This is a genomic window from Undibacterium sp. SXout7W (assembly GCF_049339385.1).
Taxonomy (GTDB): domain Bacteria; phylum Pseudomonadota; class Gammaproteobacteria; order Burkholderiales; family Burkholderiaceae_D; genus Undibacterium.
The window spans coordinates 173,015-256,770 of the sequence record NZ_JBMPPF010000004.1 but is presented as its reverse complement, the minus strand read 5'-3'; the positions used below and the strand labels follow the sequence as shown (position 1 = coordinate 256,770).

At 47.7% G+C, this 83,756-nt stretch carries 86 protein-coding genes and 1 tRNA gene (1 of these 87 cut by a window edge); 63 read left to right on the top strand and 24 right to left on the bottom strand.

Annotated features, from left to right (window positions below):
- Nucleotides 1-695 precede the first annotated feature (695 nt).
- From ACO0LB_RS06515 to ACO0LB_RS06505, 3 genes are all read left to right on the top strand, one after another.
- On the top strand, nucleotides 696-1,913 hold the full coding sequence (locus ACO0LB_RS06515; protein ID WP_423047668.1) for a tyrosine-type recombinase/integrase: 1,218 nt from the start codon (nucleotides 696-698) through the stop codon (nucleotides 1,911-1,913).
- Between the two features lie 400 nt (nucleotides 1,914-2,313).
- Nucleotides 2,314-2,952 (top strand): hypothetical protein, encoded by a 639-nt coding sequence (locus ACO0LB_RS06510; RefSeq protein ID WP_423047666.1) that lies wholly within the window; start codon nucleotides 2,314-2,316, stop codon nucleotides 2,950-2,952.
- Between the two features lie 5 nt (nucleotides 2,953-2,957).
- Nucleotides 2,958-4,124 (top strand): helix-turn-helix domain-containing protein, encoded by a 1,167-nt coding sequence (locus ACO0LB_RS06505; RefSeq protein WP_423047664.1) that lies wholly within the window; start codon nucleotides 2,958-2,960, stop codon nucleotides 4,122-4,124.
- 81 nt (nucleotides 4,125-4,205) lie between these two features.
- On the opposite strand, the gene tnpC is transcribed toward ACO0LB_RS06505, so the two are convergent.
- A complete protein-coding gene (gene tnpC / locus ACO0LB_RS06500; RefSeq protein ID WP_423047686.1) occupies nucleotides 4,206-5,660 on the bottom strand; it encodes an IS66 family transposase in 1,455 nt (484 codons plus the stop codon).
- On the opposite strand from tnpC, the gene ACO0LB_RS06495 reads away from it, so the two are divergent.
- Complete coding sequence (locus ACO0LB_RS06495) at nucleotides 5,544-5,858, top strand: OB-fold nucleic acid binding domain-containing protein (protein ID WP_423047662.1); 315 nt, start codon at nucleotides 5,544-5,546, stop codon at nucleotides 5,856-5,858. The genes tnpC and ACO0LB_RS06495 overlap by 117 nt on opposite strands.
- 9 nt (nucleotides 5,859-5,867) lie before the next feature.
- On the opposite strand, the gene ACO0LB_RS06490 is transcribed toward ACO0LB_RS06495, so the two are convergent.
- The 4 genes from ACO0LB_RS06490 to ACO0LB_RS06475 form a co-directional block, all read right to left on the bottom strand.
- On the bottom strand, nucleotides 5,868-6,350 hold the full coding sequence (locus ACO0LB_RS06490; protein WP_423047660.1) for a hypothetical protein: 483 nt from the start codon (nucleotides 6,348-6,350) through the stop codon (nucleotides 5,868-5,870).
- Between the two features lie 321 nt (nucleotides 6,351-6,671).
- Entirely contained in the window at nucleotides 6,672-10,682 is a 4,011-nt protein-coding gene (locus ACO0LB_RS06485) for a PIN domain-containing protein (protein WP_423047658.1), read from the bottom strand.
- Between the two features lie 441 nt (nucleotides 10,683-11,123).
- Complete coding sequence (locus ACO0LB_RS06480) at nucleotides 11,124-14,324, bottom strand: DEAD/DEAH box helicase (protein WP_423047656.1); 3,201 nt, start codon at nucleotides 14,322-14,324, stop codon at nucleotides 11,124-11,126.
- A gap of 137 nt (nucleotides 14,325-14,461) precedes the next feature.
- On the bottom strand, nucleotides 14,462-15,295 hold the full coding sequence (locus ACO0LB_RS06475) for a hypothetical protein (protein ID WP_423047654.1): 834 nt from the start codon (nucleotides 15,293-15,295) through the stop codon (nucleotides 14,462-14,464).
- A 971-nt stretch (nucleotides 15,296-16,266) separates the two neighbouring features.
- Here ACO0LB_RS06475 and ACO0LB_RS06470 point away from each other — a divergent pair.
- The 5 genes from ACO0LB_RS06470 (at nucleotide 16,267) to ACO0LB_RS06450 (ending at nucleotide 21,631) form a co-directional block, all read left to right on the top strand.
- Nucleotides 16,267-16,626, top strand: coding sequence for a hypothetical protein (locus tag ACO0LB_RS06470; protein ID WP_423047652.1), 360 nt, complete (start codon nucleotides 16,267-16,269; stop codon nucleotides 16,624-16,626).
- Between the two features lie 142 nt (nucleotides 16,627-16,768).
- Complete coding sequence (locus ACO0LB_RS06465) at nucleotides 16,769-17,728, top strand: DUF932 domain-containing protein (protein WP_423047650.1); 960 nt, start codon at nucleotides 16,769-16,771, stop codon at nucleotides 17,726-17,728.
- 146 nt (nucleotides 17,729-17,874) lie between these two features.
- Nucleotides 17,875-18,894: a YqaJ viral recombinase family protein gene (locus tag ACO0LB_RS06460; RefSeq protein ID WP_423047648.1), complete on the top strand. Its 1,020-nt coding sequence runs from the start codon at nucleotides 17,875-17,877 to the stop codon at nucleotides 18,892-18,894.
- Nucleotides 18,895-19,029: 135 nt separating this feature from the next.
- Entirely contained in the window at nucleotides 19,030-20,004 is a 975-nt protein-coding gene (locus ACO0LB_RS06455; RefSeq protein WP_423047684.1) for a hydrolase or metal-binding protein, read from the top strand.
- A 52-nt stretch (nucleotides 20,005-20,056) separates the two neighbouring features.
- On the top strand, nucleotides 20,057-21,631 hold the full coding sequence (locus tag ACO0LB_RS06450; protein ID WP_423047646.1) for a DUF4942 domain-containing protein: 1,575 nt from the start codon (nucleotides 20,057-20,059) through the stop codon (nucleotides 21,629-21,631).
- An 18-nt stretch (nucleotides 21,632-21,649) separates the two neighbouring features.
- On the opposite strand, the gene ACO0LB_RS06445 is transcribed toward ACO0LB_RS06450, so the two are convergent.
- Nucleotides 21,650-21,895: a helix-turn-helix domain-containing protein gene (locus ACO0LB_RS06445; RefSeq protein ID WP_423047644.1), complete on the bottom strand. Its 246-nt coding sequence runs from the start codon at nucleotides 21,893-21,895 to the stop codon at nucleotides 21,650-21,652.
- 178 nt (nucleotides 21,896-22,073) lie between these two features.
- Between ACO0LB_RS06445 and ACO0LB_RS06440 the strand changes: the two genes are divergently transcribed.
- The 4 genes from ACO0LB_RS06440 (at nucleotide 22,074) to ACO0LB_RS06425 (ending at nucleotide 24,267) form a co-directional block, all read left to right on the top strand.
- The gene (locus ACO0LB_RS06440; protein ID WP_423047642.1) at nucleotides 22,074-22,244 is read left to right on the top strand and encodes a hypothetical protein; all 171 of its coding nucleotides are present in this window, start codon (nucleotides 22,074-22,076) and stop codon (nucleotides 22,242-22,244) included.
- 36 nt (nucleotides 22,245-22,280) lie between these two features.
- Nucleotides 22,281-22,508, top strand: coding sequence for a hypothetical protein (locus tag ACO0LB_RS06435; RefSeq protein WP_423047640.1), 228 nt, complete (start codon nucleotides 22,281-22,283; stop codon nucleotides 22,506-22,508).
- Between the two features lie 212 nt (nucleotides 22,509-22,720).
- Entirely contained in the window at nucleotides 22,721-23,788 is a 1,068-nt protein-coding gene (locus ACO0LB_RS06430) for a toxin-antitoxin system YwqK family antitoxin (RefSeq protein WP_423047638.1), read from the top strand.
- Between the two features lie 146 nt (nucleotides 23,789-23,934).
- On the top strand, nucleotides 23,935-24,267 hold the full coding sequence (locus ACO0LB_RS06425; protein WP_423047636.1) for a hypothetical protein: 333 nt from the start codon (nucleotides 23,935-23,937) through the stop codon (nucleotides 24,265-24,267).
- Between the two features lie 493 nt (nucleotides 24,268-24,760).
- On the opposite strand, the gene ACO0LB_RS06420 is transcribed toward ACO0LB_RS06425, so the two are convergent.
- The 4 genes from ACO0LB_RS06420 to ACO0LB_RS06405 all read right to left on the bottom strand — a co-directional run bounded on the left by ACO0LB_RS06420 (nucleotide 24,761) and on the right by ACO0LB_RS06405 (nucleotide 29,810).
- Nucleotides 24,761-25,450: a DUF6338 family protein gene (locus tag ACO0LB_RS06420; protein WP_423047635.1), complete on the bottom strand. Its 690-nt coding sequence runs from the start codon at nucleotides 25,448-25,450 to the stop codon at nucleotides 24,761-24,763.
- Between the two features lie 1,110 nt (nucleotides 25,451-26,560).
- Nucleotides 26,561-27,550 (bottom strand): hypothetical protein, encoded by a 990-nt coding sequence (locus ACO0LB_RS06415; RefSeq protein WP_423047633.1) that lies wholly within the window; start codon nucleotides 27,548-27,550, stop codon nucleotides 26,561-26,563.
- A 201-nt stretch (nucleotides 27,551-27,751) separates the two neighbouring features.
- Nucleotides 27,752-28,900: a hypothetical protein gene (locus ACO0LB_RS06410; RefSeq protein WP_423047631.1), complete on the bottom strand. Its 1,149-nt coding sequence runs from the start codon at nucleotides 28,898-28,900 to the stop codon at nucleotides 27,752-27,754.
- A 532-nt stretch (nucleotides 28,901-29,432) separates the two neighbouring features.
- Nucleotides 29,433-29,810 (bottom strand): helix-turn-helix transcriptional regulator, encoded by a 378-nt coding sequence (locus ACO0LB_RS06405; RefSeq protein ID WP_423047629.1) that lies wholly within the window; start codon nucleotides 29,808-29,810, stop codon nucleotides 29,433-29,435.
- Between the two features lie 605 nt (nucleotides 29,811-30,415).
- Here ACO0LB_RS06405 and ACO0LB_RS06400 point away from each other — a divergent pair.
- The 3 genes from ACO0LB_RS06400 to ACO0LB_RS06390 all read left to right on the top strand — a co-directional run bounded on the left by ACO0LB_RS06400 (nucleotide 30,416) and on the right by ACO0LB_RS06390 (nucleotide 34,942).
- Nucleotides 30,416-31,624, top strand: a complete 1,209-nt coding sequence (locus tag ACO0LB_RS06400) for a hypothetical protein (protein ID WP_423047627.1) — start codon at nucleotides 30,416-30,418, stop codon at nucleotides 31,622-31,624.
- Nucleotides 31,625-32,788: 1,164 nt separating this feature from the next.
- Nucleotides 32,789-33,472 carry an HNH endonuclease gene (locus ACO0LB_RS06395; protein ID WP_423047625.1) on the top strand — a complete coding sequence of 228 codons (684 nt, stop codon included), beginning with the start codon at nucleotides 32,789-32,791 and terminating at the stop codon, nucleotides 33,470-33,472.
- Nucleotides 33,473-33,559: 87 nt separating this feature from the next.
- A complete protein-coding gene (locus ACO0LB_RS06390; protein WP_423047623.1) occupies nucleotides 33,560-34,942 on the top strand; it encodes an HNH endonuclease in 1,383 nt (460 codons plus the stop codon).
- Between the two features lie 192 nt (nucleotides 34,943-35,134).
- Here ACO0LB_RS06390 and ACO0LB_RS06385 read toward each other — a convergent pair whose 3' ends face one another.
- Nucleotides 35,135-36,202 carry a phage portal protein gene (locus ACO0LB_RS06385; RefSeq protein WP_423047621.1) on the bottom strand — a complete coding sequence of 356 codons (1,068 nt, stop codon included), beginning with the start codon at nucleotides 36,200-36,202 and terminating at the stop codon, nucleotides 35,135-35,137.
- Nucleotides 36,199-38,037, bottom strand: a complete 1,839-nt coding sequence (locus ACO0LB_RS06380; RefSeq protein ID WP_423047620.1) for a terminase ATPase subunit family protein — start codon at nucleotides 38,035-38,037, stop codon at nucleotides 36,199-36,201. Before ACO0LB_RS06380 ends, ACO0LB_RS06385 begins: the two co-directional genes overlap by 4 nt.
- Before the next feature lie 153 nt (nucleotides 38,038-38,190).
- On the opposite strand from ACO0LB_RS06380, the gene ACO0LB_RS06375 reads away from it, so the two are divergent.
- The 11 genes from ACO0LB_RS06375 to ACO0LB_RS06325 all read left to right on the top strand — a co-directional run bounded on the left by ACO0LB_RS06375 (nucleotide 38,191) and on the right by ACO0LB_RS06325 (nucleotide 45,430).
- Nucleotides 38,191-39,021 carry a GPO family capsid scaffolding protein gene (locus ACO0LB_RS06375; protein ID WP_423047619.1) on the top strand — a complete coding sequence of 277 codons (831 nt, stop codon included), beginning with the start codon at nucleotides 38,191-38,193 and terminating at the stop codon, nucleotides 39,019-39,021.
- A gap of 61 nt (nucleotides 39,022-39,082) precedes the next feature.
- Nucleotides 39,083-40,084, top strand: a complete 1,002-nt coding sequence (locus ACO0LB_RS06370; protein WP_423047617.1) for a phage major capsid protein, P2 family — start codon at nucleotides 39,083-39,085, stop codon at nucleotides 40,082-40,084.
- A 4-nt stretch (nucleotides 40,085-40,088) separates the two neighbouring features.
- Nucleotides 40,089-40,832, top strand: coding sequence for a phage terminase small subunit (gpM, locus tag ACO0LB_RS06365; RefSeq protein ID WP_423047615.1), 744 nt, complete (start codon nucleotides 40,089-40,091; stop codon nucleotides 40,830-40,832).
- Nucleotides 40,833-40,926: 94 nt separating this feature from the next.
- On the top strand, nucleotides 40,927-41,433 hold the full coding sequence (locus ACO0LB_RS06360; protein ID WP_423047613.1) for a head completion/stabilization protein: 507 nt from the start codon (nucleotides 40,927-40,929) through the stop codon (nucleotides 41,431-41,433).
- A 2-nt stretch (nucleotides 41,434-41,435) separates the two neighbouring features.
- Nucleotides 41,436-41,639 (top strand): tail protein X, encoded by a 204-nt coding sequence (locus ACO0LB_RS06355; RefSeq protein WP_423047611.1) that lies wholly within the window; start codon nucleotides 41,436-41,438, stop codon nucleotides 41,637-41,639.
- 2 nt (nucleotides 41,640-41,641) lie between these two features.
- On the top strand, nucleotides 41,642-41,863 hold the full coding sequence (locus tag ACO0LB_RS06350; RefSeq protein WP_423047609.1) for a hypothetical protein: 222 nt from the start codon (nucleotides 41,642-41,644) through the stop codon (nucleotides 41,861-41,863).
- The gene (locus ACO0LB_RS06345; RefSeq protein ID WP_423047607.1) at nucleotides 41,860-42,357 is read left to right on the top strand and encodes a lysozyme; all 498 of its coding nucleotides are present in this window, start codon (nucleotides 41,860-41,862) and stop codon (nucleotides 42,355-42,357) included. The genes ACO0LB_RS06350 and ACO0LB_RS06345 overlap by 4 nt, the downstream gene beginning before the upstream one ends.
- A gap of 8 nt (nucleotides 42,358-42,365) precedes the next feature.
- Nucleotides 42,366-42,866: a lysis system i-spanin subunit Rz gene (locus tag ACO0LB_RS06340; protein WP_423047605.1), complete on the top strand. Its 501-nt coding sequence runs from the start codon at nucleotides 42,366-42,368 to the stop codon at nucleotides 42,864-42,866.
- Between the two features lies 1 nt (nucleotide 42,867).
- Nucleotides 42,868-43,359: a phage tail protein gene (locus tag ACO0LB_RS06335; RefSeq protein ID WP_423047604.1), complete on the top strand. Its 492-nt coding sequence runs from the start codon at nucleotides 42,868-42,870 to the stop codon at nucleotides 43,357-43,359.
- Nucleotides 43,352-43,816 (top strand): phage virion morphogenesis protein, encoded by a 465-nt coding sequence (locus ACO0LB_RS06330; RefSeq protein ID WP_423047602.1) that lies wholly within the window; start codon nucleotides 43,352-43,354, stop codon nucleotides 43,814-43,816. Before ACO0LB_RS06335 ends, ACO0LB_RS06330 begins: the two co-directional genes overlap by 8 nt.
- A 126-nt stretch (nucleotides 43,817-43,942) precedes the next feature.
- Complete coding sequence (locus ACO0LB_RS06325) at nucleotides 43,943-45,430, top strand: PIN-like domain-containing protein (protein ID WP_423047600.1); 1,488 nt, start codon at nucleotides 43,943-43,945, stop codon at nucleotides 45,428-45,430.
- Nucleotides 45,431-45,715: 285 nt separating this feature from the next.
- Here the strand turns inward: ACO0LB_RS06325 and ACO0LB_RS06320 are convergent, their stop codons facing one another.
- On the bottom strand, nucleotides 45,716-46,630 hold the full coding sequence (locus ACO0LB_RS06320; protein ID WP_423047598.1) for a hypothetical protein: 915 nt from the start codon (nucleotides 46,628-46,630) through the stop codon (nucleotides 45,716-45,718).
- A 397-nt stretch (nucleotides 46,631-47,027) separates the two neighbouring features.
- On the opposite strand from ACO0LB_RS06320, the gene ACO0LB_RS06315 reads away from it, so the two are divergent.
- The 25 genes from ACO0LB_RS06315 (at nucleotide 47,028) to ACO0LB_RS06195 (ending at nucleotide 67,713) form a co-directional block, all read left to right on the top strand.
- Nucleotides 47,028-47,384, top strand: coding sequence for a hypothetical protein (locus ACO0LB_RS06315; protein ID WP_423047596.1), 357 nt, complete (start codon nucleotides 47,028-47,030; stop codon nucleotides 47,382-47,384).
- Between the two features lie 132 nt (nucleotides 47,385-47,516).
- Nucleotides 47,517-47,729 carry a hypothetical protein gene (locus ACO0LB_RS06310; protein ID WP_423047594.1) on the top strand — a complete coding sequence of 71 codons (213 nt, stop codon included), beginning with the start codon at nucleotides 47,517-47,519 and terminating at the stop codon, nucleotides 47,727-47,729.
- Between the two features lie 13 nt (nucleotides 47,730-47,742).
- A complete protein-coding gene (locus ACO0LB_RS06305; RefSeq protein ID WP_423047592.1) occupies nucleotides 47,743-48,582 on the top strand; it encodes a phage antirepressor N-terminal domain-containing protein in 840 nt (279 codons plus the stop codon).
- A gap of 119 nt (nucleotides 48,583-48,701) precedes the next feature.
- Nucleotides 48,702-50,108, top strand: coding sequence for a hypothetical protein (locus tag ACO0LB_RS06300; protein WP_423047590.1), 1,407 nt, complete (start codon nucleotides 48,702-48,704; stop codon nucleotides 50,106-50,108).
- Between the two features lie 184 nt (nucleotides 50,109-50,292).
- Nucleotides 50,293-51,081 carry a hypothetical protein gene (locus tag ACO0LB_RS06295; protein ID WP_423047588.1) on the top strand — a complete coding sequence of 263 codons (789 nt, stop codon included), beginning with the start codon at nucleotides 50,293-50,295 and terminating at the stop codon, nucleotides 51,079-51,081.
- Nucleotides 51,082-51,194: 113 nt separating this feature from the next.
- Nucleotides 51,195-51,665 (top strand): phage baseplate assembly protein V, encoded by a 471-nt coding sequence (locus ACO0LB_RS06290; protein ID WP_423047586.1) that lies wholly within the window; start codon nucleotides 51,195-51,197, stop codon nucleotides 51,663-51,665.
- Nucleotides 51,662-51,931, top strand: a complete 270-nt coding sequence (locus ACO0LB_RS06285) for a PAAR domain-containing protein (protein ID WP_423047584.1) — start codon at nucleotides 51,662-51,664, stop codon at nucleotides 51,929-51,931. The genes ACO0LB_RS06290 and ACO0LB_RS06285 overlap by 4 nt, the downstream gene beginning before the upstream one ends.
- Nucleotides 51,932-51,958: 27 nt before the next feature.
- Nucleotides 51,959-52,303: a GPW/gp25 family protein gene (locus ACO0LB_RS06280; protein WP_423047582.1), complete on the top strand. Its 345-nt coding sequence runs from the start codon at nucleotides 51,959-51,961 to the stop codon at nucleotides 52,301-52,303.
- A complete protein-coding gene (locus ACO0LB_RS06275; RefSeq protein ID WP_423047580.1) occupies nucleotides 52,300-53,139 on the top strand; it encodes a baseplate assembly protein in 840 nt (279 codons plus the stop codon). Before ACO0LB_RS06280 ends, ACO0LB_RS06275 begins: the two co-directional genes overlap by 4 nt.
- Entirely contained in the window at nucleotides 53,136-54,068 is a 933-nt protein-coding gene (locus tag ACO0LB_RS06270) for a phage tail protein (RefSeq protein WP_423047578.1), read from the top strand. Before ACO0LB_RS06275 ends, ACO0LB_RS06270 begins: the two co-directional genes overlap by 4 nt.
- A gap of 12 nt (nucleotides 54,069-54,080) precedes the next feature.
- Nucleotides 54,081-54,578 carry a hypothetical protein gene (locus tag ACO0LB_RS06265; protein ID WP_423047576.1) on the top strand — a complete coding sequence of 166 codons (498 nt, stop codon included), beginning with the start codon at nucleotides 54,081-54,083 and terminating at the stop codon, nucleotides 54,576-54,578.
- A gap of 11 nt (nucleotides 54,579-54,589) precedes the next feature.
- Nucleotides 54,590-57,835: a DUF4815 domain-containing protein gene (locus ACO0LB_RS06260; protein ID WP_423047574.1), complete on the top strand. Its 3,246-nt coding sequence runs from the start codon at nucleotides 54,590-54,592 to the stop codon at nucleotides 57,833-57,835.
- Between the two features lie 10 nt (nucleotides 57,836-57,845).
- Entirely contained in the window at nucleotides 57,846-58,076 is a 231-nt protein-coding gene (locus ACO0LB_RS06255) for a hypothetical protein (protein ID WP_423047572.1), read from the top strand.
- A 16-nt stretch (nucleotides 58,077-58,092) separates the two neighbouring features.
- Nucleotides 58,093-59,295 carry a hypothetical protein gene (locus ACO0LB_RS06250; protein ID WP_423047570.1) on the top strand — a complete coding sequence of 401 codons (1,203 nt, stop codon included), beginning with the start codon at nucleotides 58,093-58,095 and terminating at the stop codon, nucleotides 59,293-59,295.
- Between the two features lie 3 nt (nucleotides 59,296-59,298).
- Nucleotides 59,299-59,931, top strand: coding sequence for a hypothetical protein (locus ACO0LB_RS06245; protein ID WP_423047568.1), 633 nt, complete (start codon nucleotides 59,299-59,301; stop codon nucleotides 59,929-59,931).
- Nucleotides 59,932-59,967: 36 nt separating this feature from the next.
- Nucleotides 59,968-61,143 (top strand): phage tail sheath protein, encoded by a 1,176-nt coding sequence (locus tag ACO0LB_RS06240; protein WP_423047566.1) that lies wholly within the window; start codon nucleotides 59,968-59,970, stop codon nucleotides 61,141-61,143.
- 50 nt (nucleotides 61,144-61,193) lie between these two features.
- Nucleotides 61,194-61,703, top strand: a complete 510-nt coding sequence (locus ACO0LB_RS06235; RefSeq protein WP_423047564.1) for a phage major tail tube protein — start codon at nucleotides 61,194-61,196, stop codon at nucleotides 61,701-61,703.
- Nucleotides 61,704-61,763: 60 nt separating this feature from the next.
- Complete coding sequence (locus tag ACO0LB_RS06230) at nucleotides 61,764-62,075, top strand: phage tail assembly protein (protein ID WP_423047562.1); 312 nt, start codon at nucleotides 61,764-61,766, stop codon at nucleotides 62,073-62,075.
- Nucleotides 62,076-62,083: 8 nt separating this feature from the next.
- Nucleotides 62,084-62,197 (top strand): GpE family phage tail protein, encoded by a 114-nt coding sequence (locus ACO0LB_RS06225; protein ID WP_423047560.1) that lies wholly within the window; start codon nucleotides 62,084-62,086, stop codon nucleotides 62,195-62,197.
- Between the two features lie 2 nt (nucleotides 62,198-62,199).
- Nucleotides 62,200-64,944 carry a hypothetical protein gene (locus tag ACO0LB_RS06220; RefSeq protein WP_423047558.1) on the top strand — a complete coding sequence of 915 codons (2,745 nt, stop codon included), beginning with the start codon at nucleotides 62,200-62,202 and terminating at the stop codon, nucleotides 64,942-64,944.
- A gap of 38 nt (nucleotides 64,945-64,982) precedes the next feature.
- The gene (locus tag ACO0LB_RS06215; protein ID WP_423047556.1) at nucleotides 64,983-65,432 is read left to right on the top strand and encodes a phage tail protein; all 450 of its coding nucleotides are present in this window, start codon (nucleotides 64,983-64,985) and stop codon (nucleotides 65,430-65,432) included.
- Nucleotides 65,433-65,441: 9 nt separating this feature from the next.
- Nucleotides 65,442-66,464 carry a contractile injection system protein, VgrG/Pvc8 family gene (locus ACO0LB_RS06210; protein WP_423047554.1) on the top strand — a complete coding sequence of 341 codons (1,023 nt, stop codon included), beginning with the start codon at nucleotides 65,442-65,444 and terminating at the stop codon, nucleotides 66,462-66,464.
- A gap of 94 nt (nucleotides 66,465-66,558) precedes the next feature.
- Complete coding sequence (locus tag ACO0LB_RS06205; RefSeq protein ID WP_423047552.1) at nucleotides 66,559-66,813, top strand: type II toxin-antitoxin system Phd/YefM family antitoxin; 255 nt, start codon at nucleotides 66,559-66,561, stop codon at nucleotides 66,811-66,813.
- Nucleotides 66,803-67,093 carry a type II toxin-antitoxin system RelE family toxin gene (locus tag ACO0LB_RS06200; RefSeq protein WP_423047550.1) on the top strand — a complete coding sequence of 97 codons (291 nt, stop codon included), beginning with the start codon at nucleotides 66,803-66,805 and terminating at the stop codon, nucleotides 67,091-67,093. Before ACO0LB_RS06205 ends, ACO0LB_RS06200 begins: the two co-directional genes overlap by 11 nt.
- Nucleotides 67,094-67,218: 125 nt before the next feature.
- Nucleotides 67,219-67,713, top strand: a complete 495-nt coding sequence (locus tag ACO0LB_RS06195; protein ID WP_423047548.1) for a hypothetical protein — start codon at nucleotides 67,219-67,221, stop codon at nucleotides 67,711-67,713.
- A 212-nt stretch (nucleotides 67,714-67,925) separates the two neighbouring features.
- Here ACO0LB_RS06195 and ACO0LB_RS06190 read toward each other — a convergent pair whose 3' ends face one another.
- The 3 genes from ACO0LB_RS06190 to ACO0LB_RS06180 form a co-directional block, all read right to left on the bottom strand.
- Nucleotides 67,926-68,714 (bottom strand): hypothetical protein, encoded by a 789-nt coding sequence (locus ACO0LB_RS06190; RefSeq protein ID WP_423047546.1) that lies wholly within the window; start codon nucleotides 68,712-68,714, stop codon nucleotides 67,926-67,928.
- 598 nt (nucleotides 68,715-69,312) lie between these two features.
- Nucleotides 69,313-69,738 (bottom strand): hypothetical protein, encoded by a 426-nt coding sequence (locus ACO0LB_RS06185; protein WP_423047544.1) that lies wholly within the window; start codon nucleotides 69,736-69,738, stop codon nucleotides 69,313-69,315.
- Between the two features lie 92 nt (nucleotides 69,739-69,830).
- Nucleotides 69,831-70,265: a helix-turn-helix domain-containing protein gene (locus tag ACO0LB_RS06180; protein ID WP_423047542.1), complete on the bottom strand. Its 435-nt coding sequence runs from the start codon at nucleotides 70,263-70,265 to the stop codon at nucleotides 69,831-69,833.
- A 55-nt stretch (nucleotides 70,266-70,320) separates the two neighbouring features.
- On the opposite strand from ACO0LB_RS06180, the gene ACO0LB_RS06175 reads away from it, so the two are divergent.
- From ACO0LB_RS06175 to ACO0LB_RS06125, 11 genes are all read left to right on the top strand, one after another.
- Nucleotides 70,321-70,515, top strand: a complete 195-nt coding sequence (locus ACO0LB_RS06175; protein ID WP_423047540.1) for a hypothetical protein — start codon at nucleotides 70,321-70,323, stop codon at nucleotides 70,513-70,515.
- Between the two features lie 31 nt (nucleotides 70,516-70,546).
- Nucleotides 70,547-70,873: an ogr/Delta-like zinc finger family protein gene (locus tag ACO0LB_RS06170; RefSeq protein ID WP_423047538.1), complete on the top strand. Its 327-nt coding sequence runs from the start codon at nucleotides 70,547-70,549 to the stop codon at nucleotides 70,871-70,873.
- Between the two features lie 275 nt (nucleotides 70,874-71,148).
- Nucleotides 71,149-71,313 carry a hypothetical protein gene (locus tag ACO0LB_RS06165; protein WP_423047536.1) on the top strand — a complete coding sequence of 55 codons (165 nt, stop codon included), beginning with the start codon at nucleotides 71,149-71,151 and terminating at the stop codon, nucleotides 71,311-71,313.
- On the top strand, nucleotides 71,310-71,546 hold the full coding sequence (locus ACO0LB_RS06160; protein ID WP_423047534.1) for a hypothetical protein: 237 nt from the start codon (nucleotides 71,310-71,312) through the stop codon (nucleotides 71,544-71,546). Before ACO0LB_RS06165 ends, ACO0LB_RS06160 begins: the two co-directional genes overlap by 4 nt.
- Nucleotides 71,547-71,552: 6 nt before the next feature.
- Nucleotides 71,553-74,231: a toprim domain-containing protein gene (locus ACO0LB_RS06155; protein WP_423047532.1), complete on the top strand. Its 2,679-nt coding sequence runs from the start codon at nucleotides 71,553-71,555 to the stop codon at nucleotides 74,229-74,231.
- 20 nt (nucleotides 74,232-74,251) lie between these two features.
- Nucleotides 74,252-74,398 carry a hypothetical protein gene (locus tag ACO0LB_RS06150; RefSeq protein ID WP_423047530.1) on the top strand — a complete coding sequence of 49 codons (147 nt, stop codon included), beginning with the start codon at nucleotides 74,252-74,254 and terminating at the stop codon, nucleotides 74,396-74,398.
- The gene (locus ACO0LB_RS06145; RefSeq protein WP_423047528.1) at nucleotides 74,395-74,646 is read left to right on the top strand and encodes a hypothetical protein; all 252 of its coding nucleotides are present in this window, start codon (nucleotides 74,395-74,397) and stop codon (nucleotides 74,644-74,646) included. The genes ACO0LB_RS06150 and ACO0LB_RS06145 overlap by 4 nt, the downstream gene beginning before the upstream one ends.
- Nucleotides 74,643-74,798 carry a hypothetical protein gene (locus ACO0LB_RS06140; RefSeq protein ID WP_423047526.1) on the top strand — a complete coding sequence of 52 codons (156 nt, stop codon included), beginning with the start codon at nucleotides 74,643-74,645 and terminating at the stop codon, nucleotides 74,796-74,798. The genes ACO0LB_RS06145 and ACO0LB_RS06140 overlap by 4 nt, the downstream gene beginning before the upstream one ends.
- Nucleotides 74,795-74,983 (top strand): hypothetical protein, encoded by a 189-nt coding sequence (locus ACO0LB_RS06135; protein WP_423047524.1) that lies wholly within the window; start codon nucleotides 74,795-74,797, stop codon nucleotides 74,981-74,983. Before ACO0LB_RS06140 ends, ACO0LB_RS06135 begins: the two co-directional genes overlap by 4 nt.
- Nucleotides 74,984-74,991: 8 nt before the next feature.
- A complete protein-coding gene (locus ACO0LB_RS06130; protein ID WP_423047522.1) occupies nucleotides 74,992-75,243 on the top strand; it encodes a DUF4224 domain-containing protein in 252 nt (83 codons plus the stop codon).
- 8 nt (nucleotides 75,244-75,251) lie between these two features.
- Complete coding sequence (locus tag ACO0LB_RS06125; RefSeq protein ID WP_423047520.1) at nucleotides 75,252-76,310, top strand: tyrosine-type recombinase/integrase; 1,059 nt, start codon at nucleotides 75,252-75,254, stop codon at nucleotides 76,308-76,310.
- A gap of 129 nt (nucleotides 76,311-76,439) precedes the next feature.
- Here ACO0LB_RS06125 and ACO0LB_RS06120 read toward each other — a convergent pair.
- The 8 genes from ACO0LB_RS06120 to ACO0LB_RS06085 all read right to left on the bottom strand — a co-directional run.
- A tRNA-Ser gene (locus ACO0LB_RS06120) sits at nucleotides 76,440-76,529 on the bottom strand.
- A 46-nt stretch (nucleotides 76,530-76,575) separates the two neighbouring features.
- Nucleotides 76,576-78,597: a putative bifunctional diguanylate cyclase/phosphodiesterase gene (locus ACO0LB_RS06115; RefSeq protein WP_423047518.1), complete on the bottom strand. Its 2,022-nt coding sequence runs from the start codon at nucleotides 78,595-78,597 to the stop codon at nucleotides 76,576-76,578.
- Nucleotides 78,597-79,787, bottom strand: coding sequence for an EAL and HDOD domain-containing protein (locus tag ACO0LB_RS06110; RefSeq protein ID WP_423047516.1), 1,191 nt, complete (start codon nucleotides 79,785-79,787; stop codon nucleotides 78,597-78,599). Before ACO0LB_RS06110 ends, ACO0LB_RS06115 begins: the two co-directional genes overlap by 1 nt.
- Before the next feature lie 131 nt (nucleotides 79,788-79,918).
- Nucleotides 79,919-81,178: a radical SAM family heme chaperone HemW gene (gene hemW, locus ACO0LB_RS06105; protein WP_423047514.1), complete on the bottom strand. Its 1,260-nt coding sequence runs from the start codon at nucleotides 81,176-81,178 to the stop codon at nucleotides 79,919-79,921.
- Nucleotides 81,175-81,759, bottom strand: coding sequence for an RdgB/HAM1 family non-canonical purine NTP pyrophosphatase (gene rdgB, locus ACO0LB_RS06100; protein ID WP_423047512.1), 585 nt, complete (start codon nucleotides 81,757-81,759; stop codon nucleotides 81,175-81,177). Before rdgB ends, hemW begins: the two co-directional genes overlap by 4 nt.
- 15 nt (nucleotides 81,760-81,774) lie before the next feature.
- The gene (rph, locus tag ACO0LB_RS06095) at nucleotides 81,775-82,512 is read right to left on the bottom strand and encodes a ribonuclease PH (RefSeq protein WP_423047682.1); all 738 of its coding nucleotides are present in this window, start codon (nucleotides 82,510-82,512) and stop codon (nucleotides 81,775-81,777) included.
- Nucleotides 82,513-82,518: 6 nt separating this feature from the next.
- Nucleotides 82,519-83,457 carry a PP2C family protein-serine/threonine phosphatase gene (locus ACO0LB_RS06090; protein WP_423047511.1) on the bottom strand — a complete coding sequence of 313 codons (939 nt, stop codon included), beginning with the start codon at nucleotides 83,455-83,457 and terminating at the stop codon, nucleotides 82,519-82,521.
- A gap of 183 nt (nucleotides 83,458-83,640) precedes the next feature.
- Nucleotides 83,641-83,756, bottom strand: the end of a protein-coding gene (locus tag ACO0LB_RS06085) for a serine/threonine protein kinase (RefSeq protein WP_423047509.1). 898 nt of this gene lie beyond the right edge of the window; 116 of the gene's 1,014 nt are visible here — the last part of the coding sequence; its start codon lies beyond the right edge, outside the window; it ends in the stop codon at nucleotides 83,641-83,643.

Sequence of the window (83,756 nt, the reverse complement as noted above, 5' to 3'; positions counted from 1 at the left end):
CTTCACGCCGACCTCCGCTTCCTTTAACACCCCAATGATTTGTGTTCCCGTAAATCGCTTTTTCATGCTGCCTCGATAGGCAAACTCTACATCTTTATCGTACTAATTTTTTTGGGGGGCGGGCCACAGGATCAGCCATTGAATAAATGGACGTTGCGCCTGCGCTTTGATCGCGCTCGCTCTGCCGCGGCAGAAAACGCAAAGTCTGCTAGTGACGAAGACGCATCCAGCTCGATTTTGCAATTTCAGTTTAGGGACATACGCCCCAAAGTGGCAAGCGAGATATTAGATTTACAAGATGCCAGCAAATTATTGGGGAATAGTGACAAAAAGATAACCAAAACTGTGCATCGACGTATTGGCGAGTCGGTAAAACCGACTAGATAAGCAGGTAGTTGCGGAAAGGCTTTCCGCATTTTGTTAAATGAGCCCACGAAATCTTGCATTCAAAGTGCCCTCTTCCAAGGTGCTGAAAATAAAAAAGCCCTTGATTATCAAGGGCTTTTTCGTATTCGTTGGCGGAGGCTGTGTCCGCCAATATACATTCCAATCAAATCCAATTAAATAAATATTCTCCATAAATATCAATAACTTATATAGTTTCCAGTCCAATATCTTCCAACGCAATCTATTAAAATCCAAGCATTAATGGCATACTGAATGGCATACCAGCCGTTCTGTTTTCATGGATGATTATGGCAATTCTCACTGATTTAAAAGCCCGCAATATCAAACCCGACTCAGTAGCCCTGCCACATGGCGGTGTGACAGGTCTTGCATTACATCCTTCCAATACAAAAGGTAGTGGCAAATGGGTATTACGTTTTGTAAGCCCTGACACTGGCAAGCGTCGCAATGCAGGCTTAGGCAGCTATCCTGAAATTGGCATTGCCGAGGCTGCAAAAACTGCTATGCAAATGCGGGAGAAAATTGAAAAAGGGATTGACCCACTTGAGGAGAAAATTAAGTCTAAAGCTAAATTGACCGTACCCACCTTTCAAGCAGCGTCTGAGGCTTTGCATGCTGAATTATTACCTGCCTGGAAGAATGAAAAACACGGGCAGCAATGGATCAACACACTCACTGAGTACGCTTTCCCTCTAATTGGTAGTTTGCCGCTCAATAAAATTCTACCGAGGCATATAGCAGACACTTTGCGTCCCATCTGGTTAGAGAAAGCGGAAACGGCCAGCAGATTAAAACAACGCCTACATGCGGTAATGGCCTGGGGTTGGGCACATGAATACTGCGAATCAAACCCTGTGACAGTGGTCAATCATTTGCTGCCGCAGCAACCTGGCAAATCAATTAGAACTAAGCATCATCCTGCGATGCCATGGAAGGATATTCCTGCCTTCGTAACAAGTCACCTGAATGGTGCTGGACGTTATGATGTTACAAGGCCCATGCTGGAATTTTTGATTCTGACGGCGGCTCGCTCAGGAGAAGTAAGAGGAATGAAATGGTCTGAAGTAGATTGGACCAATGCTATTTGGACAATTCCTGCGGAACGAATGAAAGCAAAATTAATTCACAGAGTCCCATTGCCAGTGCGAGCGCTTGAGATTTTAAAGAAACAGCAAGAGATGCACGACGATCTCGTGTTCCCCTCGCCACGCGATCAAGTCGAACTCTCTGATATGGTATTGACAAGCTTCTTGCGTCGAGTCAAAGCGCATAGTGACACTCCTGGTCGAGTCGCCACTGCTCATGGATTTAGATCGAGTTTTCGAGATTGGTGCAGTGAAAACGGCCACTCTCGTGATTTAGCAGAACGGTCATTGGCACATCAAGTCGAGAATAAGGTAGAGGCGGCTTATCACAGGACGGACTTGTTAGAGCAGCGCCGGCCACTAATGCAAGCTTGGGCAGATTTTCTTAAAATCTCATCTTTATTGCGACAAAAGGACTGAAAATCCTTGTGTCTCTGGCTTACATCGTGCATACGTTCCCACTCAAATTTCCTATCGCACGGAATCGCGCAGGACGGATATGGAATTCAGTTGAAAGATTGGAAAAACCAGTTATCTCGCACTGCTCGACAATTAGAATATACGCCGTACTGAACTTTTCATTAAGCATGCCGACGACCATTTGCTCGACAAGGCTCTCCGGTATTTAACTCCTTGGTGCAATTGAATTAGGATCGGCTCATCTAGCGCCAAATAGATATGGTCAATGGCGGACGCGCTACATCATGGCCCGCGCTCCCCCGGCGCTCGAGAAGCCTTTTAAAACTAATGGCAAACTTCTGTTTTTTTTACCACAAATGCGGTAGAATTATCGGAAGTCATCTATCCTAAAAGGTATCTTATGCAGACCGCAAAAATTGTGCACTCTCCCGTCGAAGTCTCGACACGTCTCGCAGAACTGGGCCTGAAGGAAGAACTCCTCCTTGAAGCGCTCCGGCAAGCCAATCTCTACTGCGTTCGTACGACGAATCATCACCCTCGCCTATACCGCTACATAGTGATGACTGCGGAGACAATTGCAGCATTGCGTGACCTACTGGTACCAGAAGGATGGCAAAAACTGGACGAAGGCCATTATGAACTGACCCTTAACCCAGGTGGAACGGTGGCTATTGCTGTCGCATCGGGCGATGATAATGTTGCACATGCCGAGCGTACACCATCTAATAAAAGCCCAAAAGGCCGCCACACTATCGCTGCTGTTGAGTCGAACCGGCAAGCTGATATGTTTGCAGATCTACTCCCAGTGAAAGAAGTGGGCGCAGAAGGCGCCCGTGACACATGGGTTTTGTTGCACCGCGTCACCAAAGACGGGATTCATTCGGAGCTTTCGCGTCCTACGGAAATTAGTGACGGGATGTTCGCCTTGTGGTCTGAGCGCATCTTGTTAGGCAAGATCGATCTGGACGGGGACCCTGTCCAGATCACTGCACCAGATCAACCTGATATTGATATCTTCATTAGTAAGAAATCCGCTTAGTTGTAATGTTTAATCCAACTTGCTTAACCCTCGCCCGAAAACGGCGCGGAATGAAAAAGAAAGATCTCGCTGAGCTTATAGACATCAGCGAGCGCTCCATCTCTGCTTACGAAAAAGGAGACCAGCAACCCGAATCACAGTCCCTAACTAAAATCGCCAATGCCCTTGAGTTTCCTGAGTCATTTTTCTTAGATGCTGATCCTGAAGAACTTACTCCTGACATCGCTAGTTTTAGGTCAATGACAAAGATGAGCGCTCGACAACGTGATGTAGCGCTTGGCGCCGGATCTATAGCATTGATGTTGAATGAATGGATTGAATCCAAATTCAACTTGCCTTCGCATGATTTGCCGGATTTTGGAAGAGAACCAAGCAGACTTACTCAGTTGTCGGAAAATTCAACTATCCAAGAAGGCATTCCATTTCCAACGCCAAGATCGGCAAACGAACCTGAGTCCGCTGCCGAAGCTCTTCGTTCACAATGGGGGCTTGGTGAACTACCCGCAAAAAATATGATTGCCCTGCTGGAGTCAAAGGGCATCAGAGTCTACTCATTAGCGATTGATGCGAAAGAAGTAGATGCTTTCTCAATGTGGTACGGAGGAAGACCTTTCATATTCCTAAACACATATAAGTCTGCTGAGCATTGTAGGTTTGATGCCGCACATGAACTGGGGCACTTAGTACTTCATCGACATGGCCAATCTCATGGCCCGGAATTAGAACGAGAAGCAAACGCGTTCGCTTCAGCATTTTTAATGCCTAGGAAAAGTGTCTTGAGTAACGCCCCCAAAGCAGCAACATTACCGGCATTAGTTCGTCACAAAAAGTATTGGAACGTTTCGGTCGCTGCGTTGAACTACAGAATGCACTCGCTTGGAATGACGAGTGATTGGACATACCGAACTTTATGTATACAGCTAGGAGAAAATGGATATCGCAAAGAAGAGCCTGAAGGAAGTCCTCATGAGAAATCAGTGATTTTAGAGAAGGTTTTCTCTGCGTTACGTGAAGACGGAATTTCGAAGCAAACGGTTGCAAGCGAGTTACATATCTCAACTGATGAGATCAACTCGCTTACATTCGGCCTCATGCTAAATGTACTCCGTGGTGGAAAATCCACTGACAGTCAATCTCATCCTAAAATGCCCATACTCAATTTAGTCAAATAAGACTGTAACCCTCACCTCAACACCTAAACCGTAAGCACCCGGTCAACACAGGTTGACCGATCCTTAGATTGATGATCGGATTTATTGAGCAGGCTTCCAGTTGTGTGGAAGTAGTTCGCCGATGCGGCTGAATGGTTGCAATGGCAGTCTTTCCAATACGTCCTTCATGTACCCGTAAGGATCGTGACCGTTGAGCCGGGCTGAATGGATCAGACTCATGATTGCCGCAGCACGTTTGCCTGCGCGCAGGCTACCGGCGAACATCCAATTTTTTCTGCCCAATGCAACGGGACGAATCTGGTTCTCAACCCAATTGTTATCGATCGGTACCTGGGGATCGTTGAGGTAATGTGTCAACGCCGACCAGCGATTCAAACTATACTCGATTGCCTTGAAGGTAGCGCCGCCACTAGGAACTCGCTGACGTTGAACCAGTAACCATTGATGTAATGCGTCTGCAACTGGCTTGGCTTGCGTTTGACGAATGGCTAATCGTTGCGCCGGATCGAGCAGGCTTGCTTCGCGTTCCACGCCGTAGAGTCGCGCATATAAATCCAATACCTCTCCAGCGATCTGGCTGCTGTGGTTTGCCCACAGTTCATGGAATTTGCGTCGGGCGTGCGCCATACATCCGGCCTCCGTGATACCGGATCTGAACAGCGCTTTATAACCTGGGAAGTCATCGCAGACGAGAGTACCCCGCCATCGATCCAGGAATTGTTCGGCATGCTTGCCGCCTCGGCTTTCTGCAAAGTCGAATACCACCGTCTTCATGCTACTTAGCGGCGTGCTGCAATAACTCCACAGATAGGCCCGGTGAGTCTTGCCGTTTCCGGGTTTGAGCATGGGAAGCGGCGTTTCATCGGCATGCAGTACAGGTTGGGTTAATAATTCTTGTTTCAACGCATCCACCAACGGCTGCAGCGCCACACCGCAACGGCCCACCCATTCGGCTAGCGTGGAATCGGGAATGGCCAATCCTGCCCGTTCGAAGATACCGCTTTGGCGGTACAAAGGTAAATGATCAGCATATTTGGCCACCAGCACTTGGGCCAGCAATCCTGAGGTTGGGATGCCCTTATCGATGATTTGTGCAGGTACCGGCGCTTGTACCAATGTTTCGCATGGATGGCAGACCCACTTGCCACGCACATGGCGCTCAACTGTGAACACGCCGGGCTGGTAATCGAGCTTCTCGGACACATCCTCGCCGATACGCTTCATTTGGTAACCGCACTGGCACAGCGTTGAATCCGGTTCGTGATGAATATCAGTGCGCGGCAATTCTGCTGGTAGTCGGACGCGTTTGGGTTGCTGTTTGGCTGGCTCTGCTGGTATGGGATTTGTCAGTGCCAGTTGCTCAATTTCGGCAGTGACGGCGGCTAAGTCGGTGTCGAGCGTTTCAAACAGTTCACGCTGTTGTTCGCTGTCCTGCATGTCAGTGCCGATGGCATGCTGGCACGCGGATGCGGGATTGTGATTGTGCGACAACGCCCTCAGACCGCGAACGGTGTGGTTTTTTTGACGATTGAGGATGAGACAGGGAATGTCAACGTGATCTGCTGGCAGAGTGTCGTTGAGCAGTTTCGCAGGGAGATTTATGGTGCTTCACTCATTGGTGTGTATGGGCGCTGGCAAAGCCAGCACAATGTGAAGCACCTGATTGCGATGCGGCTGGTGGATTTGTCGCATCTTCTTGGAGAACTGGAGACGAAGAGTCGGGATTTTTGTTAGCTGTAGCTACTACAATTCATTTTTCTCTTTCGCTGGGCTCCACAACCATTCAACAGCCCATAATGCCTCATTGCGTTGGATGATCTTGATAGTATCAATGTAAGCATCATAAGTAACCTTGTCAAAGGACGTCCAATTTTGACCGAGTCTTTGAGCGCGCAAAAAAACTATCCTGGCCTCGTGATGCTCGCTACTATTTTTCGCAGTATGTGAGCGAATAGAGTTAATTAACACTCTATCAATTGGTGGGTGTGGCGCTTTCACACTAGCGTCGTCGTGCCAGCCTGCACAAACCAATTTCGACTTTAAGTAAATATTCACTAGTTTTTGTGCTCGTCCATACGAGCACAAAAGTTGAGTTTCTACAGGTTTCTTGTCTGCTGATTTTCGTAAATAGGTAATCCCCGACGCCACATCCATGACCCCGACAATTAACTTATCTAGAAACTGGTCCACCTCCTTAGGCTCAGGTAGATCATCAGGTGTATTCACCTTTGATAGCCCCGATCGGTCTACCAATTTCCACGCTGTCTGCATATCGTGCCCGGGACCTAGCCGAGAGTAAGCTCTACCAGCGGCCCAAGAGGCAAACCTGTGCCGATGTTCTACGATGTCATAATCCGTGCTGATCCCACTCACAATCCAGAGCCTTTCCAAAGTTTTAGAAGTGTCAGATCATTCCTCAGTCACTCAAAATGTCGTGGGACCAACCAAGCGACTTCATCTTTAAATCGAAGCAATGTTGTTATTCACGAGCACAATACCCCTCATTACAAATTTTAAACACAATCATAAAAACAGAAAATTTCGCAGTTAGGGATCAATTACGACTATGGGGTTTTTCGCGACCTTTAGAACAGTAAGACCAATGATGTCATTTTGCTTCATTGTAAGCACCTTCTCTTTTGCGGAGTAAATTTGGCGCATAAATAAATTCAGCGTAGCCTCCTTCAATGGCACATCATGCATATCAACGTAGGTCAAGGGCTCCATAAGAAAAATTCGCTGAACAAAAGCAAACATCCGCCTACAGGCTGTATCTAAAAAATTGTCAGGACAAGATGGATGGCGAAAATGGGTTTCGTAAAAAATTTCTATACATCGCAAAATCGACTCTAGCGGAGATCCCTTCATCAACAATACCTGTAAGCATTCTTCAAGCGCCGCAACAGTAGACCAAAATTCGGAAGTTTCTAAAGAAAATTCTCGCTGGATGAGCTTCACCGTAGCGCTTAACTCAAGTTCATCCAGCATCATAAGCCATGCCAAATTCTCACCGGTGATAGACACATAGCTTCGATTTCCCAGGAAATGAAAGCCTACCGCTCCATGAAATGCATTCTTTGTTATTAAGCCAGTGTTCACTGCGTACATAAGCAGTACTTGTGGCCAAATGCCTTGAACACCAAATGTCGTGCTGCCAATTGCGCGCAAATTTTGGTCAACAGAAAGTAGCAATGCTTTTTTTTCATGTGCCAATAACAAAGCCTGATATTCGTCATGTCCCAGAAAAGGCTCTAACTTTACCGCATCCGCTGAAATATCATGCGCGCCGTAAGAAGGAATCACCTCACAATAGGTGTCAATACAAAGCTGCATGCAATTAAGTAATTCAAGATAGTGTTTTTTTTGTTGATCGGTGTATTCAATGACCCTAAACTGGCCATCTATTTCTGCGGTAGTTCCTACGATATTTTGAATTTCCGCCTCTTCAAGTGCAGCATGAAGGTCGTGTTGGGTTGTTGTTGAAACATATACCTTGTCAAATACTTGAAGAACTAATTCCGCCTTGAGCAGAACCAATTCCGCCAAAGTAGCCAAATCTAATACACAGGTGGGATTTGCAGCTTTCAGAAGCCTCAGAGCTGAGTCACGTGTCAAAGTATCACCTGGTGTCACTTTCATGGCTATGCGATTAGCAGGCCAGTTATAGACAAGCTTAAGAACTGATGTGCCAATAGCCCACGCGCAAATTCCCAATGTCATTTGCTTTGAGGCATACTGCTCAAAAACAAAATTGATTCGCTCGCTACGCGATTTTTGCATATTATGCATCACGCTAAAATCAAACTCCCCATCTTCGCTCACTACCTGCACACTAGTGATGTTTGGCAAACCATCAATAGGAGACGCAGCTCGTTCTTGAGTCAATTGAAGCAAGCGTCGAAATGCTGTAGTGATTTCTACGATTTTGAACCGTTGTATAGTTCCCAATTTATGCTCGACTTCAACAAAATCACCAACGACCAGTCCTAAATATAGAGCACATTTCGAATCGCGATGATTGAGAAATTTTGGATTTTTTGGCAAATCGCCAGCCGCCTGTGGGTCGATTGACAGAAAATGTTTACCCCCATTCGCATCTTCCAAGCAAAAACTACATCCTTCGGTGATCATGGAGACGCTGGCATCCATCCAGGGAAGTTCAGGCTGAGCCATTAAAATGGTCGTCATGAAATACGAGGCAACGTCTGCATCCTCTAAATTACTCCGGTAAAGACGGTAAAGTCGCAACATTCCAGCCGCCACCTCTCCATAGCGAATTTCAAGGCTGGCAATTTGAGCAACCTCCTTAGACTCTCCATCCAAGTTTGTGGGAATAGTTCTCAAAAGTGTCATGAAATCACTTGGTGACAGTTCGTGCACCTTGACTCGAATAATCAGTAGCCAAGACGATGCATTCGTGGGAAAGCGCTCTAACTCAAATGCAGCAAGAGATGACAATCGGGATCTATCACTTGCCATTTGTGCGAGGTAAATTCCTTCACGGCGAATCTCATCATCTTTCTCCCATCCGACAGGAAAACTGTCAAGCAACACACGCGCCTTGCCCTGTTGACCAGACCGGATATAGGCGCGAAGTAACTTGAGACGAAGCGTAGCGCAGGGGCAATTTGATATGTTCGCTGAGTAAAGCATGGCTGACTCAGCATATCTTTTTGCGAGGTAAAGCAAGTCAGCAAGATATAAGAGCACCTCCGGCGAACCATCATTGGTCGCTATAGATATAGCACGATCAAGGAATGGCATGGCTACTGCCTTGGCTTCACATGCAAACAATATTCTAATCGCCGTCAGGAGCACTAGAGGTTTTGTTTCTTTATCTAATCCAGCCGTCAAAATAGCGTTGACTGCTGCAACTTTATCGCCCGATCGATAAAGTACAAGCCAACGCAATGAAGAAACTTCTGCAAGAGACTCTGGCAACTGAGTTGAAATGAGGGATACTAAAACTTCGAAAAATTCGATGTCCCCAATATTGGCCACAGTTTCTGCAACCATAAATAATGCCCGCGGCATTATTTCCGTAATGCTGGCTTTCGCATAAGCAATAAATTCAGTATATCGACCTAAATCGCGTAGCGCTTCAAGCTTGATATTGATAAATTGCAACGGTAAAGAACTGATTGGGTACTCGTCCAAAATTTGCAATGCTATCTCGGGTTTCGACAACACAATATAGGAATACGCAAGATTTGATGCATCAGCTGCAAGCGTTATTTCACTTTGATTAGTCCACAAATTTTTGGAGCGAGGTTCAAATACTTTTACCGCTGCCTCTAAGTTTGACAATATGCTCTCGGGAATTGCCACAAGATTACGCACCAGAGGGTCATCAATCGCCATGGATAGCGCAGCGATCAATGCTGTTGAACGCCCATAAAAATCATGCTTGTCAATTGTGAGGATTTCTTTTCCGTATTGAACTGCCAGTGCAAATTCATTTCTCTGACAAGCGGCCCAACACAGCAGTTGCAAGACTTCCGGTTCATGGGCGAACTCTGGAGGAAAATCACCTACTACAATGTCTTCGCCATCAATCATCCTTGCTTGTGTAAGAGCGACCCAAACATACAAAGAACTAGGAAAAACCTGCAAAGCTACTTCACCTGCTGAAATACCTTCAGCGATCCTGTCACTGAAAATAAATGACCGGATATAGGCAGCAGCAATCTTTTCATCTGCTGGGTAAAGCTGATAAGCAGTAACGAAATCGCTTGCAGCTGCAAGAGGGTTTTGAAGATGAACACGAGTAATGCCTCGTTGCATATACCAACGCGCTTTTTGGTGAGCGTCAAAGTCTGTCAAGTCTCGTCCAGACTCCTCCAAATGCTTGGATGCATCTACATAACGAGATATTTTTAAAAACTCGCTAATGTTATCAAGTCGCTGGTTAATATACTTATTAACGGAATCGGTGCGAACAGCTGGAAGCATAGTGTCAACTGATCCTGACGACTGCGCCATCATTAAATTGATTTTTTCAAATATATCCGTTTTCTTTGCGCTATCACTTTCCAACATCACTGTAATTTGTTTCAACGAAGCCTGATGTTCAATGCCAGCGCTTTCAGCGCGATGATAGGCTGCGCCGGGCGAGGTTGGAGCAAAGCTATCCTGAAGAATTGCATGACGGTTTATATGGGCAGATATCTCCCCCCAAAACTCTACTTCTACTGGATAAAGGCCAATTGCAACTCGATGATCACTTAAGTCTAAAACCTCACGTAATAAACCTGAGTCGTTAGCTGCGGTCGTTGCAACAATTAACCGAACGATTGGCGATTTTGCGGAATCAGCACGTCCAATTTCTTCATGAATGTGCTTGATCTTCAGTTTACCATCTTGGTATCGTTTGCACTGAATCCCAATTCTGCCAACGGCAGATTGGACGAAAATATCTACCCCAGCTTGTCTTTGCCCAGAGCGGCCATTCCTTTTTGGGGTGGCGTCTTTGAAAACAACTCCGTACACATCAGTACACATGAGTTCAAAGTCTGCTGCATTCTCTGGTTTTCTGATTTCCGTTGTTAGCGTACGCACTGAATGTCAACTTTTGAGAGTTAAGGTTTTAATCATGCGGAGTACCACATCTAGAGTTCTAAATAATTGAACACTGACTCCTGCAGCAATTCAACGCCATGCAAATATGCTATCACATTGGGCTGTTATTTTAGAATAGCTACTTTTCTTTCACGCAGCAAGTGATGTCGGCGAACTTCAATTTCGTTCCACGCGTCTAGAAAATCTTGGCATCTCTCGTCATTTTGAACTCTCAATGTAAATGACCCCAGTTTTTCGACAACTCACTTTGTTCGGAGATTTTTGTGAGTGTCAATTGTCAATAAATAAAATGGCAGTTCGAAAAACCGAACTGCCATTTTATTTAAGACGAGAAAGTTGACGTCAACGAAAGCTGCCATAATTCTTGTGTAGGCCTACTTCGCCGTAATGTGTAAAGAATCTTGTCGCCGATTTTGTATGTTAGCTGAAATAACACTTCAATTTTGTTTCGGTCATTTCTATTACTGTAGAGTAAACTGAACCAAGAAAATCATGCATATCTGATGATATCGCAGACATTTTTACCCCGGGCTGAGCTATAGCAAATTCGAATTTTACTTCAGTATATTTAAGCGCCCTTTTTATCTGCTCAATGGCAGACATGCTACCGTGATAAAACCGCTTACCTTTTAATACTCCCGCTGACTCCCTTCTTTCAATGTGCTTAAGCAAGTCTTCCGGTCTCCATTTATATCTAAGAGATACTATCGCTTGCCCACTGACTTCATAGAGATCATCCAATCTCTTTCCTGCCTGTTCCGATTTTGAATATTTGCAATGAATCAGCTCAAAACGAATCAAATTCTCAGTCATAAAAATTCCAACTATATCGGCGGACTCTCCAGAATTATCATCATTGAATACAATTTTGGCTCCCTGATCAACAAGTCTTTGCATCATATACTCTTGAATTGAGTTTTCTCTTGGAGTCGCTCCCTTATACATTGATTCATGCGTGTATTTGACTCCTTCCCACGTAAGAGACTCCATCTGTTCTTTTGGCATTTGTAGTAAACGTGTGTCTCCATAATCGGTGTGTATGGAACCGGAAATAGTGCAACTATTTAGAAGGAAAAGAGTCGGTGGATGCTCTTCAAAAAATTGTTTCAACGACAGCGGATTGCTTCTCAAGCCTTCAATATGAATATTGCTGTTATCAAGCCCCACAACGTTATGCCCCTTTTCTCCCCCTAAAGTAATTGAGAACTTTACGCTACCATTAAAAAAATTTAGTATAAAACTCGCGGAATTGTCAAAAACTTCAACTATTTTTAAAGCGCTTTCAGCAAGCAGAATTGACTTATTGCCGGGAAGTTCTAGTGTCAGTTTATGTATACGGTCATACAAATCTTCTGCCCAATCTGTCGCTAAGACAATCAGATTTTCTGGATAAATTTCCAACTGAGTTTTTGTCGCCGAATTCTCAAGTAACTGATTGGAATCTATATTTTCGTCAGTAATTAATTCACCCATGGTTAAACACCAGGATTTCCATTCCTTTAGACTCCCGACACGAGATGGGCTCCAAATTTTCCCCTTGACCGACGCGCCAACACTAACTGGAAATCCGCCTCGATAGCCAACGCCAACAAAATCGGACTTCTGGCATCTTTTACCTTCTTTCCATTTTGTGAGTTCAATTGTCACGTCTGCTCCGCTTAGACGAGAGTACCGATGTAAATGATTTGCAGGTTTAAATATTCCTGCATGAATGATACTTAAACGATTTATTGAATCGAACGAACGGAATACGCAGTCCCCATTAAGGGGAACGGCTTTTTTTTCGTTCAACTTTTCTACAAGATGGCTTACTTCCAGGTTTTTTTCTGAATATCCTATGTACAGGATTCCTTTTTGCGAATCATGATGCATTACGATGAGATCCCATTTTTGATCTCTCATCTTATCCGTTCTCGCCCACTTGACCTTTTCTCTCGTTTGAGTCGTAAAATAGAATACATTTTCTGCTTTGTTATAGAACGGCTGTGACAATGCATATTTCTGCAAGTTAAAAGCATTTTTAAACAAGTGCCAGTCTACTTGCTCACATCTATAACAAACGCAGCTAAGTGCTGGATATACAAGCTTCGGATTCAATTCAATATCGGGAGAGTCGAAGCCTGACCAAGGTTTACAGCCCTGAAGAAAAGATAATAATGACTCTGCTTCGGCCTTTTTTTCATCTGCTATTTCGCTGATTACATTTTCCCAACCTGAACCTTCTTGAAAAAGATTCTCAAGTTCAATAGACATTTTCTCTTCAGCATAATTTACAACAAATGATGCATCACCCAGGCCCTCTTGCGTTCTCGTAAATCGTCCGATAAATTGCAACAATACAGCAAGAGATTTATGTACACCATGTACCGCAGCAATTTTGAAATCTGGATAATCGAACCCTTCTTTCAGCATATCAACACATACGACAATGTCATATTGTCCTGATCTAATATTCTGGATGATCTCTTTCCTTCCTACTGTTTGAGAGTGTACAAGGACAATTCTTTCAGTGGGAAACCACTCTTTGTACTTGGTAAAAAGCTCTATCGCATGTGCTCTTACTTCCGCTCGTACCATCATCCGGTGTCGTGTATAGCCATTATTTCGGTCTTCTCGAAGTCTGGCCATGGCCGCCTCGGCAATGGATTTATCTTTTTTCCTAGGATGCCGCTCGTCGACCGAAATCAGAGATATTTTTGAAAAACAGCCATCTGCCAAGGCTTGAGATAGCGGGTAGTTGTAAACAATTTTTCCTTCAATAGGCTGCCTATCATTTCGATATGGGGTAGCCGTAAATTGAACAATTTTAGAATTCTTTAATCGAGATTTAATCACATTCCACTCATCAGCCTTTACATGATGAGCTTCATCAAAATAGACATGGGTGAAAAGCGAAGCGAGACGGCTCATTAGTTCTGGAGTCGCACGTGCCAGGAAGGCAGGAGTGGAAATAACAATATCGGCCTTTAAAATGACTTCAATATCTAAATCTTCACTCACAATCTTGTCTAACGTAAGAACCATTGGATTCGGCGCATCTCTAGGAATTACACCTAGGCTCCGTAGCATTCCCCATGAGGAAAATTTATCTGATATTTGGTTTTTTAAATCAATCGTTGGAGCAACCACCAAAGTCCTTACGGATTTATCCGCAAGAGTCGCCACGAGCATAGTTTCTGTTTTCCCAGTACCTGTTGGGAGAACAACTGTAGCAACATCGCTTGAAAGTGACCAATGAGAAAGCAACGCATAAATTGCACCAATTTGAGCTGTCCGCAAAGTACCTTTTTCACCACAACCGTTTATTCTTACATCTTCAAAATGAGATATTGGTGTCGATGAAATTCTTTTTACACAGCCTTTTATACTATATGTTCCGTGCCTTTTATTTCTTGCTCCTTGTTTTAATTCGGCAAGAAATATTGTGCCATTTTCATGCGCAAGCCTATATTCATCTCCAGCAATATGAACTGCGTTGAAAATCCATGTACCAGGCTCCATTGCTAGCTGAGAGAGGACACCGATACGTGTTTTTTCATAGGAATAATATAGCGGATCATTGAACTCTAAAACTTCTGGAGTTGAAACCACGTCTTTCTGTTCTTGTAGAGATAAAGGCATTTTAACAACCCCATGTCCAATTAATTACATCCGATTCTTTGCTCAGGTTTGAAAAAGCACATTTACTAATGCAGATGACCTTTTTGAACTCCGCATCCAACAATAGATGCGCTCATATTCAACAGAGTTATTCCAGATTACATGTGCTCTGCGTTTGATGCATCCTTGCTTGCGTAATTTCTCAGTTCTTTGCGCACAGTGATTGCTGTTGCACCAATTGCGATAAGGAAGAGAATCGCGTTTCGATAGGCTTCCATTCGGTTTGACTCTTTGTTGTAGGTGTCTATTAGAAAGTCATAATCGGAAAAAATTGCAGCAGAGACGTCGCCGAATTCTCGTATGTATGTAAAGGGATCTCCGTTGATTGGTAACAATGCATCCTTACCTGTGTACAGCTTCATGCCAGCTTCTATTTTTTGCACATCCAATTTAATTTTTTCATCGTCTGATAAATTATCTCTTTTGTCAGAGTAGAGTCTAATCAGTTCTTCTTGGAATTTTGCGAAATCTTTCTGCTTCTGCTTATGAATTTCTGTCACTTTTAAGAATGCTTTAAAGTGAGCATCAATTTCGTCGCGTTTATCTTTATCAAGAAGAGGTAACACCTTCCTTGCAAGTGGAGTCATGTCAATAGACATGCTCGATATTTCGTTGCCTTGGTAATCTAAAGCTCGGCTCAACTGTTGCATTTGAGTGCAAAACTGGTTTACATCCTGAAGGTACTTCAAATTAATTTCTTTCTTCCCTGTTGAAAGCGATGTTCTAACATAGGTTCCTGAGGTAGCGATCTCATTAAAATACTTATATACCTCATTGTTCCAATGGCTTAATGCAAATGTGTAGAAACTTCTTTTACTTTCTATTCTTTTTCCCGCGTCAGGAAATATGTATTGCTGAACCAATAAGCACAGAGCTCCAGCTATAAGCGGAATGACGATGATGGATTTATCGAATATTGTAGAGAATTTCATTTTCTTCTTCCTCTAAACTTGACAAGTTTTACGCTAAAGATTCAATGTGATGTGGTATCAACTCAGACTTCCTGAGTATTGTCGCCGGTCAAGATACCGTGCTGCTAAAGTCAACAAAGCACATATTTCGTCCTTTTCAAGCCTGTCGGTAGGTAAATAAGAAATACGGAACTCTGATTTAGATCATTTTATTTGTGCGATGCATATTTGAATTGTTTCTGGTCGTACCTGCAGTTTCCGCGTTGGTTATGAGATGACTAGGCAAGATCATTCACACTAAATCTCCCCAGATTTCCAATGTAAGTATTCTCATTTATTAGCATACATTGATTATATTTATAACAATAGATGCAATTTTGAAAATAATTGTTAAATGAATTTTAAGGATATTTGAGTTTGAAAAATTAGATCGGGATAGTTCGAAAATTGACAGGATTGGATTAGCAAATCAATTGGGCAATAGAGTAATCAGTAACTCCATCAGCAGGGTATCGGACTATTGTTGATGCTCGGAATGCCATTTTGAAAAAGCAACAAAGTAAGGCATGAGCACTTTAGAGGCCGACAAGCTCTTCTATAGTGGGTATTTGCATTAAAGTTACCAGTTATTTTCGATGGAAGCTGCCAGGTAATTGCAAATCAAACCTGCCACCTCAGTTTTATATAATCTAATCCTTAGATGGTTAATGCCCAAGTGTCGCATTTCTCATTGGTAAATTAAACAAATTGCCCCCCAATTAGTTATAAAAGCCCACGACCTAAATTCTGGGTAAACCTGCGTAATTTCGTGTCGCCTGAAATATCTATTTCAAAAAAAGTCAATCACATATCACCTTCCTGGCATCCGGCGATATCCATTGCCGGATGCGCTTATGCCCTTTTTCACCAGCCTTCCCCTGTTTCACATAGATACCGCAACACATTAACCTGCACCCGACCAGGTGTGCTCATTAACGATCAGAAAGAAATTCATGACAGAAGCGCTTAATCAAAATCCCGCAGAATCAGAATTGGTCTGTCCGCGCTGTGGATCAGTCCATATACAAAAACGAAATTTTGGCAAGAAAACCGGAGGAACTATTGGAACAGTCGCCGGTGTGACCGCCGGAGCTGCCAGTGCTATGGGTGGCGCAGAAATAGGTGCAACCATGGGTGCAATAGGCGGCCCACTCGGTTTCGCTCTTGGCAGCCTGGCTGGAGCCATCATTGGTGGTTTGATGGGCGGTGCAGCCGGTTGTTCGGTCGGTACTTCACTAGGTGAAGTGGTCGATAACAAGGTACTCGACAATTATTATTGTACTGAATGTGATTTCGCTTTCAGTGACAAGTAGGCAGTCGTTCATTTCCCGATCGAACTGCAAGCGTTACCTCCCCACTTCTCCATCTTTCACTAATCTCCCGTACACACCTGTGCTTCCGATTGTTCACGGCAGCTTACTTGCGTGCGTCTTTATTTTATTAAGGAATACTCTCATGGCACATCTCGTCACTACTATGGCCTATACAAACGAAGCACCCTGGCATGGCCTAGGCAATCAACTGACGGCCAAACAGCCCATTGAAGTTTGGGCAGAACAAGCTGGGATGGCATTTGAAATCAAGGAGTCCCCTGTTCGCTTTATGACGGAAAGCGCTGGCAGTCTGGGAGCAATCATGACCTTTCCTGAACAGAAGGTACTATATCGCTCGGATACCAAAGCTGCCCTGTCAGTTGTATCGAACCGCTACCAGGTCGTGCAACCTCGCGAAATCCTGGAATTTTATCGTGATCTGACCGAAGTTTCCGGGTTCGAGCTGGAAACTGCCGGTGTCCTGAAAGAAGGCCGCAAGGTCTGGGCACTGGCTAAAACCAATCAGTCAGCTACGCTCAAGGGCAATGACGTGGTGAATGCCTATCTGTTGCTGGCTACTGCCTGCGATGGCAGTCTGGCGACGACGGCACAGTTCACCAGCATCCGGGTGGTCTGTAATAACACGCTGGCGGTAGCACTCAATAACAGTAGCGGTTCAGTCAAGGTGCCACATAACACCAACTTTGATGCGCAGGCCGTCAAGCGGCAGTTGGGTATTTCTGTCGCTTCCTGGGATGCTTTCATGTACCGCATGAAAACCCTCTCTGAACGCAAAGTGAAATCACATGAAGCCATGAATTACTTCCTGCGTGTCTTCACTGATCCCAGCAATACTGCTTCCGGCCTGACCAATGAACGTGCCATGAAAAAGGTACAGGAGTTGTACGACGGCCAGGGCAAAGGTGCCGAATTGACTTCTTCCAAGGGAACAGCATTTGGCTTGTTGAATTCAGTCACTGAATATGTCGATCACCAGAAAAGAGCACGTACCACTGACCACCGGCTGGAATCAGCCTGGTTTGGTCAGGGTGCGTCGCTGAAGCAGAAAGCACTGGATCAGGCTTTGCTGATGGTCGCCTGATCAAATCCACGCAATCGACCAACCACCACTCCCCAGCCCGGTAGCCTTTGCTCACCGGGCTTTTTTGCCTTTGACACCGGGAATGAATCTCATCTTACTTATTTTCCTTAAACCCGATGCCATTCAATTCAACCATGGAGGTTTGTATGTCTGTCGCAGAAAAAACCGCTTTACCCAAGTCCAGCCGCCCTGCCCTGAAGCTGGTTAAAACCAAGGAACTCAGTCGCGATGACTGGCTGACTGTCCGCAAGCAAGGCATAGGCAGCAGTGATGCCGGAACTGCCGTTGGCCTGAATCCCTACCAGTCGCCACTGGAACTGTGGATGATCAAGACTGGCCGGGATGCGGATTTACCTAAAATTGATCCCAATGATGAAACCAGCCCAACATATTGGGGAAGCTTGCTGGAACCCATAGTCGCAGCCCACTACACCCGCCGCTCTGGCAACCGGGTGCGCAAAATCAATGCGGTGCTACAACATCCTGATCCAGACAAATCCTGGATGCTGGCGAATATTGACCGGGAAGTGACTGGCGCACCGGATGTGCAAATCCTCGAATGCAAGACTGCCGGGGAATTTGGTGTTCGTCTGTGGCGCGAGGGGGTACCGGAATACATCGTCTGCCAGGTACAGCATCAGTTGGCTGTCACAGGCAAGACCGCTGCCGATGTCTGCGTACTGGTATGCGGGCAGGAAATCAGGATTTACCGGATTACCCGCGATGATGAGCTGATTGCCCGTCTCATAGAACTGGAAAGACAGTTCTGGCATTACGTGGAAACGGATACGCCGCCACCGGCAGATGGATCAGAATCAGCAGATATGGCCTTGCGTTGTCTGTATCCGCAGGATGCCGGGAATCATCTGGATTTGCGGGAAGATAAGCAGATGTCAGCCATTTTTGCTGACCTGGTGAATCTGCGGGCTGATATCGACAGCCGGGAAGAACTGGCTGCTTTGCTGGCGCAGCAGATACAGCAACGCTTGGGGCAAGCGAGCACGGCCAGTTTTGATAGCGGACGGGTCAGTTGGAAACGGGCCAAGGACAGCTTGCGTCTTGATGTGGAGAAGCTGTTGCTGGATCAGCCGGAATTGCTGGAGCGTTATCCTCTGGTCAGGCCGGGCAGTCGGCGGTTCTTGCTGACACCTGAAACCGGTGACTGAGTAAGCCTGATGCTGGCAAATTCCTTCTTTGCATTGCCAGGTTACTCAAGCTGCAATTTTCCTCTCCCGCAAATCCATACGGCCTGTCCCTGTTTACCAGAGGACAGGCTTTCATTTTTATATCAAGGAATAATGATGATCAAAGGTCTCGCTATCACTCCGCCAATTTTAGGACGTATTTCCATAGGCAGCATTGTTGAAACGAACGGTAAACGTCTGCCAGTCAAGGAAGACTTTTTTACGATTACTTCCCAGGTACAGGGGCGCAATGGCTGGGTCCATCACCCGCTGGATGAGGAATTTCGCAAGAAGGCTGGTACGGACAAGCTGCGCTCTATACCAGTAAGGGTGCTGTTCAGTGAACCTGATCTGAACTTGCGAGCCGCGTACAACCTGTTTGACCGACAGACCGGGCGTCCCCTGTGTGTGGGGAATGGAGAGACTTGCAGACGCTTCACAGACTCCGGGATACAAAGCCTGCCCTGCCCTTCGCCGGATGGCTGTGAACTGGCAAAGAATGGTGCCTGCAAACCCTATGGGCGTCTGAATGTGCAGATCGGGGATGAGGATGAACTGGGGAGTTTTATTTTCAGGACCACGGGTTTTAACAGTATTCGTACCCTGGCGGCAAGGCTCAGTTATTACCAGGCTGTGTCAGGCAACCTGCTGGCCTGTCTGCCGCTGGAACTGAGACTCAGGGGTAAGAGCACCACCATGAGCCATCGCTCGGCGATTTATTACGTGGATTTAACAGTACGGGAAGGATTGACGCTGGAGGCAGCGATAAGTCAGGCAAGGGATACGGATCAACGGCGCAGAGAGTGCGGGTTTGATCAGACTGCATTGGATGGGGCTGCGGTACTGGGGTTTGCCAATGGGGCCTTTGAGGAGAGTGCAGAGGAAACCTTGGAAACGCTGGAGGAATTTTATCCAGTATCAGAGGATTCTGAATCTGTTGCCTCTGCTGAGTCTGCTTCTTCTGCTGTTCCACATGACAGCCCGGGTGCGAGCAAGCCGCTTGCGGCACTGGTCCGGCGCAGGCCCAGCCTGGTGGACAAGCTGGACAAGAAACTTGGTGCGCCACCTTCTGCCTTGCTCACTCGGCCTTAAGCCGTGCCCCTTTATATCAATAAATGATCAATGAATTTAAGGAGAAAATGCTATGACAGACATGGACATAACAGATTTTAATATCGTGGATGATGCGACGCTGTTTTTTGCGCCGGTGTCATCTGACCTGATTGATGGTCTGCTGGGGCAGTACAACAGTATGCGCCAGCGTATCACCCATATTGCCGGGATGATAGACAGGGAATTGTCAGCAGCAATGGAGTACTTTCTGGATGGGAATGGCGATGAGCACAACCGCTTCAAGCCGAGCGTCCAGAAGCTGTTTAATCCTGCCGGTGCGATTGCTGCCTTGAATGCAGCATATTGGTCGAAGACGCTGGCAATGACGGATGTGTTGAGTGTAATGCCGCAAAAGCGTCGTGATGAATGGAACAAGACTATCAGTGAAATGACAGCACCCGATTTCACGGAAGAAGCCGTGCGCCCGACCATCAGTGATTTGCTGGCATCGCGCCAAAAGTTCTTTGCGGAGCGTGTGGAGGGAATATTCCGGGGCTTGTCCGGGGAGCATGTGACGAACTCGCCTGCGGGTTTCAGCAAACGGATGATTATTGGCTATGTCACCAGTGAGTGGAGTACCAATACCAGCAGGGCCGGGCTAATCAATGACCTGCGTGCGGTAATTGCGAAGTTCATGGGCAGGGATGAGCCTAAGTGGAATGCTACATCAGGAATTGTGAGCATGGTACGGCAGCGTCATGGCGAGTGGCTGATTCTGGATGGTGGTGCACTAAAGCTGCGTTGTTACCTGAAGGGAACAGCGCATCTGGAGATCCATCCTGATATGGCCTGGCGCTTGAATCAGGTGCTGCATTCCCTGTATCCGCAGGCGATTCCGGCGCAGTTCCGCAAGAGGCCGGGTAGAAAGGAAAAACACTATCAGTTGATTCAGCGTCCCCTGCCCTTCGCTGTCATTGAGGTGCTGCAAGGGCTGAAGCCAGACCGGCATAACCCGTTTGTGTTCCATCTTGGCTACCCGCACCAGGTAAGTCCACAGGTCAGGACGGAGGCGATTAGGGTATTGCAGTTACTGGGGGGGATCATCAACAAGAAAGAGGAAATTGAATTTGATTACCGGCTGGACCAGGTGCTCAACGATGTGATTGCGGCGGGCTGTCTGCCTGACCGGACGGCATTCCAGTATTTCCCGACACCGAAGAAGATGGCGGAAGATGCTGCGGCTGCACTGAATATCCATGAGGAGGACTGGTGTCTGGAACCCAGTGCGGGTCAGGGAAATCTGGCTATGCACCTTCCAAAGGACAGCACGCGCTGTGTGGAAATCAGCAAATTGCATGCGCAGATCCTGACTGAAAAAGGTTTTGACGCTTTGCAGATGGATTTCATTGAGTATGCAAAGACAACGACAGAGCGCTTTGACAAGGTGCTGATGAATCCACCGTTTTCTGATGGGCGGGCGCTGGCGCATCTGGAAGCAGCGGCAAGCTTGGTCAAGCCGCAAGGCAGGATTGTGGCGATACTGCCAGCTTCAATGAAGGGGAAAGAGGTCTTACCGGGCTGGCGGCTGGAGTGGCTGCATACCTACGATAACGAATTTGCAGGTACCAGTGTTTCGGTTGTAATGTTGAGGGCTACGCGGATTTAAAGATTCCAGATGTTTTAGCTACAGTCCTGCATCAATAAAAAGATCGGAAGGTTTGCATTGAAATGCATTAGCAATCTTGACAATGTTCAAGAAAGTAACGTTTCTTTCCCCGCGTTCAATCTTCCCCATGTGCGAACGATCTATCTCAGCATAGTCGGCTAAAGCTTCTTGCGACAACGCCAGTGCAACCCGCCGGGCGCGCACAGCCGCACCTAGCTGAACCAGGTAATTGTCTTTATCAAGTTTTACAGAAACTCTTGCCATGGCTTCTATGGTCGCGCTATGATGCTCAAACGACCACGGCATTTACGACCCATTTTAATATGAAGTCTTAACTACCAAATTCTTGCAAACAGAAAATTTAAATCGAAAAGCAAATTCATTTCGCCAATCACAACCAACAGCAGAAACACACAAATAACTCAACAGAAAGGAAATCCCCATGAGCAAAAAAGAGAAATGCCCTGAATGCAAAGGCAAAGGCGTCATCCCTTGCCCGGTGGAATATGGCGATGGCGATCATCCTGCCAATTGCCCAGTCTGCGCTGGCGACAAGAAGGCACGGGTCCCCTGTAACACTTGCGAAGGCACCGGTAAAGTGGATCAGTTCTAACCAAAGCTCAACAATTCATCAGAAAGGATGGGCACTATGAGCGACGAGAAGAAAGATCGTTACTTCAGTATGGCAGAGGCTGTCGATGAACTGCGATACGGTTCATTCGGCAAACGGGAGAAAGCGGTGGCTGGCCTGAAACTGCTTGGCAAGGGCTTGTTCAATGCGGCGAAGTTCACAGTGACCGAAGTACTGCCAGAAGCGGCAAAGCACGCTGAAAAACAAACCGAAAAGATGAAAGCCGAGCGTTCAGGCAAAAAATGATCTTGGTACATCATTGTTTGCCTCCCTTCTGACCTGGATCATCGACACCACTGTGCAACCCGGTCACGCATGCATCAGTTCGTTCAAGAAGCTGGTCATGTCCATTTTTTGTTGCCGCACATCTATTTCCCAATATTTACCTGACTGAATCGCCTTGTCATCAAAGACAGGCGGCTCGTCACCTTTTAATCACACATCAAGCAGAGGTTATTTTGAAAATCCACTTCCATCATCAACAAGTTGCGGCGATGGTCATCATGTTGTCAGTGCTGATCACAGGCTGTAGCAAAAAAATAGACTATCGCGAAGCCAGTAACATGCGTGGCCTGGTTTATCGGGCCAATGAGAGCACACCATTTAATGGAACCATCAAGAATGAGCCTTGGGGAACGTCTTACCCAGAGCCTGCCATCGGGAGTTGCTCTACCGAATACAAGGAAGGTCTCAAGAATGGAAAAATGCTGTGCACGTCCAACACAGGCATAAAAATGGTCGAATCTGAATGGACCGATGGCAATAAAGATGGCACTGAAAAACTCTGGGAGGTCAAAACCGGCAGGCTATGGCGGGAGACCCATTACAAGAACGGTCACAAGGACGGTCTGGAAGAAGTACATAACCCGTATGAAGATGTCGTCATCCAGAAGCGTTACTGGGCCAACGATGCCAAATCAGGTAGTGAAAAAGTCTGGGATTTTTCTGGAAAAAACTTACTTCAAGATCTTGAATGGATAGACGGCAAACAATCTGGCACGGCCAAACATGGTGAAGTGGACGAAATCTATAAAAATGGGAAATTGGACGGCATTAAAAAAACGTATGACTACCCTGAAGATTTTGATAAAAAACAGGCAATCTACAATTTTGAGAAAGAGGCCAGACAAAACCTGGAAAAACTCCTGGGAGGTAGCTTTTTTCTTGGTACGCAGCCGGGCATGGTGGTCTCTAACGTAGAAACATTTAAAGATGGTCTTTTACAAGCCAAACCAGAAAATCAAGCCTGTGTTGACGCTAAAATTGCCGAGTTCCACGCAGCAAAGGGGATAAACGAAGCTCCCTGGAATTCTGATATAGCACAATGGGACGGCGAATGTGCGAAAAGCAAAGTAGCTGCTACGACTCCAACGCAGACAGCATCAGGTAACGCTGCCGCTGATCAGAAAATTCAACTATGCGTGGATGCCAAAGTCGCCGCGTTCCGCAAGGCGTCTGGGCCGGATGCCCCTGTTATTCATGACATGCAGGAAGAATGGGAACAGGAATGTGCGACTGGCAAATGACTATTTGAGTAGATGCAGCAATTGAAGCTTTGGGCCTTCTTCCTGTTATCGGCCTGGCGTAATTCGCCAGGCCGATAACAGTTTTTTTTTGTTGCAACATCGCCATTCGGCGTATTGATTAATTATTACATTAGATGCGTGACTGAATGCAGAAAATCAATGAAACAAGTCACCGAACAGAATTGGCGACAAACAGCATGTTGACGATAAACCCCGGCAAGAAATTACGGGAGGCTGATTTGACATCCGCTCTTATTTGGCGGCTTACATTTGCAGCCAATGTCATCATGATTCTTGTGAGCCTGTCTACTGTATTCTGGGGCGTGTTGCCATGGTTTGGAGCTGTGGGTGGTGCGATCTCCCTGGCTGCTTGCATTGGGATGGCTTACTTTAAATCGAAAATTCTGAATGAAGACCTGACGACAGATTCAGAGACGCCGGAACATGGCAGGAGAAGGAACGATACGTCACCAGGTTAATGATTCTCTTCTACTTCCTAGCACTGCAAATTGACATATTCCTGACGTGGCACGGACCATTCCTGCTAACAAGCATAGCAACGGATTTTAAGACCATTGCCTTATTCAACAAAATCAAATGCTTAGGCATGAATCTAGTTCCGCAAAAGTTGTAATATAACAGCCTTGAAACCCTTTATTATAAAAGGGCACTGTTTTTTGCAGAACGGATTTCGCCTCATTTCGAGTAATATGCTGCGCAATGGCATGCGCTTGAAAGCCCGTGCATACCGTACCACTGGTTATGCATGCAGTGCGCCAAATACGGTGTTTTGTCCATCAAATTGTAAATTTCTCCCAGAGCAAAAAGTTCGTATCGGCATTTAAGGACGGTTACTTTTTGGGAGGTGGTGGCGCAGGTGGTGGTGGTGGTCTCTGATAAGTTGGCGCAGGATTAACGTTTGCTTGTTCGCGTCTACCTGTAGAAGGAGGCGAGGACGGGCGCGGGGGATTGTTAGTTGCCATTTAAATTCTCCTGGTTAGGCATGAATTCGACCCATTTCACGTCGATTATATCAATTAGAATATGTTGCGAAGAAGGCGGTGCTTGTGAGTCTTGGACAAGGTCGGCCGCTTCGTTCTTCTGCATGTAACTTGGGCCTAGATAGATAAGACCTTTTGTAGCATCGTCGGGTTTTGCTTCAAGTAACCAAAGCGCACTACTTATTAAAATATGTCCTTTTGAAGGATCAGATGGCCAAATTTCAGGCCATCCGTAAAGTCGTCGCTCATCTTTTAAATGGAGCACTACAAACTGCTTTCTTGAGTCAAACGCAGTAAGCCATTCTGAAGGGTGACTGCTTCTAGTTGACAGGTTCAATTTTCTTAACTTTTCATGCAATCGATCTGAATTTATCAAGTAAGAAAAACAAAACCCTAAAATTATTGCAGTAAATAATGAAGCAAATAACTCACTGTCAGCACTCCAATCTCCGAATTGTCTCCATTTGCCAATACCAAGCGAGGCAGCGCGTTCAACAATAACAATGACGTGCACAAATAATGCGTAGATCAAAGCCTGGACAACGCGCTCAAATTGCGAAGGTTTCTGAAGCGATGTCATCCCAAAGCATATCCATGCCACCAAAAACCCTGGGACGAGGTATTGCAATAACAATATTAGGTCTTTTGACACGTCTGGCATGATTCAAAACAGCTCACTGAATATGTAAATTAAACTTCACTAACGTTACCTCAAAATTCACGGAAGTGAATCCCAAGAATCACATAAGTTTTTTGTTCGAACTGAGATAATTGCATGAAAGTGTTGGCAAACTAACGGCGCGAATCAAAATCATCTACTTCACCTTTATATATTTCGCCGAATTATTTTTTTGTCATTTTATCAGCCCAATAGCGATCAAGTACACTTACTAGTCTGCAAATCTTGCAGAATAAAACTTTGCGGTTTGAACTGATTAAACATACAGCATAATTCGTCGTGCAAGTACCACTCCCCCGTTTCATCAATAACCACGTCAGCGATTCTATTTGGCACTAGCGTCTAAGCTGGCTTCTCCCTCGTCAGCAACAGACTACGCACAAGGCAGAGGCAGAATCAACCTTAACGCACATTTGTTGCTAAATATGAATGTAATCTTTCTATTTAGAGTAGGCGGCGAGTCGATGCGAGATATAGGCATCGCAAATGCCTACGGTTCATTCGCGGTCAGACGCAATTTGGCTTCACTGCGCTACGCTGAAGCCGCCACCACATTCAGCTTCAAATAGTGCGAGGGTCATGATTTTGGCACAGCGTACCAGCATGCATTTTCTTAATCGTGATTAAGACTGGTGTTTTCAACTTTTCGAGAATTTGTTTGAAATCAGTTTTACACTAGCCAGTAAAAAATATACGTATGCAGGGGGGGCGTGTCTTGTCTATTCTATTTAGACTGGTAACACAGATATCACTCAGATGTAAATTTGTTTTATCCTGACTGCCAAACTGGAATCCCGGGCGCAAAGCTAACCAAGTAAACACCACTGTTGTAAATCGTTTCCCTCGTGGCCCACTACAGCGACTGGAAATATCGACACTAATCCGAAAGGGGAACAGTGGAGGCCCTTTTGTTGATGAACTTTTCCGCATAGCAGGAGTCGCGCAGGAAGGAGCAACACAAGCCAGCGGCAATGATGAGTGCCTGTGCATCGGAGAACTAGAATCTTGGTTAAATGATTGGAAAATGGCATCAAAACCAGAGGAGATTTGATTTGCTGTCAAATGCCAAGAGGATCACTCCATATATTACTGTCATACTTCACCATGCCGAAAGCGCTTGCCCTCGCAATGCACGCCAAATTTCAGGTAAATATCTTTTTGTGTCAGGTAAAAGAGCGCCTGTCTCAATTTGTCACGCAAGTGCTGATCGTTACCCTCGACAACACCAATGCATGACGATAAAAATTTACCTTTTAAAGATTTGCAATCCCAATATTTCCCCCGCCCATTGGTAATACGATCTACCCAATACTGACCGATCCGATCTGTCAGTTGTTTGCTCAGCTCAACAGAAACATTCGCAAAGAAGAAAATAAAATGAAAATAATAACCACGCCTGGGATGGTATTCCAGCTTCCACAGGTAACCAGCCATATCTGCAAAAAGCCGGTTGTTGCGCTTGTTATTATTCAGATTATTGAGGCATTCTTTAGCGTACTTCGCCATTAAGGCATCGTCTTCGGAGAGAATATACACCTCATTTGCCAGCACCCCACACTCAACCCGCACTACATGCAACTTCTCGTACATTTCAAATAACTGATTGACATACAACGTAGCACTATCGAAATTTCCATTCGCAACCTGCGCCCGATGTAGAACTGCTCGCTTGAATTCTTGTTCCACTCCCTGTTTCCTGATTTCCTGTATCAGAGAGTTATATAAACTGATCTGCTCTGCATGCAGTTCTTCAAGCGAGAGATTCCGCTTTCTCAGACCGGCCAGTAGAGGTTCAAAGGTATCCACAATGGCGAGGAACAACCGTACTGTTTCACTCGGCTGAAAATAGTCAGGGTATGCTCGTTGCCGGTTCAGAAACATCTCACTGAAAAAACTACTCAATCCGGGTTTTTTATAAGGTTGCTGCTCTTGCTCAGAGTCAGACACATCAAACCCTGGCTCCGTTGAACTAAGGACGCGCTCGACAAATCGATGTGTGTCCATGATGATTAGTGGCAAACCCATCGGAAATGGATGTCCATACTCATCAATGCTCCGATGCTGCTCATAGTCATCTCGCATGCATCTAAAAATGTCCTGTATCGGTATGTTGATTACTTGACTGGTATCAGCACTTGTCTTTGCCTTTCTCTTTTTCTTCGTCATTTTTCTACGCACCAGTTTCTCGATTGTCTGAATATGCCTATCCCACGGCAGATGGTAGTCATGGGACAGGCATGTGCATAGTTTACCTGTTTAACTGCCTACTCTGGCAAACCTACATCAACTCAACCCTATCTCAGAACGCGGCCTGCCTAGCTTGACGGCATAGGAGACAGGATAAAGACCACGGCGTATCAGCCTGGCCTTGGGCCATAGCTTGGACCGAAAACATTGTCCCGTTTTAAAGAAGTAAGTAAGCACGAGTTTCAGGAGATTGTTACGCAACGCTGTATCACTCCAATGGATCAGTCCAATGCCCAGACGCCCCTTCGATTCGAACTTCTCAGCTTCGGCGTTGCAGTTCCAGTACCATCCCCTCTTTTCAGTGATGGTATTGCTCCAATATTCGCCCATTTCGCGTGCATGGATGACGTGACTTGCTCCCCTCCGGCGAGCCCCATTGAAGAATAATATCAGGTGAAAGTGTATGCCTCTTTCAATTCCAAATTCTGTTTTGACAATATAACCTTCCAGTTCTGTAAAAAGGCTGTTGTTGCGCATGTTGGCAAAAAATCGGTCCAGATCAGCTAAAGCCGTCCCCAAGGAAATCTTAGCTGCATATTTTTCCAGATAATAGAGGTCCAGCCGTAGCACGATGAGCCGCGCATGACTGTCAAATAGCGCATCTACATAGTTGCTATATTCCTCATAGCGTTTGGCTGCATCCCTTCGCTGGATACGCAGCTTATCTCCGAATAATACTGTTCCGTATTGATCATGGATCAGGTCAATCAACTGACGGAAGGTCTTCCACGTTATTTCCAGGCGCGAGCCTGATGATACTGGCAACAACAGCAACTGCTTACAGCACCGGATGAAGACGTTCAGGTGTTCGTCGTATTCATACTCTCCAGGCAACATGACTACCGTTTCGAGATATTTGTCCAAGTGATTAAACAATGACTGATACCCTTTTGCTACGCTATTGGACCTTGTGACTCGTGCTTGGGAGCTCATCACATCAGGAATACGGCCACTATTAGCTATTTGCTGAAGTAAGTGCAGTAACTGCTTGAGGCAGTTCGAATAGCGTTGTTCATTCTCTTGGTATTCGTCGTCCGGCCAGTCATGCTGGTCTAAGCTGCCATCTGGATAGTCTTGCACTTGTGAAGACGGAAATGGGGGATTGTTGAAGTTGGTCATGATCTTTGTTCCATGGAAGAATCGCTGGTCAACCACTTGCATGAATTGGTCGCGCAGGATCGTCACCGTGCTATCGGCACGATGTTCATTTTGCGTTGTAGGGAAAGATGCCAGGTAATAGCAGCTAGCAAAAAGAGAGCTACCCTGCTGCCGAGTTGTGGTGATTCAGATTAGCGCGTCAGCTTGAACGCTTGTGCTGTGGTGATGCTGACAACAGATTGATCCATGATAGCTTGATGATGATTCTTCATATCATGGTGCGATGAATGAAGTTGCTTATACTCAATTCACTTCAATTGATGGATACATGGTTTCTTACTTCGTCTCCTTTACTGGATTCTTCATCAGATTTCTTAGCTGTCTTTCTTCATATCTCTTTTTCATCTTTTTATTTCATATCCATCCCTCTCTTATTGTTATCTTTTTAGCATTATTTTCTTTTATAACATAAATAACCAAAATGATGAGCAACCTATTTTTACCAGGGAAAGTGATCTAGCTAGGGTTTTCTGGGTAGCTAGACAGGGTTTGCAGTGATTTTGTCGTATACGGACTTAGCTCCGTTTCAATGCTGCTTTAAAGAAAATTGGCAAGCCTTTCAGGCATTGCCAAATGCAATGCCACGGCTTGCGGCGATGCGTGTCTCTATCCAGGCCACTACTTCGGAAGCGATCCAGGCAACACCACCTTTCGCACCCGTGGACAGGGAAATGGGTTTGGGGAAATCCGGGTCGTACTGTTTGCAATTGGGGTTGATGCGAGCGTAAATGCTGCTGCGTTTTAGTCCAGTCAGTTCTTCGACTTGTTGACGGCGCAGCAATTGGGGTTGGATTGGTGTTTGTGTGAAAGGTGGTTCCAGGCAAAGCGCCAAGGCACTTTCAGTGCGACTTGTTTTGGCAGGACCCGCAGACGCTTTTGCTTTGGGGGATGGCGCTGGGACACTCACTTTACAGCGTGGTTGGATTCGGACTGGCATGACTGATGGCTCCAGGATTAAGTTATGCAGATTGCCGGTGTGCTCTGCACATCATGGAGTAGTGACGTATTTTTTCCTGATGTTCAATTTGAGACCTGAACAGTTAATCCCCCCTTTCTCGCCAACAATTCCTTCCTTGCATCAACTAGCTACCGAGGTCGCCGGAGCATGGGCTAAACCGGTGGACTTGATTACGTGGATTGTTTTGATTGAAGAAGTCACCAGACCGATAGCCTGGGCTCTAAAAGGAATGAGAGGTAGCAAAGAATTACGGTATCATTTCTAAACATATTTTTTAAATTTTTATAGATACGACACAGTTTTTTCTTTGTGAGCTAGGTAGGGTTTGCTCATCTATTTACCTCTAGCAACGGATAAGAATGTATATATCACTCATTCAATTAATGACAGTATATTTTTGTGTGGATTCAGGCATTGTTATGTGAATTTTCAGTGTAGGTAACGTGTAAATTTTGTGCAAATCTTGTATTTTATTAATATTTAGACATTTCATTATTTTAACTTTACATGTAAGAAATGTTTAAATAATAAAAATATTATTTAACAATATTTCATTTCAACAACAACTCATTTTGGCGATTTCTATGGTCTCAACATATAAAATAGATAACGGTAACGGTCGTAAAATCGAGATACAAATTCGCACAAAGCGAGGGATCTACTCCTCACATTCCCAATCACCTAAAGATATCGAAGAGACAACAGCATTGGAAAATTCGCCGGACCCCGGCAAGCCCTTAGAGACAGAAATAGCCGCTGATGCTACGGAGCCTATCGAGGTGATCAATTCAGAAGTGACAGACAAGGTAGAAACCAACCCACTTCCAATCGTACCAAGGACCTCAGTAAAAGCCTTGGGGGGCAATTTATATCAAAAGACCATCAATGGCGTTGTGACAGAATATCTCTACAGACGGACTGTCAAAGGAGAATCCAGTGACACGAAATTAGGCCGGGCGACTGTAATCACCGAAGATGAGGCCAGGAGGGCAGCCTTAAGACTTAATGAGGATATAGATAGGGAAAAACGAGCGGAAAGCAGCAAAAAACTACTTATCAAAGTGAAGGAAACGATATCAGCAAAAAACTCGCTTCCATGCTTCAAAACGTATGAGGATGTTGCGCGTTTCGTCACTGCCTTGTCACGCAAAATACCTTTAGATAATCTGAAATCCCATCGACCGGGTTCTTTATCGGAAAAAGAAGCCGAAGCCTACCTTGTCATTTGGATCATGCTTCTGACCCCGATAAGTTTAAAAGAACTAATCCAAGCGGAATGGGGCGATTATGCCCCTCGGACAATGTGCGACCTCCACTCCTATGAGCACCTGAAGTTAGCAACAAAGCAAAATAGAGAAGCCTTTTGCTTTAATTTGCCCAAATACGCAGAGATAGCAATAAGTAATGCTGCAGAACGTCCTCGAATCGGAGAGAGCAATAAGATTTTTCATCTCCTGAGCAATTTACAGAAGGATGAGCTCAATAAGGAAATGGCGCGAGCCCTCAATGAAATTTGGCCCTACTATCCAGTTGACCCGCAGCAGTTTGTTTCGCTCTTTGAATACACCGCCAATAAGTACAGTTGCTTTCGAGCTGAATTTATTCGCGCCTACACCAAGAAACAACACGCTAAGGATCAGTGGCTAAACTACCCAACTGAACACTATGCACTTTCAACCTGGTGGGAAAAACAAGTATTGGATAGGAACTTTGGCTTTCAATACAAACCTGAGTCAAAAACAACAATTGCCGCGAGAACTCGCTCCAATACAAATCGTGGCACTCAATACTAAAATGCCATAACCGTATGCGACGACATTCAAGTCTACATTTGTAGGCAGAATAAGGAAAGGAACGTAATTTACTGGATTCCAATAACATCCAATTTGTTCCAATGCAAAATGGCATACTGAATGGCATACCAAGAAATGCAGGTAAAGAAAAAGCCCTTGATTATCAAGGGCTTTTTCGTATTCGTTGGCGGAAGCTGTGAGATTCGAACTCACGGAGGCTTTAACACCTCGCCAGTTTTCAAGTTCTCCCCATAAATCAATCAAATCAAATACGTATCCAAAAATCGTTTCCGTCTGCCCCCTCTTCCATAAAATCTGTTTTACCTATGAGGCAACAAGCCAGAAATACCCCTTTGCGGAAATGATTTTACAGACGGAAACCAGACACCAGATATGCTGAACAGCATCGTACTCATTGGGACAGATTCAAACCAGCAAAAACGACCATTCTAAAATAAAGTCCCCCTCGGGGAAAAGGTAACTCAGGTAATTTATTTTCTAAATACCGTAGAAACCCTTGACAGATAAGGCTTTCAAGAAAATAGCAAAAGGTAAGAATTAGGTAATGTAAAGGTATTCTAGTTACCTATATAAATAGTATTTTCTTCATTTATAAATATCCATATAAATCAACAACTTAGAAAATAAATACCTTTTGCATTACCAAAAGTTACCAAATAAAGTAACCAGATATACTTATACAAATCAAACACTTAGCTATGATTTATAGATATCGTTACCTTAGTTACCTTTTTCCCGAGGCCTTCCCAGATCTCAGGAAAACGAAGTGCGTCCCCTTTGTAAATCCCATTTACGTGGAACCATCATGCTGACGGTTGAGATATGACATGAAACTTGCGTCAAATTGCGTCAGCTTTTGGAGTCATACAAACGGCCGCAAACGTAAGCAGGGCTTGAGCCTATCAGGTGACGCATATTTGAGTCAAAAGCACCCCATTTAGCGGGCAGGCGTGGTGGGGGGATGTCTGCGCGCCATCAAATGACACTAGCTAGCCACTAGGTAGAATTGCAACATTCATTGGTAATATGGCAGAAACCTCAGAATCTCAGTAGTCGGGATCTTTTTACAATGATATTGATTTTTCACAACTAACAAGATTTTAATCCGTAGATTCGTCTACTTATTGAATAGAGAATTAATATATGGAATTGTTAGATATGCAGCTTACTCTACTCAAGTTAGCTATTGAAAAAAATAGAAGCAATACTTATTGCTTAAGTCTTTGGAGTAACTTCATCCGTACTCGTGATGGAAATAGATGTGTTCTTTGCCATGAAAAGAATGGGCTCGCGGCACATCACATTATTCGCAAAAGCTTCTGGAAATACTTGCGATATCAAACTGGAAATGGAATAACGCTTTGTCGAGCATGCCACAAAGAGCCTCACGCTAACTTTAATAGACGGCCAAACCTAGCCCTGCCAATGGATTCCGAGGGCGGCGAGAAAATAGACCTATTCACTGGCTTTCTTGGCGCATTAGTTATTGATGCCAACATCCGGGGAGTACAGAAAGAGAGCTACTATCATTTTGATGATGAGGCTCTTATAACATTTAAACAATTTCAAGGCATTCCTGATAAAGCGACATTTGATGGCCCTCGCATAGAGCAGGCGTACAGAATTTGGAACCAAACACCAAGGGGTATGTTGGAAGCAATATTAAAGTCAGTTGGAGTTAAGGTAGAAAACACCTACGTACAGGATGAGACAATAACAATGTATAGCTCAGACACGCTTAAAAAAATAGATGGTTCTTCTGCTGACATTCTTTACATTCGATATATACCGCCAGCACCATTCAAGATCGATCCAACAAAAGATTAAGTCTCTTTGCAAAAAATTATCTCCCGAGTTTTTATAAGTGCCCCATGCATAACTAGGTATTTTTAAAATATTTTCAAAGGCTATATTTTGAACAACCAACAAAACGATGAATTTACAAAATTTCTGCGTAGCAAAGTCGCAGAAGCAAAGCAAGCATTTGGCTTTAGGGGAACTACTTTCCTATCTATGCTGGGAAATCATGGTGGTTACATCACTGTCCAAAAGCTTCTAACAAGGAAGGATCCCTCAGATGGACTCACCGATCTGTACTTGAATCAGCGTTTAGACCTTAGCGTCGAGGCAATAGTCGTAGAAACCAAATGGCGTTCTTTTTTTGACACGGCATTGGTTGAAAAAGCAGAAAAAATATTAAAACAATACAAGTATAAATTTACACCGTTCATATCTCAATCAACGAGTGAAGCTCCGAAACAATCAGAAAATACTGTTTCCGACAGAATAGTTAGCGAACCGTCTTTGGTCAAAAATACCCCTCATGCTGAAAGTCAATTAATTGGTCCAAGGTACTGGTGGGTCAATCAAAATCAAACATATAAGTCTGAGGTTCCTGGCGGCTTTTTATGGTCACCGAAGGCAAAAGCAGATGGAGCTCGAAATCAGTTTTATGAGAATATGAAAGAGGTTCAAGTCGGCGATATCATTTTTTCGTTCTGTGATACCCGAATCAAAGCTATCGGTGTAGCGATAGGAAAAGCCGAGACTTCAGCAAAACCAAATTTTGGCAACGCGGGAAATAATTGGTCTCTAGAAGGATGGCTCGTACCAGTCGAGTTTAAAGAAATCTCCGCCCAGATCCGTCCCAAAGACCATATCAACTCAATTCGAGAACATCTTCCCGTTAAATATTCGCCACTTCAAGAATCAGGCGACGGCCTTCAGTCAGTCTATCTTGCAGCAGTACCTGCACCAATGGCACATGTCTTAGCGGAATTAATTGGGCAAGAATATACCGAAACACTCAAAATGCTGCGAGGTGAAATAACGAATATCGAGATCGTAGCTGATCAACATGAGGATATTCTCAAGAGCAGGACCGACATAGGACCAACGTTCAAAGAACAACTCGTTAAATCTCGTCGAGGGCAAGGAGTATTTAAAGCCAATGTGAGACTTATTGAAAATGGGTGCCGAATCACAGGTGTGACAGATCCCGTGCACCTACGTGCGAGTCATATTAAACCTTGGAAAGACAGCACTGACGAAGAAAAAATTGATGGATGCAACGGCCTACTTCTTGCGCCACACATTGATCATTTGTTTGACCGAGGATTTATTTCTTTTTCGAGTGATGGTGATTTGCTTATATCGAAACATCTAGATCGCCTTATTTTGAAAAGATGGGGAATTTCAGAAGAATTGAATGTAGGTTTTTTCAATTCCCAACAAATTAACTTTCTCAAATACCACCATAAAGTTGTATTTGAGAAAAATTTTAATAAGCCCCTCTAAGTCTTCTTGCACTCTGCTCCCGCTCAAAATCATCCCGACAATCCCGATCACAAAACAGTGTATCGGGTGCCACGGTTTCATCACAAAACCTGCAGCGCCCTGCACTCATCATGGCAGGCTTCCCGCGCGCATGCGCAATCGCCGTAGCGATAAACGTCTCCACATTCTTTTCTGACAAATCCGCAACATCACTCATTTCGCTGCCCCTCCCGCATCACCCAATGAATACGGCATGAAGCGGATCACCTCCTCGCCCAGCCACTCGTTACACTCCCGAAACCTTGCCTGCAGCGGCTCCAGTTCGTTCATCGCAAACACCTTGGCAGCTGGTTCAACAGCGCCAAAACCGCCTGTATTGTTCGGCACCAGGCCAAGCAATTGCGGCGGTACCCTGTGCGCGGCCAGCATGTCATCGCGCGTCACGTTCTTGATGCTAAAGAACTCATCCTTGGCTGCCACCTCCGACACTGGCAGGATCTGGATGCCGTCCTTCTTGCCGTTTGGCGCGTACATAAACACATTGCGGAAATTGCCCGGCCCCTTACTGTCGCGCAACGCCTGGCGCATCGCGTCCACGTCACTTTGATTCTGGGCAGGATCTGTCATGTACAAGATAAAACCAGCGTGTGAACCATTCTTGTAATACTTACGCCTGAACAGCGTCGCCGCCTCATTCAACCAAGCTGAGTGCAAAGCACTCAGATACTCAGGCAGGCCGTACACCTCCTGATTAATATCCGGCTCCATCAAATGAAAAATCGCCCCAGACTCAAACACATGATCTTCCTGCCAACCGCGCACAAAAGCATATTGGTTCAAATCATCACTACACCGACGCATGTACTTGGCCAACGCCGGCTCAAGTTGCAGCGGCTTGCCGGTGCGGCTTTTACGGTTTTCCAGATAGGCATTACCAAATACAAGGAAATCCAGTGCAAACCGGCTAAACGCCTCACGTGACAGCAAGGTATGCGGCACAAACGTGGCCGCCAGCAGATTACGCTTCACATAAATCGCCGTAGAATGATGCACACTCGCACGAAACGACTTAGCCAGGCCGTCCCAACTGATAGGCGGCTCGTAATACCGCCCATTCGTCCAACACTCGACATAGTCCAGAATCTCAGCCCGGTCTAGCACTGGCGAAGGGTCACCAAAGGTAAACGCCTCCATACCAGGCGGTGAAGCCTGCACCGGCGCACTTGCCACCGTGTTCTCTGGAGCGGCATCAAATTGACCGCGCCGCTTTCTCTTGCTCATGAATACACCTCCATAAATGATTGATTACTGCCTATACCGCCGTCTAATGGCTCGTGGTCCAGCGCATGCATACACGCCCAGGCAAGGTCTGCATGCCCGGTTTCCTCGCTACGGTCTGCCACATAGGTCACATGCTGGCCGCTCGCCGTCAGCGTCTTTTTAATCGTCATGAATGCCTGTGCCAGATCCGTGGCTCCGGCGTCGAATTCCAGCCGTCCTTTACTAATTACGTCACGGGCTTTGATGACCATCCGACTTTTCACAGCCGGGTCATAGTTGATCTTGGTCACGTTAGGATAGAAATTTTTAACGAGCTGATACACACCTTCGCCCATGCCAGTGGCATCAATGCCAATGAAACCAACGTGATAACGAATGGTGCTTTGTCGTATCTGTTCAGCCTGAGCCGCAAAGTCCATGCCCCTGAACTGCATACGCTCCAAAACGCGGAATTTGCCGCCCGGCGTGCGCGGTGGCGCCAAAATCACCAGCCCGGCGCTATCACCCGTAAACGCCGGGTCATAGCCTATCCAGACCGGGTTATCCCCATAAGGCCGCGTGGTAAATGGCTTAAAGTCCGTCCAATCTACCCAGGCATCCACCATGCACTTTTGCAGCTCCTGCAATGGGAAGACAGACGCCGTGTCATCAATAAACTGACACATCAACAGATTCTCAAACTGATCCGGGCTATATTCGTACGTGCGCAGCTCGTCGATATCGAACAAATCACAGCCGCCCGCCTGCGCATCCATGATCGTCACAATTTGCCGCCACATCTTGTCTTCACCTGTGAACCCACTGGCAAGCCTCTTGTGGCTGATATCAATATTTACCTGGTCTTTTTTAGGCCGCCGCTTGTTAAACAGCTCCCCCGTCCAGAACGGGTAAGCTTCATGCGTGATGCTTGAAGGCGTAGAAAAGTAAGTCTTGCGCCATTGCTTGTGCAGCGCCATGCCAGACGCCACCTTGTTCAATTCCTGAAACTTATGCGTCCAGAAAAATTCATCAAAGTAAAAATTGCCGTGGTAGCCCTGCGCCGTTCGCGCATTGGTACCCAAAAAGTAAAGGTGTGCCCCATTCGGCAACACAATCGGATCACCCGCCAGCTCAATGCCCGCCGCCTCCTTGGCAAACTGGATGATGTACTGCTTGAAGACATGCGCCTGCGCCTTAGAGGCAGACAAAAAAATCTGATTGCGCCCCGTCTCCATCGCATCAGCCAAGGCCTCCCGCGCAAAATACCAGGTAGCGCCAATCTGCCGCGATTTGAGAATTACCCGCGTGCGCTCATGCCCGTTACGCAGCCACACCTTCTGATAATCAAACAACGAATCCCGAAAAGCTTCTAACAAAGCATCCCGCTGCTCATCACTGAAATCATTGCGCGTCGGCTTTTTCTTCGGCCCTGCGTTGCGGTTCACCAACTTAGGATTTAAATCCACCTCATTACCGCCCGGCGCCTCATAGCGCCGCACCCGCGCCGTCTGCACCGCCTGGCGCATCAGCAAATCGATTTCCTTAAAGTCCCCGCCCGTCTTGACATCTTTGGCAATCAACTGCACCAGGCGCGTTTCAAGGCTCGCTTCTATCTTCTCGATAAACGGCGTGTCATCCCATTTCTCACGGTCACACCAGCTTTGCACCGTACTGCGCTTGATATCCAAATGCCGGGCAATCGACGACACACGCCAGCCCTGCCAGTACAAGGCCTGGGCGTGTTTCTTTAGGTCATAGGTGGGTGCAACTGACGCACCATCGGTGGAAACCGCAGGTGCATCCAGCTCATCATCAGGGGAAATTTCAGACGTGTCATCGCCGGCAAGATCAATCATGCCGCCAGATTACGGACTTCGCGCCCGCGAAGGCATCGCGGGCAAGTTGTTAAAAATCTTACCAACCCGCTGACCGTTGAAGCAAAAAACCACGGAGAGGACTATGCGATCTGCACAGCCAGATTCAATAGAACCTTACCCAACAAACACACCATGACCAAAAAATTTACCTCTAAATTCTTCCGCGTCGCCGTAGAAGGCGCCACCACCGATGGCCGCAAAATTGATCGTAGCTGGATCGAGCAAATGGCAAAGAATTTTGATCCTAAAACCTATGGCGCACGCATCTGGTTAGAGCACATTCGTGGCACCGTGCCAGACAGCCCCTTTAAAGCCTATGGCGACGTCACCGCCGTCAAAGCCGAAGAAGTCAGCATCGACGGCAGCAAAAAACTCGCCCTGTATGCCCAGATCGAGCCCACCCCTGATCTGGTCGCCCTCTCCAAAGCCAAACAAAAAATTTACACCAGCGTAGAAATTAACGACAAGTTTGCCGACACTGGCGAAGCCTATCTGGTCGGTTTGGGCATTACCGACAGCCCCGCCAGCCTCGGTACCGAAGTATTAAACTTCGCCGCCAGCAACCCCAACGCCAACCCCTTTGCCGGCCGCAAGACCAACCCGGCACACCTATTCTCTGCTGCGATCGAAGTCAATCTTGAATTTGAAGAAATCGACACCGAAGCCACCAGCCTCGCCACCAAAGTCAAAGACCTGATCAAAGGCTTCAGCAACAAAAAGACCGGCGACGATGCCCGCTTTGCTGACATAGGCCAAGCCGTAGAAAGCCTGCTAGATCATGCCAGTAAGCAAGAAACCCGCTTCAACGAAGCCACCAAACGCATCACCGAGCTGGAAAAAAACCTCACCACCGTCACCGACAATTTCAACAGCCTTAAAGACCAGCTCGACAAAGAACCCGGCAACAAAACCACACGACCCACCGCCACAGGCGGCAACGGCGCAGAACAAACCGACTGCTAAACACGAAGAACAGCGCAAAACATACCCATACAGCCACCAAAATACCCAACAGGACACCCACATGCAAAACAGCACCCGCAAAGCCTTTAACACCCTCCTTGGCCGCCTGGGCGACATCAACGGCGTAGAAGATGCCACCAAAACCTTCGCCATCGCCCCCAGCGTCCAGCAACGTCTTGAAACCAAAATTCAAGAATCCAGCCAGTTCTTAAGCCGCATCAACATCATCGGCGTACAAGAAATGGAAGGCGAAAAGCTTCACCTAGGCATCAGCAGCCCCGTCGCCAGCCGTACCGACACCACCCAGCAAGACCGCCAGACCCGCGATTTAACCGGGCTGGAAAATGGCCGCTACAAATGCAGCAAAACCAACTACGACACCCACGTCCCCTATGCCAAACTCGATGTCTGGGCCAAATTCCCAGACTTCCAGACCCGCATTCGTGACGTCATCGTCAAACGCCAGGCGCTAGACCGCATGGTCATGGGCTTCCACGGCACCAGCATCGCCCCCAATACCGACATCACAGCCCACCCACTCCTGCAAGACGTCAACATCGGCTGGCTGCAACACATGCGCGACGACGCCCCACAACGCGTCATGTCCCACGGTGCAGCCCCCGGCAAAGTCAAAATTGGCCAAAACGGTGACTACGCCAATCTGGATGCCGCCGTCTTTGATGCCATCACCCTGCTCGACCCGTGGTTCCGTGAAGACGCAGGCTTAGTTTGCATCGTCGGACGCGAACTCATGCACGACAAATACTTCCCCCTCGTCAACACCAACCACGCCCCGACAGAAACCATTGCCGCCGACATCATCGTCAGCCAAAAACGCCTGGGCGGCCTGCAAGCCGTTACCGTCCCCTACTTCCCGGCTAACAGCTTCCTCATCACCCGTTACGACAACCTGTCTATCTACTTCCAGGACAGCGCCCGCCGCCGCCAGATCGTCGACAACGCCAAGCGCGACCGCATAGAAAACTACGAATCATCGAATGATGCCTACGTCGTCGAAGACTACGGCATCGCCGCCCTGGTAGAAAACATCGAGCTCGCCTGACACCATGCCTAACCCAAGCCCAGCCCAACGCCACGCCGCCCGTATTCTCGCGGCCAAGGCGGCAGCCCAGTCGAGGCACGGCCAGCCCGTGCAAGGCAGCGCCTACGACCTCATGCTTGCCAAACTCATCAACGACAAGCAAAGGCTCAAAGCCATCCAGTCCATACAACGCAAAATAGACCTCAAACGCGACATCTTGCCCGACTATGACGACTGGATAGACAGCGCCCTCCAGCACGGTAACGGCGCCCAGGACATCGTACTCACCACCGTACTCGTCTGGCACATCGACGCAGGCGACTACGCCCGTGCCCTGGAGATAGCCCAATACTGCCTCAAGCATAGCCTCAGCCTGCCAGATCAGTACCACCGTGACATCGCCACCATGCTCATGGACGAAATCCCCGGTGCCTACCTCGCAGGCCGCTTTGAGACACCAGCACAGGCACAAGAAACCCTCAGAGCCGTGCAACTGCTCACCGTCAATGCCGATGCCCCCGACCAGGCCAGCGCCAAACTCTACAAAGCTCTGGGCTATGCCCAGATAGGCAAAATCGGCAACGGCGACATCGACTTTGATCAACTGCAAGAGGCAGACGCCAGCAAAGCACTCGACAACCTGCGCCGCGCCCTCGACCTGTTCCAGGGCATCGGCGTCAAAAAAGACATAGAACGGCTAGAACGCCGCCTCAAGAAAACCGTAGAAAGTGAAGGCACAAGCAACACACCGCCCCCACCCACTACCTGACCAAGCACCCTCCGGCGCCGGGCGGCGTGGGCTGATGACGTATGGCTACCCACCAACACGTCTGAAGCCCACCCACCGCCCACTATTGACCTGATTGATATCAACCACCATGCCCTTCATTGCCAACGCTCCAGGCGGCCAGCCAACAGGCCAGACCCAGCCAGACACCATCATCACCAATGACGGCTTCTTCCCTGACATTGACCTCGCCCACATGCGCGACGCTATCCGGCTCGATGGCACCGTCACAGACACCCGCCTGACAGCCGCCACAGTGGACGCCATCATCTTCGTCAACGATCAAGTCAAAGAGCTAAAAACCGCAGCCACAGCCGCAGGCCACACCAGCATGGCCGCCATCCCAGCGGCACAGGTCAACCGGCAAAGCGTCCTGATATCCCATTACCTGCGCGCTGTCTATTGCACAGCAAAAGCAGATCTGATTGAACGGTACAAAGATTACGACACCACTGCCACGTCACTCGATGACAAGAAGCTGGTCGGTTTTCTGGCAAATGGTCCTGATGAAGAACGTAGGAATGCAGCCTGGGCGATATCAAAGCTCATGGGCCGCCACCACGTCACGGTCGAATTGATATAGCCATGATCGTCCGCGCCCAACAAAACGACACTCTCGATCTGCTGCTCTGGCGTCACCTGGGCAGCACTGCAGGCATTACCGCAGTGCTGGCCTTAAATCCCGGCATCACCAGCCTGGGCACATTCCTGCCCATGGGCAAAAGCATCACCCTGCCAGACAGCACACCTGCCGCACCAGTGCTGCAAATGATCAACCTGTGGGACTAACCATGAACGACAACCACATGGAAACAGTAAAGGCCATACCACCCATCGCCATCAGCGCCATCACGTTTTTAGGCGTGCCCCTCAATGAATGGGTATTCATCCTCACCATTATTTACACCGTGCTGCAAATCACCTTCTTTGTGCGCGACAGGATGCTAAAGCCCTGGCTACACCGCCGTGCAAATCAAAATGCAAACGCACAGAAAGGCAAAAGCCAATCATGAGTACCGACATCAAACAAAAACTCGCAGCCGCAGGCATCGCCGCCGCCTTGCCCTTGATCGTCCTCTTTGAAGGCACCCGCCAAACCGCCTACCTTGATCCCGTCAGCATCCCCACCATCTGCCGCGGCCACACAGGCGGCGTCAAGCTGGGTCAGGTAGCCACCATCCAGCAATGCGATGACATGACAGTCCAAGACCTGCTCAAAGCCAAAGCCGCGATGGAAAGCTGCGTCACCGCCCCCTTAAACGACAATCAGCGCGCCGCCTTCACCAGCTTTGTGTTTAATGTCGGCCCAGGCCGCAAAGGCGGCAAAGACGGCTTTTGCGTGCTGGCGTCAGGCAGGCCATCCACCATGGTCACCTTGCTCAACAAAGGCGACTACACCGGCGCATGCAACCAAATGCCGTTTTGGAACAAAGCAGGCGGCACGGTCTATGCAGGCCTCACCAAACGCCGCGCCGCCGAGCGCCAACTCTGCCTCACACCCGCATAGTCCAACCCGTGCTCAACATCATCAAAACCCTAGACCCGCGCCCCTGGCTCGCCCTCGCCATCGCCGCCGCAGCCCTGTTCTGCGTCGTCAAATACAAAGACGCCATCCACCAGGTAGACAAACTCACCGCCCAGATGGCAAAAGACCAAGCCCAAGCCAGCGAAGCAGCCAGAGAAAACGAAAAGCTCATGTCCCGCAGCCTCGCCACCATCGCCACCACCCACCAAAAAGAGCTACAACATGAAAAATCCAAACGCGACAAGTTTATTAGTGATGTCCGCGCTGGCGCTGTGCGCCTGTCAATCCCCGTCCAGGCTTGCAGCACCAGTACCAGCCCAAATACCCCCGCTGGCCCCGGCAATAGCCCAGAAACGCGAGCCCAACTTACGCCAGAGGCTGGAGCAACTCTTGCAGCCATCGCCGCAGACGGCGACGACGCCATCCGCCAACTAAACGCCTGCATAGACAGCTACCACGCCATCAGCACCATCATCAACAAACCGCAATAGCATGTACAAACCCAACAGCCTGCGCGCCCATTTAACCGCCGCCATCCCCGACCTCAAGCGCAACCCAGACAAGCTGCTAGTCTTCGCCGACAAAGGCAGCCTGCACACCACCCGCACCGCTTCCCGCTCGTTTGAATATGCCTATGTGCTTAACATCATCGTCACCGACTACGGCGGCGAAGAAGACGCACTCATGGTGCCTTTGCTCGACTGGATAACGGTGCACCAGGCAGACCTGCTGGGCAATGAGGATAAAAGCAAGGGCATACGCTTTATGGTGGACTTCAACAACCACAACAGCGTTGATATTAGTCTGGAGCTGAATATGACTGAGCGCGTCATCGTCCAGCAAACAGGCCACCAGCTCAACATCACCCACGCAGGCGAAATAGCCCCCACACCAGACTATGCCGCACCCTACTGGCAACTCTACAGCGGCAGCAACCTGCTGGCAGAGTGGCAGGTACTCAACACCAGCCCAGATCATGCCTGACGACCTCACCCAGTTAGAAAGCTGGGCAGGCGCACTGCTGGCCAAGCTCGACCCCGCCGCCCGCCGCAAACTCACCCTGCAACTTGCCCAGGAGCTGCGCCGCAACCAACAGCAACGCGTCAAGGCACAGCAAAACCCCGACGGCACACCCTACGCCCCGCGCAAACAACGCAAAAACCTGCGCGGCAAACAAGGCCGCATCAAAAAGCAAAAAGCCAGCATGTTCAACAAGCTAAGGACAAACACCCACCTCAAAGCAAAGGCAGATGGCAACGGGCTGGAAGTGGGTTTCTATGGCCGCGTAGCCCGTATTGCGCGAGTGCATCAATATGGGCTGCGGGATAAGATTTCGGCGGGAGGGGGTGAAGTTCTTTACGATAGAAGAGAGTTAATTGGGTATTCAGAAACCGCGACCAATATCGCATATTCACATATTGCAGGGACTTTTACACCTTGAATATAACAATCAATCACCAACATATTTTTTGATAATTCAAAGACTAACTGTTGTTTTATTCAAAATTGAAACTTAATATGTAGCAGCCCCAAATAATTGCCAACTTTACATATCGAATAAATTTTAATGAAAAAATCCTTTGCTGGTTTCTATGCTCCAAGTGAAGCAGAATTTCAAAAGCTTTGGGAGGAAGGCACAATCATTTTTGATGCAAATGTATTACTTGATCTTTACAGATATCCAAAAACCGCGCGTGAGGAATTTATAGCTGCTTTGGAAAAACTGAAGGACAGATTCTGGATTCCACATCATGTTGCACTTGAATTTCAACGCAATCGCCTATCCGTCATCTCCAACGAAAAAAAATCTACGGAAGATGCCTATAAATACGCGAGCACTCTAATTAGCGACGTTCAAAAGAAGATTGATAGTCTTCAGATCGACAAACGAGGTCTAAATATTTCCGCTGAAGAGCTCATTGAAAGTTTGCATAAAGCAAATACTAAATTTATAGATGCTGCAAAAGCTGCTCACGACCAGCAGTTAGATATTTCCTCTTCCGATCCAATCAGAGAAAAAATTGACTTCTTATTTGCAGAAAAAGTCGGTTCATGTCCGGCAAATCAAGAAGCGCTAGATAAACTAATGCATGGAGGAGACGAGAGGTATGCTTTGAAAATTCCCCCAGGTTACAAAGATGAGGGCAAGGGAAAGAATCCGAACGAAGCGACTTTCATTTTTAATAAATTGAAATACGGGCGCAAGTTTGGTGACCTTATTTTCTGGAGACAATTGATCAATTACGCTAAGGAAAACAAAGTAAAAGGAGTGATGCTCATCACTGCTGATAATAAAGAAGACTGGTGGCATAATGAATTTGGCCGAACCATTGGCCCACATCCAGAATTGACTCATGAAATCATGAGCGAAGCTAACGTGGAAATTTTTTGGATGTATTCACCTTCTAATTTTATTAGACACGCTAGCAATCGCATCGATGCAAAAGTCTCGGATGCATCCGTCAAGGAAATTGAAGATGTTTCACTGTCAGCTGTTGAGAACCTTTCAAACATACCCAACGCAACGATTAGTCGTCAAGATTTGGCGAAATTTCAAGATGAATTTAATGCTTGGTTACAGACAAATGAAAAAATTGCACCTAAGAGAAAAATAATTCGGTCTTGGTTCGCGAACAATGACGTATTCAACAATAATTGGAGTATGACACGAGACAAAAATCGTCACTTTAAAACACTCATGTTTCTGAAAACGATATTTGGCACCGTTACGTTCAATGAAGAGCCATTTCCAAAGTTTGCTTCCTTGAACGAATCCCCCCCTCTTGGTATTGAAGTTATTTCAAAAAAAGATTTATTTGAACTTTCATACGATGACGATATGCACAGCGAAATAGATATTAAGAGAAAGCTATTTTGGGGCGACAAACTATCAATTGTTTTTCTTGTCGAAAAAAACAATGCTACGTATCACGATGTTAGTTTTCATTTGTTTATAAAAGATGAAATAAATTCAATAGCAAATAAATATGATTACTCATCGGTTGTAGTTGCAATTGAGCATAATGATAAAATAGAACTAATTGCAAGGACTTGAGGATAGCACCCAAACCCTCACAAAACAGATCTGAAGTTATTGAATATCTGTACCGCACACTCTATCCTTCCATCAGGTGCTCAACACACTCCTCCACTAGCGGCCAACCACCCGCGCCCGTAAGTCGTGGTTTTTTTACGTCCATAGGTTTTCCTATGGCCGGGTAGTGCGTAACGATACAAGACCCGCAAGGGGAAAGTTGCGAGCCGTCTAGTGGCGGTGTTGAAGTACCCGACCACCCTATCAACAGGGGGGCATTTAAACTGGACCTTTAAAGATAAAAAGCTACCTACCATCAATTGCTCGCCCTAAATTAACGTTCCATTTTTCGTTGTGCACGATCCTCGTGTGAGGTAATCTCCCATTAATTAACTCACTCTTAGTCAACTGAGACAAAGACTCCCAGTCACTTGAAAACACGTAAGTCGCATTATCAAGAAAAATGCTTTCCAACACATAGACATTTTTTTTACTGAATCCGTAGACAAAATATCCGCAAAAACCTGCGCGACCAGTTGCAAGTATGTCTGGTTCACGCTTGGAAATTTCTTCCATTCGGAATTCGATCACTTTTTGATCTCTTTCAGGAAAGTTGCCAATTGCACGATTAATGAAACTTTTGGATTTACCCCATGGATAATTTCCAGGCGGTAAAACTTCCCATTGCAGCCGCTTCAAAGTTGGGCCAACAACTTTATTTTTTTCAACATCTATAATGTCGAATTTAGTGAAACATTCGAACATCAAGTTCGCGTTATGCACATTTCTTTTTTCCTTCTTATCGTTTAAATCCAGCACGGCGGTAGCTATATAAATTTCCCCATTTACTGTCACTATCTGAAAAATTTCCTCTGGGCCATCGATATACTCGCGGACATACTTTTCTATTCTTCTTGTCCTAACTCCATGATGAATGCGGCCATGCCAGTCTCTAAATGAGCCGTAATACATAATGGACTCAGATACTTTTTCAAGATCTTTTCTGACTATTTCAGATCCGTTCGCGTTGAAGTTAGTAAATTTTCCGATCGCAGCAGGAACAAGAAAATCGCCTACCTTTGGTACTTCATCAAAACCAATTTTCTTTAATACCGAAGGATCGATACTCTCCAAAGGTACTGCAAATCGGACTTTTTTTGCTTCCCCTGCTAAACGCAAAACAGATGCCAGACTTCTAATAGATGTCCCTGAAATAGTCAAAATTCTTCTCCTATAATGCGACCATTAAAATCTCGTAAAAATTTGTATAAATAGTAACCAATATTTTTGCAAATTGAACAAAACAATGGTGAACGGTTCTTCCTCTTTGTTGCTAGTTACACACTTTAATTAACTATAACGATACACATTGCCAAACCGCACACATCTGCGCTATCCTTGCGCTAGGTGCTGAACACACCTTCTAACAGCGGCAAACAATCACCCGCGCCCGACAGTCGTGGTTTTTTTACGTCCATAGGTTTCCTATGGCCGGGTAGTGCGCAACCATATAAGACCCGAAAGGGGAAAATTGCGGGCCGTCTGTTAGCGGTGTTCAAGTACCTGGCCACCCCTCTGAACAAGGGGTGAAATTGAACGAAACTAACAGGAGGCCATCATGGCTGCTCACTCCATTGCGCCCGCAATGTCTTCACCACGTCCGTCCTTTGCCTTTACCCGCCTGCAAGACCTGCAAAAAACCCTGGAACGCCTGCGCGGCCTGCAAGTCGATGCCTTAAAAGTCATCGCCTTTGATGACCAGCTCGACGAACTCGCCAGCATCTGCAACGACCTCACCGAACTCAACCGCCTCAATGCCGACATGAGCATCACCGACAGCGCCTTAGCCATGCTGCTGCAACTGCTAGACGCCGCCGGCGAACACCCTCTCAGCCCCCAGGGCCTGCACGCCCTCCTCTCCCCCGTACAACAACGCCTGCTCACCAACTGGCACAGCCTGTCTGACCTGATTTGACCAGCCACACACAACGCCACCATTGCGCCATGTGCAATGGTGAGCCGCCCTTCGCGGTATCGTAATATTTTGGAAACTAATTTACTATTTTCTATGCGCGCACAACAGCTCAAATTAACTCAAGGAAACAGCATGCCTACGCAAATCACCATCTCTGATTTCATTCGGCTACAGCAGCAAAAATACAAGCTCATGCTCCGGATCGAAAAAAGCAGCAGCCCTGCCTTGCGTGCTGGCTTGTTTGTGGACTTGCGCAAAGTCAGCGACTTGTTAGGTGCAGAGGTACCCGAACTCAACGCCTTTGCATATCCTCAATCAAAATCCAGCCGTCAAACCAAAAACTAAGCGAGAAACCACCATGCAAACACAAATCATCCCTGTGCCGTTTTATGAAGACACGCTGGTAATGATCGGCAAAGACAATGAACCTATGGTGGCAATGAAGCCCATCGTTGAAAGCATGGGGCTGGACTGGAGGAGTCAGCACGTAAAACTGACAGCAAAATATGAAGCAACCATGGTGATTATCACCATGGTTGCTGAGGATGGCAAAAACCGCGACATGATCTGCCTGCCATTACGCAAACTCCCCGCCTGGCTGTATTCCATCAATCCGAGCAAAGTAAAACCAGAACTACGCGACAAAATTACGCGCTACCAAGAAGAATGCGACGACGCCCTCTGGAACTACTGGACACAAGGCACAGCTACCCGCCCCGGCACCATGACCGTGGCAGACCGCCTGCGCGTGCACCGCGCCCGCCATGACGTACTCAACAAACTGGAAGCCACCACCCACGCCATCAAGCGCCAGGCGCTCTACGAAGAACTGACTGAACTCTCCACTCTGCTAGGCTACCCCGCCCCCGCCTTAACCGCCGTCGGCAGCACAGAGCCAGACGAACCCACCGCCATCACAGAATTGTGGGACGCCATTGAAGAACTCACCAATCTTGGCATCAAAACCAACCATTCCCGCGACCTCTCCATGATCGCCATCAACATCAACGAAGTAGCCCGCCTCGCGCAAGAAAACAAAATCCCCCTACCCAGCTGCCAGGACATACGCCGCAACATCCCCCTGAGCAAATACAACCCGTACATCAAAAACACGGTAGTCAACAGCGCCATCGCGGGCAAGTCAATAAAGTGCTACATCTTTAAGGTGCGGAGGAACGGTTTGGTTGATGCTCAATAATATATATTGCAATATTATAAATACAATAACTTATATTGCCAAAAAAGTACGCCACAATGTAATGATGATCAAAAATCAGGGCTATATTGATCTACCAAAAAATCTAAAGGATAACGAGTATGAGTGATCATTCAAGAATTAGGATTCCTAGAACGTCAGACAAAGACATCATCAATGCCTTCATAGAATTGACGGAAATCACAGGATCTCGCGTGATCAATGTCACATTGATCGGTAACGTTACTATCAGGAACATAAATGTCATTGTCAATTTACCAACTTCCTTGCAAAGCATTATGTCGCAAGAAGATTATGTTATTGACAAAATTCAACATACCTGGAGCACACTGAATATTACTTACCATCGCGGTGGGGACAGGCCAGCTGAACAGCGTTTCAGCGGCATAGATGAAATCACTTTCCAGAACACAGACAACACAGTGACTGCGGAACAAGCTGTCTCAGCTGTTCAATTCTTGAGCAAAAAATTAAAGGCGATTTCATTAACTATGCCGAGTGCAGGTGAGGTCGATCTAGCAATAGCAGAAAATGCGGCAATTCACACTGCAACATTGACACGACTGGAACAATTAAATGAAGAATTGATCAAGAAAGGTTCGGAACAAAATCTCGAATACAGAAAGAAATTGGATGAGGAATTTGATGCGCGTATTTCAAAAAGACTGGAAGAATTAGAAGAAGAGCGAAAAAAATTCACCTCTGAAGTTTTGATTCAACAGGCTCAATTAACTGATAAAAGCATCGCTCTCGACGAAAAACTAAAGACAATTGATGACAGCAACAACACACATGCACGTCGTCAAATTCGTGACAATATGCTCAAAGATGTTGAAAATCAGTTTGTTAGTTTTGGAGTTTCTGAAAAAACTGAATCCAAACGAGCACCAGTTCAAAAAGGCATGTTTACATTAATGTTAGTGTTTTTTGCTATTCTGTCTCTGTCAATTTTTGAATTGACAACAATATATAGTGCAGAAACAAAAATACATTCATACAAGAGCAACACAGATACAAATTTAAAGAAAACAGCAGTAAATCAGGCGTCCGCTTCGTTACCAAGCTCTTCAGAAAACAGCCCCACTTCGTCGAACGAAGTCTCATTAGATCCTTCAACAAAAATCTACGCACTCTGGGTACGCATCGCTTTACTCTCATTTGGTTTGATTGGTAGTACGCTTTACTACATAAAATGGGTAAATAGGTGGGCCGAACACCATGCAAATCTCGAATTTCAGTTGCAACAATTCAAAATGGACATTAATCGTGCCAGCTGGGCAATTGAAAGTAGCCTTGAGTGGCAAAAGAATACTTCGACCCCAATGCCTGCTGATTTGATTACCAGTATCACAAAGGGGCTCTTTGTAACTGAAAAATCGGAACCTGAACGAGTCATTCACCCAGCAGACGAGCTTGCATCTGCGCTGTTGGGTAGTGCCTCAAAACTAACGCTTAAGTCTGGCGAAAACAAATTCGAGTTTGATAAACCGGGGAAGATACCAAACTAGATGCAAGTAGTTCGCTCAAATACGAATAGCCACATATATTCGCAAACATGGTTTTGATGTGGCATTTGATATTTCTAAGCCACTTCATGAGTATGATTACGTTCATCTAATCGCACCTACGCATGCTTAATTTTGCGATAACGAGTGCAATCTCTTAAAAGTCCGTTGATAAATTGGAGTGAAAATGGGGCGCATGAAAGACGCTTTAATTGAAGCGCTAGAAAATGAATATGATGAACTGAAAGAACAGTGGATTCGAGAAAGACTTGATAATGACAACGCTGACATAAATACTCCAGGATGGGATGATTTCGCCGATGAATATGATCTATTTCATTGGAAAGATGCATACTTTCGTTTTGGCGGCGATGATTGGGATGTTTTTGGAAAGTCTCGTTTCCAGATATTCGAAGAAAACATGAGCGCTTCAAAAGAAATTTTGAAGCTACAAGTAACGGAATCATGCCAAAAGAATTTATTTGTCATGCTACACGCACATGTAGTAACAGCCGTTGAAGCATATCTGTCATCTACTTTTATCGAGGTAGCCCTTGACTCAGAAAAATTAATGAGGAAATTAGTAGAAACAGACCCAGCGTTTGCAGAACAAAAATTTAGCATCAAAGAAATATTCACAAAGAGAGACAGCCTGAACGACGACTTACGCAAATATTTAAAAGATTTGATATTTCATGATATTGCGAAAGTCAAAGAAATGTATAAATCCGTTTTTTCAATTGAATTTGGTAAGATTGGTTGGCTTTTTAAGGCTGTGGTAGTACGTCATCATTGTGTACATCGAGCTGGCTATGACAAAGAAGGAAACAAAGTTACATTGACCTTGGATTCAATCAAAATTCTTATTCAACAATGCACTGAACTTGTTACCAAAGTAGAGAAAGGAATTTTAAGCTTTGACAGTTCTCCATTTTATTTCTGGGATGATAAAAGAGAGTCAGAAATTCCTTTTTAGAAGTCCATAAATGCGAGGAATCAAGTACACATAAGGAAAACGATGGGTTACTAATCCTCATAGCAACCCCTCCCCGCGTGACTGGCTAACCCGGTCACGTCACCATAGTCGGCATGGAATTCACCCTTGCTGACCTCTCCCGCCGCCTGCAAAATATCGTCCGCTTTGGTACCGTTGCCGAAGTAAAGCATGGTCGTGTTCCACAAGTTCGCCTGCAAATTGGCGAGATCACCACCGGCTTTTTGCCGATGGCAACCACCCGCGCAGGCAAAACAAAAACATGGAACCCACCCACCGTGGGCGAGCAATGCATGCTGCTGTCACCGTCTGGCGACTTTGCAGGTGGTGTGGTCTTGCCTGGCATTGCCAGCAATCACAATCCGGCACCAGACACCAACCCAGACAACACCCGCACGCTGTATCCAGATGGTGCCACGGCGGATTACAACCACGCAGAGCACCACTACATCATCACCTTGCCAGCAGAGGGCAAGTTTAGTTTTGTCGTTGGCAATACCACGTTAGAGCTACGCAATGATGGCGTGACATTACGCACACCACAATTCGAGGGTGTGCAGTCATGAGTTATGGCATCGCGATCAAAACCATCGACCGCGCAGGCGGTGCACATCGGGCTGGAGGGCAAGATTTTTTCGTGGTCAATGGCTTGCCTGTTGTGGTGCTGGGTGACCACATTGTCCCGCATGGCCCTGCGCCGCATGCCGATCCGGTGATGGTCGAGGGGTCGTCTTGGCTGACCTTAAACGGAATCCCTGCATGTCGCGCTGGCCATCACGCCAGTTGCGGCCATCCCAGCACTGGTCGTCGCTGGTTTGCGCTTCCCGATTAAACAAGGGACATCAACACCATGTCAGGCATGAACATATCTACCGGTGAGCGCATTGCAGGGCTGGCACATCTACGCCAGAGCATTGCCGATATCCTGACCACGCCCATAGGCGCGCGCGTGATGCGCCGCGACTATGGCAGCCTGTTATTTGAACTCATTGATCAGCCGCACAACGGTGCCACACAAGTACGTCTGTATGCAGCCACAGCAGAGGCTTTGCTGAAGTGGGAGCCTCGCATCAAGCTTACTCAAGTCAAGCTGTATCGCACAGACACCCCCGGCAAAGTCATCATTGATTTAAAGGGGCAACTGGTGCGTACGTCCAAAGCACTTAGCTTGTCTTTATCTGTCGCGGTCAAGGTGCAAGCATGATTGACTTAACCAGGCTGCCACCACCCGCCATCGTCGAAGTACTGGATTTTGAATCTCTTGTCACTGCACACAAACAAGATTTATTACAACGGCACCCAGCCGCCGCGAATGTACTGGCCTTACCGTCTGAGCCATTGGTCAAGCAGATAGAAGCCTTTGCTTATCGCGAAATGCTCTTACGTGGCCGTATCAACGATGCTGCCCGCGCTAACCTGCTGGCCTTTGCCACGGGTAGCGATCTGGATCACAAAGGCGCATTTTATGGTCTGGCGCGCATGGCTGGTGAAGCCGATGAACGCTACCGTAGCCGCATACAGTTGCGCATCGCGGCACTGGCAGGCAATGGCACGCCTGAGCAATACCGCCTGCTTGCCATGTCTGCGAATCAGAATGTGCGCGACGCCAACGTTACCAACGCAACGCCAGGCATCGTCAATGTGGTGCTGTGGCTGCTCAATCCCGCACTGGCCGCCGATACCGTGGCCGCTGTGCTGACGGCATTGAATGCCCCCAACGCCCGCCCCTTGGGTGTGGCGGTTAGCGTCGCCGTCGCGCGTCCGGTGACTTTGAACGTCACCGCAATCCTATGGCGCGAAGCCAGCGCACCCGCTGATATCGTCACGCAAATTCATGCGCGTTTTACTGCTGCCATTGCCAGCTATGCCAGCCTTGGGCGCAGCGTGCCGCTGTCGTGGGTTACCGCACAACTGCAACAACCCGGCATTGCCCGTGTTGAATTCCCCATCGCTGGCCAACCCGCTGGCCATACTGTGCTGGCTGCTGATGAATACGCGGTCGCTGGCACCATCAATCTGACCGATGGTGGTGTGGCATGACTGACTTGGCTCAATTGCTGCCACCCAACGCCAGCGAACTGGAACGCAATCTGGTACGCATTGCGCCGCGTTCCGACCTGGACATGGCGGCAGATGCACCAGCCAATATTGCTAGTACCATGCCCGCTGCCTTCCAGCCCTGGCTTGCCGCTGAATGGAACCTTGCGCAATTCTCGCTGTACTTTGCCAGCGATATAGAGCTGATCGCTGCTGGCTTGCCATGGTTGCTGGAACGCGGCAGTGCCGCCAGTGTGGTGCGCGCCTTGTCATGGTTGGGATATGACCAGATCACGATAGAAGAAGATGAATTTCTGATCCATATTGACCCTGCCACAACGGCGGCCGCGCTGGATCTGGCACGACTACGCCAGGTAGTGAATGCGTCATTGCCAGCACATAGCCGCTTTTACCGCCTGTACCACGGTCTTGATCTGCGTGCTGGTCGCTTTGACGCTACCAACTTTGATCAGTGTTTGTTTGATGATGATTCAGGCATCTGGGAAGGTGACCCTGCAAGTGATGGTGTGAAGCTGTCTTTCAGGGAAACGCACACAGCCGCAGTAAATGCGCCGCCAGAACTTGCCCCGATAGCAGCGCACCGCCCACGCCAGTTCAATACCATCGTGGACGATTCTTTGATGCAGCTCGATAGCTGGGTGCTGGACAGCGAAATCCGCTTAAACAGCGTCGTCAGCATCAGCGACTTGTCCACCGGCTTTGTGAATCAGCCGGCCTTGCTGCCAGCGCTGGGCAACCATCACGCCACCGCCTGTACGGTATTGCCCGCTCAAGCAGCGCCATTACCCATGACGGCCATTGCACCTGGCACAGCCGCCAGCGTCACCAGCCCGGCCTTGCCGGTGTATGGCTGGTCTGATCAGTGGGCGAGCGGCTGGGCTGTCTGCTATCCCCTCATTTCAAATCCATAGAAAGGTACTGACATGGCAGTCCTGCAAGACCAAGGTCGCATCGAGCTGGCCGACCAGTTTAAAAGCCGCCCCCTTCATCTGGCCTGGGGCCGAGGATTACCCGCATGGGATGCTGCCCCGACGTCAGAAACTATTACGGCGATAGCTCTGATGGACGAGATAGGCCGCCGCGTGGCAAGCCAAAAGCAGTTCGTCATACCAGAGACAGACCCCAACGCAGCCAACACTATCAAGGTGCCTGGCGGTGACCTGTACCGTATCGTCAACACGCCAAGCCGCTGGGTACTGGTGGAATTTGTCTTTGACTATGGCGACGGTGCAGGGCAAGACATCCGCGAGCTGGGTCTGTTTGTTGGTACCGAAGTGGCAGCAAACCTGCCAGCCGGGCAACGCTATTTCACCCCAGCGCAAATCACCGCACCAGGTCGCCTCTACATGCTCGACCACATCCCGCGCCTGATCCGGTCTGGCGCAACTGAGCAAGTCTATCGCTACGTTTTACCGTTCTGAACAGGATCACCATGGATCAAAACATCAATTTACCCGGCTACCTGAACCGGCACGACCCGGCCAAGCAGTTTGATACGGTGCTGTATCGAGCAGACAAAGTTATTCAGTCTGACGAACTGAACGAAACACAGAGCCTGCTACAAGCCCGCGTCAAGGCCGTGGCTGATGTGCTGCTGGCAGACGGTGCGGTGATTCGAGATGCACGTATCGTGGTCAACGCCAACACCGGAGCCACCACTTGCGAATCCGGTGCACTGTACGTCGATGGCGCTGTACGTGGTGTACCGCCTGCAACATTCTCTATTGCCGTTGTCGGTATCGTCATCGTGGGTGTGTACCTGCAACCCCACATCATCACCGAGCTGGACGACCCCAGCCTGCGCAACCGCGCACAAAATACCCGTGGCTTTGACAAAGCCGGTGCAGGCCGCTTACAAAAATTATTGGTCTGGGGCTTTGCCGGTGACGGCCAGGCTGGTGACTTTTACCCTGTCTATACCGTTGAAGATGGCATGGTTCACAGTAAAGAACCACCACCCCAGCTTGATGGGGTGACCCAGGCATTAGCACGTTATGACAGAGACTCCTCCGGCGGTAGCTATGTCGTGAATGGTTTAAATGTTACCGCCGCAAACGATATGCAAAGCGGTGAACAGGTCTACACCGTCAGTGAAGGCCGCGCCCGCGTGTCTGGTCTTGCCGTGGAACTACCTACCAGCCGTCGTCTGGTGCGTGCTGCGACACCAGACTTACGGTATATCGAGAACGAACCGCATCAATCAACGGGACCAGCCGCCCAACGCGTCAACTTTGATCGCTCACCTGTGGCGAATGTATTGCGTGTGACGATTACCGCACAAAAGACGATTGATGTCGCACATGGTGGTTTTACCGGAGCGCTGGACCCACTGGAAGATGGTTCTGTACTGACCGTGCTGTCTGTGAAACAAGGCACAACAACCTATACCAAAGACATTGACTGGAAATTGACCGCGCAGCAAATAGACTGGTCTTTGCCAGGTGCAGAACCACAACCTGGCAGCACATACAAGGTCACCTATCAATATCTCGCTACCGTACCAGCCAGTGCCATTGACGCTGATGGCTGCACCGTCACTGGCGCAGTACTCGGTACAGCGATCTTGATCAGTTATAACCGCATGCTGCCTCGCATCGACCGCTTGTGTATTGATAGCGTAGGCGCGCTGGTCTGGCTGCCAGGTGTGGCGGCAGACCGCAACCCAAGACCGCCAAGCGTCCCGGCCAACCTGTTGCCGCTGGCATCGGTGCTGCAAAACTGGCGCTCGGCATCCAGTCGTGCAGTGATCAATGACGGTGTCCGTGTCGTTCCGATGGATACACTGGAGGCCTATAGTCGTCGCCTTGATTACTTGACCGAGCTGATGGCACAGCAGCGCTTAGAGTCGAGTACGCAGATGATAGAAGCGGGTGTAAAGCGAGGCATGTTTGTTGACGCATTTATCAGCGACAACATGCGTGATCAGGGTATTGCCCAAACTGGGGCGATCTTTGGTGGTGAACTCAGTTTGCCTGTCGTCACGGTACCGCATTTTTTGCCGCAAGATGTGGCTGTGCCCACCTCACTGTCATTCAGTCTGGTATCGGTGTTGGAGCAACCGTTACGTACAGGATCAATGAAAATTAATCCGTACGCGGCATTCGATCCGCTGCCTGCCGATGTGAAATTATTGCCCGCAGTTGACCGCTGGACCGATATTGATACTCAATGGACTGGCCGTGGAACGCAAGTCGTCACACAAAATGTGACCAGTGCCACGACCATCAATACCACTGATGCAACGTTGATCGGCACCACCATCAACACTGGCAATACATTTTACGAATCCACCAGTGAAGTCACGCAATTACTTAGCTCGTCGGCAAAGCCAGCCGAGTACATCCGTCAGATCAGTGTTCATTTCACCATCAAGGGATTTGAAGCAGGAGAAAACCTACAGGCCATCCGCTTCGACAGCATCACCGTCGCGGCCTCTGGTGTTACTCAGCAAGATGGCGTGATGAGTGGCAGCTTCCTCATTCCCGCTAAAATTCCGGCAGGCAATAAACGCGTCGAATTCATCGGTACTCAAGGCAGTTTCGGTGTCGCTATTTATAGCGGTACCGGCATTGTCGTGACCAATGTTCAGCAACTGGTCACAGTACATAGCTCAGGTTGGATTACATTTAATACCGTCTATACGGGACAACTTCCACGCGTTGATCCACTGGCAGAAACTTTTACCCTCCCCATGGATCGCCAGATTGCAGGGGTAGACCTCTGGTTCACCGCTCGAGGCAATTCTCAACTCGCAGTACAAATCCGTGAAACTACAGCGGGTATGCCTAATCAAAATGTATTGGCACAGGCTCGCATTGATGCGGCTGGTTTGCATATTGATGGTCAGCATACGCGGATTGAATTTGATCGTCCCGTTCTGCTGAACGCCAATATTGAATATGCCATCGTGGTGATGTGTGACGATGCAACCACCGCAGTGGCAATTGCTGAACTGGGTAAGTTTGATCAATACCGCAATCAATGGGTCACCAGTCAGCCATACACCGTTGGGGTCCTGCTCTCGTCCAGCAACGCCAGTACCTGGACTGCACATCAAGACCGTGATCTTGCCTTTCGCTTACTCGCGACAGACTACAACGTAACTACACGCGTGCTCGAATTAGGACAAGTCGAACTCAATAATGTGACCGATCTCATGTTGTTGATGTTAGCCGAGTCACCCTCGGCGCAGACCCGTATTGAGTATCAGATGTCCCTGCCTGACGGCACGATCATCAATATTGATGATGGCCAGCCTGTCAGACTCAATTCGGCGCTGAGTGGTCATTTTTCAGTGACGGCCAAGTTAACCGGCACCGCAACGCTCTCTCCTGTCTTGCATCCTGGTGCGACGCTGTTGGCAGGAACTATTGCAAATCAAGCCGATTATGTCAGCCGCCTTATTCCAGCAGGCCAAGATGCCAGAACCAGAATTGTGATTCAGTGCAATTTGCCAGCGGGGTCTGGCATGGACGTATCAATTGCACCAGAGAGCCCCGGAGCAGCTGCCTATGTCAATGCACCGTTTCTATCGAGTCGGGAAATTGCCGCTGATTGGTATGAACTGACCTACGAACTGGCACACATCAATGCTGATCGATTGCGTGTAAAGCTGCTATTTCACGGCGGTACTGCTAACCGTCCACGTAGCCGGAATCTACGTGCCATCGTGATGTAAGGAGAGATACATGATTGATCAAACGACTATCAAACGACAGTACGCACTGCCACACGTGCAAAACAAAGGTACTGATGACGTTGATCGTGTCCGTTCCGCAATCGCGGCAATTGACAGCGATGTCAATGCCTTAATTGAGACATCAGATCATCTGCAAATCAATAAGGCCGATCAGACAACAGTGGATAACCAGCAATTACAGATCACGAACTTGTCCGTTCTGGTGTTTGCTTCCCTATAACTGAGGAGAACAATTGATGTCTCTGCTTGACTTCAGAAATGCTTTTATTACCCGGCTCAACAGTCGGCTTGCCGCAATTAATTGCGCCACTGCCAGCGATAACGATTTGTTGCTCGCTGGTGCCATGTTCAAGCAGCTTGATGCGGTGAATAAAATTGACCCTATCACTATTGACGCTTTGCGCATCATTGAAAACATGAGTGCCGCTGAACTTGATGCCTACGCACTTGATCCCAGCAGCCGGATGCATGTACAAAACATCATCAAAGACAGCGCAGCCATGCCCGCCCTGGTACAAAGCACTGCTGCAATAAATGCCATTGCCGGCAGTGCAGAATGGATCAAACTGATTGCAGCCGACGCAGGTGGCTTATCTGTAGTCGTCGGCAGCACCACAGCAATGAACGCCATCGCAGCCAATGCCACTGCCCGAAATACCATCGGCACTGGCACAGGCACGTTCATTACTGCGATCAAATCCAGCAACATGGCTATCGCTAAACTGTTAGCCGGATATGCCGGTGTGACACCCGCTGATTATGCGGATATGACTGTGCTGGCCGCCAGCAATGCCGCAATGAATGCTGTTGCTGCGAATGCCACTGCCAGAAACCTGATCGGCAATGCAGGAACAGCCTTTGATCAAGTCAAAGTCAGTCCTGTCGCGATGGCAAAAATGCTCGCGGCTCTCTGCGCATTAGTCCCCGCCAACTATGCAGATACGACTGCCTTTGCCGCTAGCACACCCGCCATGACAGCGCTGGCAGCCAGTACAGATGGACTTAATTTTTTGGCACTCAGTACGACTGCTATCGCTACCTTATTCAATAACAACAACGCGCGTGCAACGCTTTGGGCAAGTGATACGGCGGCCGGTGTCTTACTGAATAACACGACTTCACGCACGTATCTGACATCACTTTGCTCGCAGATCACGTTCTATCCGTTCAGTAATACAAATCAGCTTGCTAAAAAAGTATGGCTACTGCGTGTCTATGCCATCTATACCTCAACGGCTGGCAACATGAGTTGGTCCTACTGCGCTGCTGGGTCCTCATTTAACAGCGTCACCGGCAATACAACGCCTTACTACAAATCGACTAATCCGTTTGATATTGCCGCTACGCAGGCAAAGGCGTCTGCATTAACCCTGAGCAGCACGCTCTCTGGCGCAGCGCCGGACGGTGCTCAGTACTTCTATCTTCAAATGGAGGCTTAATCAATGCGCTTCGTCATCAATGACCACGGTGCCATCGTCGGCACGACCAACGACCCGTTATCGACGAGTCCTGAAGTTCCCAACAATTACCGCGACGACGAGATGGGTTGCTACGTCCTGCGCGACGGTGTGGCTCTGCTTGACGCCAATCTGGTGCTGACAAAAGCCAAAAACCAACGCATCGCACGTATCAAGACCGAAGCCGCAAACATGATTGCGGCGACAGACTGGAAGTTGCAACGCGCCCAGGAGCGTGATGCTGCAGGCTGGGCAAGCCTGAGCGACATCGATGTCGTACTGGCAGAGCGTGAGGCGATACGGCAATCGAGCAATGCGGCTGAAACGGCCGTGAATACCTTGACCGATATCGCGGCCGTGCAAGCCTATACATGGGCTGTCGATGTGGCAGTACCGGCACCGATGCGATTAACGCGAGGGGAATTCCTCGATCGTTTCACCGAAGTCGAAACCGAAGCCATTCTCGCTATGGCAGAGAACAATGCCAGCCTTAAACGATGGCTGCTTCGATTAGAAAATTCCGACTGGATCAAGACCAGCGAAGCTGCACCCGGTCTGCAAGCACTGGAGATCGCAGGATTGATTGCCCCTGGTCGCGCTGATCAGATTCTCGCTTAACCACTATTGTTTTCCCACACCACAGGAGCCAACAACATGCCTGCAACAACTTACCACCACGGCGTGCGCGTCATCGAAATCAACGAAGGCACACGTCCCATTCGTACCGCCTCTACCGCCGTCATCGGCTTGGTGGCGACTGCAGACGATGCGGATGCAACGATCTTCCCGCTCAGCACACCGGTACTGATCACGAATGTCACAGCAGCGCTTGCCAAGGCTGGTCACACGGGCACGCTGGCCAAAGCACTGGAAGCAATCAGCCTGCAAACCAATCCTGTCACGATTGTCGTCCGGGTGGATGCTGACGAAGATGATGCCATCCAGACCGCCAATGTGGTCGGCACAGTGACACCCAGCGGCCAATACACGGGCGTTAAGGCCTTGTTGACTGCGCAAACCAAGTTTGGTATTAAGCCACGGATTCTTGGTGCACCAGGTCTTGATACGCAAGCCGTGACCACTGAACTGGCTGCCGTCGCGCAACAACTGCGCGCCTTTGTCTATGCGTCTGCATGGGGCGCACAGACCAAAGAGGCGGCGATTGCTTATCGCCAACATTTCGGGCAGCGCGAGGTCATGATTATCTGGCCGGACTTTGTTCACTTTGACACTGCCACCAGCGCCAACGCGTCCATACCAGCTGTGGCGTATGCGCTGGGGCTGCGTGCAAAAATCGACAATGACACTGGTTGGCACAAGTCGCTGTCAAATATCGTCGTCAATGGCCCTGTGGGTATCAGTCGCGATGTGTTCTGGGATTTGCAAAGCAGCGCCACAGATGCGGGTGTGCTCAATGCTGCAGGCGTCACCACGCTGATTAATAAAACAGGCTATCGCTTCTGGGGTAGCCGCACGGCGGAAGAAACAGAATTCTTTTTCTTTGAAAACTATACCCGCACCGCGCAAGTATTGGCTGACACGATTGCAGAAGTGCATTTCAGCTATGTCGACAAGCCGATGCATCCATCCTTGGTACGCGACATGATTGAATCTATCAACGCCAAATTCCGTGCGCTGAAGACAGCTGGACTGATCATTGACGGCAAAGCATGGTTCGATCCTGCTACCAACACGAAAGACAGTCTCAAAATCGGCTCACTGACGATTGACTACGATTACACGCCCGTCCCGCCAGTAGAAGACCTGGTACTGCAACAACGCATCACTGATCGCTATCTGGCGGACTTTGCGAAACAAATCACGAACTAAAAAAAGTCCGCCAGCTGGCGGGCTTCCTCTCACACCACCAGGAGTAAATCATGGGATTACCAGCAAAACTCAAAGACTTTAATCTGTTTAATGACGGTCTGTCCTATCTGGGACTGGTACCAGAACTGACACTACCAAAACTCTCTCGCAAGATGGATGAATACATCGCCGGTGGTATGTCTGGCCCCATCGAGATTGATTTTCATAGTGAAAAAATTGAACTCGACTGGACAGCAGGCGGCTTGCTGAAAGACGCGATTATGCAATATGGCATCACCACGCACAACGGCGTGCAGTTGCGCTTTGCCGGCGCATTCCAGAATGACGACACTGCAGAAGTCATTTCAGTCGAAGTTGTCGTGCGCGGGCGCCATAAAGAAATCGAGATGGGCAACACAAAGATCGGTGACAAGAGCGATCACAAGTACAAAACCGTTTGCAGCTATTACAAGCTGATGATGAACGGTGAGGACATCATCGAGCTGGACTTTATCAACGGCATTGAAATCGTTGGCGGTATCGATCGCCGTGCAGAGCTGCGCGCCGCTATCGGCATGTAAGCCAGGCAAACATTCTCAGTATTAAAAATTCACCTCATTCCATCAATAGCGAGATACATCATGACAGCAACAACAGAAAACAATAATGTAAAAACCATTATTTTGGATGAACCTATCCGACGTGGCGATAAAGAAATCACTTCTATCACACTGCGTAAGCCCAAATCAGGCGAGCTGCGCGGTGTATCACTGGTAGAACTGGGGCAGCTGAACGTGGTTGCTCTTCAACAGGTATTGCCCCGCATTACAAATCCGATACTGACGGCGCAGGATGTCGCCAATCTGGATCCTGCTGATCTGGTTGAGATTGGCTCCGAGGTGTCGCTTTTTTTGGTCAAGAAAGCGGACCGCATGGCATTCCAGAAAGAGTAGAAGACGCTATGGCAGATTTGGCCATGGTCTTTCACTGGCCACCGTCTGCCATGGATGATTTAACGATTGTGGAACTAATGGACTGGCGTGAGCGCGCCAGAATCAGAAATAATCCGGAGTAACTATGTCAGAGCGTGACCTGAAGCTACAGGTGATTTTTAACATGATAGAGCGCGTTACTGCGCCTCTGAAACACATCATGGGTCAATCAAATGCCAGCGGAAAGGCACTGAAGGTGCTGCGCGATAGATTGAAGGATCTGGATGCGCAGCAGAAAAATGTTTCCGGCTTCAGGCAGTTGCATACCGGCTTACGCGAAACCGGAGAGCGGCTGGATGCGGCCCGCCACAAGGTAAAAGAACTGTCTGGGCAAATTGCCGTCACCGCTCATCCAACACGCACACTGACCCGTGAATTTGATCGTGCTGTAAAAGCTGCGCGACTGATCAAAGAACAGCACCAGCGTGAAAGCCAGCAATTGCAGGTATTACGTGACAAGCTGCATGCTGCTGGTATCAGCACCACCAATCTGAGCGGTCATGAGCGTCAATTACGTCACAGAATTTCTGAGACAAATAGCCAAATTGATGCACAGAAGAACAAACTGAGTGAGCTGGCAAAGCGGCATGAGCAAGTATCCGCCGCAAGGCAACGGATGGAAAAAACCCGCACAGCCGCATCCAATGCTAAAGCTACTGGCTTTGATATGGCTATGACAGGTGCGGCCATCGGTGTGCCTGTCATCAAATCATTAGGTGAATCAAAACACTTTGAAACAGAGATACAGCGTATCCATGCCCTTGGACTTGGTGAAAAAACTGCCGCCGATGCTATCCAGTACAGCCAGGCCATGAAAACCTACGGCACCAGCAGCCTGGAAAACTTAGAGCTGATGCGCGATTCACTGACGGTATTTGCCGATCTGCACCATGCGCAAATGGTGCTGCCAACGCTGGCAAAAATGAAATTTGCCAATGCGGCAATGTATGGTGAAGAGGCCGGAGCAGAAAAAGGCCAGACCTTCATGAATATGCTCAAAGTCATTGAGCTGCGTGGCGGTTTGGCCAGCAAAGAAAAGTTCGAGCATGAGGCCAACCTGGTGCAAAAGGTGTTAACCGCCACTGGCGGCCGCGTGGGACCGAATGAATGGCTGAACTTTATCAAGACCGGCGGTGTGGCTGCCAAGTCTTTAAAGGATGATGCCTTTTTCTACAAAATGGAACCACTCATTCAGGAAATGGGGGGGCATCGCGTTGGTACCGGCCTGATGTCGGCTTATTCCAATCTGTATCAAGGCAAAACGACAGTACGCGCAGCGCAGGAAATGGGACGACTGGATCTGCTCGATCTGAATAAAGTTGAGTACAACAAGATTGGCATGATTAAACAGATCAAGCCAGGTGCGTTGGCCGGTGGTGAACTGATGAAAACCGACCCGATGGCGTGGCTGGAAACGGTCTTATTGCCAAAACTGGCCGCTAAAGGCATCACCGATCAGGAGCAGATCAAAGACACGATCGCTACCATCATGACGAACAGGACGGCATCTAACCTGTTCACCCAGATGTACATGCAACGTGAACAGATCCATAAAAACGAGCGTCTGAATGCAGGTGCAGCGGATATCGACATCCTCAATAAAGGGGCAATGTCAACAACTGCCGGGCGGGAGCTGCAGGCGCTTGCCCGTATCAACAGCGCAAAAAAAGAGATTGGTGAGCATATCTTGCCTATCTATGCCAGCGCATTGGAAAAAGTGGCCGACGTGCTGGAATCAGTCACCGGATGGATGAAAGAACATGCCACCGCCACCAAAGTGATTACGATTTCTTTAACTGGTCTGGCGGCGGTGCTGGCAGTGCTGGGTAGTCTCGCTATTGCGGTGGCATCGGTACTCGGTCCGTTTTCTATCCTGCGATATGTGATGAGTTTGCTGGGCATGCGCGCTGCAGGGACGGCAACCCGTGTTGGCATGTTGTCACGGGCATGGCAGTGGCTGGTTGCTGTGATTTCACGCGCTGGCACAATGCTTGCAAGTGTTGGGACGTGGTTCCGGTCGATGAACATCTTGTCGAAACTAGCGCCACTGGCGCGTGTTGGCGGTAGCGCATTGCTATGGCTGGGACGTGCGGCATTGATGCTGAGTCGTGTTTTTGTTTTCACTCCGTGGGGCGCGATCATTGCTGCCATCGGGACTGCCGCCTATCTGATACACGATAACTGGAGCAAATTATCGCCATTCTTTGCGCGGTTGTGGGCTAGCATAAAAGAGACCTTCAATCAATCAATGATGTGGTTTTCTTCCCTGAAATCACGGCTCGGCGATATTGGCATGAATCTGATGGAAGGCTTGGTCAACGGCATTATTGCGGGCGCGAATATGGTCGAAAAAACGATCAATACCGTTGCCGATAATGTGATCGGCTGGTTTAAAGAAAAATTGGGTATCCATAGCCCCAGCGTCGTCTTTACCGAGTTAGGGCAATTCACGATGGAAGGGCTGGCCAATGGTGTGGCCAACAATCAACAACAACCGCTCGATCGCATCACAAGCCTGACAGAGCGCATGACGCAGATTGCTGGCGGCATAGCACTGGCGACGACGCTGCCTGCCTTTGGTATGTCTCCGTTGCCATCTGCCAATCATCTCACACCGATACAGTTTGACCGCCGTCCGCCTGTCGCTGCCGCTGGTAATCAAACAATGGCTCAGGCTCCGCAGAGCAGCCCTATACAGATCATCATCAACCCGACACCTGGCATGGATCCGCAAGCCATTGCCAACGCTGTAGCGGCCGAGCTGGACAGGCGAGAACGGCAGAAAACACAGCAAAAACGGTCTGCCATGCATGACTATGATGAATATTGATCGCCAATCATGAATTACCAATACCGGGACAAAACACCATGATGATGAGCTTAGGCCAGTTTGTATTCAGCCTGTCCACCGTCGCTTACCAGGATTTTCAACGCCAAAGCGAATGGAAGCACCCCAATACCAGCCGCGTCGGTGAACGTGATGCCCATCAATACATTGGCCCGGGCGATGACACGATCACCCTGTCCGGATGGATGGCTCCTGCCTTTGCCGGTGACCCGGCCTCCTTCAATGATCTGCGCGAAATGGCAGATGCTGGAGATGCCTATGTGTTAGTGGAAGGCACCGGACGTATCTATGGTCAATTTGTCGTCACGCATTTGACTGAAGGGAAAAGCATTTTTTTAGAAGATGGCTTGCCGCTTCGTATTGAGTTTTCACTGAGTTTGAAGCGTGTGGATCTGGGTGATCAGATTAACCTGCAACCAGATCAACAAGACAATGACATCATTGATTGGGAAGACATCGACTTAGAATAACCATACATCATGACAGCACATAATAAACCCGTATTCGCCATTACCCTGGATGGGAAAGACATCACCAGCAAAATCTATCCTCGCCTGGTGAGCCTGACACTGACCGAAGCCCGGGAAAATGCGGTTGATGAACTCAATATCACCATCGACGACAGTGATGGCCGCGTAGCGATACCAGGTAAAGGCGTCAAAATCACGTTACAGCTGGGATGGCAACATTCAGGCGTGGTGGATAAAGGCACCTTTATCGTTGATGAAGTAGAACACGAAGGTGCGCCCGACATACTGGTCTTACGCGCCCGTAGCGCAGAGATGGCAAAGCCAGTTCGTACACGCAAAGACCGCAGTTTTGATCAAAAGACCGTGGCCGACATCGTCAGCCAGATCGCAAGGGATAATGGCTTGACTCCCAAGGTAAGCCAAAGCCTGCAAAGCAAGGTCATCGACCATATTGATCAGAGCAATGAATCAGATATCAATTTTTTAAACCGACTGGGCAAACGCTTTGACGCAGTGGCCACAGTCAAAAAAGATGCCTTACTGTTCTTACCCATCGATGAGGGAACCAATAGCAAAGGCGAAAGCCTGCCCACCATCACCCTGCAACGCCGCGATGGTGACAAACACCGCTACCACACCGCCGCCCGCGACGCCTACAGCGGTGTGCGCGCCCAATGGCATGATCCAGAAGATGCAAAAGAAAAGAGCGAGTTGATCGGCGAAGACGACAACCCCAAACGCCTGCGCCATATCTTCCCCACGCAGGAAGCTGCAGAGCAAGCCGCCACAGCAGAAAACAACCGCATAGAACGTGGTCAGGCCACTTTGCAATTTACGCTGGCCCTGGGTAGACCAGACATCACGCCCATGATGAGCGTGCGGATTACGGATATAAAAGCACCGATCGGGGGCACGGATTGGCTGATCACCAAGACCACGCATACGCTAACGGATAGCGGACTGGTGACGGTGCTGGAGATGGAAACAAGAAAATCGCCAGACAACGGTAAGCTGGATGAGGAAGGTCAATAAATGCACTATAATGCACATTAATTTGCACTAATTAATGCACTAATTAATGCATTCATTTGCACTACCCTCAACACTGAGACCACCGGAAACCATCATGACCATGACAAACGCCATCTACGCTAATGCCACCGTGAGCATTACCGAGTTGCGCCGCAACCCTGGCGCGATCATTGAAGAGGCAGGAATTAACCCCGTCGCCATCCTCAACCACAACCGCGCAACCGCCTACCTGGTGCCAGCAGACGCATTTGAAGTCATGATGGAAAAACTGGAAGACATTGATCTGGCCGAACTGGTAAGAAAACGTCGCCACGGCAAAACCGTGAAAGTCTCGTTAGATGACCTATGAGCTCGAATTTAACGAGGCTGCGCTAAAAGAATGGAAAAAGCTCGATCACACCATACAGGCGCAATTTAAAAAACAGTTAAGCAAACGACTAGAGCATCCCCATGTCCCTGCCGCCAGACTCAGCGGTGCCGACATGAAAAACGCCTACAAAATCAAACTCCGCGACAGCGGCTACAGACTGGTGTACGAAGTCAACGACAACACCATCACCGTTTTAGTTTTGGCGGTTGGCAAGCGAGATAAAAGTCAGGCGTATGAGGCAGCAAAGCAAAGGAAGTAAAAAAACGGCATTGATGATGAGTCAATGCCGCTTTTGTTTGTACTGATTAAAACAAGCACAACAACAAATCATAAACCGCATTAAGATAGCGCCCCCAATAACCAAGAATTCAACGGGAGCACATATTGAAATCGGTTTTCGCAGTTGTAGTTTCTTTCGCGGCCAGCGCGACTTTTGCTGGTGACTTGCCAGATCGGGCGATGACGCCTGGCGCGATTAATCCAGACGTGACGCAAGACAATATCCAGGAGACGGTTTGCATCAAAGGATTTACTAAAACTATCCGGCCACCGGCGTATTACACCAACAAGTTAAAGAAAATACAGATACGTGAATATGGCTATGCGGACACCAACCCTAAGCACTATGAAGAAGATCACCTGATTGCGCTATCGATTGGCGGTGCGCCGCGTGATGATAAAAATCTGTGGCCGCAGCCGCGCATTAGCGAGTGGGATGCGGCGAAAAAAGATCAGTTGGAATTTACTTTATACAAGATGGTCTGTGCCAACAAAATCAGCCTGGCAGACGCGCAACACGCGATGGCGAATGACTGGATTAGTGCGTGGAAGACCTATGTGCATGCCGACAAAAAAATGAAGTTTGGGCACGTAGATTAACGGGCTTTGCGAAAAAAGGGTGCATGGCATGCACCCTACGCTTGCTGGATCATTGTCAAAACCACGCATAGCGTCATCGCGCAGGGGTTTACTACGCAATTGGAAATGGAAACGAGGAAGGGGCAAGATGAAACCGATACAAGACCTGTAGAAGTACACGACCACTAGCGTGATAGGTTAGATTTTTTTGATCCTAGTTCGTTTCACTTTCTCTATTTCTCCACCAGTGAACAATCTCCATTATTACAAGCTGCTTTAGCATAGAAATTTGCAATATCATTCTCTTTCAATAAACTGTATGCGCGTGCTGCAATAATGTAGCGATGGACCTTTGCAATTGGAGGACCGTAAGTCTGTTGGCCATTATCGAGATGATCTGTTGGACTTCCAATGAGACTCAATGCTTTTAGAGGTTTTTTCATTTCAATAAAACACTCAGACATTGGATACGTACCGCGAGGCAAGCAAAAATATGGGTATGTTAGTTCACAACTGCTAGAACTAGAATTTACAACCTCTTCATATTTTAAGATTGCATTGTCGTAATCTTTAGCTTTGCACTTAGCGTTCGCATCTATTAATAAACTATTGATTCGCTCGTTTTCACGTTGCGCAGTTTCTAACTGTTCTTTTCTTAAAGCCTCTTTTCTTGCCTCAGGCACTACAACACCAAACACATAAACCCCGATACCACCTAGAACAACGATTGCAATTAATCGCGGTAAAATTATTTTAATCTTGCGAATTATTGCCCTAACAGTTGACGACGTTGCAATCGCCGCAGTCGAGGCAGCATCTTTAACATCACTGGCTATATCTTTTGTTAAAACGTAAATTTCTATTGCTTTGTTATCCTGCGTTTCAAAATCAACTTCTGCGCCTGTTCGAGGTTTGATGACTGATTTGCAGTCATTAATACCAAATTGATATCTATTGCCATCAGCGCCGCGAATGAGTCCACTTTGGAGTTCATCACGATATTCGATTATGTTCCCTTGCATTACATTTACCTATTTTTGAATTTAAGAATATTTGTGCCAACGTAGAGACGATTTACCTGCGCTCGCTAGTTCGATTGAAGTGCATCTACGTCGTCGTTTGAAAATACCTCGATGACACAGTAAAAATGTGCTTTTTTAAAATTATTGGGAATGAAGAACTCACTCGCTTTCACTACTGCAGTTTGCATCGGCGTTCCTCGATCGTCTAAGAACTTGATGGAGTTCGCGCGTTTTTATGCATCGTTTCTGAAAAAAAATGCCAAATAGATTTCTGACCGAACGCGGTTTGCGTAAGCCGAGATTAGTTGCAATTGAGGGAACTAACTCCTCATACGAAGTAAACAAACTCAGCGCCGCTACCAATGCGCTCTAGCCCGAATCATTTGCCCCTACGATGATGTTAAAGGGCGGGCTTAATGTAATCTCACCAGTATCAAAAAAACACTTATAATTTCTAATTTGAAACGAAAAAATTGTCATTTTAAGCAACCTTCAACGTTATTTAAACTCTAGGTATTTGGAAAAAAATAAAACAAATTAAATTAAATTAAATTTTCTAAATCCAAATCACAATTGCAATTCTCCATCGCATAAAAAATTAGCGAGACTTATCGCGACGAATCGCGCCCCAACTCACTTCATTTTCAGAGAAACGCACGCACTCCCTATATTCGTCGTTTTTCATTTTTTCGATACTGCCGACTGAATATTGATTGCCGTCGTTGTAGCAATGTTCCTGCGTCTTGTCTTCCTCTTGTCGTTTGGTTGATGCAGGCAGCACGGTCGCCGCCATGACTGCGCAGAAGGCTAGTGACGCAAACATTACAAAACCTATTGCGTTCTTTTTTAGCCCGCTTTGTTTTTGCGCTCTTGCCTGACATTGGGCGCAATCTGTTTCTATTTTTTTGCTGCAAATGGTGTTATGTATCGCCAGGGGGGCGGTGACGGTGACGTCTGTTCTTTCGCCCTCTGCCTGGATTTGTAGCTTTGTTGGTTCGGTTTCTGAGCCAATATTGATGTGCATGACTGTGGTGAGTCTTGGTGCTTCATTGACGTGCCCCAGTACTGCTTGACCGACACTCGCTTCTATTAGATTTGTTTGGCTGTTATCGGTGTTTACTTCTTTAATGTATTGCTGGACATGTTGACCGTATTTGATCCGGTGATGTCACCGATGATTTGCTGACCGACTTTGCCTTTCATACTTACATTTGATACAGGGGCGATCATTCCACTGATCAGGGCAAGAACACCTGCTTTTCCTCTCAAATCAAGAGCACGATAACCATCGATAACTTCTTGCTCGTCCTTACTAATGCTATTGGTCGATTTGGTTCCTGTGACTATGTAGTAGATGTCTGCGCCTAATTTGTTCAGGTTAAACAAGTAAGTTGTATCTGGATTGGTTTCCCCAGACTCATATTTAATTTGAGTGCGTGAAGTTTTGGCGAGAAGAGTTGCTAACGCATTCTGGGAATAACCTAATCGTGCACGTTCTTCGGCAAGCCTCGCACCGACACCGAACAAAACTTCACTAATTTCATTTGACATATGAATTATTCTTCACTATTATTGCGTTACCGCTAACGTTACATAATGATACCTTATGTTAAAGACACCACAAGCACCGAGCAATCGCGCACCTCGTATTAAAAATGCTATTCGTACACCGATAGCTTTATCTCCGGAAGAGCTTGACGTGGCAAATGAATATGCTGCGTCTCAAGACCGCTCCCGTTCTTCATTCATGCGTTCTATGTATTTGCGTGGCCTCAAGCAGTTTGAGGATGAGCGTCAGTGACATCAGACATACAGACATCATGTGTTCTGCTATGTCTACTAACGTCACACAACAAAAATCGTTGTCATGCTGCTGGAATTTGTTGGAAGGACTGAAAATGAGAGTGATCGGACTGCCTTGCCCCCATTGTGAGCAGAGCGTGAGGGCAATTAAAAGTCGGACGATGTCGCCAATGCTCAAGGAAATTACGTATCGCTGCCAGAACGAAGAGTGTGGTCATGTCTTCGTGGCGGGATTGGAAGTGCTACGCACATTGTCTTTGTCTGCCCAACCCAACTACGCGGTGAAGATACCTATCTCACAACATGCCAGAGCCTCTGCACTCAATCAGTTGTCGCTGAATTTGCAGGTGGCTTGAGCTTATTTGGGCTTACTGCGGGTTGATCTAGCCCGTTGAATTCATCATTAGTTTGTCATTAAAACATGCCTGTTTTCAGGCATGAGGGGCTTTTTTTGCCTGTCGTTTTAGGAGTTGATCATGGGTTTGACGTTTGCATCGCGTTTTGTGTTGGCGAGGGAAATACACCGGTTGATTGCGTCACTTCGAAGTGGGCCTGATATGAGTCGTTTGTATTGCCAAAGTTTAATTGGTGAAGTGATACACGACTTAGGTGGTATGGCGGGGGAATGGTGATGAAACAAGCAGAAGATAAGTTCACCGTCGACCTATTTCGTCAGCCGCGCAGAGGTCGACCTCGTAGTCCTGACTCGAAATCAGGTGCGCAGCGTCAACGTGAATATCGTGAGCGTCAGAAACAAGCGAAATCATTTTCATCACAACGTAACGGAAATGAATGATGCCGATTCCAACTGTCAGCAAAGAAGAGTTAGAGCGAGTGCATCGTGCGCTTCGTATTTCGATACCACTTGAGTGTGCTTCGCCTTTGATTTTGGCGACGTTGGCAGCGATAGCGCATTGCTGGCGTGGTCGTGTGCCAGCGCATTTGTGGGGGCGGCCTGTGCCCTCTCCTCTCTCACCAAAGGCCTCTGTGCCTGATTTTAAGCGCCGGGCTGCTGGCGATTTTGAATAGTTGATTATGGATTCATCACTTCATCACGAGATTTCGCAGCGTCTGGCGGAATTTAAGTTTAAGCCGGAGACGAGCGGGATGTTGCGTGGGGGCGAGTGCCCTGCGTGTAGGAAGAAAGAGTTGTACACGAATGCGGATCATCCCTGGGTGTTGCGTTGTGGTCGCTTGAATAATTGCGGTGAGACGTTTCATGTGAAGGAGTTGTATCCGGATTTGTTTGATCATTGGTCGGATCGCTTTAAGCCGACGCCGGAGAATAAGAATCCGCATATTGCGGCGGACGCGTATATGCAGCATGGCCGTGGTTTTGATCTGGCGCGGGTGCAGGGGATGTATACGCAGGAGTATTACTTTGACCAGGAATTGAAGATTGGCAGTGCGACGGTGCGGTTTCCGTTTGCGAATGGGTATTGGGAACGACTGATCGATCAGCCGTACCGTTTTGGTAAGAAGAAGGCGCATTTTCAGTATGGGACGAAGTATTACGGTCTGTGGTGGAAGCCTGATGCGGTGGTGATTCAGAACGTGGATGCGTTGTGGCTGGTGGAGGGAATTTTTGATGCGCTGGCGTTGATGCATCACGGTATTGCGGCGGTGGCGTTGGGCAGTTGCAATAACTATCCAGAGGAGGCTTTGCGTCTTTATGCAGCCTCGCGTGGCAATCAGGATTGCACGCTGGTATGGGCGCTGGATGGGGATGCTGCGGGGCGAAGTTTTACGAAGAAGCATGTTGCGAAGGCGAAGGTGGCGGGCTGGGAGTGTGTGGCGGCGCAGATTCCACAAAAGGGTAAAAGTAAGCTGGATTGGAACGATGCGCATCAGCGCGGTTTGTTGTCGGATGCGGACATTGAGGAGTATCGCTATCACGGTGATTTGTTGCTGGCACGGACGTCAACGGAGAAGGCGTTGCTGATCTATAAGCATGATGGTGGTCAGACGGAGTTTTATTTTGATTTTGGGAACCGTTTATTTTGGTTCAAGCTGGATCTGGAGAGGTACAACAAGGCTCGGGAGCATCAGGATAGGAGTGAGGACGCGCAGAGATTATCTGAGTATGCCTTGCGCGATCAGGCGCTGGTGACATCGAGCACGGTGTATGAGATAGCGAATTGTTTGCCGCGCGCGTTGTATTTTCAGGAGAACCTGGTCACGAATGAGAGCTGGTATTACTTTCGGGTGTCATTTCCGCATGATGGCAAGCCGGTAAAGAATACGTTTACGGCAGCGCAGATCGCGAGTTCTGCGGAGTTTAAGAAGCGTTTGCTGGGGATGGGTGCGGGTGCGATGTTTAGCGGCAGCAGCCAGCAGCTTGACCGTATTCTTGGGGACCAGCTTTACAACATCAAGCGCGTGGATACTATCGATTACATCGGTTACAGCCTTGAGCATGGCTGTTATGTGCTGGGTGACGTGGCAATGAAAGACGGTGTATTGAATGAGGTGAACGGCGAGGATTTCTTTGATATCGGCAAGCTGTCGATCAAGTCTTTGAATAAATCTGTACATCTGACGATCAACCGCGACCGCAATGATTACCGGACTGACTGGCTGGAATTGATTTGGACGGCTTTTGGTGCCAAGGGTCTGGTCGCCCTCACCTTTTGGTTTGGTTCTTTGTTTGCGGAGCAGATCAGGTCTAAGCAATCGTCTTACCCTTTCCTTGAGGTGGTGGGCGAAGCTGGGGCTGGTAAATCGACGCTGATTGAATTTCTTTGGAAGCTGTTTGGCCGCAATGGCTATGAAGGTTTCGATCCCAGCAAATCAAGCCTGGCCGCCCGTGCACGTAACTTTAGTCAGGTATCTGGCTTGCCTGTGGTGCTGATTGAATCTGACCGCGAACGCATGGGCGATGAAAAAAGCCATGTGAAGTCCTTTGATTGGGATGAGCTGAAGACAGCCTATAACGGCCGCAGCACGCGCGCCAGGGGTATGGCGACAGGTGGCAATGAGACTTACGAGCCGCCTTTTCGTGGGTCTATCGTGATATCTCAAAACAACCCGGTGAATGCATCTGAGGCGATATTGTCGCGCATTGTGCATTTGTATTTTGACCGCTCTACGCAGACGGCCGCGTCTGGCGAAGCGGCAGACAAGCTGAAATATATGTCTGTTGAACAGGTTTCAGGCTTCATTTTGGCAGCTACCAAGCGCGAGAAAGCCGTTATGGAACTGGTAGGTACAAACACGCCTATTTATCTTAAAGAGCTGCGCCAAAACAAGAATATCAAGATGCCGCGTCTGGTGGAGACGCATGCGCAGATGTTGTCGCTGGCGGATGCTTTAGCGTTGGTGGTGAAGCTGTCTGATATGCAGTTGCTTGAGCTTAAGAAGCAGATTGTGACGATGGCGGAGGAGCGTCAGCAGGTGATTAATAACGATCATGTATTGGTGCAGGAATTTTGGGAGGCTTTTGACTATCTGGACAACGGTGATTTGTCTGTGCTGAATCATTCTCGCGATCCTGGTCTGATCGCTGTCAATTTGAATCATTTTTTACAGGTGGCCACTGAGAAACGTCAGCAGGTGCCACCTCTGCGCGACCTTAAAAAAGTGCTGAAGACCAGCACACGGCGCAAGTTTATCGAGGCAAACAAGGTGATTAACAGCGCGTTGCGCGGTGTTCAATCGCCTTTGGCCACGCCCTCTTCTTCTGTTAAGTGCTGGGTTTTCCAGCGCGAAAAATAGGCCATGAAAGGATTGTCGTTATGTTTTTTCGCGTCACGGTAAGAACGGCGACGGCGGAGTATCACTACTTTGCGATCGCTACAGAATCAGCAGCAGTATTTAACGATGCATATGACCGTTTTGGCGTATGCGGTGTGTCAGTCAATCTAATGAAAGGTGCAGCATGAAAAAATTCCACGAAATCAAAATCAATCCTGTCCAAAGCAGTGTCTTACTGGATAGAGCGCGTGAAATGGCCGGTCTGAAAAACGATGCTGCTTTGGCGCGGGCGCTGGAGGTCGCGCCGCCAGTGATTAGTAAGCTTCGCAACGGCCGCCTGCCTGTTGGCGCTTCTTTTGTGATTCGCTTGCATGAACTGACGACGTTGCCGATCTCTGACATTAAGGCAATTTTGTGTGATGAGGGGGCGGCATGATTGTGCCTAAACATCGGATTTTGCAGGCGTATGCGGTGACGTTTGCTCCTGGCAAGGAGGATGCTGTCAGGTTGCGTGAGGCGGCTTCGATGTTGGGCGTGGATGTGGAGGTGGTGGCCGGTGTGGTGGCGGAGTCGTTGGGAGTCTCATGAGGACGATTAAGCTAATTGCGTATTTGACTGAGGATGAGGCGCGGGCTTTGGCTGTATTAGTCAGTTCTGACGCGGCAGCGCAGTATTGTCATGCGTTGTTCGCACCGGTGGACGTGGGGGTGCTTGGTAAGGCGGTGTCTAAGCTTGCGGGTGCGCTGAATGATTGTGTTTTATTGAGCCGATAGGTGGGGCAATGTCTTCTATTTTTGAGACGAAGGTGGAATCTGAGACTTTGTCGACGGAGGAGCTGGCGTCGTTAACGGGGTGTCCGCGTAAGCATGATCAGGTGACCTGGCTGGTGAACAATGGCTGGGTGTATCACTTGAAGCGTAACGGCGAGCCTGTGGTCGGCCGTTTGTACGCACGCTTGAAGCTGGCCGGCGTGAATCCGGCCAGCTTTGCACCAACAGCGCCTTGGGTGCCTGATTTTTCTAAATTACCTTGACTCTTGCTATGAGACCGAAAACCACTTCACGCGATTTACCGCCAAAAATGCTTAAACGATCTAAAAGGCTGAAGAGTGGCAAGCTGTGGACAAGTTATTACTACAACGGGCGCGATGAAGTTGGTAAGCGTTTGGAAATTCCTTTGGGTAAGGACTTGAACGAGGCTAAACGAAAATGGGCTGAACTGGAGTGTGTTGCTGCGCCGGTTGAAACTGGTCTGATGTGTCATATTTTTGACCGCTATGAGCGATTTATCTTACCGGATAAGGCGCGAAGCACTCAGAAAGATAATGTCGACTCAATACGGCAGTTGCGTAAAGTATTTGACTCTGCGCCTATTGACGCTATTACGCCGCAGATGATTGCCGCTTATAGAGATGTGAGAACGGCGAAGGTCCGCGCAAACAGGGAATTGGCGTTGTTGTCGCATATTTTCAACATTGCACGAGAATGGGGATATACCGTACAAGAAAACCCTTGCCGTGGAGTGCGCAAGAATAAGGAGGAGCCCAGGGATTTTTACGCTTCAAAGGATGTATGGGAGGCTGTATATGCCCTCGCCCCTTTCGAGTTGCGTGATGCGATGGATATGGCCTATTTAACTGGTCAACGACCAAGCGACGTGCTGCGCATGCTGGAGTCTGATATCTACGACGGTGCACTGCATGTCAAACAAGGCAAAACCAAGAAATTCTTGAGAATCATGCTTGATATCAATGGTGTGCGTTCGGAGCTTGGCCTTGCACTCGATCAGATTCTTGCTCGGCCCCACCGCATTAACAAATCTTATATCGTTACTACGAAACAGGATCAGCCGTTGAACAAATGGACCTTGCGCTTGCGTTTTGAGAAGGCCAGGTCGTCTGCAGCGGAAAAAACCAGGCTTGATGGAAATGAACACCTTGCTGGCAAAATTGAGAAGTTTCAATTTAGGGATATCCGATCAAAAGCAGCCAGCGAAATCGCGAGTTTGCACGATGCCAGCAAATTGCTTGGACATAATGACAAACAGATCACAGAAAAAGTGTATCGCCGTATCGGTGAGGAGGTCAAACCGACCCGATAAATACAGGGGTTGCGGAGATCGTCTCCGCAACTCAGTCCAATTTGCGTATTTTGAACGCTTGGCGGCCGGTCAATAATAAATGCCGAAAATAAAAAAGCCCTTGATTATCAAGGGCTTTTTCGTATTCGTTGGCGGAAGCTGTGAGATTCGAACTCACGGAGGCTTTAACACCTCGCCAGTTTTCAAGACTGGTGCATTCAACCGCTCTGCCAAGCTTCCAAGCTTTAAATTATAACCTGCAAGGCCAACAACAGCAATACCATCCTTATGATTGTGATTGAAAATCCTTGTTTAACAGAGGCAAAATTAATTCGGGGGCAATTGGTTTTGAAAAAAAGTATCCTTGAACCTCATCACATCCGGCCTCACGCAAGAATTCAAGCTGTTGAATGGTCTCAACGCCCTCAGCAATCACTTTCAATTTCAATTGTTTTGCCATCATGATGATGGCTTTTGTAATAGCATTATCATTATGATCATTAGGCGTTCCCATGATAAATGAACGATCAATCTTCAAAGTTTCAATGGGAAAACGCTTGAGATAGGAAAGACTGGAGTAACCAGTGCCAAAATCGTCCAATGCCAGAGAAACGCCCTGATTGGTAATTTCTTCCATGATCGCAATAACGCTCTCCGCGCTATGCATTAGCATGCTTTCTGTAATTTCAACCTCCAGCCATGCTGGCGATATCTGGTATTTACTGAGCACCGCTTTGATCCGCTCCGGGAAATTAGCCGTAAACTCCCTGGCAGAGACATTCACTGCAATTCTGAACGGGGTTACATTTTGCATTTGCCAGATGTGAGCTTGCTGGCAGGCCGTTTCAAGTACCCACGCATCCAGGCGCAAAATCAGGCCGGTTTCTTCCGCAACAGGAATGAATTCACTTGGTGGAACAATCCCTTTATCAGGGTGATTCCAGCGCAACAGTGCTTCCACACCAATCATTTTCCCACTGAGAATGTCCACTTTGGGTTGATATAAGACAAAAAACTCTTGCTGATCAAGCGCCCTTCGCATGCCAGACTCAAGATAGAGGCGGCCAGCCACACTCTGGTTCATGTTTTGATTATAAAAAACATAGCTTCCGGCAGCGCTGTCGTTACTACGCTTTGCTTTGTACATCGCGATATCAGCTTTTTGCAACAAGGTATCAGCATCTTGCCCGTCTTGCGGGAAAATACTGATGCCGATGCTGGCACCTAAACGCAACTCATGTCCCTCGACTAAAAATAATCCATCCATGACTGCCAGCAATTTCTGCACAACTAAAATGGCATGATAATGTTGATTAATATCGAGTAGAGCAATCGCAAATTCGTCGCTCCCAAGGCGGGAAACAATATCGTTCTCCCGTAATGCCAGACGAAATTTTTCTGCTACCTGTACTAATAACAAATCGCCAATATGATGCCCCAGCGTATCGTTGATTGGCTTGAAACGATTCAAATCAACGAACAGCAATGCGCCTACGCTATTACTGCGCTGCGATTGCAAAAGTGCGTTATCAACCAATTGTTTGAACAAGCTACGATTCGGCAGAGAGGTGAGCGAATCATAGTAAGCAAGGCGGTTAATTTTTTTCTCGGCCTCTTTACGTTGTGTGATATCACTCAGGTAACCGATGATACCCACCGCCTGTCCATCCTGATCGCATAACGAAGAAAGACTAAGACTCGCCCAAAATACTTCTCCGGATTTTTTTCGACGCAGCACTTCCATTTCACGTCCACCATGTTCCAGAAATGCATCAAATAATCCTGAGGCTTCGGCATCTTCATCATCGTACAAAAACAGAATATTTTTCCCGATCACTTCTTGCGAAGAGTAACCGAACATTTTTTCTGCACCACGATTCCAACTCAAAATAAAGCCAGCCAAATCCATCGTAATGACAGATTCATGGATTTGCTCAAGTATTTGGTTTTGTCGTAATTGTGCACGAGCAGATTCCTGCTGCACCTTATCCAGACGGGCGCGAGTCGCAAAGAGGCGAGCAGTTAATCCCGCGAGCACATTTAATTTTTGCAGATCTGCTTCGTTATACTGGCCATTTTTACCGGAGATGACGTAAAAATTTTCTGCGGACACATGCTGCCATCGTGCATCCGTCTCTGGGTAAGTATCCGGTCGTATATGAGAATAAGAAGCCGCATAATCATCGAATACAAGACGGACAATCCGATTAAGTTCTTCGTCCAATGCGTCCCCCTGCAAGGACAATACGGCCTCTCCCAGGGTGGCGCCCAGATCCCAATCGTCAATCACAGAAGATGCTCTTGTCATCACATATCCCGGCAAACCTGATTCACCCAGCCATAGGCTTTGATAAGGCTGCCATAGTAAATATCACGATCAATTTGCAAGGTAGCCGCCATATTTGCAATGTTATCCGTGTTTTTTCTGTCTGCGCATTCAACCAGATTCAGAAATTGCCCCAACTCACCGGTTCTATGCAGCAACGCATCAAGAACATCTTCTTGCAAATTTAGTGGTTGCAATACTTCTTCCAGCGAACTGCCAAACAATTTATCCAGCAAAGAAAACATACCGACCATAAATGCACAATCCAATGCATCCTTTGATGCACCGTGGTGGTGACAGAGTGCCTCCATCAGGCTGGCTCGGAATGCAGCTCGCGGCATCAAAGGATTCAAGCCAATTCCAGTATTTTGGTTACGCGCATACAAGAGTAATTGCAACCAACGCTGCAACTGTCTGCGTCCCAATAAGTTGATCGCCTGACCAAAACTACTGACTCTGACCGTTTGTGCAAAAGCTGCAGAACTGACTAACTTAAACAACATAAAGGAGAGCGAAGCATCCTGCCTGAATAATTCTTCCAGCTCACGAGATTCCGCATCACGTGCAACGAGGCCAAGTAATTTGAGGAGTCGTGTTCTGGCTGATCCATCCGCAGTTTTATTTTTTTGCGGCGGATGAAAAGCGTAGTCACCACAGAATAATTTGAATCCCGCATCCATCGACTGCGCCAAGGTATTAGCATCAGCAATATTCTTTGCCAGATGTGTTCCACCATTGAGTCGCAACAACCACAGTCTGGCCGCTACCGGAACCCCTTTGGAACAGTTCACAGAAAATTGTTTGGTCTCTGGCCAGACCAGGTCTTTGTTCATGGCCAACTCATCGACCAACACACCTATCCCACGCGAAACGAAATGCTTTAACTTCAACTGCACTTCTTTATCCGCACAAGCGGATTCAGGAACACATAACATCATGCGCGAACCTTGAAAACGGCTATCGATATCATTCGGCAACGAAGCAGGGTCATCGACAGGAAGCAACAGCGTCAGATCAGGTAGTTTTTCAAAAAAATCCAAACCTTTCCAAGCCTGAATAATATTGAGCACATCAACAATCGGTAAGTCTTCGAAGTCCGGTAATAGACCGACTAATTGCTGCTTGTCGTTCATTACTGGCAAGAGGGTCGCAAATCCTTGTGTTTGAACCATAACTATTTTTACTCAACCTATTGTTATTCACTGTGTATCGCAGAATACAGCGATACTAGCACTCAAATGATGACGGCGTAATTACCTGCTATGTCTTGTACAGTGAAGCGCGGCGCGGTCATGCGGCTATTTCACTCTTTCAAAAATAGCTGCTGTAAATCATTCAAAAAACGTCGGCCTAAAGGTGTAGGTGCAATACGTTGGTGATCTCTTGACAGTAGACCTTTACTCTCAGCTTCCAGCAATTCTTTTTCTATGGAGTTCAGCAGCAGGCTCGTTCTTTCCTGAAACAGGTTAACGGAAAACCCCTGATGCAGCCTTAACGTATTGAGCATGAATTCAAAACCGAGATCGGCTACCTCAATCTCAGCAGCCTCTTGTACGGCATTGCCCTTCAGGCTTGCCTCCATAAATGTTTGAGGTTGCTTATATCTGGCCTGACGAACAATGCGATGCGGAAAAGTCAGTTTGGAATGTGCCCCGGCACCGATACCCAGATAGTCACCAAAGTTCCAATAATTCAGATTATGTTTTGCCTGTTTTCCCGGTTTTGCGTAGGCAGATACCTCGTAATTGAAGTATCCAGCGTCTGACATGCGTGCATGAATCACATCTTGCATTTCTGCACTCAGGTCATCATCTGGAATGACTGGTGGATATTTAGCAAAATAGGTATTAGGTTCAAGCGTCAGGTGGTAAAGAGATAAATGTGGAGGCGCAAAGGCAAGTGCCGCATCGACATCCTGATGAACCTCATCGAGTGTCTGTCCCGGCAAGGCAAACATCAGATCAAGATTGAAGTTATCAAAGTGCGCTTGCGCAATTTCTACCGCGCGTCTGGCTTCGTCGCCGTCGTGAATGCGACCAAGCGATGACAAGTGACCAGAATGAAAACTCTGAATACCAATCGACAGGCGATTGACGCCGCTTTGTCGATAAGAGCGGAACTTGTCTGTTTCAAAAGTCCCCGGATTAGATTCCATCGTAATTTCAGCATCACTGTCTATTGGCAACAAAGTTCGAATGTCTGACAGCAAACGATCCAAGCCTGCCGCTGACATCAAACTTGGCGTGCCACCGCCAATAAATACTGTATGAATCTTGCGTCCCCAGACTAAAGGCAGCGAAGACTCCAGGTCTGCCCGTAACGCCGACAGATAAGTATTTTCATCGAAACTCCCCTTCACTTCATGCGAATTAAAATCACAATAAGGGCATTTTCTGACGCACCAGGGGAAATGAATATACAAAGAAAGCGGCGGGAGCGCACTGAAGGACAAACTACCTGGGGCAAGGTATTTAGAAGCAACATCTAAAGGTATGTGCGTCAAGTCGATAGTACTTTTAGGCACACCAGGCGCCAGCGTTGAGACAGGTTTAATTGGTATCATTTTAGTTTTTCCACTAAAACCTTTAACGCCTGCCCACGATGAGATAATTGATTTTTTTGCTCTGACGACAGTTCCGCAACAGTTTTACCCGCAGAGGCAATCCAGAAATGCGGATCATAGCCAAAGCCATTTTCGCCACGCGGCGTATCCAGTATTTCACCAGACCAAATACCATCCGCAATCACAGGCTGCGGATCATGTTCGGAGCGAACATACACCAGTACGCAGTAGTAATAAGCGGATTTATCCGCATAACCAGCGAGATCAGCAACCAGTTTCTGATTGTTACGGAGATCCGATTTGGGCGCACCTGCATAGCGTGCAGACAATACGCCCGGCGCGCCGCCCAGCGCATTGACACAAATACCAGAATCGTCCGCCAGCGCAGGCAACCCCGTTAAGCGCGAAGCATGTCGTGCTTTAGTCAACGCATTTTCAACAAAACTCGGGTAAGGTTCTTCTGCGTCTGGAATGTTGAATGCAGATTGAGCCACCAGCTCGATATCAAGCGGTGCCAATATCTGAAAAAACTCTTTCAGCTTTCCCTGATTATTGGAAGCGAGAACAATTTTGCGCGTCATAGACCAAAACTCCGTTTAAGCAATAGCAAGACCAAGTACCTGCTTTTGCAAAGCAATCAGGTCAGCGATACCATCAGCGGCCAGATCCAGTAATTGATTCATGGTCTGACGATCAAATGCCTCGCCTTCAGCAGTCCCCTGCACTTCAACGAAATGACCAGTTTCTGTCATTACGACATTCATGTCAGTATCGCAAGCAGAGTCTTCCGGATAATCAAGATCTAATACCGGCACCCCCTGATATACACCAACGGAGATGGCTGCGACAAAATGCTTCAGTGGAATCTGTGAAATCAAACCGGCATTCACGAGGCGACTGAAGGCATCATGCGCTGCAACCATCGCACCAGTAATAGAAGCCGTGCGAGTACCCCCATCTGCCTGAATCACATCGCAATCAATATGCAATGTACGCTCACCAAAGGCTTCAAGATCAAAAGCAGCCCTCAAAGAGCGTCCAATCAGGCGTTGAATTTCCTGCGTGCGACCTGATTGTTTTCCCTTGGCAGCTTCTCTATCCATACGGCTATGCGTTGAACGCGGCAGCATGCCGTATTCTGCAGTCATCCAGCCCTGACCTTTTCCTTTGAGAAAACCCGGGACTTTTTCTTCGATACTGGCCGTACAAATAACTTTGGTATCGCCAAATTCAATCAATACCGATCCTTCAGCATGTTTAGTGTAATGGCGACTGATAACAACGGGACGCAAAGCATCCGCTGCGCGCCCGCCAGGGCGAATAGTATGAGACATCATGATTTAATTTTTTGTAGTAATACGGGAGGATTTGTGAATGGCGTTGCGTATTTCTGCAATCGCCTTCTCTATTTCAGCGTCGTTAAAGACGTCATGATCATTGCTGTCAACATCAGTCGCATCCAGCGGCGCCTGAATTGTTGTCGTCACTGAACCTATCGGTAATGTATTTGTGGAAATCACGGTGGCATCTTCAAGCCGCTCATCGCCTTCCCACATCATTGCGAGCGCGGTGACGTTATCACTTTGTTTGCCAGCAATATCAACGGCAGAACGGATTAACTCAGGCACCGCACGCACGATGGTGTGCTCATGCAGACGTTGTGCCAGCATATGATCTGGCAAAACCGACCATAAACCATCTGAGCACAATAAAATCAGGTCGCCAGGCTGCAGGGCCGCACGACGAGACAATTCAACAATAGGCGCATTAGGCGCGCCCAGACAATTAAAGAGCTTGTTACGGTCTGGATGAGTGTGCCTTTCTGCAGGATCCACTTTACCCTGAGCAATCAGGGTTTCTAAACGAGAATGGTCTTTGGTCCGCAATAAAATATGGCCTTGACGAATCCAGTAAAGGCGGGAATCGCCACAATGCGCCCAATATGCATATCCGTTTTGGATAAGGCAGGCAACAATCGTTGTCCGGGGAGTTTCGGGTAAGTTATTAATGATGCGATAACGATGAATTTCCTGATGCGCAGCCAGAAAACTATCTTCCATAAAACGTTCAGGGCGACCTATCATCGGATGCGCCTGCTGCTGAAACAAATTACCAATGGTCTGCATCGCTATGGCAGCTGCCATTTCCCCAAGGATATGCCCCCCCATTCCATCAGCCAAAAGCAATAAGATCGAGTCACGCGTAAAGCTGTAGCCCATGCGATCCTGATTGACCTTGCGGCCACCGATATGACTTTCTTGATAGACGGAAAAACGCATAAACGAATAGATAATCTGGACAAGCCAAAATAATGATACAAAACTGCAAAAAAATTACACAATCGGCACTAAAGTAAAGTACGGTATCTGATGGCTTTTTTAACCCAGTAGTTCGCTATAGATTTAACCGCATCAAAAACAGTACTCAAGTAATACGCTACTTAAATGATACTTAAACGATACTTAATTTAATGTACTTTCCTGTATTGTGGTGTGTTCACTTTCTGGACGTTTCTTTTTTTTGTCGGCAAACAGTGCAGAAATTTTATGAGAAATTTTTTCAAAAAAACTTAACTCTC

What these genes read in the sequence shown, in the direction of transcription:
- ACO0LB_RS06515 (WP_423047668.1), top strand. Translation starts at nt 696, where the DNA reads ATGGCAATTCTCACTGATTTAAAAGCCCGCAATATCAAACCCGACTCA.
- ACO0LB_RS06510 (WP_423047666.1), top strand. Translation starts at nt 2,314, where the DNA reads ATGCAGACCGCAAAAATTGTGCACTCTCCCGTCGAAGTCTCGACACGT.
- ACO0LB_RS06505 (WP_423047664.1), top strand. Translation starts at nt 2,958, where the DNA reads ATGTTTAATCCAACTTGCTTAACCCTCGCCCGAAAACGGCGCGGAATG.
- ACO0LB_RS06480 (WP_423047656.1), bottom strand. Translation starts at nt 14,324, where the DNA reads ATGCCTTTATCTCTACAAGAACAGAAAGACGTGGTTTCAACTCCAGAA.
- ACO0LB_RS06475 (WP_423047654.1), bottom strand. Translation starts at nt 15,295, where the DNA reads ATGAAATTCTCTACAATATTCGATAAATCCATCATCGTCATTCCGCTT.
- ACO0LB_RS06470 (WP_423047652.1), top strand. Translation starts at nt 16,267, where the DNA reads ATGACAGAAGCGCTTAATCAAAATCCCGCAGAATCAGAATTGGTCTGT.
- ACO0LB_RS06465 (WP_423047650.1), top strand. Translation starts at nt 16,769, where the DNA reads ATGGCACATCTCGTCACTACTATGGCCTATACAAACGAAGCACCCTGG.
- ACO0LB_RS06460 (WP_423047648.1), top strand. Translation starts at nt 17,875, where the DNA reads ATGTCTGTCGCAGAAAAAACCGCTTTACCCAAGTCCAGCCGCCCTGCC.
- ACO0LB_RS06455 (WP_423047684.1), top strand. Translation starts at nt 19,030, where the DNA reads ATGATCAAAGGTCTCGCTATCACTCCGCCAATTTTAGGACGTATTTCC.
- ACO0LB_RS06450 (WP_423047646.1), top strand. Translation starts at nt 20,057, where the DNA reads ATGACAGACATGGACATAACAGATTTTAATATCGTGGATGATGCGACG.
- ACO0LB_RS06445 (WP_423047644.1), bottom strand. Translation starts at nt 21,895, where the DNA reads ATGGCAAGAGTTTCTGTAAAACTTGATAAAGACAATTACCTGGTTCAG.
- ACO0LB_RS06440 (WP_423047642.1), top strand. Translation starts at nt 22,074, where the DNA reads ATGAGCAAAAAAGAGAAATGCCCTGAATGCAAAGGCAAAGGCGTCATC.
- ACO0LB_RS06435 (WP_423047640.1), top strand. Translation starts at nt 22,281, where the DNA reads ATGAGCGACGAGAAGAAAGATCGTTACTTCAGTATGGCAGAGGCTGTC.
- ACO0LB_RS06425 (WP_423047636.1), top strand. Translation starts at nt 23,935, where the DNA reads ATGCAGAAAATCAATGAAACAAGTCACCGAACAGAATTGGCGACAAAC.
- ACO0LB_RS06420 (WP_423047635.1), bottom strand. Translation starts at nt 25,450, where the DNA reads ATGCCAGACGTGTCAAAAGACCTAATATTGTTATTGCAATACCTCGTC.
- ACO0LB_RS06415 (WP_423047633.1), bottom strand. Translation starts at nt 27,550, where the DNA reads ATGCGAGATGACTATGAGCAGCATCGGAGCATTGATGAGTATGGACAT.
- ACO0LB_RS06405 (WP_423047629.1), bottom strand. Translation starts at nt 29,810, where the DNA reads ATGCCAGTCCGAATCCAACCACGCTGTAAAGTGAGTGTCCCAGCGCCA.
- ACO0LB_RS06400 (WP_423047627.1), top strand. Translation starts at nt 30,416, where the DNA reads ATGGTCTCAACATATAAAATAGATAACGGTAACGGTCGTAAAATCGAG.
- ACO0LB_RS06395 (WP_423047625.1), top strand. Translation starts at nt 32,789, where the DNA reads ATGGAATTGTTAGATATGCAGCTTACTCTACTCAAGTTAGCTATTGAA.
- ACO0LB_RS06385 (WP_423047621.1), bottom strand. Translation starts at nt 36,202, where the DNA reads ATGAGCAAGAGAAAGCGGCGCGGTCAATTTGATGCCGCTCCAGAGAAC.
- ACO0LB_RS06380 (WP_423047620.1), bottom strand. Translation starts at nt 38,037, where the DNA reads ATGATTGATCTTGCCGGCGATGACACGTCTGAAATTTCCCCTGATGAT.
- ACO0LB_RS06375 (WP_423047619.1), top strand. Translation starts at nt 38,191, where the DNA reads ATGACCAAAAAATTTACCTCTAAATTCTTCCGCGTCGCCGTAGAAGGC.
- ACO0LB_RS06370 (WP_423047617.1), top strand. Translation starts at nt 39,083, where the DNA reads ATGCAAAACAGCACCCGCAAAGCCTTTAACACCCTCCTTGGCCGCCTG.
- gpM (WP_423047615.1), top strand. Translation starts at nt 40,089, where the DNA reads ATGCCTAACCCAAGCCCAGCCCAACGCCACGCCGCCCGTATTCTCGCG.
- ACO0LB_RS06355 (WP_423047611.1), top strand. Translation starts at nt 41,436, where the DNA reads ATGATCGTCCGCGCCCAACAAAACGACACTCTCGATCTGCTGCTCTGG.
- ACO0LB_RS06350 (WP_423047609.1), top strand. Translation starts at nt 41,642, where the DNA reads ATGAACGACAACCACATGGAAACAGTAAAGGCCATACCACCCATCGCC.
- ACO0LB_RS06345 (WP_423047607.1), top strand. Translation starts at nt 41,860, where the DNA reads ATGAGTACCGACATCAAACAAAAACTCGCAGCCGCAGGCATCGCCGCC.
- ACO0LB_RS06335 (WP_423047604.1), top strand. Translation starts at nt 42,868, where the DNA reads ATGTACAAACCCAACAGCCTGCGCGCCCATTTAACCGCCGCCATCCCC.
- ACO0LB_RS06330 (WP_423047602.1), top strand. Translation starts at nt 43,352, where the DNA reads ATGCCTGACGACCTCACCCAGTTAGAAAGCTGGGCAGGCGCACTGCTG.
- ACO0LB_RS06325 (WP_423047600.1), top strand. Translation starts at nt 43,943, where the DNA reads ATGAAAAAATCCTTTGCTGGTTTCTATGCTCCAAGTGAAGCAGAATTT.
- ACO0LB_RS06315 (WP_423047596.1), top strand. Translation starts at nt 47,028, where the DNA reads ATGGCTGCTCACTCCATTGCGCCCGCAATGTCTTCACCACGTCCGTCC.
- ACO0LB_RS06310 (WP_423047594.1), top strand. Translation starts at nt 47,517, where the DNA reads ATGCCTACGCAAATCACCATCTCTGATTTCATTCGGCTACAGCAGCAA.
- ACO0LB_RS06305 (WP_423047592.1), top strand. Translation starts at nt 47,743, where the DNA reads ATGCAAACACAAATCATCCCTGTGCCGTTTTATGAAGACACGCTGGTA.
- ACO0LB_RS06300 (WP_423047590.1), top strand. Translation starts at nt 48,702, where the DNA reads ATGAGTGATCATTCAAGAATTAGGATTCCTAGAACGTCAGACAAAGAC.
- ACO0LB_RS06295 (WP_423047588.1), top strand. Translation starts at nt 50,293, where the DNA reads ATGGGGCGCATGAAAGACGCTTTAATTGAAGCGCTAGAAAATGAATAT.
- ACO0LB_RS06290 (WP_423047586.1), top strand. Translation starts at nt 51,195, where the DNA reads ATGGAATTCACCCTTGCTGACCTCTCCCGCCGCCTGCAAAATATCGTC.
- ACO0LB_RS06285 (WP_423047584.1), top strand. Translation starts at nt 51,662, where the DNA reads ATGAGTTATGGCATCGCGATCAAAACCATCGACCGCGCAGGCGGTGCA.
- ACO0LB_RS06280 (WP_423047582.1), top strand. Translation starts at nt 51,959, where the DNA reads ATGAACATATCTACCGGTGAGCGCATTGCAGGGCTGGCACATCTACGC.
- ACO0LB_RS06275 (WP_423047580.1), top strand. Translation starts at nt 52,300, where the DNA reads ATGATTGACTTAACCAGGCTGCCACCACCCGCCATCGTCGAAGTACTG.
- ACO0LB_RS06270 (WP_423047578.1), top strand. Translation starts at nt 53,136, where the DNA reads ATGACTGACTTGGCTCAATTGCTGCCACCCAACGCCAGCGAACTGGAA.
- ACO0LB_RS06265 (WP_423047576.1), top strand. Translation starts at nt 54,081, where the DNA reads ATGGCAGTCCTGCAAGACCAAGGTCGCATCGAGCTGGCCGACCAGTTT.
- ACO0LB_RS06260 (WP_423047574.1), top strand. Translation starts at nt 54,590, where the DNA reads ATGGATCAAAACATCAATTTACCCGGCTACCTGAACCGGCACGACCCG.
- ACO0LB_RS06255 (WP_423047572.1), top strand. Translation starts at nt 57,846, where the DNA reads ATGATTGATCAAACGACTATCAAACGACAGTACGCACTGCCACACGTG.
- ACO0LB_RS06250 (WP_423047570.1), top strand. Translation starts at nt 58,093, where the DNA reads ATGTCTCTGCTTGACTTCAGAAATGCTTTTATTACCCGGCTCAACAGT.
- ACO0LB_RS06245 (WP_423047568.1), top strand. Translation starts at nt 59,299, where the DNA reads ATGCGCTTCGTCATCAATGACCACGGTGCCATCGTCGGCACGACCAAC.
- ACO0LB_RS06240 (WP_423047566.1), top strand. Translation starts at nt 59,968, where the DNA reads ATGCCTGCAACAACTTACCACCACGGCGTGCGCGTCATCGAAATCAAC.
- ACO0LB_RS06235 (WP_423047564.1), top strand. Translation starts at nt 61,194, where the DNA reads ATGGGATTACCAGCAAAACTCAAAGACTTTAATCTGTTTAATGACGGT.
- ACO0LB_RS06230 (WP_423047562.1), top strand. Translation starts at nt 61,764, where the DNA reads ATGACAGCAACAACAGAAAACAATAATGTAAAAACCATTATTTTGGAT.
- ACO0LB_RS06225 (WP_423047560.1), top strand. Translation starts at nt 62,084, where the DNA reads ATGGCAGATTTGGCCATGGTCTTTCACTGGCCACCGTCTGCCATGGAT.
- ACO0LB_RS06220 (WP_423047558.1), top strand. Translation starts at nt 62,200, where the DNA reads ATGTCAGAGCGTGACCTGAAGCTACAGGTGATTTTTAACATGATAGAG.
- ACO0LB_RS06215 (WP_423047556.1), top strand. Translation starts at nt 64,983, where the DNA reads ATGATGATGAGCTTAGGCCAGTTTGTATTCAGCCTGTCCACCGTCGCT.
- ACO0LB_RS06210 (WP_423047554.1), top strand. Translation starts at nt 65,442, where the DNA reads ATGACAGCACATAATAAACCCGTATTCGCCATTACCCTGGATGGGAAA.
- ACO0LB_RS06205 (WP_423047552.1), top strand. Translation starts at nt 66,559, where the DNA reads ATGACCATGACAAACGCCATCTACGCTAATGCCACCGTGAGCATTACC.
- ACO0LB_RS06200 (WP_423047550.1), top strand. Translation starts at nt 66,803, where the DNA reads ATGACCTATGAGCTCGAATTTAACGAGGCTGCGCTAAAAGAATGGAAA.
- ACO0LB_RS06190 (WP_423047546.1), bottom strand. Translation starts at nt 68,714, where the DNA reads ATGCAAGGGAACATAATCGAATATCGTGATGAACTCCAAAGTGGACTC.
- ACO0LB_RS06185 (WP_423047544.1), bottom strand. Translation starts at nt 69,738, where the DNA reads ATGCACATCAATATTGGCTCAGAAACCGAACCAACAAAGCTACAAATC.
- ACO0LB_RS06180 (WP_423047542.1), bottom strand. Translation starts at nt 70,265, where the DNA reads ATGTCAAATGAAATTAGTGAAGTTTTGTTCGGTGTCGGTGCGAGGCTT.
- ACO0LB_RS06175 (WP_423047540.1), top strand. Translation starts at nt 70,321, where the DNA reads ATGTTAAAGACACCACAAGCACCGAGCAATCGCGCACCTCGTATTAAA.
- ACO0LB_RS06170 (WP_423047538.1), top strand. Translation starts at nt 70,547, where the DNA reads ATGTCTACTAACGTCACACAACAAAAATCGTTGTCATGCTGCTGGAAT.
- ACO0LB_RS06165 (WP_423047536.1), top strand. Translation starts at nt 71,149, where the DNA reads ATGAAACAAGCAGAAGATAAGTTCACCGTCGACCTATTTCGTCAGCCG.
- ACO0LB_RS06160 (WP_423047534.1), top strand. Translation starts at nt 71,310, where the DNA reads ATGATGCCGATTCCAACTGTCAGCAAAGAAGAGTTAGAGCGAGTGCAT.
- ACO0LB_RS06155 (WP_423047532.1), top strand. Translation starts at nt 71,553, where the DNA reads ATGGATTCATCACTTCATCACGAGATTTCGCAGCGTCTGGCGGAATTT.
- ACO0LB_RS06150 (WP_423047530.1), top strand. Translation starts at nt 74,252, where the DNA reads ATGTTTTTTCGCGTCACGGTAAGAACGGCGACGGCGGAGTATCACTAC.
- ACO0LB_RS06145 (WP_423047528.1), top strand. Translation starts at nt 74,395, where the DNA reads ATGAAAAAATTCCACGAAATCAAAATCAATCCTGTCCAAAGCAGTGTC.
- ACO0LB_RS06140 (WP_423047526.1), top strand. Translation starts at nt 74,643, where the DNA reads ATGATTGTGCCTAAACATCGGATTTTGCAGGCGTATGCGGTGACGTTT.
- ACO0LB_RS06135 (WP_423047524.1), top strand. Translation starts at nt 74,795, where the DNA reads ATGAGGACGATTAAGCTAATTGCGTATTTGACTGAGGATGAGGCGCGG.
- ACO0LB_RS06130 (WP_423047522.1), top strand. Translation starts at nt 74,992, where the DNA reads ATGTCTTCTATTTTTGAGACGAAGGTGGAATCTGAGACTTTGTCGACG.
- ACO0LB_RS06125 (WP_423047520.1), top strand. Translation starts at nt 75,252, where the DNA reads ATGAGACCGAAAACCACTTCACGCGATTTACCGCCAAAAATGCTTAAA.
- ACO0LB_RS06115 (WP_423047518.1), bottom strand. Translation starts at nt 78,597, where the DNA reads ATGACAAGAGCATCTTCTGTGATTGACGATTGGGATCTGGGCGCCACC.
- ACO0LB_RS06110 (WP_423047516.1), bottom strand. Translation starts at nt 79,787, where the DNA reads ATGGTTCAAACACAAGGATTTGCGACCCTCTTGCCAGTAATGAACGAC.
- hemW (WP_423047514.1), bottom strand. Translation starts at nt 81,178, where the DNA reads ATGATACCAATTAAACCTGTCTCAACGCTGGCGCCTGGTGTGCCTAAA.
- rdgB (WP_423047512.1), bottom strand. Translation starts at nt 81,759, where the DNA reads ATGACGCGCAAAATTGTTCTCGCTTCCAATAATCAGGGAAAGCTGAAA.
- rph (WP_423047682.1), bottom strand. Translation starts at nt 82,512, where the DNA reads ATGTCTCATACTATTCGCCCTGGCGGGCGCGCAGCGGATGCTTTGCGT.
- ACO0LB_RS06090 (WP_423047511.1), bottom strand. Translation starts at nt 83,457, where the DNA reads ATGCGTTTTTCCGTCTATCAAGAAAGTCATATCGGTGGCCGCAAGGTC.